Annotated in this window: 103 protein-coding genes, 1 pseudogene and 1 riboswitch (2 of these 105 running past the window's edge); of the genes and pseudogenes, 38 read left to right on the top strand and 66 right to left on the bottom strand. The window is 73.3% G+C overall.

Annotated features, from left to right (window positions below):
• From ABZO31_RS20440 to ABZO31_RS20430, 3 genes are all read right to left on the bottom strand, one after another.
• A protein-coding gene (locus ABZO31_RS20440) for an ABC transporter substrate-binding protein (RefSeq protein ID WP_406862669.1) crosses the window boundary here: on the bottom strand, window positions 1–322 show its 5' end (the start). The gene continues 1,232 nt to the left of window position 1, outside the view; the window shows 322 of its 1,554 coding nt (coding positions 1–322); the start codon lies at window positions 320–322; its stop codon lies off the left edge, out of view.
• 244 nt (window positions 323–566) lie between these two features.
• Window positions 567–1,907, bottom strand: coding sequence for a metallophosphoesterase (locus ABZO31_RS20435; protein WP_406862668.1), 1,341 nt, complete (start codon window positions 1,905–1,907; stop codon window positions 567–569).
• Window positions 1,908–1,919: 12 nt separating this feature from the next.
• Window positions 1,920–2,165: an SCO4848 family membrane protein gene (locus ABZO31_RS20430; protein ID WP_406862667.1), complete on the bottom strand. Its 246-nt coding sequence runs from the start codon at window positions 2,163–2,165 to the stop codon at window positions 1,920–1,922.
• Window positions 2,166–2,274: 109 nt separating this feature from the next.
• Between ABZO31_RS20430 and ABZO31_RS20425 the strand changes: the two genes are divergently transcribed.
• Entirely contained in the window at window positions 2,275–3,552 is a 1,278-nt protein-coding gene (locus ABZO31_RS20425; RefSeq protein WP_406862666.1) for a D-alanyl-D-alanine carboxypeptidase family protein, read from the top strand.
• On the opposite strand, the gene ABZO31_RS20420 is transcribed toward ABZO31_RS20425, so the two are convergent.
• The 3 genes from ABZO31_RS20420 to ABZO31_RS20410 form a co-directional block, all read right to left on the bottom strand.
• The gene (locus ABZO31_RS20420) at window positions 3,479–4,336 is read right to left on the bottom strand and encodes a YihY/virulence factor BrkB family protein (protein ID WP_406865415.1); all 858 of its coding nucleotides are present in this window, start codon (window positions 4,334–4,336) and stop codon (window positions 3,479–3,481) included. The genes ABZO31_RS20425 and ABZO31_RS20420 overlap by 74 nt on opposite strands.
• A 114-nt stretch (window positions 4,337–4,450) precedes the next feature.
• Window positions 4,451–5,404: a decaprenyl-phosphate phosphoribosyltransferase gene (locus tag ABZO31_RS20415; RefSeq protein ID WP_406862665.1), complete on the bottom strand. Its 954-nt coding sequence runs from the start codon at window positions 5,402–5,404 to the stop codon at window positions 4,451–4,453.
• The gene (locus ABZO31_RS20410) at window positions 5,397–5,927 is read right to left on the bottom strand and encodes a phosphatase PAP2 family protein (protein WP_406862664.1); all 531 of its coding nucleotides are present in this window, start codon (window positions 5,925–5,927) and stop codon (window positions 5,397–5,399) included. Before ABZO31_RS20410 ends, ABZO31_RS20415 begins: the two co-directional genes overlap by 8 nt.
• A gap of 173 nt (window positions 5,928–6,100) precedes the next feature.
• Here ABZO31_RS20410 and ABZO31_RS20405 point away from each other — a divergent pair, with 173 nt between their 5' ends.
• Together ABZO31_RS20405 and ABZO31_RS20400 are read left to right on the top strand one after the other, a co-directional pair.
• Window positions 6,101–7,465 carry an FAD-binding protein gene (locus ABZO31_RS20405; protein WP_406862663.1) on the top strand — a complete coding sequence of 455 codons (1,365 nt, stop codon included), beginning with the start codon at window positions 6,101–6,103 and terminating at the stop codon, window positions 7,463–7,465.
• A 13-nt stretch (window positions 7,466–7,478) separates the two neighbouring features.
• Window positions 7,479–8,234 (top strand): decaprenylphospho-beta-D-erythro-pentofuranosid-2-ulose 2-reductase, encoded by a 756-nt coding sequence (locus tag ABZO31_RS20400; RefSeq protein WP_406862662.1) that lies wholly within the window; start codon window positions 7,479–7,481, stop codon window positions 8,232–8,234.
• 118 nt (window positions 8,235–8,352) lie between these two features.
• Here the strand turns inward: ABZO31_RS20400 and ABZO31_RS20395 are convergent, their stop codons facing one another.
• The 3 genes from ABZO31_RS20395 to glyA all read right to left on the bottom strand — a co-directional run bounded on the left by ABZO31_RS20395 (window position 8,353) and on the right by glyA (window position 11,399).
• Window positions 8,353–8,940: a 2'-5' RNA ligase family protein gene (locus ABZO31_RS20395; RefSeq protein WP_406862661.1), complete on the bottom strand. Its 588-nt coding sequence runs from the start codon at window positions 8,938–8,940 to the stop codon at window positions 8,353–8,355.
• An 89-nt stretch (window positions 8,941–9,029) separates the two neighbouring features.
• Window positions 9,030–10,043 carry a tryptophan--tRNA ligase gene (gene trpS, locus ABZO31_RS20390; RefSeq protein WP_406862659.1) on the bottom strand — a complete coding sequence of 338 codons (1,014 nt, stop codon included), beginning with the start codon at window positions 10,041–10,043 and terminating at the stop codon, window positions 9,030–9,032.
• An 84-nt stretch (window positions 10,044–10,127) separates the two neighbouring features.
• Window positions 10,128–11,399, bottom strand: coding sequence for a serine hydroxymethyltransferase (gene glyA / locus ABZO31_RS20385; RefSeq protein ID WP_406862658.1), 1,272 nt, complete (start codon window positions 11,397–11,399; stop codon window positions 10,128–10,130).
• Between the two features lie 76 nt (window positions 11,400–11,475).
• Window positions 11,476–11,565: riboswitch (ZMP/ZTP riboswitch) on the bottom strand.
• 107 nt (window positions 11,566–11,672) lie between these two features.
• On the opposite strand from glyA, the gene rocD reads away from it, so the two are divergent.
• The gene (rocD, locus tag ABZO31_RS20380; RefSeq protein WP_406862657.1) at window positions 11,673–12,875 is read left to right on the top strand and encodes an ornithine--oxo-acid transaminase; all 1,203 of its coding nucleotides are present in this window, start codon (window positions 11,673–11,675) and stop codon (window positions 12,873–12,875) included.
• A gap of 294 nt (window positions 12,876–13,169) precedes the next feature.
• Here rocD and ABZO31_RS20375 read toward each other — a convergent pair whose 3' ends face one another.
• The 3 genes from ABZO31_RS20375 to ABZO31_RS20365 form a co-directional block, all read right to left on the bottom strand.
• Window positions 13,170–14,351, bottom strand: coding sequence for a glutathionylspermidine synthase family protein (locus ABZO31_RS20375; RefSeq protein WP_406862656.1), 1,182 nt, complete (start codon window positions 14,349–14,351; stop codon window positions 13,170–13,172).
• A gap of 17 nt (window positions 14,352–14,368) precedes the next feature.
• Window positions 14,369–14,650: a hypothetical protein gene (locus tag ABZO31_RS20370; protein ID WP_406862655.1), complete on the bottom strand. Its 282-nt coding sequence runs from the start codon at window positions 14,648–14,650 to the stop codon at window positions 14,369–14,371.
• Window positions 14,651–14,806: 156 nt separating this feature from the next.
• Window positions 14,807–16,228: a PLP-dependent aminotransferase family protein gene (locus ABZO31_RS20365; RefSeq protein WP_406862654.1), complete on the bottom strand. Its 1,422-nt coding sequence runs from the start codon at window positions 16,226–16,228 to the stop codon at window positions 14,807–14,809.
• A 47-nt stretch (window positions 16,229–16,275) separates the two neighbouring features.
• Here ABZO31_RS20365 and ABZO31_RS20360 point away from each other — a divergent pair, with 47 nt between their 5' ends.
• Complete coding sequence (locus ABZO31_RS20360) at window positions 16,276–16,791, top strand: carboxymuconolactone decarboxylase family protein (RefSeq protein ID WP_406862653.1); 516 nt, start codon at window positions 16,276–16,278, stop codon at window positions 16,789–16,791.
• Entirely contained in the window at window positions 16,788–17,519 is a 732-nt protein-coding gene (locus ABZO31_RS20355; protein WP_406862652.1) for an isocitrate lyase/PEP mutase family protein, read from the top strand. The genes ABZO31_RS20360 and ABZO31_RS20355 overlap by 4 nt, the downstream gene beginning before the upstream one ends.
• A 15-nt stretch (window positions 17,520–17,534) precedes the next feature.
• Here the strand turns inward: ABZO31_RS20355 and ABZO31_RS20350 are convergent, their stop codons facing one another.
• The 5 genes from ABZO31_RS20350 to ABZO31_RS20330 form a co-directional block, all read right to left on the bottom strand.
• The gene (locus ABZO31_RS20350) at window positions 17,535–18,044 is read right to left on the bottom strand and encodes a hypothetical protein (protein WP_406862651.1); all 510 of its coding nucleotides are present in this window, start codon (window positions 18,042–18,044) and stop codon (window positions 17,535–17,537) included.
• Complete coding sequence (locus ABZO31_RS20345) at window positions 18,044–18,289, bottom strand: helix-turn-helix transcriptional regulator (RefSeq protein ID WP_406862650.1); 246 nt, start codon at window positions 18,287–18,289, stop codon at window positions 18,044–18,046. Before ABZO31_RS20345 ends, ABZO31_RS20350 begins: the two co-directional genes overlap by 1 nt.
• Before the next feature lie 113 nt (window positions 18,290–18,402).
• On the bottom strand, window positions 18,403–19,392 hold the full coding sequence (locus ABZO31_RS20340) for a malate dehydrogenase (RefSeq protein WP_406862649.1): 990 nt from the start codon (window positions 19,390–19,392) through the stop codon (window positions 18,403–18,405).
• Window positions 19,393–19,735: 343 nt separating this feature from the next.
• Window positions 19,736–20,263 (bottom strand): DUF3017 domain-containing protein, encoded by a 528-nt coding sequence (locus ABZO31_RS20335; RefSeq protein WP_406862648.1) that lies wholly within the window; start codon window positions 20,261–20,263, stop codon window positions 19,736–19,738.
• A gap of 19 nt (window positions 20,264–20,282) precedes the next feature.
• Entirely contained in the window at window positions 20,283–21,149 is an 867-nt protein-coding gene (locus ABZO31_RS20330; RefSeq protein WP_406862647.1) for a bifunctional methylenetetrahydrofolate dehydrogenase/methenyltetrahydrofolate cyclohydrolase, read from the bottom strand.
• Between the two features lie 258 nt (window positions 21,150–21,407).
• Between ABZO31_RS20330 and ABZO31_RS20325 the strand changes: the two genes are divergently transcribed.
• From ABZO31_RS20325 to ABZO31_RS20310, 4 genes are all read left to right on the top strand, one after another.
• Entirely contained in the window at window positions 21,408–22,157 is a 750-nt protein-coding gene (locus ABZO31_RS20325) for an RDD family protein (protein WP_406862646.1), read from the top strand.
• Window positions 22,158–22,287: 130 nt separating this feature from the next.
• A complete protein-coding gene (locus ABZO31_RS20320) occupies window positions 22,288–23,049 on the top strand; it encodes an FHA domain-containing protein (protein WP_406862645.1) in 762 nt (253 codons plus the stop codon).
• A complete protein-coding gene (locus ABZO31_RS20315) occupies window positions 23,046–24,377 on the top strand; it encodes a serine/threonine-protein kinase (protein ID WP_406862644.1) in 1,332 nt (443 codons plus the stop codon). Before ABZO31_RS20320 ends, ABZO31_RS20315 begins: the two co-directional genes overlap by 4 nt.
• Window positions 24,359–24,691 (top strand): hypothetical protein, encoded by a 333-nt coding sequence (locus ABZO31_RS20310; protein WP_406862643.1) that lies wholly within the window; start codon window positions 24,359–24,361, stop codon window positions 24,689–24,691. The genes ABZO31_RS20315 and ABZO31_RS20310 overlap by 19 nt, the downstream gene beginning before the upstream one ends.
• Window positions 24,692–24,756: 65 nt before the next feature.
• Here ABZO31_RS20310 and ABZO31_RS20305 read toward each other — a convergent pair whose 3' ends face one another.
• From ABZO31_RS20305 to purN, 3 genes are all read right to left on the bottom strand, one after another.
• Window positions 24,757–25,215 (bottom strand): hypothetical protein, encoded by a 459-nt coding sequence (locus ABZO31_RS20305; protein WP_406862642.1) that lies wholly within the window; start codon window positions 25,213–25,215, stop codon window positions 24,757–24,759.
• 110 nt (window positions 25,216–25,325) lie between these two features.
• Window positions 25,326–26,879 carry a bifunctional phosphoribosylaminoimidazolecarboxamide formyltransferase/IMP cyclohydrolase gene (purH, locus tag ABZO31_RS20300; RefSeq protein WP_406862641.1) on the bottom strand — a complete coding sequence of 518 codons (1,554 nt, stop codon included), beginning with the start codon at window positions 26,877–26,879 and terminating at the stop codon, window positions 25,326–25,328.
• Window positions 26,866–27,483 carry a phosphoribosylglycinamide formyltransferase gene (gene purN / locus ABZO31_RS20295; protein ID WP_406862640.1) on the bottom strand — a complete coding sequence of 206 codons (618 nt, stop codon included), beginning with the start codon at window positions 27,481–27,483 and terminating at the stop codon, window positions 26,866–26,868. The genes purH and purN overlap by 14 nt, the downstream gene beginning before the upstream one ends.
• A gap of 218 nt (window positions 27,484–27,701) precedes the next feature.
• Between purN and ABZO31_RS20290 the strand changes: the two genes are divergently transcribed.
• Window positions 27,702–28,382 carry a hypothetical protein gene (locus tag ABZO31_RS20290; RefSeq protein WP_406862639.1) on the top strand — a complete coding sequence of 227 codons (681 nt, stop codon included), beginning with the start codon at window positions 27,702–27,704 and terminating at the stop codon, window positions 28,380–28,382.
• On the opposite strand, the gene ABZO31_RS20285 is transcribed toward ABZO31_RS20290, so the two are convergent.
• On the bottom strand, window positions 28,379–29,863 hold the full coding sequence (locus ABZO31_RS20285) for a DUF6350 family protein (RefSeq protein WP_406862638.1): 1,485 nt from the start codon (window positions 29,861–29,863) through the stop codon (window positions 28,379–28,381). The two genes, ABZO31_RS20290 and ABZO31_RS20285, sit on opposite strands and share 4 nt — an antisense overlap.
• Before the next feature lie 120 nt (window positions 29,864–29,983).
• Between ABZO31_RS20285 and ABZO31_RS20280 the strand changes: the two genes are divergently transcribed.
• The gene (locus tag ABZO31_RS20280) at window positions 29,984–31,366 is read left to right on the top strand and encodes a sigma factor-like helix-turn-helix DNA-binding protein (protein WP_406862637.1); all 1,383 of its coding nucleotides are present in this window, start codon (window positions 29,984–29,986) and stop codon (window positions 31,364–31,366) included.
• A gap of 91 nt (window positions 31,367–31,457) precedes the next feature.
• Here ABZO31_RS20280 and sucD read toward each other — a convergent pair whose 3' ends face one another.
• From sucD to ABZO31_RS20245, 7 genes are all read right to left on the bottom strand, one after another.
• Window positions 31,458–32,342, bottom strand: coding sequence for a succinate--CoA ligase subunit alpha (gene sucD, locus ABZO31_RS20275; RefSeq protein ID WP_406862636.1), 885 nt, complete (start codon window positions 32,340–32,342; stop codon window positions 31,458–31,460).
• A 21-nt stretch (window positions 32,343–32,363) separates the two neighbouring features.
• Window positions 32,364–33,542, bottom strand: coding sequence for an ADP-forming succinate--CoA ligase subunit beta (sucC, locus tag ABZO31_RS20270; protein ID WP_265867563.1), 1,179 nt, complete (start codon window positions 33,540–33,542; stop codon window positions 32,364–32,366).
• Between the two features lie 430 nt (window positions 33,543–33,972).
• Window positions 33,973–34,764 (bottom strand): hypothetical protein, encoded by a 792-nt coding sequence (locus tag ABZO31_RS20265; RefSeq protein WP_406862635.1) that lies wholly within the window; start codon window positions 34,762–34,764, stop codon window positions 33,973–33,975.
• 61 nt (window positions 34,765–34,825) lie between these two features.
• Window positions 34,826–35,677, bottom strand: a complete 852-nt coding sequence (locus ABZO31_RS20260; RefSeq protein ID WP_406862634.1) for a hypothetical protein — start codon at window positions 35,675–35,677, stop codon at window positions 34,826–34,828.
• A gap of 103 nt (window positions 35,678–35,780) precedes the next feature.
• The gene (locus tag ABZO31_RS20255) at window positions 35,781–36,959 is read right to left on the bottom strand and encodes a VWA domain-containing protein (RefSeq protein ID WP_406862633.1); all 1,179 of its coding nucleotides are present in this window, start codon (window positions 36,957–36,959) and stop codon (window positions 35,781–35,783) included.
• The gene (locus ABZO31_RS20250; protein WP_406862632.1) at window positions 36,956–39,256 is read right to left on the bottom strand and encodes a DUF5682 family protein; all 2,301 of its coding nucleotides are present in this window, start codon (window positions 39,254–39,256) and stop codon (window positions 36,956–36,958) included. Before ABZO31_RS20250 ends, ABZO31_RS20255 begins: the two co-directional genes overlap by 4 nt.
• The gene (locus ABZO31_RS20245; RefSeq protein ID WP_406862631.1) at window positions 39,253–40,377 is read right to left on the bottom strand and encodes an ATP-binding protein; all 1,125 of its coding nucleotides are present in this window, start codon (window positions 40,375–40,377) and stop codon (window positions 39,253–39,255) included. Before ABZO31_RS20245 ends, ABZO31_RS20250 begins: the two co-directional genes overlap by 4 nt.
• A 126-nt stretch (window positions 40,378–40,503) precedes the next feature.
• Between ABZO31_RS20245 and ABZO31_RS20240 the strand changes: the two genes are divergently transcribed.
• Both ABZO31_RS20240 and ABZO31_RS20235 read left to right on the top strand, forming a co-directional pair.
• On the top strand, window positions 40,504–41,925 hold the full coding sequence (locus ABZO31_RS20240) for an SWIM zinc finger family protein (protein WP_406862630.1): 1,422 nt from the start codon (window positions 40,504–40,506) through the stop codon (window positions 41,923–41,925).
• Complete coding sequence (locus tag ABZO31_RS20235) at window positions 41,922–43,496, top strand: DUF5691 domain-containing protein (protein ID WP_406862629.1); 1,575 nt, start codon at window positions 41,922–41,924, stop codon at window positions 43,494–43,496. The genes ABZO31_RS20240 and ABZO31_RS20235 overlap by 4 nt, the downstream gene beginning before the upstream one ends.
• 43 nt (window positions 43,497–43,539) lie before the next feature.
• Here ABZO31_RS20235 and ABZO31_RS20230 read toward each other — a convergent pair whose 3' ends face one another.
• Entirely contained in the window at window positions 43,540–43,947 is a 408-nt protein-coding gene (locus ABZO31_RS20230; protein WP_406862628.1) for a cobalamin B12-binding domain-containing protein, read from the bottom strand.
• A gap of 254 nt (window positions 43,948–44,201) precedes the next feature.
• Between ABZO31_RS20230 and ABZO31_RS20225 the strand changes: the two genes are divergently transcribed.
• Both ABZO31_RS20225 and ABZO31_RS20220 read left to right on the top strand, forming a co-directional pair.
• Window positions 44,202–45,101 carry an esterase/lipase family protein gene (locus ABZO31_RS20225; protein WP_406862627.1) on the top strand — a complete coding sequence of 300 codons (900 nt, stop codon included), beginning with the start codon at window positions 44,202–44,204 and terminating at the stop codon, window positions 45,099–45,101.
• A gap of 230 nt (window positions 45,102–45,331) precedes the next feature.
• Window positions 45,332–46,897, top strand: a complete 1,566-nt coding sequence (locus tag ABZO31_RS20220; protein WP_406862626.1) for a M23 family metallopeptidase — start codon at window positions 45,332–45,334, stop codon at window positions 46,895–46,897.
• 70 nt (window positions 46,898–46,967) lie between these two features.
• On the opposite strand, the gene pcrA is transcribed toward ABZO31_RS20220, so the two are convergent.
• Window positions 46,968–49,424, bottom strand: a complete 2,457-nt coding sequence (gene pcrA, locus ABZO31_RS20215) for a DNA helicase PcrA (protein ID WP_406862625.1) — start codon at window positions 49,422–49,424, stop codon at window positions 46,968–46,970.
• A 238-nt stretch (window positions 49,425–49,662) separates the two neighbouring features.
• Here pcrA and ABZO31_RS20210 point away from each other — a divergent pair, with 238 nt between their 5' ends.
• On the top strand, window positions 49,663–50,847 hold the full coding sequence (locus tag ABZO31_RS20210) for a C40 family peptidase (protein ID WP_406862624.1): 1,185 nt from the start codon (window positions 49,663–49,665) through the stop codon (window positions 50,845–50,847).
• Window positions 50,848–50,948: 101 nt separating this feature from the next.
• Here the strand turns inward: ABZO31_RS20210 and ABZO31_RS20205 are convergent, their stop codons facing one another.
• Window positions 50,949–51,302: a hypothetical protein gene (locus ABZO31_RS20205; protein ID WP_406862623.1), complete on the bottom strand. Its 354-nt coding sequence runs from the start codon at window positions 51,300–51,302 to the stop codon at window positions 50,949–50,951.
• A 191-nt stretch (window positions 51,303–51,493) separates the two neighbouring features.
• Between ABZO31_RS20205 and ABZO31_RS20200 the strand changes: the two genes are divergently transcribed.
• Window positions 51,494–52,564: a C40 family peptidase gene (locus ABZO31_RS20200; RefSeq protein WP_406862622.1), complete on the top strand. Its 1,071-nt coding sequence runs from the start codon at window positions 51,494–51,496 to the stop codon at window positions 52,562–52,564.
• Window positions 52,565–52,691: 127 nt separating this feature from the next.
• Window positions 52,692–53,090: a DUF3291 domain-containing protein gene (locus tag ABZO31_RS20195; protein WP_406862621.1), complete on the top strand. Its 399-nt coding sequence runs from the start codon at window positions 52,692–52,694 to the stop codon at window positions 53,088–53,090.
• 21 nt (window positions 53,091–53,111) lie between these two features.
• Here ABZO31_RS20195 and ABZO31_RS20190 read toward each other — a convergent pair whose 3' ends face one another.
• Both ABZO31_RS20190 and ABZO31_RS20185 read right to left on the bottom strand, forming a co-directional pair.
• Window positions 53,112–53,816: a LuxR C-terminal-related transcriptional regulator gene (locus tag ABZO31_RS20190; protein WP_406862620.1), complete on the bottom strand. Its 705-nt coding sequence runs from the start codon at window positions 53,814–53,816 to the stop codon at window positions 53,112–53,114.
• Entirely contained in the window at window positions 53,813–55,108 is a 1,296-nt protein-coding gene (locus ABZO31_RS20185; protein WP_406862619.1) for a PspC domain-containing protein, read from the bottom strand. Before ABZO31_RS20185 ends, ABZO31_RS20190 begins: the two co-directional genes overlap by 4 nt.
• Window positions 55,109–55,283: 175 nt before the next feature.
• Here ABZO31_RS20185 and ABZO31_RS20180 point away from each other — a divergent pair, with 175 nt between their 5' ends.
• On the top strand, window positions 55,284–56,627 hold the full coding sequence (locus tag ABZO31_RS20180) for a PspC domain-containing protein (RefSeq protein WP_406862618.1): 1,344 nt from the start codon (window positions 55,284–55,286) through the stop codon (window positions 56,625–56,627).
• Entirely contained in the window at window positions 56,614–56,832 is a 219-nt protein-coding gene (locus ABZO31_RS20175) for a hypothetical protein (RefSeq protein WP_406862617.1), read from the top strand. Before ABZO31_RS20180 ends, ABZO31_RS20175 begins: the two co-directional genes overlap by 14 nt.
• On the opposite strand, the gene ABZO31_RS20170 is transcribed toward ABZO31_RS20175, so the two are convergent.
• From ABZO31_RS20170 to guaA, 4 genes are all read right to left on the bottom strand, one after another.
• Complete coding sequence (locus ABZO31_RS20170; RefSeq protein ID WP_406862616.1) at window positions 56,784–57,284, bottom strand: DoxX family protein; 501 nt, start codon at window positions 57,282–57,284, stop codon at window positions 56,784–56,786. The genes ABZO31_RS20175 and ABZO31_RS20170 overlap by 49 nt on opposite strands.
• A 165-nt stretch (window positions 57,285–57,449) precedes the next feature.
• The gene (locus tag ABZO31_RS20165) at window positions 57,450–58,679 is read right to left on the bottom strand and encodes a hypothetical protein (RefSeq protein ID WP_406862615.1); all 1,230 of its coding nucleotides are present in this window, start codon (window positions 58,677–58,679) and stop codon (window positions 57,450–57,452) included.
• 156 nt (window positions 58,680–58,835) lie between these two features.
• Window positions 58,836–59,624 (bottom strand): class II aldolase/adducin family protein, encoded by a 789-nt coding sequence (locus ABZO31_RS20160; RefSeq protein WP_406862614.1) that lies wholly within the window; start codon window positions 59,622–59,624, stop codon window positions 58,836–58,838.
• Between the two features lie 115 nt (window positions 59,625–59,739).
• Window positions 59,740–61,329, bottom strand: coding sequence for a glutamine-hydrolyzing GMP synthase (guaA, locus tag ABZO31_RS20155; RefSeq protein ID WP_406862613.1), 1,590 nt, complete (start codon window positions 61,327–61,329; stop codon window positions 59,740–59,742).
• Between the two features lie 325 nt (window positions 61,330–61,654).
• Between guaA and ABZO31_RS20150 the strand changes: the two genes are divergently transcribed.
• Both ABZO31_RS20150 and ABZO31_RS20145 read left to right on the top strand, forming a co-directional pair.
• Complete coding sequence (locus tag ABZO31_RS20150; protein ID WP_406862612.1) at window positions 61,655–61,951, top strand: chorismate mutase; 297 nt, start codon at window positions 61,655–61,657, stop codon at window positions 61,949–61,951.
• 487 nt (window positions 61,952–62,438) lie between these two features.
• Window positions 62,439–63,476 (top strand): hypothetical protein, encoded by a 1,038-nt coding sequence (locus ABZO31_RS20145; protein ID WP_406862611.1) that lies wholly within the window; start codon window positions 62,439–62,441, stop codon window positions 63,474–63,476.
• Window positions 63,477–63,555: 79 nt separating this feature from the next.
• Here the strand turns inward: ABZO31_RS20145 and ABZO31_RS20140 are convergent, their stop codons facing one another.
• From ABZO31_RS20140 to ABZO31_RS20115, 6 genes are all read right to left on the bottom strand, one after another.
• Window positions 63,556–65,367, bottom strand: a complete 1,812-nt coding sequence (locus ABZO31_RS20140; protein ID WP_406862610.1) for a GMC oxidoreductase — start codon at window positions 65,365–65,367, stop codon at window positions 63,556–63,558.
• Window positions 65,368–65,403: 36 nt separating this feature from the next.
• On the bottom strand, window positions 65,404–67,056 hold the full coding sequence (locus tag ABZO31_RS20135) for a succinic semialdehyde dehydrogenase (RefSeq protein ID WP_406862609.1): 1,653 nt from the start codon (window positions 67,054–67,056) through the stop codon (window positions 65,404–65,406).
• A gap of 122 nt (window positions 67,057–67,178) precedes the next feature.
• On the bottom strand, window positions 67,179–68,816 hold the full coding sequence (locus ABZO31_RS20130) for a serine/threonine-protein kinase (protein WP_406862608.1): 1,638 nt from the start codon (window positions 68,814–68,816) through the stop codon (window positions 67,179–67,181).
• Between the two features lie 27 nt (window positions 68,817–68,843).
• Window positions 68,844–70,460: a serine/threonine-protein kinase gene (locus ABZO31_RS20125; protein WP_406862607.1), complete on the bottom strand. Its 1,617-nt coding sequence runs from the start codon at window positions 70,458–70,460 to the stop codon at window positions 68,844–68,846.
• Between the two features lie 91 nt (window positions 70,461–70,551).
• Window positions 70,552–73,227 carry a protein kinase gene (locus ABZO31_RS20120; protein ID WP_406862606.1) on the bottom strand — a complete coding sequence of 892 codons (2,676 nt, stop codon included), beginning with the start codon at window positions 73,225–73,227 and terminating at the stop codon, window positions 70,552–70,554.
• A 57-nt stretch (window positions 73,228–73,284) separates the two neighbouring features.
• On the bottom strand, window positions 73,285–75,444 hold the full coding sequence (locus ABZO31_RS20115) for a serine/threonine-protein kinase (protein WP_406862605.1): 2,160 nt from the start codon (window positions 75,442–75,444) through the stop codon (window positions 73,285–73,287).
• Between the two features lie 162 nt (window positions 75,445–75,606).
• On the opposite strand from ABZO31_RS20115, the gene ABZO31_RS20110 reads away from it, so the two are divergent.
• Complete coding sequence (locus tag ABZO31_RS20110) at window positions 75,607–76,614, top strand: serine hydrolase domain-containing protein (protein ID WP_406862604.1); 1,008 nt, start codon at window positions 75,607–75,609, stop codon at window positions 76,612–76,614.
• Window positions 76,615–76,667: 53 nt separating this feature from the next.
• Here ABZO31_RS20110 and ABZO31_RS20105 read toward each other — a convergent pair whose 3' ends face one another.
• Window positions 76,668–78,374 carry a glycerol-3-phosphate dehydrogenase/oxidase gene (locus ABZO31_RS20105; protein ID WP_406862603.1) on the bottom strand — a complete coding sequence of 569 codons (1,707 nt, stop codon included), beginning with the start codon at window positions 78,372–78,374 and terminating at the stop codon, window positions 76,668–76,670.
• Window positions 78,375–78,617: 243 nt separating this feature from the next.
• Between ABZO31_RS20105 and ABZO31_RS20100 the strand changes: the two genes are divergently transcribed.
• From ABZO31_RS20100 to ABZO31_RS20090, 3 genes are all read left to right on the top strand, one after another.
• Window positions 78,618–79,859 (top strand): nucleotide sugar dehydrogenase, encoded by a 1,242-nt coding sequence (locus tag ABZO31_RS20100; RefSeq protein ID WP_406862602.1) that lies wholly within the window; start codon window positions 78,618–78,620, stop codon window positions 79,857–79,859.
• A 93-nt stretch (window positions 79,860–79,952) separates the two neighbouring features.
• Complete coding sequence (locus ABZO31_RS20095; RefSeq protein ID WP_406862601.1) at window positions 79,953–80,444, top strand: hypothetical protein; 492 nt, start codon at window positions 79,953–79,955, stop codon at window positions 80,442–80,444.
• A gap of 105 nt (window positions 80,445–80,549) precedes the next feature.
• A complete protein-coding gene (locus ABZO31_RS20090; RefSeq protein ID WP_406862600.1) occupies window positions 80,550–80,999 on the top strand; it encodes a hypothetical protein in 450 nt (149 codons plus the stop codon).
• Window positions 81,000–81,036: 37 nt separating this feature from the next.
• Here ABZO31_RS20090 and ABZO31_RS20085 read toward each other — a convergent pair whose 3' ends face one another.
• The 4 genes from ABZO31_RS20085 to ABZO31_RS20070 form a co-directional block, all read right to left on the bottom strand.
• Complete coding sequence (locus ABZO31_RS20085) at window positions 81,037–82,161, bottom strand: GuaB3 family IMP dehydrogenase-related protein (protein ID WP_406862599.1); 1,125 nt, start codon at window positions 82,159–82,161, stop codon at window positions 81,037–81,039.
• Window positions 82,162–82,264: 103 nt separating this feature from the next.
• Window positions 82,265–83,767: an IMP dehydrogenase gene (gene guaB / locus ABZO31_RS20080; protein WP_406862598.1), complete on the bottom strand. Its 1,503-nt coding sequence runs from the start codon at window positions 83,765–83,767 to the stop codon at window positions 82,265–82,267.
• A 163-nt stretch (window positions 83,768–83,930) separates the two neighbouring features.
• Window positions 83,931–84,536, bottom strand: coding sequence for a sigma-70 family RNA polymerase sigma factor (locus tag ABZO31_RS20075; RefSeq protein WP_406862597.1), 606 nt, complete (start codon window positions 84,534–84,536; stop codon window positions 83,931–83,933).
• A 272-nt stretch (window positions 84,537–84,808) separates the two neighbouring features.
• On the bottom strand, window positions 84,809–85,420 hold the full coding sequence (locus tag ABZO31_RS20070; RefSeq protein ID WP_003948568.1) for a response regulator transcription factor: 612 nt from the start codon (window positions 85,418–85,420) through the stop codon (window positions 84,809–84,811).
• Window positions 85,421–85,872: 452 nt separating this feature from the next.
• Here ABZO31_RS20070 and ABZO31_RS20065 point away from each other — a divergent pair, with 452 nt between their 5' ends.
• On the top strand, window positions 85,873–86,235 hold the full coding sequence (locus ABZO31_RS20065) for a WhiB family transcriptional regulator (protein WP_406862596.1): 363 nt from the start codon (window positions 85,873–85,875) through the stop codon (window positions 86,233–86,235).
• Between the two features lie 368 nt (window positions 86,236–86,603).
• Here ABZO31_RS20065 and ABZO31_RS20060 read toward each other — a convergent pair whose 3' ends face one another.
• Window positions 86,604–87,494: a LysR family transcriptional regulator gene (locus tag ABZO31_RS20060; RefSeq protein WP_406862595.1), complete on the bottom strand. Its 891-nt coding sequence runs from the start codon at window positions 87,492–87,494 to the stop codon at window positions 86,604–86,606.
• 79 nt (window positions 87,495–87,573) lie between these two features.
• On the opposite strand from ABZO31_RS20060, the gene ABZO31_RS20055 reads away from it, so the two are divergent.
• Complete coding sequence (locus tag ABZO31_RS20055; protein WP_406862594.1) at window positions 87,574–88,245, top strand: MOSC domain-containing protein; 672 nt, start codon at window positions 87,574–87,576, stop codon at window positions 88,243–88,245.
• A 39-nt stretch (window positions 88,246–88,284) separates the two neighbouring features.
• Entirely contained in the window at window positions 88,285–89,058 is a 774-nt protein-coding gene (locus ABZO31_RS20050) for an SDR family NAD(P)-dependent oxidoreductase (RefSeq protein ID WP_406862593.1), read from the top strand.
• A 21-nt stretch (window positions 89,059–89,079) separates the two neighbouring features.
• On the opposite strand, the gene ABZO31_RS20045 is transcribed toward ABZO31_RS20050, so the two are convergent.
• Complete coding sequence (locus ABZO31_RS20045; protein WP_406862592.1) at window positions 89,080–90,903, bottom strand: DUF2264 domain-containing protein; 1,824 nt, start codon at window positions 90,901–90,903, stop codon at window positions 89,080–89,082.
• Window positions 90,904–91,079: 176 nt separating this feature from the next.
• Here ABZO31_RS20045 and ABZO31_RS20040 point away from each other — a divergent pair, with 176 nt between their 5' ends.
• The 6 genes from ABZO31_RS20040 to ABZO31_RS20015 all read left to right on the top strand — a co-directional run bounded on the left by ABZO31_RS20040 (window position 91,080) and on the right by ABZO31_RS20015 (window position 97,220).
• A complete protein-coding gene (locus ABZO31_RS20040) occupies window positions 91,080–92,216 on the top strand; it encodes a substrate-binding domain-containing protein (protein ID WP_406862591.1) in 1,137 nt (378 codons plus the stop codon).
• A gap of 102 nt (window positions 92,217–92,318) precedes the next feature.
• Window positions 92,319–93,641: an ABC transporter substrate-binding protein gene (locus tag ABZO31_RS20035; RefSeq protein WP_406862590.1), complete on the top strand. Its 1,323-nt coding sequence runs from the start codon at window positions 92,319–92,321 to the stop codon at window positions 93,639–93,641.
• Window positions 93,642–93,645: 4 nt separating this feature from the next.
• Window positions 93,646–94,536, top strand: coding sequence for a carbohydrate ABC transporter permease (locus ABZO31_RS20030; RefSeq protein WP_406862589.1), 891 nt, complete (start codon window positions 93,646–93,648; stop codon window positions 94,534–94,536).
• Window positions 94,533–95,381 (top strand): carbohydrate ABC transporter permease, encoded by an 849-nt coding sequence (locus ABZO31_RS20025; protein WP_406862588.1) that lies wholly within the window; start codon window positions 94,533–94,535, stop codon window positions 95,379–95,381. Before ABZO31_RS20030 ends, ABZO31_RS20025 begins: the two co-directional genes overlap by 4 nt.
• 17 nt (window positions 95,382–95,398) lie before the next feature.
• Window positions 95,399–96,427: a hydroxyacid dehydrogenase gene (locus ABZO31_RS20020; RefSeq protein ID WP_406862587.1), complete on the top strand. Its 1,029-nt coding sequence runs from the start codon at window positions 95,399–95,401 to the stop codon at window positions 96,425–96,427.
• Window positions 96,428–96,521: 94 nt separating this feature from the next.
• Window positions 96,522–97,220, top strand: coding sequence for an ester cyclase (locus tag ABZO31_RS20015; protein WP_406862586.1), 699 nt, complete (start codon window positions 96,522–96,524; stop codon window positions 97,218–97,220).
• 77 nt (window positions 97,221–97,297) lie between these two features.
• On the opposite strand, the gene groL is transcribed toward ABZO31_RS20015, so the two are convergent.
• The 4 genes from groL to ABZO31_RS19995 form a co-directional block, all read right to left on the bottom strand.
• Window positions 97,298–98,926, bottom strand: coding sequence for a chaperonin GroEL (gene groL / locus ABZO31_RS20010; RefSeq protein ID WP_406862585.1), 1,629 nt, complete (start codon window positions 98,924–98,926; stop codon window positions 97,298–97,300).
• A gap of 118 nt (window positions 98,927–99,044) precedes the next feature.
• Window positions 99,045–99,353 carry a co-chaperone GroES gene (groES, locus tag ABZO31_RS20005; RefSeq protein WP_020132158.1) on the bottom strand — a complete coding sequence of 103 codons (309 nt, stop codon included), beginning with the start codon at window positions 99,351–99,353 and terminating at the stop codon, window positions 99,045–99,047.
• Window positions 99,354–99,510: 157 nt separating this feature from the next.
• A complete protein-coding gene (locus ABZO31_RS20000; protein ID WP_406862584.1) occupies window positions 99,511–99,714 on the bottom strand; it encodes a hypothetical protein in 204 nt (67 codons plus the stop codon).
• Entirely contained in the window at window positions 99,711–100,709 is a 999-nt protein-coding gene (locus ABZO31_RS19995; RefSeq protein ID WP_406862583.1) for a polysaccharide deacetylase family protein, read from the bottom strand. Before ABZO31_RS19995 ends, ABZO31_RS20000 begins: the two co-directional genes overlap by 4 nt.
• Window positions 100,710–100,800: 91 nt before the next feature.
• On the opposite strand from ABZO31_RS19995, the gene ABZO31_RS19990 reads away from it, so the two are divergent.
• Window positions 100,801–102,045: a THUMP-like domain-containing protein gene (locus tag ABZO31_RS19990; protein WP_406862582.1), complete on the top strand. Its 1,245-nt coding sequence runs from the start codon at window positions 100,801–100,803 to the stop codon at window positions 102,043–102,045.
• Here ABZO31_RS19990 and ABZO31_RS19985 read toward each other — a convergent pair.
• From ABZO31_RS19985 to tsaB, 8 genes are all read right to left on the bottom strand, one after another.
• Window positions 102,042–102,665 carry a hypothetical protein gene (locus tag ABZO31_RS19985; RefSeq protein ID WP_406862581.1) on the bottom strand — a complete coding sequence of 208 codons (624 nt, stop codon included), beginning with the start codon at window positions 102,663–102,665 and terminating at the stop codon, window positions 102,042–102,044. The two genes, ABZO31_RS19990 and ABZO31_RS19985, sit on opposite strands and share 4 nt — an antisense overlap.
• 10 nt (window positions 102,666–102,675) lie before the next feature.
• Window positions 102,676–103,926, bottom strand: a complete 1,251-nt coding sequence (locus tag ABZO31_RS19980; protein ID WP_406865414.1) for an RNA polymerase sigma factor — start codon at window positions 103,924–103,926, stop codon at window positions 102,676–102,678.
• Window positions 103,927–104,008: 82 nt separating this feature from the next.
• The gene (locus ABZO31_RS19975) at window positions 104,009–104,368 is read right to left on the bottom strand and encodes a YciI family protein (protein WP_406862580.1); all 360 of its coding nucleotides are present in this window, start codon (window positions 104,366–104,368) and stop codon (window positions 104,009–104,011) included.
• A gap of 117 nt (window positions 104,369–104,485) precedes the next feature.
• Window positions 104,486–105,337 carry a polysaccharide deacetylase family protein gene (locus ABZO31_RS19970; protein WP_406862579.1) on the bottom strand — a complete coding sequence of 284 codons (852 nt, stop codon included), beginning with the start codon at window positions 105,335–105,337 and terminating at the stop codon, window positions 104,486–104,488.
• A 66-nt stretch (window positions 105,338–105,403) separates the two neighbouring features.
• Window positions 105,404–105,679 (bottom strand): hypothetical protein, encoded by a 276-nt coding sequence (locus tag ABZO31_RS19965; protein WP_406862578.1) that lies wholly within the window; start codon window positions 105,677–105,679, stop codon window positions 105,404–105,406.
• A complete protein-coding gene (gene tsaD, locus ABZO31_RS19960) occupies window positions 105,676–106,791 on the bottom strand; it encodes a tRNA (adenosine(37)-N6)-threonylcarbamoyltransferase complex transferase subunit TsaD (RefSeq protein ID WP_406862577.1) in 1,116 nt (371 codons plus the stop codon). The genes ABZO31_RS19965 and tsaD overlap by 4 nt, the downstream gene beginning before the upstream one ends.
• Complete coding sequence (gene rimI / locus ABZO31_RS19955; RefSeq protein ID WP_406865413.1) at window positions 106,781–107,263, bottom strand: ribosomal protein S18-alanine N-acetyltransferase; 483 nt, start codon at window positions 107,261–107,263, stop codon at window positions 106,781–106,783. Before rimI ends, tsaD begins: the two co-directional genes overlap by 11 nt.
• A 32-nt stretch (window positions 107,264–107,295) precedes the next feature.
• Entirely contained in the window at window positions 107,296–107,952 is a 657-nt protein-coding gene (gene tsaB, locus ABZO31_RS19950) for a tRNA (adenosine(37)-N6)-threonylcarbamoyltransferase complex dimerization subunit type 1 TsaB (RefSeq protein WP_406862576.1), read from the bottom strand.
• 158 nt (window positions 107,953–108,110) lie between these two features.
• On the opposite strand from tsaB, the gene ABZO31_RS19945 reads away from it, so the two are divergent.
• Window positions 108,111–108,653: a hypothetical protein gene (locus ABZO31_RS19945; protein WP_406865412.1), complete on the top strand. Its 543-nt coding sequence runs from the start codon at window positions 108,111–108,113 to the stop codon at window positions 108,651–108,653.
• Between the two features lie 52 nt (window positions 108,654–108,705).
• Here ABZO31_RS19945 and ABZO31_RS19940 read toward each other — a convergent pair whose 3' ends face one another.
• From ABZO31_RS19940 to alr, 4 genes and pseudogenes are all read right to left on the bottom strand, one after another.
• On the bottom strand, window positions 108,706–108,846 hold the full coding sequence (locus ABZO31_RS19940) for a hypothetical protein (RefSeq protein WP_406862575.1): 141 nt from the start codon (window positions 108,844–108,846) through the stop codon (window positions 108,706–108,708).
• A 158-nt stretch (window positions 108,847–109,004) separates the two neighbouring features.
• Complete coding sequence (tsaE, locus tag ABZO31_RS19935; protein WP_406862574.1) at window positions 109,005–109,514, bottom strand: tRNA (adenosine(37)-N6)-threonylcarbamoyltransferase complex ATPase subunit type 1 TsaE; 510 nt, start codon at window positions 109,512–109,514, stop codon at window positions 109,005–109,007.
• A pseudogene (locus ABZO31_RS19930) lies at window positions 109,477–110,732 on the bottom strand (alpha/beta fold hydrolase). The gene tsaE and the pseudogene ABZO31_RS19930 overlap by 38 nt, the downstream one beginning before the upstream one ends.
• 13 nt (window positions 110,733–110,745) lie before the next feature.
• Window positions 110,746–110,862: the end of an alanine racemase gene (gene alr, locus ABZO31_RS19925; protein WP_406862573.1), read on the bottom strand. 1,044 nt of this gene lie beyond the right edge of the window; 117 of the gene's 1,161 nt are visible here — the last part of the coding sequence; its start codon lies off the right edge, out of view — the gene reads right to left on this strand; it ends in the stop codon at window positions 110,746–110,748.

Below are 110,862 nucleotides of genomic sequence, written 5' to 3'. Positions count from 1 at the left end.
TGGAGAACGTCAGGTCGTCCCGGAGCTCGCACTGGTAGGTCTGGAGCTTCATGCCGATGAACTTGCAGCTGCGCGCCGCGTCGGGCACGGGCGTGGTGAAGTTCGCCTTGAAGGTCAGCAACGACTGGTAGACGTTGCTGTACATCGCCCAGGAGCCGGCGTCGTACGCCCCCGCCGGGTCCAGTGACGTCACCTCGTCGGTCGTGCCGACCGTGATCGGCGCCTTCGACTCTTCGTCGGAGGGCAGCAGCTGCCACCCTCCGACACCGGCGACCACGAGGACGCCGCACGCTATGAGGATCCGCAGACGGACCGGCTGCATGGTCGTGCTTCCTTCAGTATCGAGCCCACCCCTGTCGCGACGGCCCCCTCGCCGTGTCGCGATGTCGCTCATCCCATCACACCGGTTTCACAAGCGGAAGAGGAAACTTTCACCACACACGCATATGTCCGGGATATGAGATTCGAACGGGCGAACCGTACTGAACGGTCACTCAATGCGGATCGGGGCGAAGGCCCCGGTCGAGCCCCCGCCCCGTCACGTCCGCTCCGTCACCGCCGACGCGTCACGCCTGCTTCGAGGCGAGCTGGACGACCGTGATGTCCGAGGGCGCGCCGACCCGCACCGGCGGACCCCACGCGCCCGCGCCGCGGGACACGTACAGCTGGGTGTCCCCGTACTGCTCCAGGCCCGCCAGCGTCGGGTTCGCGAGCTCCGCGAGCAGATTGCCCGGCCAGAGCTGGCCGCCGTGCGTGTGGCCGGACAACTGCAGGTCCACCCCGTGCTTCACCGCGTCGTGGATGACGACCGGCTGGTGCGCGAGCAGCACCGCCGCCCGGGAGCGGTCCCGGTCGCCGAGCGCGCGGACGAAGTCCGGCCCCTGGCCCTCGTTCTCGCCGGCCACGTCGTCGACCCCCGCCAGGTCGAAACCGTCGATCTCGACCCGGGCGTTCCGCAGCGGCTGCAGGCCCAGTTCGCGCACGTGGTCCACCCAGGCGTCCGCGCCGGAGAAGTACTCGTGGTTGCCGGTGACGAAGTACGAGCCGTGCCGGGCCCGGAGCTGCGCCAGCGGCTCGGCCGCCGGGCCGAGGTCCGCCACGCTGCCGTCCACGAGGTCACCGACCACCGCGATCAGGTCGGGCTGGGTGGAGTTGATCGTGTCGACGATCCGCTGCGCGTGCGCACGGCCGAGGGTCGGCCCGAGGTGGATGTCGGAGACGACCGCGATCCGGTACCCGTGGACCGCCCGCGGCAGCTTCGCCAGCGGCACGGTGACCCGCTTCACGCGCGGGCCGCGGAGCACGCCGTACGTGCCGTAGCCGACCGTGCCCACGGCCGCGGCGGCCGCTGCGCCGCCGACGATGCGGGAGACGAAGAGACGACGCGAGAAGTCCCCCGTCGCAGTGGCGCCGGAGCCGGAGCCGGACGGGGACACCGGCTCCTCCGCGGGCCCGGCCTCCTCACCCGCCGCCGGACCGCCCTCGGTACGCGTCTCCGTCTCCGACAACGGCTCGGGCGCCGTCTCCGGCACCGTCACCGGTACCGCCTCCGGCACCGGGACCGGCGCCGCGACCGGCACCCGGGCCGCGCGCCGCTCCAGGACGCGCCGCAGCAGCGGCCGGACCAGTTCGCCGGCCAGCAGCGCCAGCGTCACGTACAGCAGCAGCGCCAGCCACAGGAAGCCCGGCCAGGCCACCGTCTGCTGGAGCCAGAACGGCGCCCCCGCGCGCCCCGAGGCCATCGCCGCGACCGAGCCCAGCGGCAGCGCGACCGCCGCCACCGTCCCCAGCCGCCGGGCGAGCGAACCCGGCGCCGTGACGTCGCGCACCAGGCGCCGCCACACGTACCAGTGGACCCCGCCGAGCACGGCCAGGACCACGATCATCACCAGCAGGACGAGCAGCACGACCCCGAACCCCTAACCCCGTTCGCGGCGCGCGGCGCGCACGCCGCGCAACCCGATCACGCCGATCACCGTCCCCAAGACAAAGGACGTGATCGCGAGCAGCAGATGAACCCAGAAGTACGCCGTCGGCTCGCCCGCGTCGTCGAAGGCGAGGCCGCTCCCGTCGTTCCACAGGTTTTTGACGAAGGTGACCCAGATGAACCAGCTCCACACACCGAACGCGAGCAGGAACCAGGAGGCGGAGCGGCTGAGCTTCATGGCCCCAGTATCACCGGACACCTCCGGCCGCCCGCGTCCGGGTGGACGGGGGCGGCCGAACGCCCTGGTGGGGTACGGAATGACGAGGTCCGCGTGTACGTTCTGGTCCGTGTCTGCTTCGAAGAAGGCCGCCCTGGCGGTCACCACGGCCACCGCCGTCGCCGCCCTCCTTCCGCTGCTCTCCGCCGGGCCCGCGTTCGCGGCGCCGGGGCCGGACAAGAAGGAGGACAAACAGCCCAAACCACCCGCGGTGATGTCGACCGTCGGCGGATCGCTGCTCGGCCGGCCGGGGACGCAGGTACAGCTGGGCGCCGGGGCTCCGGTCCTGCCGAAGGAGCTGAGCGCCCGGTCGTGGATCGTGGCGGACGCCGAGACCGGTGACGTGCTGGCCTCGCACAACGCGCACTGGCGGCTGGCCCCCGCGTCCACGCTGAAGATGCTGTTCGCGGACACCGTGCTGCCCAGGTTCCCGAAGACCCAGACCCACCTGGTCGATCCGAGGGAGCTGGCCGGGATCGGCGCGGGTTCCAGTCTGGTCGGCGTCAAGGAGAAGCAGAGCTACACCGTCCACGATCTGTGGATGGGGGTGTTCCTGCGCTCCGGGAACGACGCGGTGCACGTGCTGTCCGAGATGAACGGCGGCATCCCGAAGACCGTGCAGGACATGAACGCCCACGCGGCGGAGCTGCAGGCACTCGACACGCACGCCGTCTCGCCGGACGGCTACGACGCGCCGGGCCAGGTCTCGTCCGCGTACGACCTCACCCTGATCGCCCGCAGCGGCATGCAGAAGCCCGACTTCCGGGAGTACGCGGCGACCGTGCGGGCCAAGTTCCCCGGCGAGCAGAAGAAGGGCAAGAAGCGCGAGAGCTTCGAGATCCAGAACACCAACCGGCTGCTGACCGGTGACTTCGGCATCGCCCCGTACAAGGGCATCGCCGGCGTGAAGAACGGCAACACCACGCACGCCGGGGCGACGTTCACCGGCGTCGCCGAACGCAACGGCAAGGTGCTGCTCGTGACGGTGATGAACCCCTCGTCGAAGGAGTCGCACGCCGTCTACAAGGAGACCCAGCGGCTGCTCGACTGGGGCTTCGCCGCCTCCGGCAAGGTGACCCCGGTCGGCGAGCTGGTACCCCCGAAGTCGGCCCGCACCGACTCCTCCGCGCCGGGCACCGAGCCCGCCCCGGGCAAGAACAAGCAGGGCTCGGCGGAGAAGGCGTCCGCCGCCTCGGACAGGTCCGGCGGGATCGGCACGGCGCTGGCCGTGGCGGGGGGCGCGCTGGTGCTGCTCGGCGGTGCGGCGTTCCTGGTCAACCGTCGCTGGCCGCTGCCCGAACTCGTCCGCCGCCGGCCTCAGGGTCCGGGTCCGGACGTGAATCCGTAGCCGTCCAGGCCGCGCAGAACAGCAGGAGTTTCGCGGTGAAGTTGATCCACAGGAGCAGGGCGACGGGCACGCCGAACGCACCGTACATCGACCTCGACGCGACCCCGCTCATGTAGCCGCCGAGGAGCAGCTTCAGGGCCTCGAAGCCGATCGCGCCGATGAGCGCCGCGCCGACCAGTTTGCGGCGCGGCGGGCTGACGCCGGTGAAGACGCTGAGCACGTAGCAGAGGATGAGGAAGTCGGCGAGGATCGCGACGAGGACCGCGGCGACCTGGATGAGCACGCCGCCCGCGCCGGACTGGGAGATGCCGAGGCGGTCGGCGGTCCAGCCGACGGCGGTGGAGCCGAGCCAGGAGGCGGCGAGCGAGCCCACGCCGACGGCGCCGAGGCCGAGCAGGACGACCGCGTCCACGCCCTTGGCGACGAACGGGTTCCGGTCGTCGTCCTCGTCGAGGCCCCAGACCGTGCGCAGACAGTCCCGCATCTGACCGACCCAGCTGATGCCGGCGACCAGCAGCACCGCGCCGGCGACCAGACCGATCGTGCCGGCGTTGGCGACCAGGCCGCCGATGTCGAGCTGTTCGGAGATGCCGGGGACCTGGTCGGCCGCCTTCTCCTCGATGGTCGCGAGCTGTTCGTCGGTCAGCAGCGCGGCGCCGATCGCGGCGGCGACCGTGATCAGCGGGAAGACGGCGAGAAAGCTGATGAAGGTGATCGCGGCGGCCAGGCGGGTCCAGTGCACCGCGTCGAGCGTCTCGTACGAGCGCCAGGCATGGGTGCGCATGAGCCGGGCGGCCACCGGGCCGATGACGGGGAGCTTGGTCAGCCAGTCCATGTCGTACCCGTACCCCTTGATCGGCTCGTCGACCGTCCCGCCGCGCCGGGACCGGAGCGGCGGTCACACGTCCATGACCGCCATCGCGTACATCGCCGCCCACACCACGCCGATCACCGCGAGCGGCCGGTCGCGCAGCACCACGTCCTCCGGCGCGCCCGCGGCCCCGCGGTCGGCGAAGACCGCGTACCGCAGCACCGCGAGGATGAAGGCGACCACGGAGAGCTGACGCCACGGCAGCAGCGTCCCGGCCGCGCCGCCGCCGCTCTCCAGCGCCCACAGGCAGTAGCCGAGGACCGCCGCCCCGGCCGCCAGCTGCCAGACGAACCGCAGATAGCCGGGGGTGTACCGGGTGAGCAGGGCGCGGGTCGCGCCCTGCGTGCCGGCCATCCGGACCGCCTCGGAGTACCGCTTGGCGGCGACCATGAACAGCGCGCCGAAGCCCGTGGTGATCAGGAACCAGCGGGAGAGCGGGATGCCGAGCGCCACCCCGCCGATCACGGCCCGCATCAGGAAGCCGGTGGCGACCACGGCGAGGTCGACGACCAGGACGTGTTTGAGCCGTACGCAGTAGGCGAGTTGCATGACGAGGTACGCGGCGAGCAGCGCGGCCGTCATCGGGTTGCACAGCGCCGCCGCGGCGAGGGCCGCGCCGAGCCCGAGCGCGGCGCCGGCCGCGTACGCGAGGGGGACGGGGACGACGCCGGAGGCCACGGGGCGCAGCCGTTTGACGGGGTGGGCCCGGTCGGCGTCGGCGTCGCGGGCGTCGTTGACCAGGTAGACCGCGGCGGCGGCCGCGGTGAACAGGCCGAAGACCAGGGCCAGTCGGCCGGCCGACTCCCAGGAGGCGAGCCGTCCGGCGGCGGCGGGCGCGGCGACGACGAGCAGGTTCTTGACCCACTGCCGGGGGCGGGCGGTGCGCAGGAGGCCCGCGGGGACGGCGAGCAGCAAGCCGTGGCGCGCGGGGGCGGAGGCGGTGGCCGCCGGTCGCTCCAGGATCGCGGTGCGTTCAGACACGGGCGGTCCCCCGCAGCCAGTCCCGCCCGAGGGCCGCGGTCGTCGCGCCGAGCAGCGCGCCCGCGGCCACGTCGGTCGGGTAGTGGACGCCGACGACCAGGCGGGAGACGCACATCGCGGCCGCGGCGGTCACGGCGAGGCGGCGGCCGGCCGGGCGCAGGGCGGTGAAGGCGACGGCGGCCGCGGCCGCCGAGGTGGCGTGCGAGCTGGGGAAGGAGTGCCGTCCGGCGGTGCGGACCAGCGGGGCGAACTCCTCACGCCCGGGGCGGGGTCGGCGCACCAGCCGCTTCACGCCGACGCTCGCCAGATGCGCCGCGCCGATCAGCGCCGTGCCGCGCAGCCACGGGCCGCGCCGCTCCCGGTCGGCGGCGGCGCCGACGAGTCCGGCGGCCAGCCAGAGCGCCGCGTGCTCTCCGCCGAGGGACAGCAGCCGGGCAGCGGCGGCCACCTCCGGCCGCCGGCCGCAGCCGCGCAGGGCGGCCAGCAGGCGCCGTTCCGCTCCGGCGCAGTCCCCGTATCGCATCGGCCCCGCCTCCCGGGTTTCGTGGATCGGCCCGGGGCGACTCTGACGTGCGGGAGCGCGGAACTTCACGGCAATCTTTCCTGACACTCTTTTAATCACCCATTTCGACGAGCCCCGCGAGCCTCGCCGCAAACCCCGGCATTCTCCGCAAGCGGGGCGATACGGTCACCGCCATGACCGCGGAGACCGAGTACCCCGACGTCGTGCCGATGACCGGCTGGGGCCGCACCGCGCCCACCCTCGCGTGCGTGGTCCGGCCCCGTTCGTACGAGGAGGCCGCCGCGTCGGTCCGCGGCTGCGGGCCGCGCGGCTCGATCGCCCGCGGCCTCGGCCGCGCGTACGGCGACGCCGCGCAGAACGCCGGCGGCACCGTCCTCGACATGACCGGCCTCGACCGCATCCGCTCCATCGACGCCGGGCGCGGCCTGGTGGAGTGCGACGCGGGCGTCAGCCTGCACCGGCTGATGGAGGTGCTCCTGCCGCTCGGCTGGTTCGTGCCGGTCACCCCCGGGACCCGGTACGTGACCGTCGGCGGGGCGATCGGCGCGGACATCCACGGCAAGAACCACCATGTCTCCGGCTCGTTCGCCCGCCATGTCCGCTCGCTGCGGCTGCTCACCGCCGACGGCACGGCCCGCACGGTCGCCCCCGGCACCGAGCTGTTCGACGCGACCGCCGGCGGCATGGGCCTGACCGGTGTGATCCTCTCCGCCGTGCTCGAACTGCTGCCGGTGGAGACCTCGCTGATGACCGTGGACACCGAGCGGGCCGGCGACCTCGACGACCTGATGGCCCGGCTCACCGCCACCGACCACCACTACCGCTACTCGGTCGCCTGGATCGACCTGCTGGCCCGGGGCGCCGCGACCGGCCGGGCCGTCCTCACCCGCGGCGACCACGCCCCCTACGACACGCTGCCGCTGCGCGCCCGCCGCACGGCGCGCGCCTTCCGGCCGGGCTCGCTGCCCGCCGCGCCGGTGTACGTGCCCGAGGGGCTGCTGGGCCGGACGACGGTCGGCCTGTTCAACGAACTCTGGTACCGCAAGGCCCCCCGCCGCTCGATCGGCCGGCTGCAGCGGCTCTCGGCCTTCTTCCACCCGCTGGACGGCGTGCCGCACTGGAACCGGATCTACGGGCGCGGCGGCTTCGTCCAGTACCAGTTCGTCGTCGGGTACGGGCAGGAGGAGGCGCTGCGGCAGGTGGTGCGGCGGATCGCGCGCCGCGGCTGCCCCTCGTTCCTGGCCGTCCTGAAGCGCTTCGGCGAGGGCGACCCGGGCTGGCTGTCCTTCCCGATGCCCGGCTGGACGCTGGCCCTCGACATCCCCGCGAGCCTCAGCGGGCTCGGCACGTTCCTCGACGAGCTGGACGAGGTCGTGGCCGGCGCGGGCGGCCGGGTGTACCTCGCGAAGGACTCCCGCCTGCGCCCCGACCTCGTCGCCGCCATGTACCCCCGGCTCCCGGACTTCCGCGCGCTGCGCGCGGAGCTGGACCCGCGCGGGGTCTTTCGTTCCGACCTGTCCCGTCGGCTCGGCCTCTAGGAGTGTGACCGCCATGAAGGACGCCTTCGGCGCCCCCCAGTCCCTGCTCGTCCTCGGCGGCGCGTCCGAGATCGGACTGGCCACCGCCCGCCGGCTCGTCGCCCGCCGCACCCGCACCGTCTGGCTGGCCGGACGGTACTCCCCCGCCCTGACCGCGGCCGCGGACTCGCTGCGCGGCCTCGGGGCGGACGTGCACACCGTGCCGTTCGACGCGCTGGAAACCGAGTCGCACGAGGAACGGCTCGGGAAGCTGTTCGCCGAGGGCGACATCGACATGGTGCTGCTCGCCTTCGGCGTCCTCGGCGACCAGGCCCGCGACGAGGAGGACCCGGCCGCCGCGGTGCGCGTCGCGCAGACCAACTACACCGGCGCGGTCTCGGCGGGGCTGGTGTGCGCCCGGGCGCTCCAGGCGCAGGGGCACGGCTCGCTGGTGGTGCTGTCCTCGGTGGCGGGCGAGCGGGCCCGGCGGGCCAACTTCATCTACGGCTCGTCCAAGGCGGGCCTCGACGCCTTCGCGCAGGGCCTCGGGGACGCGCTGCACGGCACCGGGGTGCAGGTGATGGTCGTCCGCCCCGGGTTCGTCCGGACGAGGATGACCCGCGGCCTCGCGGAGGCCCCGCTGGCGACGACCCCGGAGGCGGTCGCCGAGGCGATCGAGCTGGGGCTGCGGCGGCGGGCCGAGACGGTGTGGGTGCCGGGGGCACTGCGCGTGGTGATGACGGCCCTGCGCCACCTGCCGCGGCCGCTGTTCCGGCGGCTGCCGGTGTGAGGGACGGGCCCAAGGGGCCCAGAGGGCCCTGCGGGACCCGTGTGGACCGTGCGAGCTCCTGTGGGTCCTGTGGGTCTGTGGGCCCTGTGGGTCGTCCGGGTCGTCCGGGCCCGCGTGCCTACGCCTGTGTCGGCGCCGGGGCGTCCACCGGTGACCCCTGGGCCGGGATCTCCGGGGTGTCGGCGCCGCCGAACGCGTACGTGCGGAGCTTGCGCCACACCGCGTCCGCGCCCTGCTCGTACAGCGCGAAGGACCGGCAGGTCCAGGCCGCCTCGAAGCCGGCCAGCTCCTCGTAGGCGCGGTCCATCGCCTCGTCCGCGATGCCGTGCGCGACGGTGACGTGCGGGTGGTACGGGAACTGCAGATCCCGCACCAGCGGCCCCGCCTCGTCCCGCAGCTGCTGCTGCAGCCGGGTGCACTCGGGCGCGCCCTCGGCCAGCGTGACGTACACGACGGGCGACAGCGGGCGGAACGTTCCGGTGCCCGCGAGCCGCATCGGGAACGGCAGGCCCGCGGCGGCCACCCGGGCGAGGTGCGCCTCGATCTCGGGCAGCCGCTCTACGGCCGCCTCGGTCGGCGGGACGAGGGTGACGTGCGTGGGGATGCCGTGCGCGGCGGGATCCCCGAAGCCCGCGCGCCGCTCCTGGAGCAGGCTGCCGTAGGGCTCCGGGACCGCGATCGAAACGCCGAGCGTTACGGTCCCCACGTCGTTCTCCTCCGTCGAGTAATGGTTCGGGCGGGTGGTGCAGCGCCAGTGTGCGGCCTGCACCACCCTCAAGGCCAGGGTCCTTGGACTCAGTGCTTGGCGGGCAGGAAGCCCACCCGCTCGTAGGTCTGCGCCAGGGTCTCCGCCGCGACCGCCCGCGCCTTCTCCGCTCCCTTGGCCAGGACCGAGTCCAGCGTCTCCGGGTCGTCCAGGTATTCCTGGGTCCGGGTCCGGAACGGAGTGACGAAGTCCACCATCACCTCGGCGAGGTCGGTCTTCAGCGCGCCGTACATCTTGCCCTCGTAGCTCTTCTCCAGGTCGGCGATGCCCGTCCCGGTGAGCGTGGACATGATGGAGAGCAGGTTGGAGACGCCCGGCTTGTTCTCCACGTCGAAGCGGATCACGGTGTCGGTGTCGGTGACGGCGCTCTTGACCTTCTTCGCGGTGACCTTCGGGTCGTCGAGCAGGTTGATCAGGCCCTTCGGCGTGGACGCCGACTTGCTCATCTTGATCGACGGGTCCTGGAGGTCGTAGATCTTCCCCGTCTCCTTGAGGATGTACGGCGACGGGATCGTGAACGTGTCCCCGAAGCGGCCGTTGAAGCGCTCCGCGAGGTCGCGGGTCAGCTCGATGTGCTGGCGCTGGTCCTCGCCGACCGGGACCTGGTCGGCCTGGTAGAGCAGGATGTCCGCGACCTGGAGGATCGGGTACGTGAACAGGCCGACGGTGGCCCGCTCCGCGCCCTGCTTGGCGGACTTGTCCTTGAACTGCGTCATCCGCGAGGCCTCGCCGAAGCCGGTGAGGCAGTTCATCACCCAGCCGAGCTGCGCGTGCTCGGGCACGTGGCTCTGGACGAAGAGGGTGCAGCGCTCCGGGTCGAGGCCGGCGGCGAGCAGCTGGGCCGCGGCGAGCCGGGTGTTGGCCCGCAGCTCCGCCGGGTCCTGCGGCACGGTGATCGCGTGCAGGTCGACGACCATGTAGAACGCGTCGTGGGTCTCCTGCAGGGCGACCCACTGACGGACCGCGCCGAGGTAGTTGCCGAGGTGGAACGAGCCTGCGGTGGGCTGGATTCCGGAGAGCACACGAGGTCGGGGAGAGGCCATGTTCATCATTCTCTCAGGTGCGGTAGGCGTTCTTGACAAGGCCGGGGCGGGCGCTCACGCGCCCGCCCCGGGACACCTCCGCCGTCAGACCGTCAGCCCCGGCGCCGGGTACGCGGCCATCAGCTCGGCGACCTCCGCGCGGATCGCCGCCAGCGCCTCCTCGTCGCCCTTCGCGGCCGCCGCGACACCGCGGTCGATCCACTCCGCGACCTGCGCCATGTGCTCGACGCCCAGGCCGCGCGAGGTCAGCGACGGGGTGCCGATGCGGACGCCGGAGGGGTCGAAGGGCTTGCGCGGGTCGTACGGGACCGTGTTGTAGTTCACGACGATGCCCGCCCGGTCCAGCGCCTTGGCGGCCACCTTGCCCGGGACCTCCTTGGGCGTGAGGTCCATCAGGATCAGGTGGTTGTCGGTGCCGCCGGAGACCAGGTCGAAGCCGCGGGCCAGCAGCGCCTCGGCGAGCGCCTTCGCGTTGGCGACGACGGACTCGGCGTAGGTCCGGAAGGAGGGCAGGGCGGCCTCCTTCAGGGCGACGGCGATCGCGGCGGTGGTCTGGTTGTGCGGGCCTCCCTGGAGACCCGGGAAGACTGCCTTGTCGACGGCCTTGGCGTGCTCCTCGCGGCACATCAGCATCGCCCCGCGCGGGCCGCGCAGCGTCTTGTGCGTGGTCGTGGAGATCACGTCCGCGTACGGCACCGGCGACGGGTGCGCGCCGCCCGCGATCAGGCCCGCGATGTGGGCGACGTCGGCGACGAGGACCGCGCCGGACTCCTGGGCGATCTCGCCGAAGGCGGCGAAGTCGATGGTGCGGGGCAGCGCCGTGCCGCCGCAGAAGATCACCTTGGGGCGTTCCTTCATCGCCAGCTCGCGGACCTGGTCGAAGTCGATCCGCCCGTCGTCCTGGCGCACGCCGTACTGCACGCCGCGGAACCACCTGCCGGTCGCGGACACGCCCCAGCCGTGGGTGAGATGGCCGCCCATCGGCAGGGCCATGCCCATCACCGTGTCGCCGGGCTCGGCGAAGGCCAGATAGACGGCCAGGTTGGCCGGCGAGCCGGAGTACGGCTGGACGTTGGCGTGGTCGACGCCGAACAGGCTCCGGGCGCGCTCGATCGCCAGGGTCTCGACCAGGTCGATGTTCTGCTGGCCCTCGTAGTAGCGGCGGCCCGGGTAGCCCTCGCTGTACTTGTTCTGCAGGACGGTGCCGGACGCCTCCAGGACCGCCTGGGAGACGTAGTTCTCGCTGGGGATCAGGCGCAGCGTGTCGGCCTGGAGCTGCTCCTCGGCGCGGACCAGCGCGGCCAGCTCGGGGTCGGTGGCGGCGAGGGCGGGGTGGCGGGGCTGCTCGGCGGTCATGGCGTGCCTCCGGGTTCGGCGGATCCCGGGGCGCGGCTCGTACGTAGGGCTGCGCCGCACGGGACGGTCGTAGGTCCCGTGATGCCCAGGCGGGCGGCATCTCGTGTGGTTGCCGCGCACGGCTCCCCCGGGGTCGCTTCCCCGTGCGCCAGTCGCCGTGCGTGTTTCCAGACTAGCGGGCGCGTTGTCACCGAGGTTTCCCCGTCCATCATCCGAGCGACGATAGAAACAGGGCTCACACCCGCCCCTGGCCGCAGAACGAACGGAGATCCCGTGTCGCGTACGCAAGACCTGATCGCTTCCGCGGAGACGCACAGCGCGCACAACTACCACCCGCTGCCCGTGGTCGTCGCCACCGGCGACGGCGCGTGGCTCACGGACGTCGAGGGGCGCCGCTACCTCGACATGCTGGCCGGCTACTCGGCGCTGAACTTCGGGCACGGCAACCGCCGGCTGCTCGACGCGGCGCGGGCGCAGCTGGAGCGGGTGACGCTCACGTCGCGGGCGTTCCACCACGACCGGTTCGCCGCCTTCTGCGAGCAGCTCGCGGAGCTGTGCGGCAAGGAGCTGGTGCTGCCGATGAACACCGGCGCGGAGGCCGTGGAGACGGCCGTGAAGACCGCCCGGAAGTGGGGGTACGAGGTGAAGGGCGTGCCGGACGGGCACGCGAAGATCGTGGTCGCGGCCAACAACTTCCACGGCCGGACGACGACGATCGTCAGCTTCTCGACGGACCACGAGGCCCGGGACCACTACGGCCCGTACACGCCGGGCTTCGAGATCGTCCCGTACGGCGATCTCACCGCCCTGGAGACGGCGGTCACCGAGAACACGGTGGCGGTGCTCCTGGAGCCGATCCAGGGCGAGGCCGGGGTGCTGGTGCCGCCGGCCGGTTATCTGCAGGGCGTGCGGGAGCTGACGCGGCGCAGGAACGTGCTGTTCATGGCCGACGAGATCCAGTCCGGCCTGGGCCGTACGGGCAGGACCTTCGCCTGTGAGCACGAGGGCGTCGTGCCGGACGTGTACATCCTCGGCAAGGCGCTGGGCGGCGGCGTGGTGCCGGTGTCGGCGGTGGTCGCCGACCGCGACGTGCTGGGGATCTTCAAGCCGGGCGAGCACGGCTCGACCTTCGGCGGGAACCCGCTGGCCTGCGCGGTGGCCCTGGAGGTGATCGCGATGCTGCGCACCGGCGAGTACCAGCAGCGCGCGACGGAGCTGGGCGAGCACCTGCACGCCGAGCTGAACCTGCTGGTCGGCGGCGCGGTGGAGGCGGTGCGGGGCCGCGGGCTGTGGGCGGGTGTGGACATCGCGCCGGCGCGCGGCACCGGCCGGGAGATCTCGGAGAAGCTGATGGAGCGCGGGGTCCTGGTGAAGGACACCCACGGCTCGACGATCCGGATCGCCCCACCGCTGGTGATCGGCAAGGAGGACCTGGACTGGGGCCTGGAACAGCTGCGCGCGGTCCTGTCGGACTGACGCAGCGGCGACGCCGTGCCCGGGGGCGCTGTGCGGCTCCGGGCACGGGGCGGCGTACCGCCACGGTCAGGGCGCGGCCCTCGCCTGGCCCGCCCCTCAGGAGCGCGGGCAGGCCGCGGTCTTCCGGTGCGGTGGCGCGGCGGGCGCCGTAGCTCCACGGCAGTCGCGCTGCCGGGGCCGTTCGGCGCCGCGGTCCCGTGCGCGTGGGGGCGCCCTTCCCGGTGGCCGGCGGGCCGCGGCCCGACGCGCCCCGGGCCGAGGGCCCGCGCCCCCGCCGGGCCCCTCCGCCGCGCCCTACAGGATCACGTGCGGCAGGAAGCGGGCGTAGCCGTCCGTGACGAGGCCCGCCGACTCGCGGATGCCGAGGCCGGCCGCCTCGTCCCGGACGACCCATGCGCCGAGCACGACCCGGTTGCCGTCGAAGTCCGGCAGCGGCGCCAGGGCCTGGTAGCAGCAGGGCTCGTCGCTGACGGCCGGGGGCTCGCCCGCCTCGTGCAGGGTGACGCCGGCGCCCTCGCGCCCGAGCAGCGGCTTCGCGGCCCAGCCGGTGGTCGTGGCGAGCTCGCGCGGGCCGTCGACGTAGGCGGGCAGCAGGTTCGGGTGGCCGGGGTACAGCTCCCAGAGAATGGCGAGCAGCGCCTTGTTGGAGAGCAGCATCTTCCAGGCCGGCTCGATCCAGCAGGTGCTGCCGGAGCCGCCGCCGTTGTCGAGGGTGTCCAGGACGTGCGGGCCGAAGCGGTCCGTGGTCAGCCACTCCCACGGGTAGAGCTTGAAGCAGCTGCGGATGAACTTCAGACGGTCGTCGACGAACCGCCCGGACAGCCGGTCCCAGCCGATCCGTTCGACGGACAGCGCCTCGGTGTCGAGGCCGGCCTGCTGGGCGGTCTCGCGCAGGTACGCGACCGTCATCAGGTCCTCACCGAGCTCGTCTCCGTCCGAGTGCACGAAGTGCACCGGGCCGGGCGGCAGCAGGTGCGCCTGCGCCTTCCAGGCGTCGACGAGGCGCTCGTGGAGCGAGTTCCACTGGTCGGCGCCGGGGAACCGCTCCTCCATCCAGAACCACTGCGGACTGGCGGCCTCGACGAGGGAGGTCGGGGTGTCGGCGTTGTACTCCAGCAGCTTCGCCGGCCCCGTCCCGTCGTAGTGCAGGTCGAACCGGCCGTACAGGGACGGCAGTTCGGTCCGCCGCCGCCAGGACTCGGCGACCCGCTCGACGACCCGGGGGTCGGTGAGGCCCAGATCGGCGAACCGGTCCTGCGCCACGATGTGCTCCGCCGCGGCGAGGCTCATCGCGTGCAGCTCCTCCACGACCTCCTCCAGCGCCTCGACCTCGGGCAGCGTGAAGGAGTAGTACGCGCTCTCGTCCCAGTACGGCCGCAGCGAGTCGTCCGGGTAGCGGGTCAGCGGGTAGACGCAGCCCTGCTCCTCGACGGTCTGCTGCCAGCCGGGGCGGGGTTCGATGGTGTGCCGTCGCATGACGTGCCCGCCGCCGCTCAGCCGCCGCTGGAGCCGGAGCAGCCGAAGCCGCCGGTGTCCACGGCGGCCTTGTTGGTGCTGCCGCCGCCGATCCGGCCGTCGGCGTCGACGCTGCCGCCGTAGTAGTAGGTGCCCCTGGTGGTGTGGCCGCCGCTGCTCTTGCACTCGTAGTTGGGCAGTTGCTTGCGGCTCACCGGGTCCATGCAGCGCTTGTCCGGCTCGCTGGAGCAGGCGGTGATCGTCGCCGCGAGCACGCCCATCCCGCCGAGTATGACCGTGCTCGACCTCAGCCTGCGCATACCGTGTTCTCCCCGTTCGTCCTTCGCCGTGCCGACGCGCGGCCCTTTTACGCCCTGCCGCGCGACCGCACAGTTTAGGCCGCTCCTTCCCGGCCGGTACGGGGTGGGCCCGGCAACTTCACGGCTCCTTTACTGCCGGGGACCGTCCCTCCGCGTTCACTCCTCCGGCAGCACCCGCAGCAGTGCCTCGAGCGCCCCCGGCCAGGCGCTGTCGGTGGGCGTGCCGTAGCCGACGACGAGACCCTCCCGGGTGCGCGGCGCGGAGGGGTGACGGAACTCCTCGATGCCGAGCACCGACAGGCCGTGCCAGGCCGCGGAGCGCAGTACCTCCCGCTCGGTGCCGGGCGGCAGCGGCAGCACGGCGTGCAGCCCGGCCGCGATGCCGCTGACCTCCATGCCCGGCGCGCGTTCGGCCAGTGCGGCCACCAGCTGGTCGCGGCGCCGGCGGTAGCGCAGCCGCATCGCCCGGACGTGCCGGTCGTACGCACCGGACTCCAGGAAGTCCGCGAAGGTCAGCTGGTCGAGCGCCCCGCAGTACCAGTCGACCTGTCCTTTCGCCGCCGCGACCTCGTCGGCCAGCGCCTGCGGCAGCACCATCCACGCGAGGCGCAGCGCCGGCGCCAGCGACTTGCTCGCGGTGCCCAGATAGACCACCCGGTCCGGGTCGAGGCCCTGCAGTGCGCCCACCTGCTGGCGGTCGTAGCGGAACTCCCCGTCGTAGTCGTCCTCCAGGACCAGACCGCCGGTGGTCCGCGCCCAGTCGACCGCCGCCGCCCGCCGGTCCGGGGGCAGCGCCCCGCCGAGCGGAAACTGGTGCGCGGGCGTCATCAGCACCGCGCCGGCGCCCTTGAGCGCCGCCAACTCCTCGGTGCGGGTGCCTCGTTCGTCGCAGCCCAGGGCGGGCAGCCTCAGACCCGCCGCGGCCAGCAGGTCCCAGTGCACGTCGAGCCCGTACGACTCGACCGCGACCTCGCGGACCCGGCGGGCCCGCAGCACCTTGCCGATCAGCATCAGCCCGTGCGCGAAACCGGAGCAGACCACGATGCGTTCCGGGCTCGCGTACACGCCCCGGGCCCGCGCCAGGTACCCGGCGAGGGCGGTGCGCAGTTCGATCCGGCCGCGCGGATCGCCGTACCCGAAGGCCTCGTTGGGCGCCGCGGTCACCGCCTGGCGGGCCGCCCTCAGCCAGTCGGCGCGCGGGAACGAGGCCAGGTCGGGCGCCCCCGGCTTGAGGTCGTGCCGCGGCCCGCCCGGCGCCCTGCGCCGCTGCGCGCCGGACGGCGGCACGGCCGCCGGACCGCGGCGGAGCTCGGCCCGCTGCGCGACCCGGGTGCCGGAGCCCTGGCGGGCGGTCAGCCAGCCCTCGGCGACCAGATCGGCGTACGCGTCGGCAACCGTGTTACGGGCGATCCCGAGGTCCGCCGCGAGCTGCCGGGAGGACGGCAGCCGGGTTCCCGGCGCCAGCCGGCCGGTGCGCACCGCCTCGCGCAGCGCGTCCATCAGCCCGGTGCGCAGCCCGGCCGCGTCCCGCAGGTCGAGGTGCAGGTCGGCTCCGAAAGTGGCCCACTCGTTCGCCATGGGAATGGACCATACCGCTGCGCCACAGCGCCCGTACGGTGAGAACCATGACGACCACGCACCCGCAGGGCTCGGAGCCCGCCCCGTACGCCCACGAGCACACCCCCCGTCTGGACCTGGCCGCGCGGCACCCGGAGTTCTACCGGGCGATGATCCGGCTGGAGGCCGCCGCCGCGAAGGACGTCGACCCCACGCTGTACCACCTGATCAAGATCCGGGCCTCGCAGGTCAACCACTGCGCGTTCTGCCTCGACATGCACACCAAGGACGCGCTGGCGGACGGCGAGACGGTCCAGCGGATCGTGCAGCTGTCCGCCTGGGAGGAGTCGCGGCACTTCTACACCGAGAAGGAGGCCGCCGCACTGGAACTGACCGAGGCGGTCACCGTGCTCACCGAAGGTTTCGTGCCCGACGACGTGTACGAGCGGGCGGCGAAGCACTTCGAGGAGGACGAACTGGCCCGGGTCATCGCCGCGGTCATCGCCATCAACGCCTGGAACCGCATCGGCGTGAGCACCCGGATGGTCCCCGGCCACTACACCCCGGGGGCGTACAAGAAGTGAGCGAGCCGGCACGCACGCTGCACGCGCTGCACCGGAGCCGGGCGGCCGGCGACCCGCTGGTGCTGCCCGGCCCCTGGGACGCGGCGAGCGCCCGCGCCTTCGAGGACGCCGGCTTCCCGGCGCTGGCCACGCCGAGCGCCGGGATCGCCGCCTCGCTGGGGTACGAGGACGGCGCCACGCCCGCCGGGGAGATGTTCGCCCAGGTCGCGCGGATCGTCCGGGCGGTGTCCGTCCCGGTCACGGCGGACCTGGAGGCCGGATACGGGCTGGCCCCGAAGGAGCTCGTCGAGCGGGTCCTGGAGACCGGCGCGGTCGGCGTGAACCTCGAGGACTCGGACGGCCGGACGATGAACGACCCCCACGCGCACGCCGAATGGCTGGCGGCGGTACGGGCGGAGGCCGGGGACGCGCTCTTCGTCAACGCCCGCACCGACGTCTATCTGCGCGGGGTGCCCGAGCCCGCGGCCGCGGCCCTGGAGCGGTCCCTGCTGTACGCGGCGGCCGGTGCGGACGGGGTCTACCCGATCGGCGCACCGCCGGAGGACCTGCCGGGGCTGCGGGCCGGGCTCGGCGACGGGCCGGCGCTCAACTTCTACGCCCGGCCGGGCGCCCCGCCGTTCGGGGAGCTGGGCCGGCTCGGGGCGAGCCGGATCACCTTCGGTCACGGGCTGCTGCTCCGCACCCTCGGCCACGTCCGGGCGCTGGCCGAGGAGTTGCGGGGCGCGTGACCCGGCGGACGGCGGTCAGGCGTCGTCGTCGGCGGGCTCGTCCGTGACGCGGAGGCCGGCGACCCACAGGGGCATCAGCCGGTGCGCGGCGAAGACGGCGACCATCAGCGGCAGCGCGAGCCCGCCCGGGTCCACCATGTCCGACACGGTGAGGACGGCCAGCAGGGCCGTCCCGGCCAGCAGCAGCCACCCGGTCAGGCGGTGCGCCAGCGCCCGGACCCGGTCCCGCTCGACGAGCTGCCGCTCGTCGAGCATCCGGCCGCGCAGTTCGAGCAGGCCGCGGGTGGCGCCGTTGATCGCCCCGGTCGCGACCATCCAGGGCAGCAGGACGGCCAGGACGACGATGACCCCGGTCAACTCGGCCTGGAACACGGCCGCGTTCCAGGCCACGACGGCCACGGCCGTCAGCGCGACGTGCGCGCCGACGACGGCGCGGCGGCGGGCGGGGGTGGCGTACAGCGCCACTCCGGCCCGGTTGTTCATGACGGCGTACATGCGCCGGTCGAATCGCGTCGCGGTCGTCATCATTTCTTCCTCCCGTAGACCTCGGCGGTGAGCGGCTGGAACGGCTCCAGGGAGAACAGCGCCTCCACCGGCAGCTCGAAGTACCGGGCCACTTTCAGGGCCAGGTCGAGACTCGGGTTGTACTGGCCGCGCTCGATGTAGCCGATGGTCTGGTAGTGGACGCCCACTGCCTCGGCGAGTGCCTGCCGCGACACCTTCCGCTCGGCCCTGACGGCCGAGAGCCTGTTGTGCACCTGCTCGCTCATGTATAAGAAGTACTACATCCGAGAGTAGATCCACAACTCGGCCGGGCACGGAAAAACACCGCACCCCCGGCCGAAGTACCGGCCGGGGGTGCGGTGTTACGTCAGTAGCGGGCTCAGATGAGGCCGAGCTCGCGGACCGCGTCGCGCTCCTCGACGAGCTCCTGGACGGAGGCGTCGATGCGGGGACGGGAGAACGCGTTGACGTCCAGGCCCTGGACGATCTCGTACTTGCCGTCCTTGCAGGTGACGGGGAAGGAGGAGATCAGGCCCTCCGGGACGCCGTAGGAGCCGTCCGACGGGATGCCCATGGAGGTCCAGTCGCCCTCGGCGGTGCCGTTGACCCAGGTGTGGACGTGGTCGATGGCGGCGTTCGCGGCCGAGGCGGCGGAGGACGCGCCGCGGGCCTCGATGATCGCGGCGCCGCGCTTGGCGACGGTCGGGATGAAGGTGTCGGCCAGCCACGCCTCGTCGGCCACGACCTCGGCGGCGTTCTTGCCGGCGATCTCCGCGTGGAAGATGTCCGGGTACTGGGTCGCGGAGTGGTTGCCCCAGATGGTGAGGCGCTTGATGTCCTCGACCGACGCGCCGGTCTTGGCCGCCAGCTGCGAGAGGGCGCGGTTGTGGTCCAGGCGGGTCATCGCGGTGAAGCGCTCGGCCGGGACGTCCGGGGCGGACTGCTGGGCGATCAGCGCGTTGGTGTTGGCCGGGTTGCCGACGACGAGGACCTTGATGTCGTCCGCGGCGTGGGCGTTGATGGCCTGGCCCTGCGGCTTGAAGATGCCGCCGTTGGCGGCGAGCAGGTCGCCGCGCTCCATGCCCTTGGTGCGCGGGCGGGCGCCCACGAGCAGGGCCACGTTGGCGCCCTCGAAGCCCTTGTTCGGGTCGTCGAAGATGTCGATGCCCTTGAGCAGCGGGAAGGCGCAGTCGTCGAGCTCCATGGCGGTGCCCTCGGCGGCCTTCACGCCCTGCGGGATCTCGAGGAGGCGCAGCTTGACCGGCACGTCCGCGCCGAGCAGGTGGCCCGAGGCGATGCGGAAGAGCAGCGCGTAGCCGATCTGACCGGCGGCGCCGGTCACGGTGACATTCACGGGAGTGCGGGTCATGGCGATCTCCGTAAGACAGCTGGCGGTGGGGGTCCCTGCCCCTGATCCGGATGCCTCCCCTGATCGACGATCGATCACACGATCGATCGGTGTCTCGACGTGAAGAGATATCCAGCGGTCAGGCTATCCGAACCGGGACCGCTCACACCCCCTCCCCCTTGTGGTGCGGCTCACTGCCACCCTTCCGTGGCGCCCCGGGCGACGTAGCGGAATGGTCACTTCCGTGCCACAGGGCGCTACGCGCCTTGATCGACTGTTGGCACGTACATGACCCTTGATCGAAGACGGCGCCCGTCCTCCCTCGGGGGAGAGGACGGGCGCCGTTTCCGCGTGCGCGGTGCGCTCAGGTGATCGTCAGGTGGAGGGCGTCCTCCAGGAACGGGATCTTCAGCCACGGGTCGGGCTGCACCATGAGCGCCAGCAGCACGATCAGCGTGCCCATGACCCCGTACGTGACCATGTCGGTGAACCGGGAGCGGACCGCCAGCATGCCGACGGACGGCAGGGTCCGGCGCAGTACGGCCCCGGTGAGCAGGGCCACCCCGACCAGCATCGAGCCGACCCGGAAGGACTGCGCGAACAGGTCCGTACCGACGATCAGCAGCCCCAGCGCGGCGAGGCCGAGCACCGTCAGCAGCGGCCACTGCCGGGCGGGCGCGGGCGCGTCGCCGGGGGCGGCCCGGCCGCCGCCCTCGGGCCGCGCGGTGTCCGTGGTGACGGCCGGCGGCCGCCGCGACCGGTGTGCGGCGGACACGGGGGCGTCACCGGAGGCACCCGGCTCCGCGGTCTCCGCCTCCGTCGCCTCCGGCGTCTCGGTCGCCTTGTCCTTCTCCGTCGCCTTCTCGGTCTCCGGCTCCGGATCCGTCGGCATCGGGGTCGCGCCCTTCACGTCAGTGCGCCGCGGCCGCGGCCGCGCGCTCCGCCGCCTCGACCACGTTCACCAGCAGCAGCGCCCGCGTCATGGGGCCCACGCCGCCCGGGTTCGGGGAGATCCAGCCGGCGACCTCGGTCACGCCCGGGTCCACGTCGCCGCGGATCTTGCCCTCGCCGTCGCGCGAGACGCCGACGTCCAGGACGGCCGCGCCCGGCTTCACGTCCTCCGGCTTGATCAGGTGCGGCACGCCCGCGGCGGCGATGATGATGTCCGCCCGGCGCAGGTGCGCGGCCAGGTCCTTGGTGCCGGTGTGGCACTGCGTCACGGTCGCGTTCTCCGAGCGGCGGGTGAGCAGCAGCGGCATCGGGCGGCCGATGGTGACACCGCGTCCGACGACCACGACCTCCGCGCCCTTGATCTCCACGCCGTGCCGGCGCAGCAGCTGGATGATGCCGTTCGGGGTGCAGGGCAGCGGCGCCGGCTCGTTCAGGACGAGGCGGCCGAGGTTGGTCGGGTGCAGGCCGTCGGCGTCCTTCGCCGGGTCCATCAGCTCCAGGACGCGGTTCTCGTCGATGCCCTTGGGGAGCGGCAGCTGCACGATGTAGCCGGTGCAGGCCGGGTCCTCGTTGAGCTCGCGGACGACCGCCTCGATCTCCTCCTGCGTGGCGGTCGCGGGGAGTTCGCGCTGGATGGACGCGAGGCCGACCTGCGCGCAGTCGCGGTGCTTGCCGGCGACGTATTTCTGGCTGCCCGGATCGTCGCCGACCAGGATCGTGCCCAGGCCGGGCGTGAAGCCCTGCTCCTTCAGGGCGGCCACCCGGGTGGCCAGGTCGGACTTGATCTCGGCCGCGGTGGCCTTGCCGTCGAGGATCTGCGCGCTCATACGGCCATCCTCCCGGATGACCCCGCCCATGTTCCAATCCGGACATCGGGAGATGTCGGTCACGCCCGTATCGACCGGGTTCGCGGTTGCACTCCTGCAACACATCTGCATTCCGGCTGGACAAACTTACGCCCCACTTATGACGATGGGGTCCGAACAGTGCCGCGGGCACTGCCGGGGGGCGCACCGCAACATCTTCACTCTGCTTGTTTCCTCCTGGTGGCCGCGTCGTCCCCGCAACGGAGGAAAGACCCCAACATGAGCTTCGGCGACCCGAACAACCCGTACGGGCAGCAGCCCCAGCAGGGCGGCCAGCCCGGTTACGGTTACCCGCAGCAGCAGCCGCAGCAGCCGGGCGTGCCGCCCCAGCAGGGCTACGGCTACCCGCAGCAGCAGCCGGCGCAGCCGTACGGCGCCGCCCCGCAGGCGCCGGGCACGCTGCAGGCCAACAACGGCTACATCAACGTGCCGGTCCTCGGCACCGTCCAGGTCGCCTCGATGGGTGCGCGTTTCGGTGCCCGTCTGATCGACTGGGTCGCCATCGGCATCATCTACTGGGTCCTGACGGCGATCGGCCTGGCGGGCGCGGTCGGCGCGACGGAGTCCATCGACGACTGCTCGGGCATGGACCCGCTGTCCCCCGCGTACGACACCTGCATCAACAACGCGGCGCAGCAGGCCGGCGAGGCCGCGGGCGGCATGATCGCCGCCCTCTTCGGCGTGCTCCTCCTGCTCGCCATCGCCACCATGCTCTACGAGTGGCTGATGATCGCCTTCGTCGGCGCCACGCTCGGCAAGATGGCCCTCGGCCTGCGCGTCATCAAGGAGAACACCGGTCAGAAGCCGGGTCTGGGCGGCGGTTTCATCCGCTGGGTCATCCCGATCGTCGGTTCCTTCCTCTGCGGTATCGGCCAGATCCTGGTCTTCGTCTCCCCGTTCTTCGACAACTCCGGCAAGCTGCAGGGCTGGCACGACCGTGCGGCCGGCACGCTGGTCATCAAGAAGTAACCGCTCCACCGCTTCACCGCTTCACGCGAAGGCCCACCGGTCCGGAGACCGGTGGGCCTTCGCGCGTTCTGCGTTCGTTTATCGCCGCTTCCTACCCTGGCGCCCACACCTCGGGGAAAGGAAGCTCGCCATGCACAGCATCATCGTGGTGCCCGCACACGCCACGAGCCCGGCCGACCAGCTGCGGCTGGCCCCCGGCGAGCGGCTCCACTTCGGCCGCGTCGCCCCCGTCTGCGGACGCCCGCACCTGGGGCTCGGGCACCCCGGGGTGTCCCGTACCGCCGGCGAGATCACCGCCACCGGGACGTACTGGGCGCTCAGCAACTTCAGCGGCGGCGCGACGTACGTCGTGGAGAACCCGGAGGGTGCGGGCGAGCACGTGAAGGTCGCGCCGGGGCGCGTCGAGGCGCCGATCCCCTTCGAGTTCGCGCGGGTCGTGCTGCCCGCCGGCCGCGAGCTGCTCGACTTCGCGGTCTGGGCGCCGCGCCACGACTACGTCCAGGCGGAGGCGCCCGGCGCCGGCGGCGAACCGACCGCCCTGGCCTTCCCGCTGGACCGGAGCAAGCGGTACTTCCTCGTCCTCGCCGCCCTGTGCGAGGCCCGGCTGCGCGGCGAGTTACACGCGCCGCTGCCCACGGTCGAGGAGGTCTGCACCCGGCTGCGCCCGCAGTGGCCGGCCGTCAACCGGGCGGCCGTGCAGTGGAACATCGACTACTTGGCGGTGAAGCTCCGTCTCAAGCCCGGCCCGGACCAGGCCGAGACCGGTCCGCGGCTCAACGGCAAGAAGGAGACGCTGGTGTCCCTGGCGCTCCGCTTCGACCTGGTCCGCGAGGACGACCTGACGGCGCTGGCGGTGCCGAACGGGACAGTGCCCGACGGGACGCTGCGGTGAGCCCGTACCCGCTCGCCGTTCCCACCGGCTACCGGGTCGGTCCCTGGACCGTGGAACGCCCCCTGGGCGCGGGCGCGTTCGGCAGCGTGTACGCGGCGGTCCGGGACGCCGGGCCCGGGGAACTCCCCCCGCGGGCGGCCCTGAAGTTCCTGCCGACCGGCACCCGTACCCCGCGCCAGCTGCGCCATCTGCGGGACCTGGCGGAGCGGGAGGTGGAGCTGCTGGGCCGGCTGCGTTCGCCGCGGCTGATCCGGATGTACGAGGCGCTGACCGTCGACGACCCGGCGCACCCGGAACTGGACGGCGCGACCGTGCTCGTCCTGGAGGAGGCGGCGGAGTCGCTGCAGACGGCGCTGCCGCGGCTGTCGGCGACGGACCGGGCGCGGGTGCTGGCGCAGGTCTGCGAGGGCCTCGCACAACTGCACGGCGCAGGCTGGGTGCACGGCGACCTCAAGCCGGGGAACGTGCTGCTGATGGCGGACGGATCGGCGCGGCTCGGGGACTTCAGCACGGCGAGCGAGCTGGACGGCACCCACGCGTACTCCCCCGCCTTCGCGACGGCCGACTACACCCCGCCGGAGCTGCTGTGGTCCGAGTTCGGCGAGCACGGCACCCGGATCCGTCCCACGGCCGACCTGTGGGCCTTCGGCGTCCTCGCCCACCTGGTCCTCACCGACGGCCTCCCGCTGCCCGGCGGCACCCCCTCGGCCCGCCGCGACGCGGCGGTGCGGTACGCGCGGGGCGCCGAGGAACTGCGCCTGTCGCCGGAACTCCCGGCCGCGTGGCGGGAGATCGTCGCGGACTGCCTGAGCGCCACCCACGAGGACCGCGCCCGCCGCGCCGGCCGCACGGCGGAGCCCCTGTCGGCCCGCGTACGGGCGGCCGCCGCCGGCCGGCCCCCGCGCCGGCCCCGCCGCCGGGCGCTCGCGGCGGCGGGCGGCGTCCTGGCCCTGGCGGTGGCCGGCCTCGGGGTGACGCTGCTGCCGGACGAGCGGCCGCCCGGCTCTCCCGAGGCGTCCGGCTACGAGCGCTGCGCGTCCCGTTCGGTCTGCTTCTTCTCCGAGCCGGAAGGCGGCGGCGAGATGTGCGCCTGGGACGGCGACGACCCCGACTGGTTCGACGGCGTGAGCGACTGCGCCTGGGCCGCCGCGTCGAGTCCCCGCTCCGTGTACAACAACGGCGGACCGGACCCCGGCGGCTACATCCGCGTCGCCTACTTCGCGCGGATCGGCCTGCAGAACCGCCTGGGCTGCGTGGAGAGGGGCGACCGGCGCAACCTCCCGGCCGAACCGGGGGTCCGGTCCCACACGTGGGCGAAGACCTGCTGACCCGCCGCACCCTCGGGACGTCCGAGTACGGCCGCGGCGGCCGTTCCCGGGACCGTGGACCCCTGCCCGTACGCGTCCCGTACTCGTACGCAAGGAGGATCCCGACCGCGTCGTTCGCACACGCCCGCACCACGCTGCTCACGCTCCTCGCCGCGGTGGCGCTCACCCTCGGGGTGGGCGTCACCGGCGCCGACCGGGCGGAGGCGGCGGAGGGCGGCAGCGCCTGCCTCCACTACGGCGCGGCGGAAGGGCGGGGCGACTTCCCCTCCCCCGGCCGCACGAGCGGCTCGGTGACCTGGCGAGGCGAGTGCTGACCCCACCACCGGCGCGGCCGGGGCCCGCACCCCGTTCCCGTGGGGTGCGGGCCCCGGCCCGGGCGTCACGCGTAGATGGGGCGTCCCAGCTTGATCGTCGGCTCGCCGGAGCCGCACTCGCCGCCCCACTCGACCCGGTTGAGAGCCGTGGGCGCCGGGAAGTTCACCCAGGAGCCGGCGGTCCAGCCGGAGCCGGGCTCGTCGAAGTGGAGGCACCCCGTCACCTGACGGTAGTGGTCGCCGTAGTTCGCCCACCCCGAGTACCGGATGTGGTCCGCGTTCCATTCCGCGGTGCCCCTGTTCGCCAGCGAACGGATGCCGGTGACGCTCCCGGACCAGTTGCCGACGCGGTCCAGCCTGACCGATCCGGTCCGGTCCGTACCGGAGAAGGCGCAGAACTCGGTCACGTTGCAGGACCCGTCCGCGTCGGCCGCCTGCGCCGTGCCCGGCATCGCCAGGACCGCGCCGAGCGCCGCACCGGCGGCCAGCGCGGCGACGGAGCGACGGCGTGTGGTGTTCCTCATGATCTCCCCCTGAGGTCGTTCCTGTTCTGGACAGGAACGACCGTAGGGAGAGCCCGGCCCGGGGCGTTACTCGGACGTGCGAGGGTGCCCCGGGCCGGCCGTGCCGCGGATCAGTGGAAGAAGTGGCGGGTGCCGGTGAGGTACATCGTGGCGCCGGCCTTCTTCGCGGCCTCGATCACCAGCTCGTCGCGGACCGAGCCGCCGGGCTGGACGACCGCCTTCACACCGGCGTCCAGGAGGATCTCCAGGCCGTCGGGGAAGGGGAAGAACGCGTCGGACGCGGCGTACGCGTCACGGGCGCGCTCCTCGCCGGCCCGTTCGACGGCGAGCTTCGCGGAGTCGACACGGTTGACCTGGCCCATGCCGACGCCGACCGAGGCGCCGTCCTTGGCGAGCAGGATCGCGTTGGACTTGACCGCACGGCACGCCTTCCAGGCGAAGGCCAGCTCGGCGAGCTCCTCGGCGGACAGGGCCTCACCGGTCGCGAGGGTCCAGTTCGCCGGGTCGTCGCCGTCCGCCTGGAGGCGGTCGGTGACCTGGAGCAGCGCGCCGCCGTCGACCGGCTTGACCTCGACCGGGTTGGCCGGGGCGCCGTCGGCCTTCAGGACGCGGATGTTCTTCTTCCTGGCGAGGACCTCGACCGCGCCGTCCTCGTAGCCGGGGGCCACGATGACCTCGGTGAAGATCTCGGCGACCTGCTCGGCCATGGCGACCGACACCGGGCGGTTGACCGCGATCACGCCGCCGAACGCGGACAGCGGGTCGCAGGCGTGCGCCTTGCGGTGCGCCTCGGCGACGTCCTCGCCGATCGCGATGCCGCAGGGGTTGGCGTGCTTGATGATCGCCACGCAGGGCTCGGCGTGGTCGTACGCGGCCCGGCGCGCGGCGTCGGTGTCCGTGTAGTTGTTGTACGACATCTCCTTGCCGTGCAGCTGCTCCGCCTCGGCGAGGCCGCCCGTGCCGTCGACGTACAGCGCGGCACCCTGGTGCGGGTTCTCGCCGTAGCGCAGCACGTTCTTGCGGGCGTAGGTGGCGCCGAGGAAGTCGGGGAAGCCCGAGTCGTCGGCGGCCGCGTAGTCGTCCGCGAACCAGGAGGCGACGGCCACGTCGTACGCGGCGGTGTGCTGGAACGCCTCGGCGGCGAGCCGCTTGCGGGCGGTCAGGTCGAAGCCGCCGGCGGCGACCGCGGTCAGGACGTCCGCGTACCGCTCCGGGCTGGTGACGATCGCGACCGAGGGGTGGTTCTTGGCGGCGGCGCGGACCATCGACGGGCCGCCGATGTCGATCTGCTCGACGCACTCGTCCGGGGTCGCGCCGGAGGCGACGGTCTCGCGGAACGGGTACAGGTTCACGACCACCAGGTCGAACGGCTCCACGCCCAGCTCGGCGAGCTGCTCGCGGTGCGCGTCGAGGCGGAGGTCGGCGAGGATGCCGGCGTGCACCCGCGGGTGCAGGGTCTTGACCCGGCCGTCCAGGCACTCGGGGAAGCCGGTCAGCTCCTCGACCTTGGTGACCGGGACGCCGGCCGCGGCGATCTTCGAGGCGGTGGAGCCGGTGGAGACGAGCTCGACTCCGGCCTCGTGCAGCCCCTTGGCGAGCTCCTCCAGGCCCGTCTTGTCGTAGACACTGATCAACGCGCGACGGATGGGCTTATTCACCGACATGAACCTTTCGTCCCTCAATGCGGTAGCCGTTGCGGGCGAGACGCCCCACGACCTCGACGAGCAGCGAGCGCTCGACTTCCTTGATGCGCTCGTGCAGAGCGGCTTCGTCGTCACTGTCCCGGACCTCGACCACGCCCTGGGCGATGATCGGGCCGGTGTCGACGCCGTCGTCGACGAAGTGGACGGTGCACCCGGTGACCTTCGCGCCGTACGCGAGGGCGTCGCGCACGCCGTGCGCTCCGGGGAAACTGGGCAGCAGCGCGGGGTGCGTGTTGACGACCCGGCCGCCGAAACGGGCGAGGAACTCCTTGCCGACGATCTTCATGAATCCGGCCGAGACGACCAGGTCGGGCTCGTACGCGGCCGTGGCCTCGGTCAGCGCCCGGTCCCACTCCTCGCGGCTCGCGTGGTCCTTGACCCGGCAGACGAAGGTCGGCAGTCCGGCGCGCTCGGCGCGCTCCAGACCGGCGATGCCGTCGCGGTCGGCACCGACCGCGACGAGCTCCGCGCCGTACCCCTCGGGGTCCGCGGCGACCGCGTCGAGCAGGGCCTGCAGATTGGTACCGGACCCGGAGACCAGGACGACAAGGCGGGCGGCAGCCACTGGGTCACTCTTTCCGTGGTGTTTGTGCGGTCGTACGAACGAATCGCATCCCTGGATACGGGGAACCCTACGAAGGGTCCGACCGTCAGCAACGATACCGGCACACCGGACGGCCCCCGGGGGACGGGGGCGTGGCCGGGGGGTAGCGTCTGCAGACGACGCCGGACGACGACACGCCCAGCGCCTCGCCGCGACGACAGAGGGAAGACGTTCACCACATGCCGGACCGCCGCCGTACGGAACGCCAGTCCACGGACGACAACAATCCGTTCGCGCCGCCGCCGGAGGGCGCGCCGGACCAGCCCTGGCAGCCGCGGCGGCCGGAGGGCGCGGACGACGACAGCGCCCCTTCCGGTGACGCCCCGGACTCCTCCCGCCGCTGGAGCAGCCGCCAGCCGGGCCGTTCCTCGGCCGGCTGGGGCCGCCGCCCCGAGAGCGGCCAGGGCGGCGGGCCCGAAGGTCCGCCGGAGGGCCCCGGCCTGAAGTGGGACCCGACGGACCCGGCGCAGCGGCGGGCGCGGTACGCGCTGCTCGCGGGCATGTGGGCGTTCTTCTTCGCGATCTTCAGCCTCTCCGAGCTGGCCCTGCTGCTCGGCGCGCTGGCCCTGTACTGGGGCATCAGCTCGCTGCGCGCCAAGCCGAAGCCGCCGGAGCCCGACGCACCCCAGCCGCCCGCGGGCGCCACGTCCCGCAAGCCGCAGCGCAGGGCGGCGATCAGCGGACTGGTGACGGCGGTGCTGGCGCTGCTGATCGTGACGACGGGCTTCGTGTTCCGCCTGGTGTACAGCGACTACTTCACCTGCGTGGAGGACGCCCTGACCGAAACCGGCCGCCAGTCCTGCACCCAGCAGCTGCCGGAGCCGTGGCAGAAGCTCTTCGAGGAGAGCAACCGGGTCTAGCCGGCGTCGGGAGCCGCCGGCTGTGCCGCCGGTGGCTCCTGCTCCGGCGGGGTCTCCGGCCCCGGCAGAGGCTCCTGCTCCGGCGGGGTCTCCGGACGCGCCTCTCCGGACGCCGGGGTCTCCCAGGCCGCCGGGAAGAGGTCGTAGGGCTCGTAGGGGTCCTCGGCCGGCGGTTCCGGCTCGGGGGCGGGGACGGCGGCCGCGGGCGGCACGAGGGGCGTCGGCTCCGGGTCGGCCGCCGTCGGCTCCTCCTCCGCCGCCGTCGCGTCGGCGCGGCGGGCCCAGGCCCGTACACCGAGCGCCACCGGGACGCCGAGGGCCGCGGTCCACAGCGCCGCCGCCGGGCCCGTCGCCCACCACACCGGGCCGAACGCGGCGAGCCGGGCCACGCCCAGCGGCCCGCCGGACGCCGCCGCCAGCAGGGCGATCACTACCCCGCACAGGCCCGCGGCCTGGAGGGTCGTCCACGTCGTGGCCCGCGCCGTCCAGGTCGTCGCCACCCGTCCGGTACGCCGGCCGAGCGCGACGCCCGCCGCCAGCGGCACCGCCGTCGCGAGCCAGTGCGCCCACATGACGGGCCCCGGCTGCGGCAGGGCGGCGAGCAGGGGGAAGGCCGGTACGACGGGGGTCCCGGTGACCACGTACGGGCTCGCCACCGCGCCCGTGCCCAGCATCACGCCCGGCCCCAGGCCGTACGCCGCGCCCCACACCGCCGCGTTCGGGAGCAGCAGCAGGATCAGCAGCGCCAGCGCGAGCCGCCCGGACCACTCGCCCGCGAGGCCCGTGTACGCGTCCCCGGCCGCCGCGGCGTGCCAGACCAACGAGGCCGCGACCAGGACCGTGCCCCCGGCCAGCAGCGTCAGCAGCCCCACGGCCGCCGACCGCAGCGCCACGCCGACGCGCGGCACCCGCCGGGCCAGCGGCGCGATCGGCCGGCCGTTCGCGGTCCACGCGCCCGCGCCCGCCGCCGCGAGGGTCACCCCGGGCAGCCAGAACACCGCCGCGAGCGGGTCCGCGGGGAACGGGCCGGCCGCCGCGTACAGCACGACCGCCGCGCCCACCAGCAGATAGCCGCCGGTCACGGCGCCCACCGCGCCGGCCGCCGCCAGCCGGGGGCGGCCGTCCTCCGCCTCCATCACGTCGCGCGCGGCCCGGTGCGCCAGCCAGCCCGGCAGCGCGACGAGCAGCAGCGGGGCGATACCGAGCGGCGCGGGCACACCGGTGAGGGTGTCGGTCCGGACCAGGTCCACGCCGTGCGCGAGGAGCCACAGGCCTGCGGCCACGTGCAGCGCCCCGCCGGGGCCGCTGTCGGGGTACGGCGAGCTGATCCACAGCACCGTGACCAGCACCGCGAGCGCGCCCAGGCCCAGCCCGGCGGCGACTCCGCCGCGCACCACGGCACCGGCCAGGACGGCGGAACGGCCGCCGCGGACAAGGGCGTTGGTCGCGGGCGCGGGGGCCTGCTCGGTGAGATGGGTCACCCGCCCCATGCTGCCAACGACACGCGCTTTTGTGGCGTAACAGGCAATAGTCCGTTGTGTCGTTCAAGATACATTTATGTGCTTTTACGGCCAGTGCAGCGCTCCGGGAGGTCGTCGTCCATGAGCCAGGGCACCGCACGCTCCGACTCCCTGCCCTCCCCCAAGGAACGCCGCAGGCTGCGCGAGGCGAAGGCGCTGACCGAGGACCAGGTCGCCGAGGCGCTGGGCGTCACCCGGGCGACCGTCCGCTCCTGGGAGACCGGCCGCTCGAGCCCCCGCGGGCGCAAGCGGGAGGCGTACGCGAAGCTGCTGAGGGCGGAGGAGCCCGAGCCCGAGCCCCCGAAGCGCACCCGCAAGCCCCCCAGGCGCCCGGCTACCCACCCCCGCACGTCCCCGCCCCCGGCCCCGCCCGAGGACCAGCAGGGTCACGAGGACCGTGAGGACGGCGAGGACCGCCAGGAGCACCTGAAACCGGCCCCGGAGCCGGACGAGGCCGCCGTACGCGCGCCGGTGGCCGTACGCGCCGCCGAGGCCGTGCCCGAGACCGTACGGACCGCCGAGGCCGTGCCCGAGACCGTACGGACCGCCGAGGCCGTACGGGCTCCGGAGGCGGCTCCTGAGCGCTCCGAGGCCCCCCGTGCCGAGCCGGCACCCGCCCCGCCGGTCCCCGAACCGCCCGTCCCCGCCCCGCCCGACGAGCCCCCGCTCACCCCCGAGGGCGCGTTCGACGAGCTCTACGCGTTCGCCGCGCCCGGTCTTGTGCATCAGACCTATCTGCTCACCGGGCGGCGCCGGCTCTCCCGGGAGTCCGTGGAGCGGGCGTTCCATCACGCCTGGATGCACTGGCCCGAGGTCGCCGTCGACCGGGACCCGGTCGGCTGGGTGCGGGCCGCGGCGTACGAGTACGCGCTCTCGCCCTGGCACCGGCTGCGCCGCGCCCACCGGCACCCCGACGCCCCGCCCACCGAGGCCGGCCGCCGGGCGATCCTGCAGGCCCTCCTGGAGCTGCCCCCGCCGTACCGCCGCACCGTGCTGCTGTACGACGGCCTCGGCCTGGACCTGCCCGAGACGGCCGCCGAGACCGAGGCGAGCACCCCGGCGGCGGCGAACCGCCTCATCTACGCCCGCGACTCCATCGGCCGCCGGATCCCCGAACTGGCTGATCCGGACGCGCTGCACGAGCGGCTGCGCACGCTGGTGGCGGAGGCCCCGACGGTCTCCCTCGCGCCCGCGCGCGCGGTGCGCGGCGGCAGCGAGCGCCGCACCAGGCTGTTCACCCGCTCGACGTACGTCCTGACCGCGGCGCTGATCGGCGCGACGGCGTTCACGCTCCACACCGCGCCCACGCAGTACCTGCCGAAACTCGCCCCGGGGCAGGCCGTCGAGGGCGTGCCGGCGCACGGCGGACCGGAGCGGCTGGACAAGGAGGACGAGCAGCTGCGCGACGCCCTGCGCTCGCTGCCGCACCACGGGCCGGAGCGGCTGGTGCCGCTGGCGCGGTGAGCCGGTGGGCCGGTGAGTACGCGGGTGGGCCCCGCCCCCGGAAGTCCGGGAGCGGGGCCCACCTGTGCCTGTGCGGTCAGGCCGCTGCGCTTCAGCCCGCGAGGATCGCGCGCGCCAGCTTCGCGGTCTCGGTCGGCGTCTTGCCGACCTGGACGCCGGCGGCCTCGAGGGCCTCCTTCTTCGCCTGGGCCGTGCCGGAGGAGCCGGAGACGATGGCGCCGGCGTGGCCCATGGTCTTGCCCTCGGGCGCGGTGAAGCCCGCGACGTAGCCGACGACCGGCTTGGTGACGTTCGCCTTGATGAAGTCGGCCGCACGCTCCTCGGCGTCGCCGCCGATCTCGCCGATCATGACGATCAGGTCGGTGTCCGGGTCGGCCTCGAAGGCCGCCAGGGCGTCGATGTGCGTGGTGCCGATGACCGGGTCGCCACCGATGCCGACGGCGGAGGAGAAGCCGATGTCACGGAGCTCGTACATCATCTGGTACGTCAGCGTGCCGGACTTCGAGACCAGACCGATGCGGCCCGGCTTCGTGATGTCGCCCGGGATGATGCCGGCGTTCGACTGGCCCGGGGTGATGAGACCGGGGCAGTTCGGGCCGATGAGGCGGGTCTTGTTGCCCTTCTCCACCGCGTACGCGTAGAACGCGGCGGAGTCGTGCACGGCGATGCCCTCGGTGATGACGACGGCGAGCGGGATCTCGGCGTCGATCGCCTCGACCACGGCGGCCTTGGCGAAGGCCGGCGGGACGAAGAGGACCGAGACGTTGGCGCCGGTCTCCTTCATCGCCTCGGCGACGGTGCCGAAGACCGGGACCTCGGTGCCGTCGAAGTCGACGACGGTGCCGGCCTTGCGGGGGTTCACGCCACCGACGATGTTGGTGCCGTCACCCAGCATGAGCTTGGTGTGCTTCATGCCCGTGGCACCGGTCATGCCCTGGACGATGACCTTGCTGTCCTTGTTGAGGAAGATAGCCATGGCTGTGGTTTCCCCTGTCCCTTACTTCGCAGCCGCGAGCTCGGCGGCCTTGTCGGCCGCGCCGTCCATGGTGTCCACGCGCTGCACGAGCGGGTGGTTGGCGTCCGACAGGATCTTGCGACCCAGCTCCGCGTTGTTGCCGTCGAGGCGCACGACCAGCGGCTTGGTGACTTCCTCGCCCTTCGAGGCGAGCAGCTCCAGGGCCTGGACGATGCCGTTGGCGACCTCGTCGCAGGCGGTGATGCCGCCGAAGACGTTGACGAACACGGACTTGACGTCCGGGTCGCCCAGGATGATCTCCAGGCCGTTCGCCATGACCTCGGCGGAGGCGCCGCCGCCGATGTCGAGGAAGTTGGCCGGCTTCACGCCGCCGTGGTTCTCACCGGCGTACGCGACGACGTCCAGGGTCGACATGACCAGGCCGGCGCCGTTGCCGATGATGCCGACCTCGCCGTCGAGCTTGACGTAGTTGAGGCCCTTGGCCTTGGCGGCAGCCTCGAGCGGGTTGGCTGCGGCCTTGTCCTCGAGCGCCTCGTGCTCGGGCTGACGGAAGTCGGCGTTCTCGTCGAGGGACACCTTGCCGTCGAGGGCCAGGATGTCGCCGGAGGCGACCTTGGCCAGCGGGTTGACCTCGACGAGGAGCGCGTCCTCGGCGACGAAGGTCTTCCACAGGGTCACGAGGACCTCGGCGACCTTCTCGGCGACCTCGGCCGGGAACTGCGCCTGGGCGACGATCTCGCGGGCCTTGACGATGTCGACGCCCTTGTTGGAGTCGACCGGCACCTTCGCGAGCTTCTCGGGGGTCGTCGCGGCGACCTCCTCGATGTCCATGCCACCGGCCACGGAGGCCATGGCGAGGAAGGTGCGGTTGGTGCGGTCGAGGAGGTACGAGACGTAGTACTCCTCGACGATCTCCGGAGCGGTCTCCGCGATCATCACCTTGTGGACCGTGTGGCCCTTGATGTCCATCCCGAGGATGTCCGTCGCGCGGGCGACGGCCTCGTCCGGGGTGGCGGCCAGCTTGACGCCGCCGGCCTTGCCGCGGCCGCCGACCTTCACCTGCGCCTTGACGACCGACTTTCCGCCGAGACGCTCAGTGGCCTCGCGCGCCGCCTCAGGCGTGTCGATCACTTCACCGGCCAGCACCGGTACACCGTGCTTGGCGAAGAGGTCCCTCGCCTGGTACTCGAACAGGTCCACGCGCGTCCGTCCCTTTTCTGATGATCGCGGTTCGTTGTCTGCGTGGGCGTGCCGCGGAGGGCAACGTGACTACGCTGTCACAAGGGAGGCGTACACGGTGTCCGTGGACGCGGCATGTCCGTCTCGCAGGTTATCCCTGCCGGACGTGGGTCCCTAAATCGCAGGTACCGACCAGGCGGTGATACGGGTCACAGACCGTGGGCGCCGCGGGGCGTTCCGTAGGGGCGGGGGCAGGCGGCCCCCGGCCTCTTGTGCCAGGCGGGGGACGGCCTTTGGGAGCCTCACGACGCGCCGGTCCTCAGGGTGAGGTGCGAGCGCGCCGGGATGTGATATGGGCCTCAGTGCGGTGGGAGAGGGCCGGGCGGGTGGTGACGGGCTGCGGAATCCGTGGTGGCGCCCGGCGGGGCCGGGCGCCACCACGGGAGGGGGATCAGCCGCCGTAGCCCGGGAGGTAGTCCGGGGTGACCGTGACGGCGACGCTGCGGACGCCGGAGACGGCGTTGCCGGCGAGCGGGGTGGCGCCGTCGGTCACGGCGCCGGTGAGGCCGGTGGCGCTGCCGCCGACGCCCTGGACGACCGGCTGGACCTGGTCGGTCACCGCGGTGACCACGGGCGCGACGGCGCCGGTGACGCCGTCGGCGAACCGCGGGACCTCGGTGACGACGCCGCCGGCCAGGGTGCCGGCGTCGCTGAGGGCCAGGCCGGCGACCGGGAGCAGGGAGGCGACGGCGCGCGCCGCGAGGGGCGGCAGCACGTCCTGCGAGGCGCCGGCCACGACCGGGGCGGCCTGGGCCTGCAGGTCGCCGACGTGGGCCGGGGTGCGCTCCACCTCGGTCGTGAAGGCGGAGAGCGGGCCGAAGAGGTAGTCGACCTCGTCGTCGCCCACGGACGGGGCGTCGAGGGACGGGGCGCCGAGGGACGGCGTGGCGACGGAGGGGACGCCCACGGACGGGGCCTGGACGGTCGGGGCCTGGACGGCGGGCTTCGCCGCGGGGACGGCGGCCTGCGGGAGCTCGACGACGTCCTGGACGGCGCCGGTCACGCCGGTGACGGTGTCGAGCAGGCCGCCGTCCGCGTCGGGGGTGGTGTCCGGGGTCAGGTCCGGCTTGGCCAGAGGGACGTCGACGGGCAGCTCGGAGGCGTGGGCGGCGGCGGTACCGATGGCCCACATGCCGGTGGCGGTCGCGGCGACGGCGAGGGAACGACGGAGGTTCTGGTTCACGGGAAAGTCTCTTTCTCGAATTCTTCGGCTTTGGTGCGAGCAGGCGGGGAAGCGGCCTGCTCTAGCCGGGGAACTCGAGAACGTCGTCGGCGCGGTCGAGGAGGACGGCGACGGTCGCGGGCAGCGTCGCGCCGCGGACCGGGCCGCCGCACGGGGTGCGCGCGGGCAGCGTCGCCGGGTACTCGTCCCCGCCGCGCGGCGCGCCGGACTGTCCGGCCGCGACGGCCCCGCAGGGCCGGCCGGGGGCCGGGTCGTGGGTGGGGGCGGGGGTCGGTTCGTAAGCGGAGGCCGCGGTCGCGGCGGCGTGCGGCCCGATGCCGTTCTCGACGACGAGGAGGTGGCGGACGGCCGCGGCCGCCGGTACGGATCCGGGCACGGCCGCCTCGGGCTGCGCCTGCGCGGCGGCGGACGGCGCGGGCTGCGGGGACGCCGGCTGCGCCGGAAGGTCCGGGAGCCCGGGAGGTACCTGTGCGGGCGCGGGGTCGCGCACGTCCCCCACGGCCTCGGTGACGTCGCGGACGACCGGCGCCTGCGCGGCCCGGTCCAGCGTGGCGTGCACCGTCTCGCGCAGCGCGTCCTCCACGGGCGCGGCGGCCGACCGGGTCGCCGTGACCGTCTCGTTCACGACCTGCCCGGCGTACGTCTCCGCCTGCTGCAGCGCCGGCCGCGTGCCTACCGGCGCGGTGACGGACCCGGCCGCCTCCTCCACGGCCCGGCCGGTCTCCGCGACGGCCGCCGACACCTGCTGCCGGACCGGCTGCGGTACCGGCTCCGCGGCCTCCGCGCGACCGCCGAAGGCGAGCCCGAGGAGGAGAAGTCCGCCCAGGAACACCAGGATCCCCAGCGCGCGCCGCAGCGCCCCGGCGCGCTCGGGGCGCGGGGCAGGGTGCGGCAGGGCGACTGCGGGGGACACGGGGCCTTCCTGAGGCAGGGTGAGGAGGCGGCACGGAACGGGGCGTTCCGGCGTATGCGGCCCGATGCTCGCACGAGACTCCCCCGGTCACGCAAGTCCCCTGTTACTGATGAGTCGCCATGTCCGGTATGGGCAGTGTGCGTTTCTCCAGGGCCGCGGCCATCACGTCCGGGAAGAGGTCGGGGGTGCAGGCGAAGGCCGGCACGCCGAGCGCCGCGAGCGCGGCCGCGTGGTCGTGGTCGTACGCCGGCGTCCCCTCGTCGGAGAGCGCGAGCAGCGCGACGAACTGCACCCCGGCCGCCTTCATGGCCGCGACGCGCTGCAGCATCTCGTCGCGGATGCCGCCCTCGTACAGGTCGCTGATCAGCACCACGACCGTGTCGGCGGGGCGGGTGATCCGGCCCTGGCAGTACGCCAGGGCGCGGTTGATGTCCGTGCCGCCGCCGAGCTGGGTGCCGAACAGCACGTCCACCGGGTCGTCCAGGCGGTCCGTCAGGTCGACGACGGAGGTGTCGAAGACGACCAGCCGGGTGTCCAGCGAGCGAAGCGAGGCGAGGACGGCCCCGAACACCGCCGCGTAGACGACCGAGGCCGCCATGGAGCCGGACTGGTCGACACAGAGCACCACGTCCTTCTTCACCGAGCGGGCCGAACGGCCGTGCCCGATCAGCCGCTCGGGCACCACCGTGCCGTGCTCCGGCAGGTAGTGCTTCAGGTTGGCCCGGATCGTGCGGTCCCAGTCGATGTCGCCGTGCCGGGGCCGGCGGATCCGCGCGGAGCGGTCGAGGGCGCCGGTGACGGTGACACGGGTGCGGGCGACGAGCCGCCGCTCCAGGTCGGCGACGACCTTGCGGACGACGGCGCGGGCGGTGTCCCGCGTCGTCTCCGGCATCGCCTTGTTCAGCGCGAGCAGCGTGCCGACGAGGTGGACGTCCGCCTCGACGGCCTCCAGCATCTCCGGCTCCAGGAGCAGCGTGGCGAGCCCGAGGCGGTCGATGGCGTCGCGCTGCATGACCTGGACGACCGGCCCCGGGAAGTACGTCCGGATGTCGCCGAGCCAGCGGGCGACGGCCGGCGCGGAGCCGGCGAGTCCGGCGGTCCGCCCCCGCGCGGCCGCCGCCGGTCCGGGGGCCTCGCCGTACAGCGCGCCGAGCGCGGCGTCCATCGCGGCGTCCCGCCCGGTCACCGGCTGCCCGGTGCCGTCCGCCTCGCCGCCGCCGAGCACCAGCCGCCACCGCCGCAGCCGCTCGTCGCCCGTCGTCCCCTGCTCCGTGCCGCTCATCGCTCCACCCCCGTGGTGCTGTCCGTTTCCGTCCCCAGCAGCAGCCGCAGCACCGGGAGGACGGCGTCCGCCCGTGCCGTGTCGAGTTCCTCGGCGAAGCCGGGGACACCGGCGCGGACGCGGGCCGCGGCGGCCGAGGGGCCGCGGGCGACCAGCTCGCCGAGGGTGCGGCGGACGGCCGGCTCGTACCCGGAGAACGTGCGGCGCAACAGCGGCAGCACGTCCGTGAAGGCGTCCTGCGGGACCCCGGTCAGCCAGGCGTCCATCAGGCCGAGCAGCCGCTCGTCGTGGACGAGCAGCATCCCGCCGCCGCTCGCGCCCCCGGCGAAGCCCTCGATCCACGCGGCCGCGGCGGCCGGCGGGACGCCGGGCGACAGCGCGAGGCCCATGAGCCGTGCCGTGCCCTCGGCGTCGAGCCGCCCGTCGTCGAGGAGGAGCCGGGCGGCCCGGCCGCGTATCAGGCCCGCGACCGCGTCCCGGGTGGCGAGGCGGAGCAGCACCCCGGTCCAGCGGTCGGTCCGCGCGGTGTCGGCCGGGAGCAGGCCGAGCGCGGTGTGCACGGCGTCGAGGTGGCCGCGCAGCTCCTCGGCGGCGTCGTGGTCGAGCCCGGTGCAGGCGGGCGGGAGCCCGACGCAGATCCGCTCGGCGAGTCCGGCGGCCACCCCGGCGAGCGCGGCGGTGTCGGTGCCGCGGACGTCGCCGTACCGCAGGGCGCGGGCCAGCGCGGGCAGCGCCTGGGCGAGATGGCCGACGTCGGCGTCGAGCGCGGCCCGGTCGGCGAGGACGCGCATCACGACCGGCAGGGCGGTGGAGAGCCCGGCGAGCAGGCACTGCTCGGCGAGCGTGGTGACGTCGGCGAGACCGCCGGCGCCGGTGGCCCGGGCCTCGGCGCGGGCGGCCGCCGCGTCGTGGACGGTGGTGCCCCAGACTCCGGCCTCGGCGACCCGGACGTGCAGCTCCGGCTCCCAGCGCAGCCGCCAGGTCTCCCGGAACGTGCCCGTGCCGGTCCGGCCGGCGACCGGCACGCCCCAGTCGACGCCGAGCAGCCGCAGCCGGTGCAGCAGACGGCTGCGGGCGGTGTCGTTGTCCTTGCGCAGATCGAGCTCCAGCTCGCGCTCCCGCGCCTCGGGTCTGAGCCGCAGGCTCCGCTGCAGCCGGTCGAGGTCGCGCTGCAGGGGCACGGCGGGGGCGCCGGCCGGGACCTCGCCGATCACGTCGCCGACGACGAGCCGGTCGCGGACGAGGGCGAGCGGCACGTCGGAGCCGGCGCAGAACACGGCCCGTACGGCGTCGGTGGTCTCGCCGAGCCCGGCCAGCGGTCGGCCGCGGAGGGCCGCGAGGGTGTCGGCGAGCCGGACGGCCTCGATGACCTCGGCGGGCGAGACCGGCTTGTCCTCCTCGCGGAGCAGCCCGGCGACCCGGGTCAGCCAGCGTTCGACGGGCCGGTCGGGGGCGGCGAAGAGGTGTCCGTACCAGCCGGGCGCGTCGATGCCCGCGCCGTAGCCGGAGCGGCGGGCGAGCCGGCGGTGGGTCCAGGGCACCCACGTCGTCTCGGTCCGCACCTTGGGCAGGCCCTTGAGCAGGGCCCGGTCGGCGGCGACGGTCGTCCGGCGGCGCAGGGCCGGCACATGCCAGGCGCCGCAGACGACGGCGACCCGGTCGTCGCCGAACTCCTTGCGCGCGGCGCGCAGTTCGAGCCGCATGTGCGCCTCGCGGACGAGGTCGCGGCCGTGGCCGCCCGCGCCGTACGTCTCGCGCAGCACGCCCATGGCCTCGGCGACGGCCTCGAACGGGGCGCGCGGGTCGCCGTCGCCGCGGTGCTCGATCACGTCCTCCCACCAGCGCTCGGGGTCGTCGTGCCCGGCGGTGCGGGCGAGCACGGCGATCGGGTCCACGCGCAGCCCGGCCGCCGGGTCCGGCCGGTGCAGCTCCTCCTCGTCGCCGTCGCCCCAGGTCGGATCGGCGTTCAGGGCGAGGGTGGTGGCGGCGGGCAGATCGACGAACCGGGCGGCCGCGCCGTGCTCCAGGGCCCACCGCAGTGCCACCCACTCCGGTGAGAACGCGGCCATCGGCCAGAACGAGGCCCGTCCGGGGTCGTCCACGGCGTGCGCGAGCAGGGCGACAGGCGGCCGCATCGCGGGGTCCGCGGCGAGCGGCAGCAGTGCGTTCCCCTCCGGCGGCCCCTCGATCAGCACCGCCGCCGGCCGCGCCGTGTCGAGCGCCGCCCGCACGGCCCGCGCCGAGCCGGGACCGTGGTGCCGCACCCCGAGCAGCAGGGCTCCGGTGTCCGCCGTCATGCGCTCACCTCGCGGCAGGCGCGGTAGAAGTCCTTCCAGCCGTCCCGTTCGCGGACGACCGTCTCCAGGTACTCCTGCCAGACGACCCGGTCGGCGGCCGGGTCGCGGACGACCGCGCCGAGGATGCCGGCGGCGACATCGGCGGGGCGGAGCACGCCGTCGCCGAAGTGGGCGGCGAGGGCGAGGCCGCCGGTGACGACGGAGATCGCCTCGGCCGTGGACAGCGTCCCCGAGGGGGACTTGAGCTTGGTGCGGCCGTCCGCGGTGACCCCGTCGCGCAGCTCGCGGAAGACCGTGACGACCCGCCGTATCTCGTCGACGCCGTCCGGCACCGCCGGGAGGTCGAGGGAGCGGCCGATCTGGTCCACCCGCCGGGTGACGATGTCGACCTCCGCGTCGGCGGTGGCGGGCAGCGGCAGCACGACGGTGTTGAAGCGGCGGCGCAGCGCGCTGGACAGCTCGTTGACCCCGCGGTCCCGGTCGTTGGCGGTGGCGATCAGGTTGAAGCCCTGGACGGCCTGCACCTCCTCCCCCAGTTCCGGGATCGGCAGGGTCTTCTCGGACAGTATGGTGATGAGCGTGTCCTGCACGTCCGCGGGGATGCGGGTGAGCTCCTCGATCCGCGCGGTGGCGCCCTCGGTCATGGCCCGCATGACGGGCCCGGCCACCAGCGCCTCGCGGCTGGGGCCGTGGGCGAGCAGCTGCGCGTAGTTCCAGCCGTACCGGATCGCCTCCTCCGGTGTGCCGGCCGTGCCCTGGACGAGCAGCGTGGAGTCGCCGCTGACGGCCGCGGCGAGATGTTCGGAGAGCCAGGTCTTCGCGGTGCCGGGCACGCCGAGCAGCAGCAGCGCCCGGTCGGTGGCGAGTGTGCTGACGGCGACCTCGACGATCCGCCGCGGCCCCACGTACTTCGGCGTGATCACCGTCCCGTCCGGGAGTGTGCCGCCCAGCAGATAGCGGGCGACGGCCCAGGGCGAGAGCAGCCAGCGGGCGGGGCGGGGACGGTCGTCGGCGGCGGCCAGCGCGGCGAGTTCGGCGGCGAAGGCGTGTTCCGCGTGCGGGCGCAGCGCGTCGCTCGTGTCCTTGTGCGCAGAGACGGTCGTGGTTTCGGGCACGGTCATGGTTCCCCCTCCAGATCGTTCGACCCGACGCACTCCACGGTGCACCACGCCACTGACAACCGCCCCGCGGACGGCCGTTGTCGCAGGTCGGGGCGATTGTCAGTGGGGCCCCGTACGGTCGTTGCCATGAGTCGGACGGGGGTTCGCATGGGGGTGCGGTGGACGTCGGAGCAGGTGCTGGCACTGGCTTCTGACGAGACGTCACGCAGCGCGGGGGGCCGACTCGGTGTGGCCGGGCCGTGGTCCGCGACGGGTTGCTCCGGAGCGGTGGTGTGGGGGCGGTGCAAGGGCGGTGGCAGCACGCCGTACGGGACGGTCGTCGACCTGACCGGACCGGCGTTCGCCTGTGACTGCCGGAGCCCGAGGTCCCCGTGCAAGCACGCACTGGGACTGCTGCTGCTCTGGGCGGCGGACGACGGGACGGTCGCGACGGGGGACGTGCCGGAGTGGGCGGAGCCGTGGCTCGCGGCCCGCCGGGAGGGGGCCGCGGGGGGCGGCGCCGGCACGGGGGGTTCGGGGAGAGGTGCGGCGGGCGGGGTCGGCGCGGGCGGCGCCGTCCCGCCCGCCGGACCGGCCGACCCGGAGGCGGCGCGGCGGCGCGCCGAGCGCCGGGCGGCCCGGATCACCGCGGGCGCGCGGGAGTTGGAGCAGCGGCTGGCCGACCTGGTGCGCGGCGGGCTGGCGGCGGCGGAACAGGAGGGGTACGGGCTGTGGGAGGAGACCGCGGCCCGCATGGTCGACGCGCAGGCACCCGGACTGGCGGGGCGGGTGCGGGAGTTGGGAGCGATACCGGGCTCCGGCCCGGGCTGGCCGGTGCGGCTGCTGGAGGAGTGCGCGCTGACGCATCTGCTCGACCGGGCCTGGCTGTCGCTGGACCGGCTGCCGCCGGAGCTGGCGGCCACGGTGCGCACGCGCGTCGGGCTGACGGCGCCGGCGGACGGGCCGCCGGTGCGGGACCGGTGGCAGGTGCTCGCCCGGTACGACACGCCGGACGCGAAGCTGACGGCGCGACGGATCTGGCTGTACGGGCGGGAGTCCGGCCGCACGGCCCTGCTGCTGTCGTTCGGCCCGCCGGGCCGGGCCCCCGGGCTCGACCTGCCGGTGGGCACGGTCCTGGACGCGACGCTGGCCGGTTACCCAGGCGCCGCCCAGGTCCGCGCGGACCTGCTGGAGCAGCACGGCGCGCCGGTCCCGGCGGCCGGTCCGCCGGGGTGGGGGTCCTCCCGGCCGGAGCCTGGGGGAGGGACGACGGCGGAGGCGATAGCCGCGTACGGCCGGGCCCTGCGGGACGACCCCTGGCTGGACGCGGTCCCGGCGGTGCTGGCGGCGGTGGTCCCGGCGGTGTCGGACACCGGCCGGCTGCTCCAGGACGGCGCGGGCGCCCTCCCGCTGACGCCCGCGGCGCTCGCCGGCCCGGGCCTGTGGCGGCTGGTCGCGCTGTCCGGGGGCGGTCCGCTGACCGTCTTCGGCGAATGCGGCCACCAGGGCTTCACGCCCCTGGCGGCCTGGTCCCCGGAGGACCCGGCGGAGACGGTGGCGCTGGCATGACGGACGGGGAGCGGAGGGATCCGATGCAGGAAGAGCTGGTCGCCTCGGCGCTGCTGGGGACCGGGCGCAGGCCCGGCGGGCCGGGGGCCGAGGCCGTGCTGGACGCGGCGGCGGTGCACGCCGTGCGGCGGCGGGCGGGGCTGCGGGCCGGGGCGCCCGTGACGCTGCCGGAGCCCGCGCCGTACGACGAGCGGGCGCCGCTGCCCGGGGCGGCGCGGCGGCGGCTCGCGCAGTTGCTCGCGGGGCGGGCCGCGCCCGCGCCGGCCGGGGGGCGGCGGGGGGCCGCGCCCGATGTCGCCGAGCTGCTGCCGCAGTGGCTCGCGGCGGCCGGGCGGTACGGGTACCGGGCGCCCGCCTCCGCGCTGCCGGCGCTGCTGGACGCGGCCCGGGCCCGGACGGACCTGCGCCCGGCGGCGCTGGCCTTCGCCGGTCCGCGCGGGCTGTGGCTGGCCCGGCAGAACCCGGAGTGGCGGTTCGCGCTGCGGGGTGCGGCGGGGGGCGCGGCGCTGCCGCCGGTCGGCGACCACGGGGCCGTACGGCGGCTGTGGGACGAGGGTCTGTTCGCGGAGCGGGTCGCGCTGCTCGCCGCGGTACGGGCCGCGGATCCGGCCGCCGGGCGGGAGCTGCTCGCCGCGACGTGGGCGGCCGAGCGGGCGGAGGACCGGCTGATGTTCCTCGACTCGCTGCGGGCGGGGCTCTCGGACGCGGACGAGGAGTTCCTGGAGACGGCGCTGACGGACCGCAGCCGGAACGTCCGCTCCACGGCGGCCGAGCTGCTGTCCGCGCTGCCCGCGTCGGCGCTGGCCGCGCGGATGGCGGACCGGGCGACGTCCTGCGTCGCGTTGGACCGTTCGGGTGACGGCGGTCCGGGCGTCTTCGTGGAGGCGCCGCACGAGTGCGACGCCGCGATGCAGCGGGACGGGCTGGTGTGCACGCCGCCGCCGGGGCGGGGCGAGCGGTCGTGGTGGCTGGGCCAGCTGGTGGAGTACGCGCCGCTGTCCTGCTGGCAGGACCGGCTCGGCGGGCGGACGCCCGCGGAGATCGTCGCCCTGCCGGTCGCGGACGACTGGCAGCCCGAGCTGCACGCGGCCTGGTCGCGGGCGGCGGTGCGGCAGCGGGACGCGGCCTGGTCCCGGGCGCTGCTCGGCTCGCCCAGCACCTCGTCGCTGGCGGAGCGGGCGAAGCTGCTGGCCACGCTGGAGGAGGACGAGCGGGCGGAGTGGGTGGCCGACTTCGTGTCGGCGCACGGGCTGTCGGAGGCGTTCCAGCTGCTCGGGGTGTGCGCGGTGCCGTGGGCGGAGCCGCTGGGGCGCGCGGTGGTCGACGCGCTGGACATCGCCCGGGACGCGGGCAGCTACCCGTGGAGCTTCAGCGGCGTGATGGGCCTCGCGGAGCGCTGCCTGGACCCGGGCGCGGCGGGGCGCCTGGAGGCCCTGACGACGCTGGTCGCCGAGGGCGAGGACGCGGCGCCGGGCGCGGCGGGCTACTGGTCGGAGGCCTTCCAGCGCCTTGTCTCCACGCTGCGGCTCCGCGGGGCGATGCACGAGGAACTCGTCCCGCATCCACGGTGACGCCCCGGCGCGGCGCGCGCCACCGCCGGGGCCGGCCCCGGCGTCAGGCCGCTACACGGACGTTGGCGTTGACCCAGTCGACGATGGACGCCGTGGTCGCCCCCGGCGTGAAGATCTCCGCGACGCCCTTGTCCTTCAGCGGCGGAATGTCCGCGTCGGGGATGATGCCGCCGCCGAAGACCTTGATGTCCTCCGCGTCGCGCTCCCTCAGGAGCTCCAGGACCTTCACGAAGAGCGTGTTGTGCGCGCCCGACAGGATCGACAGGCCGATCGCGTCGGCGTCCTCCTGGATCGCCGTGTCGACGATCTGCTCCGGCGTCTGGTGCAGACCGGTGTAGATGACCTCCATACCGGCGTCGCGCAGCGCCCGCGCGATGACCTTGGCCCCGCGATCGTGGCCGTCGAGACCCGGCTTGGCCACCACCACGCGGATCGGACCGGTCACACCCATCACTGCCTCCACATGCGACCCCCGCACCCGACGGGCCGGGGAGGTGAACGAACGTTATCCGCCAGCATCCCGCACCGGGCCGTTTCGCGGTGGACACCGAGGGGGAAATCACACGGTGGGACAATGTTCGCTCTGCGCCGCACCCCGCGTGAGCCGCACCGGGTCGGCCGCAAGGGAGTCGCCCGGGGCCGCGTGTCGCACTACGCGCCACGCGCCCGGCCGCTCCCCCGCGCCCCGGTCGGGAGGTGTCGGCGATGGAGTTCACGGAGATCCGGCAGATCGGCCAGTTCGGCCCGCTCGGCCACATCAGCCACCTCGGCGATGTCGGACGACAGCTGGGCCTGGAACGGCTCGCCCGCCTCTCCCCCGCGCTCAAGGCCGGGGCCCTGGAGCTGGCCATCCTCACCGGGCATCTGCTCCTCTACCCCTCCGGCCTGGTTCCCGAGCGCGCCGCCGACGCCGGTACGGACGCCGACGCGCCCGCCACCCTCGGCGCGCCCCGCCGGCCCGTCGTCCTGCTGCACGGGTTCGTGGACAACCGTTCCGTCTTCGTCCTGCTCCGCCGCTCTCTCGCCCGCCACGGCTGGCGGCACGTGGCGGCGCTCAACTACTCCCCGCTGACCTGCGACCTCCGTACCGCCGCCGAGCTCCTCGGTCGGCACATCGACGCGATCCGCGCCCGCACCGGCCACCAGCAGGTGGACGTCGTCGGGCACAGCCTCGGCGGGCTCATCGCCCGTCATTACGTACAGCGCCTCGGCGGTGACGCGCGGGTGCGCACCCTCGTCACCCTCGGCACCCCGCACTCCGGCACCGCGGTCGTCGCCCCGCTGGGCGACGCGCACCCGCTGGTCCGCCAGATGCGGCCCGGTTCCGCCGTCCTCGCCGAGCTCGCCGCGCCCGCCCCGGGCTGCCGCACCCGGTTCGTCAGCTTCTGGAGCGAACTGGACCAGATCATGGTCCCGGTCGAGACCGCCCGGCTCGACCACCCCGACCTCCAGGTGCACAACGTCCGGGTGTCCGGTATCGGCCATCTGGCGCTCCCGGTCCATCCGGCCGTCGTCGCCGGCATCCGGCAGGCGCTCGCCTCCGACGGCCTGAGCGTCACGACCGAGGGGGACGAGCCCCGCGACAGCGCCGCCTCCGTGGCCTGACGGACCGTCACTCGGCGACTGTTCTTCGAACGTTCCTCGAACACAAGGCCAAGGCTCTGCCCGCTGAGAGCCAAAACGCGGCCGATTGCCCGTTTCCCCCGTTACCAAAACCTGCCGAAGATTGTCGGCCCCGCGTACCGCCGGGTACAGTCGCGCCACTGCTTACCCCCGGGACACCCTGCGGTCGCCCGTCCCGGACTGGTCCTGCTGCCGAGGCGAGAGAGAAGTTGGTGAACGACCAGCCCCCCCACGCCGGGTACGTCGGAGACGACGCCCATACGACCGGCAGCTTCGCCACCGACCCGCTGTTCGGCGCCCTTCCCGGGTACGACACCGGGCACAGCGGCCAGTACGACAGCACGCAGTGGACCGCCGCGGGACAGCAGCAGTGGGACGCCTCCGCCTACGACTCCTACGTCGGACAGCAGCAGGGCGCGCAGCACTACGACACCACCGGCCAGTGGGACGCCTCCGCCTGGAACCAGGCCCAGGCGGCGCAGCAGCAGACCGGCCAGTGGGACGCCACGCAGTTCGCCTCGTACGACACCACCGGTCAGTGGACCGGGGCCACCGGCTACGAGACCGGCGCGTACGACGCCACCGCCTGGAACTACGCCTCGCCCGACACCGCGGTGCACGCCGAGCCGGTAGTCCCGGAGCAGTACACGCCCGAGCACGACACGGCCCCCGACTACGGCTACGCGTACACCGCCTACGACGCCGTCCCCGAGAGCCCGCAGCACGAGGCCCCGGCGGACCGGACCGCCGCGTTCGAGGTCCTGGACTACGGCCAGGGCGACCACCCCGGCGAGCACGGCCACCACGACGCGTACGGCCACGACACCGCGTACGGACACGACGGCCACGACGGTCAGGACCTCGCGTACGGCCACGACGGCTCCTACGAGACCGACGGCCCGTACGCCCCCGAGGCGGACGACGACTCCGACGCCGAGTCCCTCCACACCGCCGACACCATGCTCGCGCCCCGCGTCGAGCTCCCCGACTCCCCTGCCGAGGGCCGCCCCGTGCGCCGCGCCGGCGGCAACCGCGGCCGGCGCCGCACCCCGGCCAAGCGCTCCGCGCTCCTCACCGTCGCCGTGCCCTCCGCCTGCGTCATGGGCGTCGCCGGCATCGCCGCCGCCTCGGTCAGCGGGCTCACCGACACCGCCGACAAGCCGGACGACACCACCTCCGTCGCCGCCGCCGACCCGGCCTCGGTGAAGCAGGTCGCCGCGAACACCCAGCTCGACACGCAGCTCGCCGCGCTCAGCGCCGACGCCCGCGACTTCGGCGACCGCGCCAGCCGCACCCAGGAGCGCATCGACCTGAAGGCGCGCCAGGACGCGGAGAAGAAGAAGCGCGAGGAGGAGGCGGCCCGCAAGGAGGCGCTGCGTCCCAAGTTCATGCTGCCGGTGAAGCTGCACCAGCTGAGCGCGCGCTACGGCCAGTCCGGCGTCAACTGGATGTCGATGCACACCGGCATCGACTTCCCGGTCCAGTACGGCACGCCCGTGATGGCCGCGACGGACGGCACCGTCCGCACCCAGTGGAACAGCGCCTACGGCAACATGGCCATCGTGACCGCCAAGGACGGCACGGAGACCTGGTACTGCCACCTCAGCAGCACGAAGATCCGCTCCGGCAAGGTCAAGGCCGGCGACGTGATCGCGTACTCGGGCAACTCCGGCAACTCCACCGGCCCGCACCTGCACTTCGAGGTCCGGCCGGGCGGCGGCTCGACCATCGACCCGCTCTCCTGGCTGCGCAGCCACGGGCTCGACCCGACGGGCTGACCCCACACGCGCACGAAAGGGCCCCGGCTGCCGAGCAGCCGGGGCCCTTCCCGTACGCCTACGGGCTCGCCTAGAGCTTCTCCACCGGCGCGTACCGGAGCACCAGCCGCTTCGGTGACGCGTCGCCGAAGTCGATCGTCGCCTGCGCCCGGTCGCCCTCGCCCGTCACCGCCATGACCGTGCCCAGGCCGAACTGGTCGTGCGTGACGCGGTCGCCGACCTGCAGCGAGATCACCGGCCTGCCCCCGGTCCGGTTGGTGGCCCAGCCCGACGGGCCGGAGCGGGAGCGGGACGTGGAGAGCGAGGCGGCGATCCCGGCGGTCGGGCCGGCCGGCTTGCTCACCGGGCCGGTCCGCTTCCACTCGAGGTACGACGGCGGGATCTCGTCCAGGAACCGGGAGGCCGGGTTGTACGAGGGCTGGCCCCAGGCGCTGCGCATGGCCGAGCGGGTCAGGTACAGCCGCTCACGGGCGCGCGTGATGCCCACGTACGCGAGCCGCCGCTCCTCCTCCAGCTCCTTGGTCTGGCCGAGGGCGCGCATGTGCGGGAACACGCCGTCCTCCATGCCGGTGAGGAAGACCACCGGGAACTCCAGGCCCTTGGCGGTGTGCAGCGTCATCAGCGTGATGACGCCGGCGCCCTCCTCGTCCTCGTCGGGGATCTGGTCGGAGTCGGCGACCAGCGCGACCTTCTCCAGGAACTCGGCGAGCGTGCCCGCCCCCTCCTCGTCACCGCGCTCCTGCTCGAACTCCAGGGCCACGGCCGCGAGTTCCTGCAGGTTCTCGATCCGGGTCTCGTCCTGCGGGTCGGTGGACGCCTGCAGCTCGGCGAGGTAGCCGGTGCGCTCCAGGACGGCCTCCAGGACGACGGCCGGTCCGGCGCCGGACTCGGCGATCGTCTGCAGCTCCTCCATGAGGGTGTTGAAGCGCTTGACGGCGTTGGCCGAGCGTGCGGCCATGCCGTACGCCTCGTCGACCCGCTTCAGCGCCTGCGGGAAGGTGATCTTCTCGCGCAGGGCGAGGGCGTCGATCATCGCCTCGGCGCGCTCGCCGATGCCGCGCTTGGGCACGTTGAGGATCCGGCGCAGCGGCACGTTGTCCTCGGGGTTGGCGAGGACCCGCAGGTAGGCCAGGACGTCCCGGACCTCCTTGCGCTCGTAGAAGCGGACGCCGCCGACGACCTTGTAGGGCAGGCCGACGCGGATGAAGATCTCCTCGAACACACGGGACTGGGCGTTGGTCCGGTAGAAGACCGCGACGTCGCCCGCCTTCGCGTCGCCGGCGTCGGTGAGCCGGTCGATCTCCTCGGCGACGAACTGCGCCTCGTCGTGCTCGGTGTCGGCCACGTAGCCGGTGATCTGCGCGCCCGCGCCCGCGTTGGTCCAGAGGTTCTTGGGGCGGCGGGACTCGTTGCGCTCGATGACGGCATTGGCGGCGGAGAGGATCGTCTGGGTCGAGCGGTAGTTCTGCTCGAGCAGGATCGTCGTCGCGTCCGGGTAGTCCTCCTCGAACTGGAGGATGTTGCGGATGGTCGCGCCGCGGAAGGCGTAGATGGACTGGTCGGCGTCGCCGACGACGCACAGCTCGGCCGGGCCGAGGTCCTCGTAGCCCTCGCCGACCAGCTCGCGCACCAGGGTGTACTGGGCGTGGTTGGTGTCCTGGTACTCGTCGACGAGGACGTGGCGGAAGCGGCGGCGGTAGTGCTCGGCGACGTCCGGGAACGCCTGGAGCAGGTGGACCGTCGTCATGATGATGTCGTCGAAGTCCAGGGCGTTGGCCTCGCGCAGCCGCGCCTGGTACATCCGGTACGCCTCGGCGAGCGTCTTCTCGAACCCGTCGGCGGCCTGGTCGGCGAAGGTCTCCTCGTCGATCAGCTCGTTCTTCAGGTTGGAGATCTTGGCGCTGAACGACTTCGGCGGGAACTTCTTCGGGTCCAGGTCCAGATCGCGGCAGACCAGCGCCATCAGGCGCTTGGAGTCGGCGGCGTCGTAGATCGAGAACGAGGACGTGAAGCCGAGCTTCTTGCTCTCGCGGCGCAGGATGCGGACGCAGGCGCTGTGGAAGGTCATGACCCACATCGCGTGGGCGCGCGGGCCGACGAGCTGCTCGACGCGCTCCTTCATCTCGCCCGCGGCCTTGTTGGTGAAGGTGATCGCCAGTATCTGGCCGGGATGCACGTGCCGGGTGCCGAGCAGGTGCGCGATGCGGTGGGTGAGCACCCGCGTCTTGCCGGAGCCGGCGCCCGCGACGATGAGCAGCGGGGAGCCGGTGTGGACGACGGCGGCGCGCTGCTGCTCGTTCAGCCCGTCCAGGAGCGCGGCGGCGTCCACGACGGGCCGGTGGGCTCCGTCGCGGTAGTAGGCGTCCCTGCCTGGCGCAGGGGCGTCGAAGCGGTCGCCGAAGAGATCGTGCGGGATCTCCTCGCCGGCCGGGGCGCCGTGCTCGTGGTCCTCGGGCGGGGGCGGGTGCTCCTCCGAGGAGGGGTTCTGGAGGCTCGCCAGGAAGCTGTCGTCAAAGAGGCTGCTCATCGCTTAACGAGTCTAGGCCGCCGCACCGACAGCCCGCCCCGCCTTCCGGAGGACGGGGTCACGGAAGCCGCATCACCGCCATACGGAGCGTGAAACTCCGTATCAGGTCACGAAAATGTATCGGACATATCGCTCATCAACCTTTCCAGGGGCACCGGGACTTGGCTAGCGTGCACGCCCAGCAGCCCGCGCCCCGGCTTTCTCCACCGGGGCTCCTCCGTTCCCCCACGGGAAGGAGATGCCGGCCTTGGCATCCCATCGCAAGCCGCGCAGCACCCGTCCGACCTCTCCGGCCGTCGGCGTCACGACGGCCGCGCTCGCGGGCGTGACCCTGCTGTCCGCGCAGACCGCCGGCGCCGCCCCCGCGCCGCCGAAGCCGACGGTGGAGGAGGTGCAGAAGAAGGTCGACGACCTCTACCGGCAGGCCGGCACGGCGACGCAGGAGTACAACCGCGCCAAGGAGTCGACGGACAAGCAGCGCCGCAAGGTGCAGACGATGCTCGACGAGGCCGCGGAGCGGGCGGACGACATCAACGAGACCCGGCGGGCCCTCGGCACGTACGCGGCGGCGCAGTACCGGACCGGCGCGGTCAGCCCGACCGCGGCGCTGATCTTCGCGGACAGCCCGCAGTCGTACTTCGACCAGACCCAGCTGATGGACCGGATGACCGCGCAGCAGCGCACGGTCGTCACCGAGTACGAGACCGAGCGCGCCGCGGCGGCCAGGCAGCGCGCCGAGGCGACGAAGAGCCTGCAGTCGCTCACCGAGTCCCAGAAGGCCCTGCGCACCAGCAAGAAGGCGGTCCAGGACAAGCTGGCCGAGGCCCGGAACCTGCTGTCGAGGCTGACGGCCGAGGAGAAGGCCCGACTCGCGGAGCTGGAGCGCAAGCGGGCGGCCGAGGCCCGCCGCAAGGCGGAGGAGCAGGCCCGCAAGGAGGCCGCAGAGGCGGAGCGCCTGCGGCAGGAGGAGGCGGCGCGGGAGCGGGCGGCAGAGCAGCCGGCGCCCACGCCGACGCCGACCCCGACGCCCACGCCGACCCCGGAACCCCCGTCGAGCGGAGGCAGCACGTACGCGGCGAAGGCGGAGAAGGCGCTGGCCTTCGCCCGCGCCCAGATCGGCAAGCCGTACGTGTGGGGCGCCACCGGCCCCAGCTCGTACGACTGCTCCGGGCTGACGCAGGCCGCCTGGAAGGCAGCGGGCGTGGACCTGCCGCGCACCACCTGGGACCAGGTGAAGGTCGGCAGCCGCGTGGCGACGGAGGACCTGCTCCCCGGCGACCTGGTCTTCTTCTACGACGACATCAGCCACGTCGGCATCTACATCGGCGGCGGCAAGATGATCCACGCCCCGAAGCCGGGCACCAACGTCCGCGAGGAGTCCATCTACTACATGCCGATCTACGGCAGCGTCCGCCCGGCCTGAGGCCGGACGGACGCTCGAGACGGACCGCGAAGCCCCTGGATCACGTCCAGAGCGTCGCGATGCCGCATTCTCCGGGGGACGACCCCGGGCCCCCGGCAGAATCACGTCCACACCGTCGCGATGAAGATGTTCGCCGTCGTGAGCGCGCCCACGGCGGCGAACGGTCCCTTGCCCACCGACTCCTCGTCGCGCTTCACGTAGACCAGGCCGAGGACCACCACCAGCACGGCCAGCTTGACGATGATCTTGATGTTGTTGACGGTCTGGTCGTCGGCCTGGTTCAGGCCGACCAGGATCACTCCGGTGACCAGCATGGTCAGCGCGCCGTGCAGCATCGCCGGGACGAAGCGCGCCGTGCCCGCGCCCATCGCCTTCATCTGGGTGAGGAAGCCGCCCAGCAGGGAGGCGATGCCGATGATGTGCAGGGCCACGAACACGTTGATGAGTACGTCCATGCCCCGGAGCCTATCCGGGCATTTGCGGCGGCCCGAGGGCGCCCGGAGCGAAAGCGTTCGGTCCCGGTCCGACATCCGACGCCAATAGCGGTCAACTCGCCGCTCCCCCGTGTCCGCCAGGTTTAGCGTCCTTCGCAGCCGGGAGCCGAGCAAGCGAACTCCCCCGCAGGGAAAGGATGTGACCCGCCCTCGTGGCAGCACACCGCAAGCCCAAGCAGCGCACCCTCGGCGGCCCCGCCGCCCGCACCGCCGCCGGCCTGGCCCTGGCCGGCGCGGCGACCGCGACCCTCCTGGACGGCGCCGCGCACGCCACGCCCCGGCCGACGCCCGCGAAGGTCAAGGCCGATGTCGACCGGCTCTACCGGGAGGCCGAGGAGGCCACGGAGCGGTACAACGGCGCGAAGGAGAAGGCCGACGCGACCCGTCGCGCGCTCGACGGGCTGCGCGACGAGGCCGCCCGCCGGACCTCCCGGCTCAACAGCGCGCGCACGGCGCTCGGTTCGGCGGCGGCCGCGCAGTACCGGTCCGGCGGGCTCGACCCGGCGGTGCAGCTGGCGCTCAGCTCGGACCCGGACCAGTACCTGGAGCGGGCCGCGCTGGCCGAGCACGTCGGGCAGCGGCAGGCCGTCGCCATCGCGTCGGTACGGCGCGAGCTCACCGAGATCGGCCGGCTGCGCGCCGAGTCGACCGGGAGGCTGGCCGATCTGAGGCGCCACGAGGCCGCGCTCGGCCGCCACAAGAGCACCGTCCAGAGCAAGCTCGCCTCCGCCCGCACACTGCTGGCCCGGCTCACCGCCGAGCAGCGCCGGGCGTACGAGGCCCAGGTCGCCGGGCGCACCGGCGCGGACGCCGGGACCCCCGCCGCCGACCGGGCCGACCGCCTCCAGCCGCGCGGCCCGGTGCAGGCGCCGAACGGGCGGGCGGCGCAGGCGGTGGCCTTCGCGTACGGGGCGCTCGGCAAGCCGTACGTCTGGGGCGCGACGGGCCCGAACGCGTACGACTGCTCCGGTCTCACCCAGGCCGCCTGGCGCTCCGCGGGCGTCTCGCTGCCGCGCACCACGTACACCCAGATCAACGCCGGGCAGCGGGTCTCGCGGTCCCAACTGGCCCCGGGCGACCTGGTGTTCTTCTACTCCGGGATCAGCCATGTGGGGCTCTACATCGGCGGCGGCAAGATGATCCACGCGCCGCGGCCGGGCGCGCCGGTGCGGATCGCACCGATCGACGAGATGCCGTTCGCGGGGGCCACTCGCGTGGGGTGAGCCCCGCGGAGGCGCAAAGGGCGGAGCAGCGGGGAACAGACGACGGGGAACGGGGATTGTTATGGATAGTGGCACTCACTACTATGGATAGTGCCACTCGCCAATCTTGCGACGGAGAAGGTACGCCATGCCCACCCTCCCCTGGACCACCCCGAACCAGCCCCGGCCCGACACCACCCACGCGTACGTCATGGCCTCCCGCTTCGAGGTGAACGCGCTGAAGGACGTGCCGCGCTTCCTCCTCAAGTCACTGGCCGCCTGGCGCCAGGTCCGCAGCGCGCCGGGCGCGCTCGGGGCCTCCCTGGTCGCCCGCCCGTTCGCCCGCACCTTCCTCACGCTCTCCGCCTGGGAGGACCGCGACGCGCTCTACGCCTACGCGCGCGCCGAACCGCACCGGAGCATCATGAGCGGGCTGCGCTCCACCATGCGCGACTCGACCTTCACCTTCTGGGAGGCCCCGGTCGAGCAGCTGCCGATCGGCTGGGACGACGCCCACCGCCGCCTCGACGCCGCCCGGACCGACTGACCCGCCGGACGGACCGACCCGTCAGACCAGACGGCGGGCCGTCGCCCAGCGGGTCAGCTCGTGCCGGTTGGAGAGCTGCAGCTTGCGCAGCACCGCCGAGACGTGCGACTCGACCGTCTTCACCGAGATGAACAGCTGCTTGGCGATCTCCTTGTACGCGTAGCCGCGGGCGATCAGCCGCAGCACCTCGCGCTCCCGCTGGGTCAGCCGGTCCAGGTCCTCGTCCACCGGCGGCGCGTCCGTGGACGCGAAGGCGTCCAGGACGAAGCCGGCGAGCCGCGGCGAGAACACCGCGTCGCCCTCCTGCACCCGGAAGATCGAGTCGACCAGGTCCGCGCCGGTGATCGTCTTGGTGACATAGCCGCGCGCGCCGCCACGGATCACGCCGATCACGTCCTCGGCCGCGTCCGAGACCGACAGCGCCAGGAAGCGGACCGGGTTCTCCGCCGCGGCCGTCAGACTCGCGCAGCGCCGCAGCACCTCCACCCCGCCGCCGCCGGGCAGGTGCACGTCCAGGAGCACGACCTCGGGACGGGTCGCGGTGATCACGGTGACGGCCTGGTCGACGTCGGCCGCCTCGCCGACCACCTCGACGCCCGTCTCCTCGGTCCGGCCGATCTCGGCCTGCACCCCGGCGCGGAACATCCGGTGGTCGTCGACGAGCACGACCCGTACGCGCCGCGCGTCCGCACCCGCGTCCGTGCCCCCGGTGCTCTCCTCGGTCATCCGTCCGCCCTCTCCATCTCGAGTTCCACTTCGGTGCCCTCGCCCGGCGCCGACCGCACCCGGGCCGTGCCGCCGTTGCGCTGCATCCGGCCGATGATCGATTCTCGTACGCCCATCCGGTCGCCCGGCACCGCGTCGGGGTCGAAGCCCGGCCCCCGGTCCCGTACCGAGACAAACACCGTGCGGCCCTCGACCTCGGCGTAGACCTGAACGGCCCCACCCCCGCCACCGTACTTCGCGGCGTTCACCATGGCCTCGCGCGCGGCCTGCATCTGTGCGACGAGCTTCTCGTCCAGCGGGCAGTCGCCGACCACCACGACCTCCAGCGGGACGCCGTGCTTGTCCTCCACCTCGGCCGCGGCCTTCTTCACCGCCTCGGCGAGCGTCTCGGGGGTGTCCTCGTCCTCCTTGCCGGTGCCCTGCGGCTTGTACAGCCAGTTCCGCAGCTCGCGCTCCTGCGCGCGGGCCAGCCGGCGCACCTCCCCCGGGTCGTCCGCGTTGCGCTGGATCAGGGTGAGGGTGTGCAGCACCGAGTCGTGGACATGGGCGGCGACCTCGGCCCGCTCCTGGGCGCGGATGCGCATCGTCCGCTCCTCGGAGAGGTCCTGCGTCATCCGTATCAGCCACGGGCCGGCGAGCAGCGCTATCCCGGCGAGGACCGCGATCGCGGCGGTGACGGCGGTGCCGAGCTGGGCGGCGGAGGCCCGTCCGACGACGAAGGCGGTCAGGCCCAGGCCGACCAGGGCCACTCCGGCCAGGGCGCGGGCCAGCTGCAGGGTGCGCCGGCGCCCGCCGGTGGCGGTCCAGCTGGCGCGGCGGGCGTTGTCGGCCTGCCGCCAGACCACGATCAGGCCGAGACCGATGAGCAGGGTGGGCCAGATGTAGCGGTTGGCCCGGCCGCCGAGGTCGACGTTGCCGACGAAGACGGCGGCCCCGATCGCCAGCGCGATCAGCGCGAACACCTGCCCCTTGTCGGGCTTGCGCAGCCGCCGCCGGCCGTCGGCGGTCGTCTCGAAGACCGACCGGGGCTCCGGCGCCCGGCCGCCGACGCCCAGCGGGACGACGATCCAGAACACCGCGTACAGCAGGGAGCCCAGCCCGTCGGCGAAGAACAGCGCCAGGAACACGAACCGCACCCAGATCACGGGCAGCCCGAGGTGCCCGGCGAGACCGCGCGCGACACCGCCGAGCATCCGCCCCTCGGCGCTCCGGTAGAGCTTGCGCGGGGGCGGCTCGTCGTGGTCGGTGAGCCGGTCGTGCGGGCGATCGGCCGGGCGGGCGGCAACGGGCATGCCCCGATCGTCACACGCCCGGACGCCCCCGGACATCAGGGTCGGCCCTGAGACCGCCCGGATCCCGGCCGCGACCGAAGTCTCGATCCGGGCACCACTATCGGCCCGCAATATCAGGGACCGTCCAGGGTCGGCCCCGGTGCCGCCGGGCCCCGGCGGCCCGCACCATGGATCCATGACGCGTTCGAAGTCCCCCGAGGAGGCACCGCCGCCCTCCTCCGCCCCGGCCGGCGACGCCGTGCCGGCCGGCGTCCCGCCGCTGCGCCGGACCCGGCGGCAGAAGGTCGTGGCCGGAGTCTGCGGCGGCCTCGGGCGGTACTTCGACATGGACCCGGTGATCTTCCGGATCGCCGTGGGCGTGCTGTCCGCCGCCGGCGGCGTCGGGCTCATCTTCTACGGCTTCGCCTGGCTGGCCCTGCCGCTGGACGGCGAGGACGAGAACGAGGCCCGCCGGCTGCTGTCCGGCCGGGTCGACGGGGCCTCGCTGAGCGCGGTCATGATGGCGCTGGTCGGCAGCGGCCTGTTCCTGGCGATGAGCCGGAACGGCGGGACGCTCGCCTTCGCGATGATGCTGTCGATAGCGGTGAGCGGCGCGGCCGTCTGGTCGCAGCGCCGCCGTCAGGTCGCCGCCGGGGAAGCCGTGGCGCACGGCCGGGACGTGGCGGCCGCGCAGGCCGTCGCGCAGGCCGCGCCGCCGGAGACCAAGGCCCCGCCGCTCGCGGACGCGCCGTCATGGTGGCGGGACCCGATCGTCAAGGACGGCTCCACCGGTCCGGTGCCGACCGGCTACCTGTGGGGCCCGACGGGGACGGATCCGCAGGACGTGGAGCCGCCGGCGCCGCGCAGCCCCTGGGGCGCCCCGGCCGCCGCGCGCCCGGCCGCCCGCGGGCCCCGGTCGATCGGCGGGCTGTTCTTCCTGCTCGCCCTGATCGCCGGCGGCCTCGGCACCGGCCTGACGTGGGACACGCAGCCGCTCGGCACCAGCGTCCAGATCGGCCTGGTCTGCGCCGTCGCCGTCCTCGGCCTCGCCATGGTGATCAGCAGCTTCCTGGGCCGTACGGGCTTCGGCACGGTCTTCGTCACGGTCGTCGCCGCCTGTCTGCTCGCCGCGGCCGCGGCCCTGCCCGCCGACATCGGCACCCGCTGGGTCCGCACCACCTGGCAGCCCGCCTCCGTCTCCGCCGTGCAGCCCCGGTACGAACTGGGCTCCGGCGTCGGCACCCTGGACCTGTCCGGGATCGCCGTCCCCGCCGGGACGACGCTGCGCACCGCCGCCGACGTGGGCGCGGGCAAGCTGAAGGTGATCGTGCCGCGGAACGTCACCGTCGACCTGGTCGCCGAGACCGGCCTGGCCGACGTCCAGCTGCCGGGCGAGCGGCCCGACGACATCGACGTACGCGGCGGCTACACCGCCCGCCGTACGCTGACCCCGCCGGCCGGCGTGCAGCCGGGCGGCACCCTGGAGCTCCGGGTGGACCTGGGGATCGGACAGCTGGAGGTCGACCGTGCTGCGTCATGAGTTCCGCCCCGGCCGGCTGCTCGCGGGCGCGACCGCGCTGACCGTCGCCGCGCTGTACGGCGGCGACGCCGCGGGGGCGTGGCACACGCCGTGGTGGACGGCCCTGCCGCTGACCTTCGGCGGGCTGACGCTGGCCGGGCTCGCGGCCTGGGCGGCCTACGGGGTCCGGCGGCGTGGTGCGCGCAGCGCGTCGAGCGACCAGTAGGGCGCCCCGGCGAGCAGCAGCGGCAGCCAGGCCATGAGGTACACGAGGTCGTTGCCGTAGTAGTACGGCGTGGTCTGCCAGCTCACCGTCAGCCACAGGCTCAGCGAGATCAGCGCCCCGCCGAGCGCGGCGAGCCGGGCGAACAGTCCGGCCAGGGTGCCGAGGCCGACCGCGAGCTCGCCGAACGCGATCGCGTAGCCGAAGCCGGTGGGGCTCTTCAGGGCCAGGTCGACCATGGCGGGGATCGCGGCGCCGTCGCGGACGCCGCGCATCATCTCGCCGATCGAGCCGGAGCCGGTGTCGGAGAGGAAGGCGGAGTCGGTGATCTTGTCGAGCCCCGCGTAGACGAAGGTGACGCCGAGGAAGATCCGCAGGGGCAGCAGCGCGTACTGCGAGGCGGTCTCCTTCCAGCCGCCGATCCCCTGACGACCTCCGTGGTACGTGTGTGTCATCGCCGGCCTGCCTCTCCCGCGCCGCTGTCCAAGCTCCCGAATCCGTCCCCGGACGCCTTCCGGGATATACGTGCGGGGCACCCGAACGGTTCAACCGTCACCCACTTCGGGTTTCCACGGTCCTCCGGCCCGGCGGTCCTGTCGAACGCGCGGGCCCGGCGCGAATCAGTCGGCGACGTCGATCGCGACCCGTTCGGTCTCCACCCCCGCGGCCGTGACGACCGAGACCTCCACCCGGCCCGGTTCCACGTCCGCGGGCAGCGGGACGGTCAGCACCGAGTCGGTCGGATTGGCGAAGCCGCCGGTCACCGGTACCAGCGGGACGTGCGCGTGGACCGCGCCGATGCGGACGACGAGCCGGGTCAGCGCCTCCGGGCCGGCCGCCCCGGGCGGTACGAACCCGGCGCCGCGGATCTCGATGTCGTCGCCCACCCGGATCGGCGCGTCCAGGTCCCCCGCCTCGCGGGCCCGCACCACCGAGAGGATCACCGGCCGGCCGCCCTCCGCGCCCTTGCCCGCGAGGTACGCGGCGGTCGACACGGCCACCAGGACGGCCAGCGACCAGGGCAGTTCGGGCAGCCGGTCGGGCGCGGCGGCCAGTTCGGCCGCGGCGAACACCAGGGCGGCCGCGGAGACCAGCACGTACTGCACGTCCGCGAGGCAGGCCCGGCCGCCGTCGTCGCACAGCAGGTCCGCGGCGCGCGGCCGGTCGGCGCGGACCTTCTGCAGTCGCCGCCCCAGGACCCGTACGAGCACCAGCCGGCGGACCGCCACCGCGGTCACCGACCCCAGGGCGAACACGGTGAGCAGGCCCGCGCCCCGGGCGAGCCCGAGGTCCACCGGCCCGGCCCCGGCGATCCGGCCCAGCGCGAGGAACAGCACCGCGTACCCGGTGAACAGCAGCCAGGCCGCGGCGACCGTGCGGGAGGTGGAGAGCCGGTTGTCGTCGCCGACCAGCGGGGCGAGCAGTCCACCGCGGGCGCGGTGGGCGCGGGCGGCGGCGAGCAGCGCCGCGGCGGTGAGGACGGCGGCGAGCAGCGCGCAGGTGCGGGCCGCGGTCCAGCCGGGGCCGATCGCGGTGAACGCAAGGGCCAGCAGCAGCGCCACCAGTCCCCCGCCGGCGGCGGCGAGGCTGCCGCGCCAGACCCGGCCGGTCCACTCCTCGCCGGCGGCGCGGCCGCGGACCTCGACGGTGCGGGCGGACTGGGCGAGTTCGTCGGAGACCCACTGCCGGGACGCGACCGGCGAGTGGGCGAGCGCGGCGGGCACGCCGTGCCCGCCGGCGAGCTCGTTGCGGCGGGCCAGGAAGGCGGCGACGGCGCGCCGATGGGCCTCCCGTCCGCCGTGCGCGCACGCCGTACGGTCCGCGCACTGCTCCGCCTGCTGCACCGTCACGGCGCACGCTCCCTGTTCGCCTGTGCGGTCAACTACCGCACGAGTACAGGGAATTGTGCCGCACGGAGGAACCGCTTCCGGTGCTCCGCACGCCCCCCGGGAGGGTGAATCGGCTACTGATCCGATTGACGACCAAGACGCTCATGTCCGGCCTGTCTACGACAGCAGTTCGGGCTCCGCACGACTGATCCGCCGCCACAGCGGCTGGTAGCTGAACCACGCCACCAGATCGCTGCCGAGCTGCGCCCGGGAGGCGAGCGCGTCCTTGTGCCCGATCGGCACCGGCTTGCCCGCGGCCCGCGCGGCGAGCTGGATCTCGCAGGCCCGCTCCATGGCGATGAACCACCAGGCCGCCGCGTCGACGGAGTCCCCGACGGTGAGCAGCCCGTGGTTGCGCAGCACGATCGCCTTGTACGGACCGAGGGCCGCGGCGATCGCCGGTCCCTCGTCCTCGTCGACGGCCGCGCCGGTGTACGCGTCAAACAGCGCGTGGTCGCGGTAGAAGGCGCAGGACTCCTGGGTGATCGGCTCGATCAGCTCGCCGAGCGCGGCCAGCGCCCGGCCGTGCGTGGTGTGCGTGTGGGCGACGGCGACGACCTCGGGCCGGGCGCGGTGCACGGCGGCGTGCACCCCGAACGCGGCCTGGTTGACCCGGTGCTCGCCGTGCCGGACCCGGCCGTCCCCGTCGACGAGGAGCAGGTCGCTCGCCCGGATGCCGGCGAAGGGCTCGCCGAAGGGGTTCACCCAGTAGCAGTCGTCGTACTCGGGGTCCCGGGCGGTGAGATGGCCGGAGACCCCGTCCTCGTACCCGAACGCGGCGAAGAGCCGGAGCGCGCCCGCGAGCCGCTGCCTGCGGTGCGTCCGCTCCTCCTCGGCGGTCGGGTGGACGGGGGGCGTCGCGAAGTGGAGCAGATCCGCGGGTCTGGGGGCCGGTGTCTCGCTCATGGCCGGGAAGGTAACGCCGGGTCCCGCAACTGACCAGAGAGATCACACGCCGAAAACGGCGAAGCCGCCGCCCCTTTCGCGAGGGACGACGGCTTCGCACCGCTGAGGCGGGAACCTACTCCCACTCGATGGTGCCCGGCGGCTTGCTGGTCACGTCGAGGACGACGCGGTTGACGTCGGCGACCTCGTTGGTGATCCGGGTCGAGATGCGGGCGAGCACGTCGTACGGCAGGCGCGACCAGTCGGCCGTCATGGCGTCCTCGGAGGACACCGGACGGAGCACGATCGGGTGGCCGTAGGTGCGGCCGTCGCCCTGGACGCCGACGGAGCGGACGTCGGCGAGCAGCACGACCGGGCACTGCCAGATGTCGCGGTCGAGACCGGCCGCGGTCAGCTCCTCGCGGGCGATGGCGTCGGCCTCGCGCAGCAGGTCCAGGCGCTCCTTGGTGACCTCGCCGACGATGCGGATGCCGAGGCCGGGGCCGGGGAACGGCTGGCGCTGGACGATCTCCTCGGGCAGGCCGAGCTCCTGGCCGACCATCCGGACCTCGTCCTTGAACAGCTGGCGCAGCGGCTCGACGAGCTCGAACTCGATGTCGTCGGGGAGGCCGCCCACGTTGTGGTGGGACTTGATGTTGGCGGTGCCGGTGCCGCCGCCGGACTCGACGATGTCCGGGTAGAGGGTGCCCTGGACGAGGAACGCGACCTCGGGGCCCTCCTCCTGGAGGATCTCCAGCTGCGCCTGCTCGAACACGCGGATGAACTCGCGGCCGATGATCTTGCGCTTGGTCTCCGGGTCCGAGACGCCCGCCAGCGCGTCGAGGAAGCGCTCCTGCGCGTCGACGACCTTCAGGTTGGCGCCGGTGGCGGCCACGAAGTCCTTCTCGACCTGCTCGGTCTCGTTCTTGCGCATCAGACCGTGGTCCACGTACACGCAGGTGAGCTGCGAGCCGATGGCCTTCTGCACCAGCGCGGCGGCCACGGCGGAGTCGACACCGCCGGACAGACCGCAGATGGCGCGCTTGTCGCCGACCTGGGCGCGGATGGCCGCGACCTGCTCCTCGATGACGTTGCCGGTGGTCCAGCTCGGCTCGATGCCGGCGCCCCGGTAGAGGAAGTGCTCGAGGATCTGCTGGCCGTGCGTGGAGTGCAGCACCTCGGGGTGGTACTGGACGCCGTACAGCTTCTTCTCGTCGTTCTCGAAGGCGGCGACCGGGACCACGTCGGTGGACGCGGTGACGGCGAAGCCCTCGGGGGCGGCGGAGCAGGCGTCGCCGTGCGACATCCACACGGACTGCTCGACCGGGGTGCCCTCGAAGAGGGTCGAGCCCGCCTTGGAGACGTGCAGCGGGGTACGGCCGTACTCGCGGGCGCCCGTGTTGTCGACGGTGCCGCCGAGCGTGGTCGCCATCAGCTGGAAGCCGTAGCACATGCCGAAGACGGGGACGCCGGCCTCGAAGAGCGCGCGGTCGAGCCGCGGGGCGCCCTCCGCGTACACGGACGAGGGGCCGCCGGAGAGGATGATCGCCTTCGGCTTCTTGGCCAGCATCTCGGCCACCGGCATGGTGGACGGGACGATCTCGCTGTAGACCCGCGCCTCACGGACGCGGCGGGCGATGAGCTGGGCGTACTGGGCGCCGAAGTCGACGACCAGGACGACGTCCGGGTGGGAGACGGGCGCGGCAGCGGGGGTCGCTGATGACACTACGGCGGCCTTCCGGCGGTAGGAGACGTCCTCGGAGGGAGGGGGCTATTTGTCGATTCTACCGGCGCGCCGGTGCTTCCCTTTCGTCTCACCATCCGAACCGGATTGCCGGGGCCGGGACGGAGGGGGGCATACTGTCCGCATGCGCACGCTCACGACCTTCGTCTTTACCTATGGCAACCGGCCCACCGGCTGCCATGGTCGTGCTGCTTGAGCTACTGACAAGCGACTTCCCAGGCGCCCCGGGCCGACAAGGCCCGGGGCGCTCTGCGTATCACCGGGCCGGACCGCCCCGGGGACCCCGCACCACGAGGAGCCCCGAGACATGACCACGCAGACGCAGCCCGCCACCGAGAAGACCGGCGCCCGCACCGACGAGGCGGCGACGCTGATCGGCGACGCCCGCGAGCGGATCGACGCGCTCGACGACCGGATCATCGGTCTGATCCAGGAACGGATGGCCGTCTCGGCCGTCATCCAGGAGGCCCGGATCTCCTCCGGCGGCCGCCGGGTGAACCTGGCCCGCGAGATGGAGGTCCTCGGCCACTACCGCGACGCCCTGGGCAAGCCGGGCACGGCGCTCGCGATGACGATGCTGGAGCTGTGCCGGGGCCGCATCTGAACGCGCGTGCGGTTCCGGACTCACCCGTACGGCGCGTGACCGGTCCCGCGGCGGCTTCGTTGGTCCCGTTGTCCGTGCCAGCCAGGGGCGGGCCCGCTTCACCCACGCGTGGCTTCGCTGGGGCGCGTGACGCACCGCAGGTGCGTCGTGGGACCGCGCCCCGGCGCTCGTGACCGGACCGCAGGGGACAGCAGCCCGGTCACCCAGAAAGGACGGCCGGCTCCGGGGACGCCCGGAGCCGGCCGCATCCGCACCTCTCCCCACACACAGGTCCCCCGGCGCCGCCCTCCCCCCGGCGCCCCGCGAGGCCCCGGTCCGCGCAGAAGTGACACGCGTCACATGCCGACCGGGGCTTTGGCGTACAACCAATCCCCCGGGCCACAGGTCATGCATGCGGAACCCACGGTTTCGCCCGTAGCCGCCACGCGGGTACACCCAGACTCCGTGCCGTGACCTCACGGCACGCCCGCACTGCTCCGAGGAACTGATGAAGCAGCTTCGCCGCGCCCTGGCCGTCGCCGCCGCGACGGCCGTCATCGCGCCCGCCGCCCTTCTGGCGGCGCCCGCCGCGTACGCGACCGACGGCGGCACCACGAGCACCACGTCCGACACCCCGGCACAGCCGAGCGACGACCCGGCGACGCCGGACGACACCGCGGACACCACTCCGGAGCAGCCCTCCGACGCCCCGGCGGACGACAAGTCCCCCGAGGCCACGACGCCGGACGCCGACAAGGACGCGGACGCCGAGCAGCCGGCCACCACACCGGAGGGCGAGGAGAAGGACGACAAGCCCGGCTCCGGCGAGGGCGGGACCAAGCCCGAGGACGAGCCGAAGCCCGGCGAGGACGAGGAGTTCCCCGAGCCGCCGATCTGCGAGTCCAGCGACCTCGAGCTGAACGTCGACGGCCTGCCCGGCAAGATCGCCGCGGGCAGCGGCTGGCACACCTTCAGCCTCGATGTCTACAACGCCTCCGAGAAGAGCGTCCGCGAGGTGCACTTCTTCGCCGGAGCCGCCGCCGACGAGATGGGCGAGAAGCTCTTCAAGACCAAGCAGGTCGAGCTCCAGGTCAAGAACGACGACGGCTGGGAGACCCTCGACCTCGACGGCGACGCCGTCGGCTACGTCGGCCAGTCCGACGAGATCGAGGCCGGCTACGAGATCGAGATCCCGATGCGTCTGAACGTGAAGGCGAGCGCTCCGGTCGGCGCCGGCTTCACCCTGGGTGCGGGCCTCTACGTCGGCGAGGACGACTGCCTCGGCGAGGGCGAGGTCGCCTACAAGTTCCAGATCGTGAAGTCGGGCACGGACACCGACGGCACCAAGCCGCAGGAAGGCGGCAAGGTCCCGGTTCCGGACACCAAGCCCGCGAACGACACCTCCCCGCAGCTGACCGGCACGCTCGCCGAGACCGGCTCCTCCGACGTGCTGCCCGTGATCGGCATGGTCGGCGGTGTGGCCGTGGTCGCCGGCGCCGGTGTCGTGTTCGCGATGCGGCGGCGCAGCGGCGGTGCTGCCGCCTAAGGGCTGACGCCCCCACAGACAGAAAGGCGCTGCGCTCGGAGGGGGGCGCAGCGCCTTTCTTGTGTCTCCGGACCGGGTGTTACGACTCGTTCTCCTTCTTCGGAACGGTCGGCATGCCCAGGAACGGCAGCTTCAGCGCGCCGAACGCCTCCGCCGGGACCGCCGGGGCCTTCGGCTCGACCGGGGACAGCCGGACGTACGTCTCCGTCTGCGCCGGGCGCGGGTCGTCCTCGCCCTTGTTCGGCCAGAACGACATCGCCCGCTCCGCCTGCGCCGTGATCGTCAGCGACGGGTTCACTCCCAGGTTGGCGGAGACCGCCGCGCCGTCCACGACCGAGATGCCCGGGTGCCCGTACAGCCGGTGGTACGGGTCGATGACGCCGGACTCCGCGTCCGCGCCGATCGGGCAGCCGCCGAGGAAGTGCGCGGTCAGCGGGGTGCCCATCAGCTCGCCGACGTTGGAGCCGGCGAAGCCGTTGATCTCCTCGGCGAGCAGGCCGGCGGCCCGCGTCGCCGCCTCGATCTGCGTCGGGTTGGGCGCGCCGTGGCCCTGGCGGGCGGTGAGCAGGCCCTTCCCGAAGCCGCCGGGCTTGCGGTAGGTGGTCAGCGAGTTGTCCAGGGACTGCATCACCAGACCGATGATGGTCCGCTCCGACCAGCGCCGGTTGGACAGCGAACGGGCCGCGAGGGTGGGGTGCTTGAGCAGCTCCAGGAACCACTTGCGCACCCGGTGCGCGCCGTACGGCACCTGGAGGATCGTCAGCGCGCCCATCGAGTTGGAGCCCTTGCCGTAGCGGACCGGCTCGATGTGGGTGTTCTCGTCCGGGTGGATCGAGGAGGTGATGGCGACGCCGCGGGTGAAGTCCGCCCTGGCCTGGCCGTGCTTCTTGCGGTAGCGGCGGTCGGTGGTCTGGGAGCCGACCAGGCCCTCGGAGTTGGTGCGGGTGAGCTCGCCGAGCCTGCCGGAGATCCGGGGCAGCAGACCGGTGTCCTTCATCCGGTGCAGCAGCGTCTGGGTGCCGTAGGTGCCGGCGGCGATGACGACCTTCGGCGCGGTGAAGGTGCGGCCCTTGCCCTTCTTCCGGTTGTCGGTGGGCAGGGTCTTGACCGCGTAGCCGCCGCGGGAGTCCTCGGTGACCGCGACGACCGAGGTCATCGGGTGGACGACCGCGCCCGCCTTCTCCGCGAGGTAGAGGTAGTTCTCGTTGAGGGTGTTCTTCGCGCCGTGCCGGCAGCCGGTCATGCACTCGCCGCACTCGGTGCAGGCCTTCCGGGAGGGCCCCGCGCCGCCGAAGAACGGGTCGGCGACCTCGCCGCCCGGCTTGGCCTTCGCGTCGCCCGCGCCGTCCTTGCCGTCGCCGAAGAACACGCCCACCGGCGCCATGTGGAAGGTGTCGCCGATGCCCATGGCCTGCGCGGTCGCCTTCAGGTGGACGTCCGACGGGGTCATCGTCGGGTTGAGCCGCACACCCAGCATGCGCTTGGCCTGGTCGTAGTACGGCTTCAGCTCCTCGCGCCAGTCGGTGATGTGCTTCCACTGCGGGTCGTCGAAGAACGGGGCCAGCGGCTCGTACAGGGTGTTGGCGTAGTTCAGCGAGCCGCCGCCGACGCCCGCGCCGGCCAGCACCATCACATTGCCGAGCAGGTGGATGCGCTGGATGCCGTACAGGCCGAGCGACGGGGCCCACAGGAAGTTCTTCAGGTCCCAGGAGTTCCTGGGCAGGTCGGTGCGGGCGAAGCGGCGGCCGGCCTCCAGGACGCCGACCCGGTAGCCCTTCTCGGTGAGCCGCAGGGCCGTGACGGAGCCGCCGAAGCCGGAGCCCACGACGATCACGTCGTAGTCGTACGAGCCGTCCTCGTCGGGGTTCTGGACGTGGGGTACCGCGGTCATGGCTCTCCTCGGAGAAAAAGGTGCGGGAACAGGGCGTCAGCGCAGGCGCAGGGCCTTCATCGCCTTCAGCGACACGCTCATGAACGCGGCGTACTTCTCGTCGTCCATGCCGAAGGACGGTGCGAGCGGCATCAGCCGCTGCTGGGCGACGGTCTGCGCCTCGGTGTACTTGAGGATGCCCTCGGAGCCGTGGCGCCGGCCGAGGCCGGAGTCCTTCATGCCGCCCATCGGGGACTGCACGCTGCCGTAGGCCGGCGCGTAGCCCTCGTTGATGTTGACGGTGCCGGTGCGCAGCCGGGCCGCGACGGCGTGGCCGCGCCGGGAGTTCTTCGTCCAGACCGAGGAGTTGAGGCCGTACGGGGTGGCGTTGGCCAGCTCGATCACCTCGGCCTCGTCCTTGAAGCGGTAGATCGAGACGACCGGGCCGAAGGTCTCCTCGGAGCAGACCGCCATCGGGGCGGCGACGCCGTCGAGGATGGTCGGCTCGAAGAACAGCGGGCCGATGTCCGGGCGGGCGACTCCGCCGGCGACGAGCGTGGCGCCCTTCGCGACGGCCTCCTCGACGTGCCGGGTGACGGTCTCCAGCTGGCGCGTGCCGACGAGGGAGCCCATGTCGGCCCCGTAGGCGAGGGAGTTGCCGAGCCGCATGGCCTTGGTGCGGGCGGCGAACCGGGCGACGAAGTCGTCGGCGACGGACTCGTGGACGTACAGCCGCTCGATGGAGATGCAGAGCTGGCCGGCGGAGGAGAAGCAGGCGCGGACGGCGCCGGCGGCGGCCTTCTCCACGTCGGCGTCGTCGAGGACCAGCATGGCGTTCTTGCCGCCGAGTTCGAGGGAGACGCCGACGAGGCGGGCCGCGGCGCCCTGGGCGACCTCGCGGCCGGTGCGGGTGGAGCCGGTGAAGGAGACGTAGTCGGCGTGCTCGACGACGGCCGGGCCGACGACCGGGCCCTCGCCGAGGACGACCTGGAAGACGGCGGCCGGCAGGCCGGCCTCGATCAGCAGGTCGCGCGCCCACAGGGCGGTCAGCGCGGTCTCGGTGTCCGGCTTCATGACGACGGCGTTGCCCGAGACGAAGGCGGGCAGCGCGTCGCCGACGGAGAGTTCGAGCGGGTAGTTCCAGGGCGCGATCTGGCCGACGACACCGCGCGGCTGGCGCAGTTCGGTGACCTTGGTGAGGGTCGGGACGACGCCGGTGTGCCGCTTGGGCTTCAGGTACGCGGCGGCGCGGCGGCCGTAGTGCCGGGCGGCGACGGCGACCGCCTGGATCTCCTCGTGGGCGTGCAGCCGGGCCTTGCCGGTCTCCAGCTGGATCAGGTCCAGGACCTCGGCCTGGCGGTCCAGGAGCAGGTCGTGGAAGCGGAGCAGGACGGCGGCGCGGCGGTGGACCGGGGTGGCCGCCCAGACGGTCTGGGCGGCGCGGGCGAGGGCGAACGCCTCGGCGACGTCCTCGGGGGTGGACTCGGGCAGGTCCGCCAGCTTCTCCCCGGTGTACGGGGTGTGGTTGGCGGTGCGGCCGGACCCGACGACGCCCTTGGTGAGCCGGGCCACCAGGTCCGGGGTCACGACGTCGGCGGCCGTGCGCGCACCGGCCGGGGCGGGGGCGATCGGGTTGGTGCCGACGGACACCGGAGCGGCGGGGGCCTCGGTGTCCTGGGCGGTGGGGGCGGTGGCCTGCGAGTCCGTCATGAGGGCGAGGGTAGGCCCCGTTCCGCGCTTTGGGTACCCGTCGGTAACACTTTTCACCGCCCACCCACAACCGCGCCAGTGATCGCTGGCAAATAAGCCCTGATCAGGGGATTGGCACGGAGTCAGTCCGTCGTGGCGGCCGCCGAGAAATCTTCGATCCGCAGTCCCTTCACAACCTCGGCATAGATCCCCTCACCGTCCTTCGCGGCCTTCCCCTCGGCGGGCATCTTGACCCGCAGGTGCCAGTACGTCCTGCCCTCGCCCGGGATCAGCAGCTCGTGGTAGCGGTAGCGGACCGGGTCGTCCTCGGCCGACGAGTACGGCGTGTAGTCGACGACCAGCTCGGACGCCTTACGGCCCTGGTGCTGGACGCCCTTCACGGTGACCTCCGCGTCCTTCATCTGCAGGCCGTTCTCGCCGCCCTTCTCGTACTTGGTCTTCCGCGCCCCGGCGTCGGCCCCCGGATTGTTCTCGTCGGCCTTCGAGTGCCAGAAGTCGATCTCGAAGACGCCGCTGGGGTCGGTGAACCAGACGGCCCCGTAGTCGTCGTCCTGGAGCCGCTTGTACTCCTCCGGGATCGTCACCTCGGCCCGCAGCAGCTCGCGCTCCGGGCGCACCTGCCAGCCCGCCGGCGGCTCGTCCCCGGAGAACGGGTCCAGGACCAGGAGCGTCGCCGCCAGGGCGACCGCCAGGACGCCGCCGAGGAACCCGTACCGGGCCCCGCGGCTCTCCGCGAGCACGGGCGGCACCCAGCGGCTGCGGGACCGCGCCGGCACCGATGCGGCCTGCGTGGGGGCGTGCACCGGTACGGGAGCGGCCACGGCCTCCAGCACGGCGCGGATCTCCGCCGGGCCCGGCCGCGCCGCCGGGTCCTTGCGCAGCAGCCGCATCACGAGGCCGCCGAACGGGCCGGGCGCCCGCGCCGGGGACTGCGGCTCGGCGGAGAGCACCGCCTGCAGGGTCGCCGGGGTGTTCGTCCGGCGGAACGGCGACATGCCCTCCACCGCCGCGTACAGCACCACGCCCAGCGACCACAGGTCCGACTCCGGCCCCGGCCGCTGCCCGAGCAGCCGCTCCGGCGCGACGAACTCCGGCGAGCCCACGAACGCGCCGGTCTCGGTCAGCCGCTGCTCGCCCTCGATCGTGGCGATGCCGAAGTCGGTGAGCACCACCCGGTCGGCGCGGCCGAGCAGGACGTTGTCCGGCTTCACGTCGCGGTGCAGCACCCCGACCTCGTGGGCGGCGGCCAGCGCGCCCAGGACGTCCAGACCGATCCGCGCGGCCTCGCGCGGGTCCAGGGTGCCCTCCTGGAGCCGGTCGGCCAGCGACTGGCCCCGGACCAGCTCCATCACGACCCACGGCCGGGCGTCCTCGACGACGACGTCGTGCACGGTGACCACGGCCGGGTGGTCGATCCGGGCGGCCGCCCGGGCCTCGCGCTGCATCCGCAGATGGATGTTTCCGCGCTCCTGGTCGGACAGATGGTCCGGCACGCGCGGCTCCTTGACGGCGACCTCGCGGTCGACGACCTCGTCGCGGGCCCGCCACACCGTGCCCATACCGCCGTGCCCGAGCCGCGCGAGCAGCCGGTACCGGCCGCCGACGACCCGGCCGGTGCCGGGCTCGCCCTGGGGAGGTACTGCATGGGGAGGTGCCGCGTGGGGCGGGGCCGGGTGCTGGGGCACCGGCCCTTCCGGCGGTCTCGGCGGCTGAAGTCCGTAGCTGGTGGGCTCGTTCATCCGTCCCCCGTAGTCGTTCATGGCCACCATCCTGCCGAACCCCGGGTGTCAGTCGCTCGGCGGCTGCCAGCTTTTCAGCATGTGGTCGAACTGCCGGCGGGTTTCGTCCCATTCGCCCGCCGGCGAGGACATGTAGATGGCGTACTCCGTGCCGTCGTCGCCGTAGTAGAACTGGTCGATCGCGCGCCGCGGTCCCGGATGGTTCTGCCGCTCGGTCCAGCTGAACTCCAGGAGACAGGCGTACTGCTGGTCCCGGAAGGTGTTCTGGGTCAGCCGCTCGCGCTTGTAGCCGAACCGCTTCCTGAGCTGCTTCTCCAGGTCCTTGGCGTGCAGCAGCGGCGTCTCGAAGTCGGGCTGCCGGTCGATGCTGATGCGCAGGAGGTGCCGTCCGTTGTCCGGGGTGTAGTCGATCTGGCCCCCGTGGTTGATCTGCCGTTTCCAGCCCTTGGGCACCGAGATGCTGAAGCCCTCCTCGTCCTTCACCCGCCGCCAGCCGGCCGGGTCGACGACCTCGTCGCCCGTCCCCTTCTCCTTGCCAGGCGTGGTGGTGGCGCCGGCCGACGGGCCGGGGCCGCGCCCCTGCTTGTCGCGGTCGTCGCCGTTCGCCCCGTTCCCGTACGTCATCACGGCGAACACCGCGGCGCCCGCGACCAGTCCGGCGACGACGGCCGCCACGACCGCCGCGCGCCACCGGCCGCCGCCGGACGACGTGGACGTGGTCGTGACCGGCGAGTCGGCGGTGGACGGCACGGGCTGCTGGAGGGTGACGACCGAGTCGAGCTGGGCGGCCTCGACCCGCTGGGTCGGCACGAACGCCTGCGCCGCCTTCGGCGTCCGGCCCTCCATCGCCTCCAGGAGCATCCGCTCGGCCGCGTCGGCCGACGGGCGGCCCTCCGGGTCCTTGCGGAGCAGCGCGGTGATGACCGGCGCGAGCGCCCCGGCCTTGTCCGGGAACACCGGCTCCTCCGTCACCACGGCCTGCATGGTGGTGATCGGCGAGTCGCGGCGGAACGGGCTCACGCCCTGCACGGCCGCGTACAGCGTCGCGCCCAGCGACCACAGGTCGGAGGACGGTCCGGGCGCGCCGCCGCGGACCCGCTCGGGCGCCAGATAGTCGATGGAGCCGACGAGTTCGCCGGTCCGGGTGATCGTCGAGTCGCCCTCGATGGCGGCGATGCCGAAGTCGGTGAGCAGGACGCGGCCGTCCCGGGCCAGCAGCACGTTGCCGGGCTTGACGTCGCGGTGCAGCACCCCGGCCGCGTGCGCGGCGCGCAGCGCGCCGAGGACGTGCAGCCCGATCCGGGCCGCCTCGCGGGCGTCGGGCGTGGACTCCTTCATCGCGTCGGCGAGCGAGGGCCCGTCGACGTACTGCATGACGATCCACGGGCGGTCGTCGTGCTCCAGGACGTCGTGCACGGTGACCACGCCCGGGTGGGTGATCCGGGCCGCGGCCCGGGCCTCCTTCTGCGTCCGGGCGTGCAGCACGGCCCGGTCGGCCTCGGACACGAACCGACCCGCCGTCAGCTCCTTCACCGCGACCGTGCGGTGCAGGACCTCGTCCTGAGCACGCCAGACCTTGCCCATGCCGCCGCGGCCGATGGACTCGCTCAGCCGGTATCTACCGGCGAGCAGGGGTCCGGCGCCTGTGCTCTGAGAATGTTCCACGTTCCCCCGCCCGTTCCTTCGGATGCCAGGTTACGGAGGGGGGTACGGGGGGCGGAACCTCGGGGCGCGCATTTGAACCGCACTGTGACCGTCAGCGGGTGGTGCTGTACGCCTTCACCGCCTGCTGGTAGACCTCGGAGACCTTGTCGCGCTGGGCGTCCGGGCCGATCACCTGGACGACGTGGTAACGACCGTTCACGATCAGGGCCAGGTTGCGAACGTACAGCTCACGGCCGTCGTCGTCCTGCCAGGTGAACTGCCCCTCGGCCATCGCCTGTCGGCCCACGTCGACCCGGCGCAGGCCGGTCGCGCCGGACCAGGAGGAGTCCCGCCACGGCTGGAGCTCGCGCTCCCGGGTGCGCTGGTACGCCATCGGGTCGGAGCCGTTGGCCTGCACGGTGTCCCGGCCGGGGACGACGAGCAGGGTGAAGTCGCCGCTGGTGAAGCGGACCTGTCCGTCGTCGTTCTTCCCGGAGCGCTTCCAGCCCTTGGCGACCGCGAGCTGGAAGCCCTCGGGGTCCTTGTGCAGCCGGTAGCCGGGGGCGAGGTCGGGGGCGGGGGACTGCTGGGGCGGGGGTGTGCGGGTGGGGGTGGGCGTCGGGGTGGGCTTGGGCTGGGGCTGCTGGGGCTGTTCGGACTGCTGCGTCGGCTGAGGCGCGGGCGCGGCGTCGCCGCCCTCCTGCCCCTGCCTGGGCATGAAGAGGAAGGCGTACGCGACGGCGCCGCCGAGCAGCAGCAGGACCAGGAGCAGCAGGACGCGGCCGAGCGCGCGGGGGCTGCCGGAACTTCTGGGCGACTTGGGGGCCTTGGGTGCCCTGGGTGCCCTGGGCGCCTTGGAAGCCCGCGGCGGCTTGGGCGCTTTGGGGGTCTTGAGGGGCTTCGGGGCGTGCTGGGGCAGCTCCTCGCGGAACTGCTCGTCGTCGGCCCGGAATTCGGCCGGTGCGCGGCGCTTCTGCTCCTTGCCCTTCTTGTGCCGGCCACGGCGCTTGCGGACCAGTTCGCCACGGCGGCGCACGATCGGGAGCCGCGTCGGGTCGTCGGCCGGCAGCGGCACGGCCGCGGCGCCCAGCTCCGGCTCCGGCGCGGACCTGATGAGCGAGCGGAGCCAGCCGCGCAGCTCCTCGAAGTCGGGGCGCTCGGTGGGGTCCTGACGCAGCAGGGACTCGACGACAGGACGGAGCGGACCGCACTCCTCGGCGAACGCCGGCGGCTCGGCGCAGACCAGCTGGACCAGCTCGACCGCGCTCTCCTCGGGGTACGGGGCGTGGCCCTGTACCGCGCGGTAGAGCAGCGCGCCGAGGGCCCAGAGGTCGGTCGCGGGGCCGATGGGCGGCGCGAGCTGCCAGTTCTCGTGGACGGGACCGGCCTGCTCGGGGGCCCAGCGCTCGGTGACCGGGCCGACGAGGGCGATCCGGGCCTGGCGGGCGCGCTCGGCGGCGAGCGGGGTGGCGGGGCCGCGGTACGCGGGCGGGGGGCCGCCCGCGGCGACCACCTCCTCCCAACGGCCGGGCAGACGCGCGGAGTCCGCGTCGGAGGCGCGGGCCGGCAGACCGCCGGCCGGAACGGGCGCGGCGCCGTCGCGGGAGACGTGCGGGCCGTCGCTCCAGGTGCCGGCGAGCATGGCGCGGCCGGGCTCGGGCCCGTAGTCGTCGTCACCGCCGTCGTCGTCCTCGTCGTCGGCCGCGGCGCGGGCCCACCACTGGGGTTCGGGCGCCCCGTCGGCCGGCGCGGGCGGACCCGGCGGACGCACGTCCGCCGGGGGCAGCGCGGCCCGCGTCTCGGAGATCCGGGCGGCGGCGCGCGCCCCGGCCCGGTACGCGGCGATGGCGCCGGCCCGGGCCGCGCGGACGTCAGCGGCCGAACTCGGCGGCGCACCGGCCGGGTCGGCGCGCACGGCCTCCAGCTCGCCCCCGGCCTGCCGGGGCGCGGGAAGCAGCGACCCGCGAGCGGGGTCGCCGTCGAGGGCAGGGGCGCCGGACGTCGGTACGTCGGGGGCCGCGGGGCCGGGAGCAGGCTCGTACGCGGCCGGGGCCTCGGCCTCCTCGTAGGCGTGGTCGGTGTCTTCGGTGTCTTCGGGGTCTTCGGTGTCGTACGCGGGGGCGTACGCCGCCCCGTACTCCCGCTCGTCCTCGCCCTCGTCCTCGCGGTCCTCCGGGGGGATCGGGGCGTAGCCGCAGAGGGCCTCCTCGGCGGCGCCGGCGGCGAGGCCGGTGAGGACGACGCGGCCGTCGTCGCAGATCAGGACCGTGCGCGTGGTGATGTTCCGGTGGGTCCAGCCGTGGGCGTGGAGCACGCGGAGGGCGGTGAGGAGGTCGGAGGCGATCTCGGCGGCGCGGTACGGGTCCAGCGGGCGTTCCGCGAGGAGCGCGGCGAGCGGGCGGGCGGGGATCAGCTCGCTCACTATCCACAGCGAACCGGCCTCCGCGAACACGTCGAAGACCTGGTCGAGCCGCGGGTGGTCGGGGATCTGGGCGGCGGCCTGCGCCGCCTCGATGGCACGGCGGACCGCCGGGTCGTTGGGCCGCCGGGTGGCCCGCCCCTGCGCCTTGCGGGGCGCGCCGCCGTGCCCGTACCCGGCTCCGTACGCGCGGCCGTCCGCGTCCAGGACCTCGGCGTCGACGACCTCGGGCAGCGGGACCTGGCGGACCAGCACCTCCTGGCCGCTGTACGTGTCGAACGCCCGGGTCTCGACGAGTTCGTACGCGTCGGAGGGCGGCAGCGGAAGGCGGTAGCGGTCGGCGAGCACTCTCCCCGCGTAGTCGTCCACGACGCCTCCCCAGCAGCGTGCAGTCCCCCAACCCCGCCCCACGATACGTGGCGTGGGTCAGTCCTTGGGGCTGAATGTCGCGAACGCCGTCTCCCGCAGCGTGCGGCACTCGGGCCCGTTCCACTCACTCGCCTTGCAGCTGACCATGATCGAGTAGCCGTGCTTGGCGTCGACCTTGAAGCCGCGGTTGAGGACGTGCACCCGGATGCCCTGCTGGTTGCGCTCGAACTCCCAGTCGGCGACCGTCGGGTAGCCCTTGTAGGACACCTTCCTGATGCCGAGGTGCTGGTAGCCGTTGCTGCTCGCGGAGACCGCGGAGACGGCGGACGCCCAGGCCGCGGCGGCGTCGTCCTTGGGGCTCGCGTTGAAGTCCACCTGGACGCGCGGGAAGCCGCCGGAGGCGCTGAAGATGGCGCCGGAGTTCTGGCCGGCTATGCCGGTGAGCTTGAAGCGGGCCGGCATGGCCATGGTGAAGTGGAAGCGGGCGTTGGTCACCTGCACGTAGCCGGCGGGCAGCTGCGTGCCCGTGCCGGTGGCCGGGGGGTTGCTCGCCCCGCCGGTGGGCGTCGTGCCGGGCGGCGTGGCGTCGCCGCCCGTGCCGGGCTCGCCGGTGGCCTTGTCGCCGCCCTGCTGACCGGGGTCGGTGGGCGACTCGCCCGCGCCGGCGTCACCACCGGTCGCCCCGGACGAGGCGACCTTGTCGCCGCCCTTGCCGGTGCCGGTACCGCCCTTGGCCTTGTTGTCGTCACCGCCGCTCATCACGATCCCGATGACCGTCGCGAGCACGGCGAGGGCCGCGACCACGGCGATGATCACCAGCGTGCGGCGCGGGACGACGTCGGTGAGCGAGGCCCGGGCCGGCGCGGACCCCTCGGGGCGCTGCGGCTTCTGCTGCCGCTGCTTCTGCTGCGCGGCGGCCGCGGCCGCCGCGTTCCGCACCGACTTCAACGCGCCGCGCATCCGCTCGGCGGCGACGGCCGACTTGTCCGCCACCGGGTTCGCCGTGCGCGGCTTCTCCGTACCCGGCTTCGCCGCCGGCTCCTCCGGCGGGACCGGGGGCAGCGGGACGACCCGCGTCTTCTCCGGCGACGGCTCGGCGGCCGGCGGGGCGGGCTCGGCGAGCACCGCCTCGAGCAGCGCGCGGGCGCCGGCGTCGTCGAGGCGCTGCGCCGGGTCCTTGGCGAGCAGGCCGAAGATGACCTGCTCCAGGCCGGGGCCGGCGTTCTTCGGCGGGTCGACCGGCTCGGTCATCACCGCGGTGAGCGTGGCGATGGCGGAGCCCTTGTCGTACGGCGGGCTGCCCTCGACGCTCGCGTACAGCAGTCCGCCCAGCGACCACAGGTCGGCGGCGGGACCGGGCTTGTGGCCGCGGGCCCGCTCGGGCGAGATGTAGGAGGGCGCGCCGACGAGCATGCCGGTGGAGGTGATCGAGGGGTCGCCCTCGACCTGCGCGATGCCGAAGTCGGTGAGGACGACCCGGCCGTCCTCGGCGATCAGCACGTTGGAGGGCTTCACGTCGCGGTGCAGGATGCCCTCGCGGTGCGCGGAACGCAGCACGTCGAGGATGGCGAGGCCGACCTCGGCGGCACGGCGCGGCGTGAGCGTGCCGTCCTCGCGGATGGCGTCGGCGAGGGACTTGCCCTCGACGAGCTCCATGACGATCCACGGGCGGTCGTCCTCGTCGACGACGTCGAAGACGGTCACCGCGCCGTTGTTGCGGACCCGGGCGATGGCCTTGGCCTCGCGCAGGGTGCGGGTGATGAGGCGGCGCTTCTCGTCCTCGTCGATGCTGTTGGGGAACCGGAGTTCCTTGACGGCGACGGTCCGGCCGAGCGTCTCGTCGACGGCGCGCCAGACGGTGCCCATGCCGCCCCGGCCGAGCACCTTGCCCAGCCGGTACCGGTTCGAGAGCAGCCGTCCCTCGGCCGTCGGCGCCGGCGCCTTCCCGAACGCCCCGCCGGCCGAACCTCCTGCCCCGCTCTCCCGCGGAGCCTTCGTCAGGACCGAGGTCCGGGCGTCCTTCGGCGCCGCGTCCGCCGCCGACGGCGCGTCCGCGGCCTTCTCGGCGTCCTTCGCCCCCTCGGTCGCGCCCTCGGGCTCGTCGCGGACGGACTCGTCCGCCCGCTCCCCCTCACGCGCCGCGGGAACCACACCCCGGTTGTCGTCGGTCCCGGCACCCTCTGATGCCGTGCTCCGCGACTGCTCCGCCTCCGACATGCGTCCCCTCTGCGATCCCTCGTCCTCGCCCGCGTCCGCCGCGTCCCGCTGTGATTGCGGTAACCCGCCCCGGAAGACAGCCCATTGTCCCTCACACCGGGACCGGTGCCGCTCCGGGGTCCGCACTCCGGAAGGATGGCCGCGGACGAAGGGACTCCCACCATGCCACCGGCCCGCACCCGACTCGCCGCGCCCCTGGTCGCGGCCGTCCTCGGGCTGGCCCCGGCGCCCCTCGCCACGGAACCGACTCCTCCCGTCCTGGCCCGGTTCGTCACCGAGGGCGGTGTCCCCGCCGCGGCCGCGCTGGTCACCGCGCCGGGCACGCCGGACCGGTTCACCACCGCGGGCGCGCCCGCCGTCCGCCGGGACGAGCACTTCCGGGCCGGCAGCCTCACCAAGACCTTCGTGGCCACGGTCGTCCTCCAGCTCGTCGCCGAGGGCCGGCTGCGGCTCGACGAACCCGTCCGCGCCCGGCTCGGCAACCCGGTCCCCGGCCGGCCGCTCGACCCCCGCATCACGGTCCGCACCCTGCTCGACCACACCAGCGGCCTGTACGACTACGTCCGCGCCGGCGCCTCCCCTCCGCCCGTCACCCCGGCCGCGGCGCTGCGGACCGCTCTGGCCCACGCCCCGGGCCCGGTGGGCTCGTTCGCGTACTCCAACACCAACTACGTCCTGCTCGGTCTGCTCGTCGAGCGCGTCACCGGCCGCCCCTACGCCGTCGAGGCGCACCGCCGCATCCTCGTCCCCCTCTCCCTGACCGGCACGTCCTTCCCCGGCTCCCGCCGGACCCTGCCCGCCCCGCACCGCCCGGGCGAGCCCCCGCTCGACCCCCGGACCGCGGGGGCGGCGGGCGAGCTGGTGTCCACCCTCGACGATCTGAGCCGCTTCTACTCCGCGCTGCTCGGCGGCCGGCTGCTCCCGCCCGCCCAGCTGCGCGAGCTGCTCGACACCTCGGCCACCGGCGGCCGCTACGGCCTGGCCGTCGAGCCCGTCCGGCTCCCGTGCGGGGTCACCGTCTGGGGGCACAGCGGCCGGATCACCGGCAGCGCCGTCCGGGCCGCGGTCACCGCCGACGGCCGCCGCACCCTCGTCTTCCGGGTCACCACCGACCGCCCGGCCGACCGCAGACTCCAACACGCCCTGCTGGACTCCGCCTTCTGCCCCTGACCCCCGTCAGGTCCCGACCTCGTCAGCTCCGCGCCCCGTCAGATCCGGCCCCGTCAGATCGGCACGATGTCCGGCGCGCCCAGCCGGGCCGCGTCCGCCGTCAGGTCGTCCGGCTGGAGCTGCGACTCGCGTTCCGCCTCCACCCGCTTCTCGTAGTGCTCCACCTCTTTCTCGATCTGGTTCTTGTCCCAGCCCAGTACGGGCGCCATGAGCTCGGCGCACTCCCGCGCGCTGCGCGTCCCCCGGTCGAAGGTCTCGATCGAGATCCTGGTCCGCCGGGTCAGCACGTCGTCCAGGTGCCGCGCCCCCTCGTGCGAGGCGGCGTACACGATCTCGGCCCGCAGATAGTCGTCCGCCGCCGCCAGCGGCCGGCCGAGCCTGGGGTCGGCGGCGATCAGGTCGAGCAGTTCCTCCGTCAGGGAGCCGTAGCGGTTGAGCAGATGCTCGACCCGGACGACGTGCAGCCCGTGCCGGGCGGCGATCCTGGCCCGCGCGTTCCACAGCGCCTGGTAGCCCTCCGCGCCGAGCAGCGGCACGTCCTCGGTGACGCAGGCGGCGACCCGCATGTCGAGGCCGTGCACCGCCTCGTCCACCGCGTCCTTCGCCATCACCCGGTACGTCGTGTACTTGCCGCCGGCCACCACCACGAGCCCGGGCACGGGGTGGGCGACGGTGTGCTCGCGCGAGAGCAGACTGGTGGCGTCCGACTCCCCCGCGAGCAGCGGCCGCAGCCCGGCGTACACGCCCTGGACGTCGTCCCGGCCCAGCGGCACCGCCAGCACGCTGTTGACGTGTTCGAGGAGATAGTCGATGTCGGCGCTGGAGGCCGCCGGATGGGCCTTGTCCAGGTCCCAGCCGGTGTCCGTGGTGCCGACGATCCAGTGCCGGCCCCAAGGGATCACGAACAGCACGGACTTCTCGGTCCGCAGGATCAGGCCGGTATTCGAGTGGATCCGGTCCTTGGGCACCACCAGATGGATGCCCTTCGACGCGCGTACATGGAACTGCCCCCGTTCTGCGATGAGCGCCTGGGTGTCGTCCGTCCACACCCCGGTCGCGTTGACGATCTGCCGGGCGCGGATCTCGTACTCCGCACCCGCCTCCACGTCCTGCACCCGCGCGCCGACCACTCGCTCGCCCTCGCGCAGGAAGCCGGTCACCCGGGCCCGGCTGGCGGCCTTCGCCCCGTAGCTCGCCGCGGTGCGCACCAGGGTGGCGACGAAGCGGGCGTCGTCCATCTGGGCGTCGTAGTACTGCAGCGCGCCCACCAGGGCGGTCTTCTTCAGGCAGGGCGCGACCCGCAGTGCGTTCCGGCGGGTGAGGTGACGGTGCACCGGCAGGCCGCGGCCGTGCCCGGAGGAGATCGACATCGCGTCGTACAGCGCGATGCCCGAGCCCACGTAGAACCGCTCCCACCCCTTGTGCTGCAGCGGGTAGAGGAAGGGCACCGGCTTCACCAGGTGCGGTGCGAGCCGTTCGAGGAGCAGTCCGCGCTCCTTCAACGCCTCGCGCACCAGAGCGAAGTCGAGCATCTCCAGGTAGCGCAGCCCGCCGTGGATCAGCTTGCTCGACCGGCTGGACGTGCCCGACGCCCAGTCACGGGCCTCGACGAGTCCGGTCGCCAGTCCGCGCGTGGCCGCGTCGAGCGCCGTGCCGGCGCCGACCACGCCGCCGCCCACCACCAGCACGTCCAGCTCGCGCTCGGCCATGGCCGCGAGCGCCTCGGCGCGCTCGGCCGGTCCCAGTGTCGCTGTCCTCACCGCTGCCTCCCGTCGTCCCCCGCGAGGTCGCCCGTGTGGTCGGGCTCACAGACGATTCTGTCCCGACCCTCCGACTTCAGCCACTGCCCGTCACGTTCTGTGGATAACACTCGGCGACTTCGACCTTGCAATGCCACATGTCGGTCATATTTACGCCTAGTCTGACATTGCACTCGCCTCGTTCTGTCCACCGGGCTTGCGCATCGCGTCCCCTCCGGCTACTGGGAAGGACGGCCCTCCTCCATGCCCGCTGATCTCGCCGTCATCGGCCTCGGCCACCACGGACTCCCCCTCGCCCAGGCCGCCATCGCCGCCGGCATCGACACCGTCGGCTTCGACACCGACCCGCGCGCCGTCGCCGAACTCGCCGCGGGCCGCCCGCCCGTCGACGGCTCGCTCACCGCCTCGGAGATCCGCCGGATGCTCTCGGGGGGCTTCCGGCCGACCACCCAGCCGGCCGAACTCGGCCGCGTCCGCACCGCCGTCATCTGCGCCCCCACCCCGCCCGGCGCCGACCGGGACCTCGACCTCACCGCCGTCACCGACGCCGCCCGCGCACTGGCCGCCCGGCTCCGCCCGCACACCACCGTCCTGCTCGAGTCCCCCGTCCCGCCCGGCACCACCGAGGGGCTCCTGCGCGACCTGCTCGAAGCCGGCTCCGGACTGCGCGCCGGCCGCGACTTCCACCTCGCGTACTCCCCCGACCGGCTCGACCCCGGCAGCCGCACCCGCGGCTACCACGGCACACCCAAGGTCATCGGCGGACTCACCCCCGCCTGCACCGAGTCCGCCGCCGCCTTCTACGGGCGCCTCACCGACAAGGTCGTCCGCGCCCGCGGGCCGCGCGAGGCCGAGACGGTCAAGCTCCTGGAGACCAACTTCCGGCACGTCAACATCGCGCTGGTCAACGAGATGGCGGTGCTCTGCCACGAGATCGGCGTCGACCTGTGGGACGTCATCCGCTGCGCCGAGACCAAGCCGTTCGGCTTCCAGGCCTTCCGTCCCGGCCCGGGCGTCGGCGGCCACGGCGTCCCCGTCGACACCCTCGGCACGCACCGCCCGCTGCGCATGGTCGAGCTGGCGAGCCAGGTCAACGAGCGGATGCCGCAGTACGTCGTCCAGCGCTGCACCACACTCCTCAACGAGCACGGCAAGTCCGCCCGCGGCGCCCGGATCCTGCTCCTCGGCGTCACGTACAAGCCCGACCTCGCCGACCGCCAGGCCGCCCCCGCCACCGAGATCGCCCGCCGGCTGCGGGACCTCGGCGCGGCCGTCAGTTTCCACGACCCGCACGTCCTGGACTGGCGGGTGCGGGACCTGCCCGTCCCCCGCGCCGACTCCCTCTACGAGGCAGCCGCCGACGCGGACCTGACGGTGCTTCTGCAGCACCACCGCACCTACGACCTCCAGGGCCTGGCGGTGAAGGCCCAACTCCTCCTCGACACCCGTGGCGCGACCCCGGCAGGCGCGGCCCACCGCCTCTGAGAACGCCCGCGACGGCTGTCTGAGCGGAGTGCTACTCTCCGGCCCTCTCGCTCGCACAGCCGTGCGCCACCGTCCCATGGGGGGATCCGCAGCATGTCTCAGCCCGTTCCGCCGCCCGGCAATCCGTTCGCCGGCGGCGCCGCACCCGCCCCCGAGCCGTACCCGGCCCCGCCGGCCCCGGTCCGCGCCAACCTCGGCCTCGGCATCGCGGCGGCGCTGGTCGCCGCGCTCGTCGCCGGCATCGTCTACGGCGTCGTCGCCGGCGAGATCGAGATGGAGATCGGCTGGGCCGCCGTCGCCGTCGGCTTCCTCGCGGGCTTCGCGGGCGGCAAGGTGGGCGGCCCGAACCGGATCCTGCAGGTCGTCGCGGCCCTGTTCTCGGTCGGCGGCGTCTACCTCGGCCAGCTCGTCGGCATCGCGATGATCGGCGGCAAGGAGCTGAACATCCCGTTCACGGAGATGTTCTTCCAGAACTTCGACGTGCTGGTCCAGGCCTGGAACGAGAGCAAGGACCTCATGACGTTCGTGTTCTTCGTGTTCGCCGCCGTCGCCGCGTTCGCCGGCGTCCGCAAGGCCGCCGCGTAACCCGTACGAACAGAGGCCCCGCACCCTGGTGGGTGCGGGGCCTCTCCTGGTGTCCGGACCTTTACGCTCGCACGTGCGTCCACACGTTCCAGGGGGGAACCGAGCATGTCCCAGCGATACCCGCATCCGTCCGAGCCCGCGCCCGAGCCGGACAGTGCGCTGCTCGGCGTGCTGGCGGCGGTGATCGTCGCCCTGATCGGCGGCGTCGTGTACGGCGTGGTCGGCGGCACGTTCCACGTCGAGATCAGCTGGGCCGCCGTCGCCCTCGGCTTCTTCACCGGCTACGTGTCCGGCAAGGCGGGCGGTGCGAACCCGGTGCTCCAGGCGGCCGCCGCCGTGTTCTCGATCGGCGGCGTCTACCTCGGCGAACTCGTTATCGCCGCGCTCATCACCAGCCAGGACCTGAACATCGCGCTCACCGAGGTCTTCCTGAGCCACTCCGGCCTGGTGGGCGAGACCTGGGACCTGCTCTTCCGGGACAAGTTCACGGTCCTGTTCTTCGCCCTCGGCGCCGCGGGTGCCGTAGCGGGCGTCCGCAAGGGCGGCGCCCGCTAGGCATCCGCGTGCGCGCCGGGCACACGCGCGCGGTACGTCAGCGGCGGTGCTGCGAGTCCGCGACCGTGACCTCGACGCGCTGGAACTCCTTGAGCTCGGAGTAGCCCGTGGTCGCCATCGCCCGGCGCAGGGCACCGAAGAAGTTCATCGAACCGTCCGGCGTGTGCGAGGGGCCCGCCAGGACCTCCTCGGTGGTGCCGACGATGCCCAGGTCGACGAGCTTGCCGCGCGGCACGTCCTCGTGGACGGCCTCCATGCCCCAGTGCCGGCCCTTGCCGGGAGCGTCCGTGGCACGGGCCAGCGGCGAGCCCATCATCACGGCGTCCGCACCGCAGGCGATCGCCTTCGGCAGGTCGCCCGACCAGCCCACGCCGCCGTCGGCGATGACGTGCACGTACCGGCCGCCGGACTCGTCCATGTAGTCGCGGCGGGCCGCGGCCACGTCGGCGACCGCGGTCGCCATCGGGACCTGGATGCCGAGCACGTTGCGGGTGGTGTGCGCCGCGCCGCCGCCGAAGCCGACGAGGACGCCCGCCGCGCCGGTGCGCATCAGGTGCAGGGCGGCGGTGTACGTGGCGCAGCCGCCGACGATGACCGGGACGTCCAGCTCGTAGATGAACTGCTTGAGGTTCAGCGGCTCGGCCGCGCCGGAGACGTGCTCGGCGGAGACGGTGGTGCCGCGGATCACGAAGAAGTCCACGCCGGCGTCGACGACGGCCTTGGAGAACTGGGCGGTGCGCTGCGGGGACAGGGCGGCGGCGGTCACCACGCCCGAGTCGCGCACCTCCTTGATGCGCTGCCCGATCAGCTCCTCCTTGATCGGAGCCGCGTAGATCTCCTGCAGACGGCGGGTCGCGGTCTCCGGGTCCAGCTCGGCGATCTCGTCGAGCAGCGGCTGCGGGTCCTCGTACCGGGTCCACAGGCCCTCGAGGTTCAGCACTCCGAGGCCGCCGAGCTCGCCGATCCGGATGGCGGTCTGCGGGGAGACGACCGAGTCCATCGGGGCGGCCAGGAAGGGCAGCTCGAACCGGTAGGCGTCGATCTGCCAGGCGATCGAGACCTCCTTCGGGTCCCGGGTGCGCCGGCTCGGTACGACGGCGATGTCGTCGAACGCGTACGCCCTGCGGCCGCGCTTGCCGCGCCCGATCTCGATCTCAGTCACGATGTGTGGCCTTTCCTTCTACGTATGCGCCTACCAGTATCCCCGACACGCGCCGGAGGGGCGGTTCCGGCCGCATGCCGGAACCGCCCCTCACCGCTTCGTACTACTTCCTGCTGTAGTTCGGCGCCTCGACCGTCATCTGGATGTCGTGCGGGTGGCTCTCCTTGAGACCCGCGGACGTGATGCGGACGAACTTGCCGTTCGTCTGGAGCTCCGGGACCGTGCGGCCGCCGACGTAGAACATCGACTGGCGCAGACCGCCGGTGAGCTGGTGCACCACGGAGGCCAGCGGGCCGCGGTAGGCCACCTGGCCCTCGATGCCCTCGGGGATCAGCTGCTCGTCGGAGGCGACGCCCTCCTGGAAGTAGCGGTCCTTCGAGAACGACTTGCGGTCGCCACGGGACTGCATCGCGCCGAGCGAGCCCATGCCGCGGTACGACTTGAACTGCTTGCCGTTGATGAAGAGCAGCTCGCCCGGGGACTCCTCGCAGCCGGCGAGCAGGGAGCCGAGCATCACCGTGTCGGCGCCCGCGACCAGGGCCTTGGCGATGTCGCCGGAGTACTGCAGACCGCCGTCGCCGATGACCGGGACGCCGGCCGCCTTGGCGGCGAGGGAGGCCTCGTAGATGGCGCTGACCTGCGGGACGCCGATACCGGCGACGACGCGGGTGGTGCAGATGGAGCCGGGGCCGACGCCGACCTTGATGCCGTCGGCACCGGCGTCGATCAGCGACTGGGCGCCGTCTCGGGTGGCGACGTTGCCGCCGACGACGTCGACGGAGGAGTTCGACTTGATCTTGGCGATCATGTCGCCGACCAGCCGGGAGTGGCCGTGCGCGGTGTCGACGACGATGAAGTCGACACCGGCCTCGATCAGGGCCTGGGCGCGCTCGAACGAGTCGCCGGCGACGCCGACGGCCGCGCCGACGAGCAGCCGGCCCTCCTTGTCCTTGGCGGCGTTCGGGTACTGCTCCGCCTTGACGAAGTCCTTGACGGTGATCAGGCCCTTGAGCAGGCCCGACTCGTCGACCAGCGGCAGCTTCTCGATCTTGTGGCGGCGCAGCAGCTCCATGGCGTCGACGCCGGAGATGCCGACCTTGCCGGTGACCAGCGGCATCGGGGTCATGATGTCGCGCACGCGCTGGCTGCGGTCGGTCTCGAAGGCCATGTCGCGGTTGGTGACGATGCCGAGCAGCTTGCCCGCCGGGTCGGTGACCGGCACGCCGCTGATCCGGAACTTGGCACAGATCGCGTCGGCCTCGGCGAGCGTGGCGTCCGGGTGCACGGTGATCGGGTCGGTGACCATGCCGGACTCGGAGCGCTTCACCAGGTCGACCTGGTTCGCCTGGTCCGCGATGGACAGGTTGCGGTGCAGGACACCGACGCCGCCCTGGCGGGCCATGGCGATGGCCATCCGGGACTCGGTGACCTTGTCCATCGCCGCGGACAGCAGCGGGATGTTCACGCGCACGTTCTTCGACACGTACGAGGCGGTGTCGATGTCGTCGGGCGCCATGTCGGACGAGCCCGGCAACAGGAGCACATCGTCGTAGGTCAGCCCGAGTGTCGCGAATTTCTCGGGCACTCCGTCGACGTTGGCAGTCATGACACCTTCCCCAAATGGCCTTGATCGGTGCGGATGTCCATGCTAACGGGCTGGAGCGGTGTCTCATTCCACGAGCAAGATCAGTGGCAATGTTTGGACCTTCGTACGTGTACGAAAGGGACGCCACCGCCCGGCAACACTTACTCCTCGGCCAAGGCCGCGGCTACTGCTCGGCCAGGGCCCGCAGCCGGCTCAGGGCACGGTGCTGGGCGACCCGGACGGCCCCCGGCGACATCCCGAGCATCTGTCCGGTCTCCTCGGCGGTCAGCCCGACCGCGACCCGCAGCACCAGCAGCTCCCGCTGGTTCTCCGGCAGATTGGCGAGCAGCTTCTTGGCCCACTCCGCGTCGTCGCTGAGCAGCGCCCGCTCCTCCGGGCCGAGCGAGTCGTCGGGCCGCTCGGGCATCTCGTCGGAGGGCACGGCGGTGGAGCCGGGATGCCGCATCGCGGCCCGCTGGAGGTCGGCCACCTTGTGTCCGGCGATGGCGAAGACGAAGGCCTCGAAGGGCCGGCCGGTGTCCTTGTAGCGGGGCAGGGCCATGAGGACGGCGACGCAGACCTCCTGCGCGAGGTCCTCGACGAAGTGGCGGGCGTCGCCGGGCAGCCGGCTGAGCCGGGTGCGGCAGTAGCGCAGGGCGAGCGGGTGCACCCGGGCGAGCAGATCGTGGGTGGCCTGCGCGTCGCCCTCGACGGCACGGTGAACGAGAGCTCCGATCTCCCCCGCCGGTCCGGCGGGCGTGGGCGACCCCACGGTCTCGTCGTCGCGCATCGGTCCATCGTGCCCCGGCGCGCGGCGGTCCGCGGCATCGCGTCCGTACTTGTGCATCGAAGCGTTATGAGCAGGCGCGCCGGACGTCACTTCTACGCCCTCCCCTTCCGCTCGATCGACTCGTCCCCGAGGAACTCCACACCTCAAGGATGCGGCATCGCGCGGGGAAGTGACACAAGCCGTCCGCGACGGGAGGAGACGGACGCTCCGTGCGAGGGGACGGAGCCACCCCGTCCGCCCCGGGGCGGACGGGGACGCGCGCGGCCATGCGTCTAGCGGACCAGGCCCCAGCGGAAGCCGAGCGCGACGGCGTGCGCCCGGTCCGAGGCGCCCAGCTTCTTGAACAGCCGCCTGGCGTGGGTCTTGACCGTGTCCTCGGAGAGGAACAGCTCGCGCCCGATCTCCGCGTTCGACCGGCCGTGGCTCATGCCCTCGAGCACCTGGATCTCGCGCGCGGTGAGCGTGGGCGCGGCACCCATCTCGGCCGAGCGGAGCCGGCGCGGGGCCAGCCGCCAGGTCGGGTCGGCGAGCGCCTGGGTGACGGTGGCCCGCAGTTCGGCGCGGGAGGCGTCCTTGTGCAGATAGCCGCGGGCGCCGGCGGCGACCGCGAGGGCCACGCCGTCGAGGTCCTCGGCGACCGTGAGCATGATGATGCGGGCGCCGGGGTCGGCGGAAAGCAGCCGACGGACGGTTTCGACGCCGCCCAGTCCGGGCATGCGCACGTCCATCAGAATGAGATCCGAGCGGTCCGCGCCCCAGCGGCGGAGGACTTCCTCGCCGTTGGCCGCGGTGGTCACGCGCTCGACGCCGGGCACGGTCGCGACCGCGCGGCGGAGCGCCTCTCGGGCAAGCGGGGAGTCGTCGCAGACGAGGACGGAAGTCATGGCCGCCCTCCGCAGCTGATGCGCGTCACCTTGAGCCTCCAGGGCTGGTACGTATCGTCACCTGTGCGGTTGACGCTCTCGGACACCTGCCCGATCGCTTGTTCCTTCAACCGCTCCGCACTCTCAACGATGGTCACCCGAAAGAGTTACGGGTCGGACAGCGACGATCGGCACTCTACGTGAGGGAGCGTGCGCGGAGGAGAGCGACGCACGCCATCCGTCCTTCGTTTGGAGCTATGCCCCATTCAGTCGGTTTTCTTCCCTTTTTGCAGTGTCTGTGGCTAGATTCGCAATGAGTCATATTTACATCTACTGCGACAGTAGTTGTACGGTCGGGGCGTGCCCGCGGGAGCGGGCGTCCGACAGCAGGAGGGCCCGCAGCGGCCCGTAGTCCATCAGCCATCCACACCGCCCACCTATCCGTTCGACACGGTTTCAAGGGGACAAGCGCAATGGCAGATTTCTCCCGCCTTCCCGGACCCAACGCCGACCTGTGGGACTGGCAACTCCTCGCAGCCTGCCGCGGCGTGGACAGCTCCCTGTTCTTCCACCCCGAGGGAGAGCGCGGCGCGGCACGGAGTGCGCGCGAGAACTCGGCGAAAGAGGTGTGCATGCGGTGCCCTGTCCGCGCGGAATGCGCGGCACACGCACTCGCCGTACGGGAGCCCTACGGCGTGTGGGGCGGCCTCACCGAGGACGAACGCGAAGAACTCATGGGGCGGGCACGCAACCGCCTCATCACGTCAGCGGCGCCGGCGACGCCGGTCACGGCACGGGCGTCGGCCAGCAGCTCCGCAGGTGCGGGGCGCGCCTGAAGGAACGTTTCACCTGACCGTCCCGCCGACCTCGTACCGGGGCCGGGCGACGCACCGGCCCGGCCCTGCGGCCCGCACCGCACGCGGCCCGGGGGCGTGCGGCGCGGTGCGCCGCGCCCCGCCGGACGGGTGAGGGAGCGGGCCCGTACGGCTGTGGGCCGTTCGGGTGGGCGGATCGGTGCACGGGCCGGGCGGGTCGCGGCAGGGAGGTGCCGCGGGCGCGACGGAAGCGGTCCCGGGACGAACGAAGACGTACGGAAGCGGCCTCGGACCCTACGGAATCAGCCGCAGGCCGTACGGAAGCGGCCACGGGTCGTACGAAGCGGCGGCGCCCTGATGCGCGACGCGGCCGCCGGGACGGAGCGCCTCTAGCGGCTCGCCGCGCGGGCCAGTTCGTGCAGGGTCGCCGCGACCGCCGGGACCTGCGCCAGGTCCGGCAGGGTGAGGGCCACGATCTCGCGCTCCACCGCCGGCTCCACGGCCACCGTCCTGGCCCCCTTGGGCCGTACCGACTCGATGGCCAGCTCCGGCAGCACGGCCACGCCCAGGCCCGCGCCCACCAGTCCGACCACCGCCGGGTAGTCGTCGGTGGCGAAGTCGATGCGCGGCGTGAAGCCCGCGCTCTCGCAGACGTCCACCAGCTGCCTGCGGCAGCGCGGACAGCCCGCGATCCAGGACTCGTCGGCGAGTTCGGCGATGCCCACGGACCCGGCCGCGGCCAGCCGGTGCGCCTCGGGGACCAGGCCGACGAGACGGTCGGTGAGCAGCGGGCGGACGACCAGGTCGTCCCACTCGGCCGCGTTCACGCCGTACCGGAAGGCCAGCGCGATGTCGCAGTCGCCCTCGCGCAGCATCTCCACCGAGCGCGGCGGCTCGGCCTCCACCAGGGAGACCCGGGTGCCGGGGTGGGCGGCGCGGAGCGCGGCGAGCGCGGTCGGGACCAGCGTGGAGCTGCCGCTGGGGAACGAGACCAGCCGGACCCGGCCGGCCCGCAGCCCGGCGATCGCGGCGACCTCCTCCTCGGCGGCGGTGAGCCCCGCGAGGATGCCGGCGGCGTGCCGGACGAGCGCCTCGCCGGCCTGGGTGAGCCGCATCTCGCGGCCGGTGCGGACCAGCAGCGGGGTGCCCGCCGAGGTCTCCAGGGCCTTCATCTGCTGGCTCACCGCGGGCTGGGTGCAGCCCAGTTCGCGGGCGGCGGCGGAGAAGGAGCCGGTGGCGGCGACGGCGCGCAGGACGCGGAGGTGGCGGGCCTCGATCATGTCTCGAGCATAAGCGAGTCTTGGGCTCGGCGGCGAATATCGATGTGACCCTTTGAGGTCGCTGGCCTAGGGTGCGGCCATGGAGCTTCTCAGTGTGAACGTGGGACGGGCCCGGCCCGTGGAGTACACCGACGCCCCGTCGGGCACGTCCGGCATCGACAAGCGGCCCGTCGCGGGTCCGGTGCGGGTCGAGGCCCCGGGGGCGTTCGGCGTCGCGGGCGGCGGGGTGGCCGGGGACTCGGTGTGCGACCTGCGGTTCCACGGCGGCGACGACCGCGCCGCGTACGCCTTCGCCCGCGAGGACCTGGACCGGTGGGAGAAGGAGCTGGGCCGGCCGCTGTCGAACGGCTCGTTCGGCGAGAACCTCACCACCCGCGGCCTGGACGTGAACGGCGCGCTGATCGGCGAGCGCTGGCGGATCGGTCCGGACCTGGTCCTCGAGGTGACTGGCGGCCGCATCCCGTGCCGTACGTTCGGCGGGTTCGTGGAGGAGAAGGGCTGGGTGCGCCGCTTCACGGAGTCCGACGCCGGTCCCGGCGCGCTGCTGCGGGTGATCGAGCCGGGCGAGATCCGGGCGGGCGACGCGGTGAGCGTGGTGCACCGCCCCGACCACGACATCACGGTCGCGCTGCTGCACCGGGCGGCGACGACCGAGCGCTCCCTGCTGCCGCGGACGCTGGTGGCGGCGGAATGGATGGAGTCCCAGCTGCGCGAGCTGGCGCGGACGTACGCCGCGAAGTACGGCGCCTAGGCGTTCGGGGGTCTTCACCGGGGCACTAACGTGCCGCCCATGACGACTGCATTGATTACGGGTGCGACGGCCGGCATCGGCGCGGCGTTCGCGCGCCGGCTGGCCGCCGACGGCCACGACGTGGTGCTGGTGGCGCGCGATCTGACGCGGCTGCGCGAGCAGGCGACCGAACTGCACGACCGGCACGGCATCGAGGCCGAGGTGCTCTCGGCGGACCTGGCGGAGGAGAAGGGCATCGCGGCCGTGGAGGCCCGGCTGTCCGACCCCAAGAACCCGGTGGACCTGCTGGTGAACAACGCGGGCTTCGGGAACAAGGGCCGCTTCCTCGAGGTCTCGATGGCCGACGAGTTGAAGATGCTGACGGTGCACTGCGAGGCGGTGCTGCGGCTGACCTCGGCGGTCGTGCCGCAGATGCGGACGCGGGGCCGCGGCGGCGTGATCAATGTGGCGTCGGTGGCCGCGTTCGTGCCGCGCGGCACGTACGGCGCGTCGAAGGCGTGGGTCGTGCAGTTCACCCAGGGCGCGGCGCGGGACCTCGCGGGCAGCGGGGTGCGGCTGATGGCGCTCTGCCCGGGGTTCGTGCGGACGGAGTTCCACGAGCGGGCCGGGATGGGCACGGAGAACATCCCGGGCTGGATGTGGCTGGACGCCGACAAGCTGGTGACGGCGGCCCTCGCCGACCTGTCGCGCGGCAAGTCGCTGTCGATTCCGGACCCGCGGTACAAGGCGCTGATGGGCCTGGTGAAGCTGGCGCCGCGCGGCCTGCTCGGCGGGGTGTCCGCCAAGGCGGGCCGCTCGTACGGGCCGAACTGAGCCCCATCCCTCTCTTGTCCTTCACACGGCGTCGCTCACCCCGGCCGCCTCCGGGTCGAGGGTGAGCCGGGACGTCGTGCCGTCGGGCCAGGTCACCTGGAGGGTGCGGGCGCTGACACGGACGCGCGCGAGAGTGGTGACGGGGGCCGGCGCGGGTTCGGCGGTGAGGGAGGCGAGGGCGACGAAGAGGGTCTCGGGGCCGCGGGTGGTGCCGTGCAGGGCGGCGGTGCGGCTGTCCGGGCCCTGGAGGGTGGCGCCGGTGTCGAGGAGGACGGTCTCGGCGTCCTGCGGATAGCCGTGGACGGCGTGGAGTTGGGCGGTGGGGCCGTCGGGGGTGGTGGCCCAGCCGGTCTGCCGGACGGCGGTGCCGTCGGGGGCGCCGGTGACGAGATGCGCACGGACCTCGGCGCGGCCGCGGGCGAGGGTGGCGGAGAGGACCTCGACCCCGGGGAGCGGGGTGTGGCGGGAGGCGGCCCAGCCGGGGCCGGCGCCGAGCGGGACGGCGGGGCCGCGGCGGGAGACCCTGCCGTCGAGGAGCAGGGCGAAGTGGTTGTCTGGGGCCTCCGGTGAGGAGGTGGGGCCGGTGCGGGTGGAGTACGCGTGGCGCGCGTAGCCCGAGTCGTCCTCGCCCGCCACGTGGTTGCTGCCGTGGTTGTGGAGGCGGACGAGGCCGTCGGCGGCGGTGGACTGGACGAGCAGCCCGGGCCCGGGAAGCGCGGTGACGGCGTCGGCGGTCTCGGCGGGCAGCGGCTGTTCGGGGTCGGTCCAGGCCGGGTGGCCGCCGGGGAGCAGCAGGCCGAGGAAGCCCTTGGACGCCCAGTACGGGGAGCCGGGGCCGGAGTAGCTCTGCAGCACCGGCGCGTACGGGCCGTGCCAGCCGAGGGTGAGCAGGCCGCGCTCGTCGGTGGCGCCGCGGTCGAGGAAGTACCGCAGCGCACCCGAGGCCAGCCGGCGGGTGGCGCCGGGGCTCAGCGGGGTGTGGCCGGTGAGGGCGCCGAGCCAGGGGGCGGCGGCCGCGGCGAAGCGGTACGTGAGGGAGCGGCCGAACGGAAGCGGGGCGCCGTCGGCGCCGAACAAGCGGGTGTACGCGTCGAGATGGGCGTGCAGACGGGGCCCGTAGCGGTCGAGCAACGCCTGGTCGCCGGTGAGGTGGGCGTGCAGCACGGGGTAGAAGTGCAGGGCCCAGGCGTTGTAGTGGTCGAAGGCCCGGTTGTCGCCGTCGGAGTACCAGCCCGCGCCGAGGTACCACTGCTCGATGCGGTCCAGGGAGCGGTCGATCGTGGCGGCGGCGCGGTCGGTCTCGATGCCGGCGTCCTGCAGGAAGCCGGCGACGGTGAGGCCGAAGAGCCACCAGTTGTTGTCGACCGGGGACGGGTCGAGGGCGGGCAGCAGCCAGTCGGCGGCGCGCTGCCGGGTGCGGTCGTCGAGGGCGTCCCAGAGCCAGGGGCGGGTCAGCCGGAGGCCGAGGGCGACGGAGGCGGACTCGACGACCGCCTGGCGGACGTCGGCGGGCTGCGGCCAGGAGTCGGGGTCGGCGTCGTCGCCGGGCGTCTCGGTGCCGGCGGCGAGTCCGACGGCGTACCGGGCGAGGTGGCCGTGCGGGTCGTCGCCGCGCGCGCCGGCGACGCGGAGGGCGGCGAGCAGGAAGGTACGGGCGTAGCCCTCCAGGCCGTCGGAGCGGATGCCGGACCGGCTGGGGCGGGGTCCGGGCAGGTCGATCAGGCCGTGCCGGGGCGAGGCGTAGGGGCGTACCGCCAGCAGGAGTTCGTCGGCCGCGGCCTCCCAGTGCGCCCGGGTCCATCCGGTGTACGGGCTGAGCTCACGATTCTCGGGCGGCGTGGGCATGATGCTCCCTGAGGCGGACGTCGGCGTCGCCCGGCATCCTGAAGACGCTCCGATCGAACGTCAAGGGATTCGGAGCGAATGATCGAAACTCTCGCCATTCGATCAATCTGAATCTAAGGTCGAGTCCCCGGGGCGCGCCCCGGGGACCGACCACCACCGCGAGGGGGAACCGCACCGTGCGCGAGAGTGCCGCCGAACGACACGACCGACTGCTGGCCCTGGTCCGCGAGCGCGGCACCGCCCGCGTCTCCGACCTGGCCGGCCTGCTCGGGGTCTCCCCCGTCACCGCCCGCCGGGACGTCGAGGCCCTGGCCGCCCGGGGCCTGCTCGACCGGGTGCACGGCCAGGTCTCCTGGCCCCGCGGCCAGGGCGTGCCGGCCGCCGCCGGAGCCTCCCCGGCGGCGGGACCCGGGGGCGGCCCGGTGCTCGGGCTGCTCGCGCCGTCCGCCACGTACTACTTCGCCGAGGTCATCCGGGGTGCCCACGAGGCGGCGGCGAAGGTCGGGGCCCGGCTGATCCTGCGGATCTCCGACTACCGGCCGGACGAGGACCGCGCCCGCACCGAGGGGCTGCTGTCCGCCGGGGCGCAGGGCGTGCTGGTCGCGCCGGGCTGGCGCGGACCGGAGGACCGGCTCGCGTACGGGGACTGGCTCGCCGAACTGCCCGTGCCCGCCGTGCTCCTGGAGCGCCGGGCCGACCCGGGCACCCCCCTCGACGGCCTTGACCGGGTGGTCTCCGACCACGGCCACGGGGTGCTGCTCGCCCTGCGCCACCTGCTCGGTCTCGGTCACCGCACCCCCGTCCTGGTGGCCCGCAAGGACAGCCCGACCGCGCTCGCGGTGCGCGCCGGGTACGCGGACGCCCTGGCCGCCCTCGGCCTGACCGCCCCGCTGCCGGTGATCGACTCCGTGCCCGCCGAGGCCGACCCGGAGGGCTTCGAGCGGGCGGTCGGGGCGCTGCGCGAGGCGGTCGGCTCGGGCCTGGCCACCGCGGCCCTGGTGCACAACGACGTGGACGCGATCCAGATGGTGCAGCGGCTCGCCGAGTCCGGCGTGCGGGTCCCGCGGGACCTGGCGGTCATCGCGTACGACGACGAGGTCGCCGCGCTGGCCGACATCCCGCTCACCGCGGTCGCCCCGCCCAAGCGCCAGGTGGGCCGGCACGCCGCGGAACTGCTGGTGGAGCGGCTGGCGGAGGGCGCGGCCGGGCCCGACGAGGAGGCCGCGCGGCGGCATCTGAGCCTGCTGCCGCGGCTGCGGGTGCGGGCCTCGTGCGGGGCTCGTGCGGGGCTCGTTCACACTGACGGGATCTGATCTTTTTTCGATCATTCAATCTTTCGCTCTTGACTTCGCTCATGAGCGGCTCCAGGATCGCGGCCACAACGTCCCCGCCGCCTCGCCCTCAGGAGCCGTGCCGTGAGCCGCAGTTGGAGCAGAACGTCCCGAGTCATCGCCTGCACCGCCACCGCCCTCGCCCTTCTCACGGCCTGTGGCGGGAGCAGCGACGGAGGCGGCGACGACGCCGCCGACGGCAAGCCGGTCACCCTCACCTTCTGGGGCTGGGCCAAGGGGTCCAAGGAGGTGGTGGACGCGTTCAACGCCTCCCAGCAGAAGATCAAGGTGAACTTCGAGGAGATCCCCTCCGGCAACGCCGGCGGCTACGCCAAGATCTCCAACGCCGTGAAGGCCGGCAACGCCCCCGACCTGGTCTCCCTCGAGTACCCCTCGCTCCCCGAGTTCGTCAGCTCCGGCGCCCTGCAGGACATCGGCGACGCGTTCACCGAGGACGACCGCAAGAAGCTGCTGCCGCAGGCCGTCGAGCTCACCACCCTCGGCGGCAAGACCTGGGCCGTCCCCTTCGACGCCGCCCCGCAGGCCTTCTACTACCGCAAGGACCTGTTCACGAAGTACGGCATCGAGGTGCCCACCACCTGGGACGCCTTCAAGTCCGCGGCGGAGAAGGTCAGGAAGGCCGACCCCAAGGCCCGCATCGCCACCTTCTTCCCGGACGACCCGACCACCTTCGAGGCCATGGCCTGGCAGGCCGGCGCCCAGTGGTTCAAGGCCGAGAACGAGACCTGGAAGATCGACACCACCGACCCGGCCACCACCAAGGTCGCCGCCTACTGGCAGGGCCTGCTCGACGCCGGCCTCGTCCACAAGAACGCCTCGTTCAGCCCCGAGTGGACCGGCTCGCTGAAGAACGGCGGCACCATCGGCTACCTCGGCGCCTCCTGGGGCGCGGGCGTCCTCAAGGGCACCCTGCCCGAGCAGAGCGGCAAGTGGGCCGTCGCGCCCATGCCGACCTGGGACGGCAAGCCCGCCTCCGGCATGCTCGGCGGCTCCACCTTCGCCGTGACCAAGGACAGCGAGCAGAAGGCCGCCGCCGTCGAGTTCGCGAAGTGGATGTCCACCACCGAGGCGGGCGTCAGGGCCCGGATCGCCTCCGGCACCTCCAGCGCCTTCCCCGCCGCCACCGCCCTGCGGCCCGTCGCGCAGCAGGTCTTCGACGCGAGCTACTACGGCGGCCAGGACATCTACGCCCTGTTCGAGCAGTCCGGCGCCTCCATCGGCCGGAACTGGGCCTGGGGCCCGACCACCGGCACCACCAACACCGCGATCAAGGACGTCCTCGGCAAGCTCGGCAAGGGGGGCCCGACCGTCGCCGACGCCGTGAAGGCCGGCCACGACGCCACCGTCGCCGAGCTGAAGAAGCGCGGCCTGAAGGTCGAGGGCTGATCCCGTGAAGGCCCCCGCCCGCGCCGCCGCCCTGCTGCTGGCTCCCTTCTTCGTGCTGTTCACCGCGGTGATGGCGGTGCCGATCGGCTACGCGGTCTGGCTCAGCCTCTTCACCGAGAAGCAGTCCGGACTGGGCTTCGGCGGCACCGAGTCCGTCTTCAGCGGCCTCGACAACTACACCGCGGCGCTGGGCGACCGGGCCTTCCTCGAGGGCTTCGGCGTGCTGCTCGGCTACTGCCTGCTGTACATCCCGCTGCTGCTCGCCGGGGCCCTCGCCCTCGCCCTGCTGCTCGACTCCACGCTCGCCCGCGCCCGCCGCTTCTTCCAGCTGGCGCTCTTCCTGCCGCACGCCGTCCCCGGCATCATCGCCGCGCTGATCTGGGTGTACCTGTACACCCCGCAACTCAGCCCGGTCGTCCGGGCCATGGAGGCCGGCGGGCTCGGCCTCGACTTCTTCTCGCCCGAAGGCGCCCTCCCCTCCGTGGTCAACATCGCCCTGTGGGAATGGCTCGGCTACAACATGGTGATCTTCTACGCGGCCCTCCAGGCCATCGACCGCTCCGTCCTCGAAGCGGCCACCGTCGACGGGGCCGGGGCCTGGCGCATCGCCTTCGGCATCAAACTCCCGCTGATCCGGGCCTCGCTGGTGATGGTCGGCCTGTTCACCGTCATCGGCTCGCTCCAGCTGTTCACCGAACCGCTGATCCTCAACAAGGGCACCGGCTCCGCGGTCACCTCCACCTGGACGCCCAACATGTACGCGTACACCGCGGCCTTCGACCGCAACGACTACGGACTCGCCGCCGCCGCGTCCGTGCTCCTCGCCCTCACCGCCGCGCTGCTCTCCTTCGGCGTCACCCGCCTCACCGGCCGCCGGAAGGAGCGCACCGCATGAGCGCCCGTCGCAGCCCCTGGCTGTCGAGGACCGCCGTCAACGGCGCGCTGCTGCTGGCCGTCGGCTACATGCTCTTCCCGCTCGTCTGGCTGGTCACCGCCGCCACCAAGGACGCCGACGGGCTGCTCGCCGGCGACGCCTTCTCCTTCCAGGGCTTCGACCTCGGCGGCAACCTGAGCCGCCTCGCCGAACAGGGCGACGGCGTCTACTTCCACTGGTACCTCAACAGCCTGTTCTACGCCGGTGCGGGCGCCGCCGGCTGCGCGCTGATCAGCGTCGCCGCCGGATACGCCTTCCACAGCTACGACTTCCGCGGCAAGGAGCCGCTCTTCGGGCTCGTGCTGCTCGGCGTGCTCGTGCCCAGCACCGCGCTCGCCCTGCCCAGCTATCTGCTCGCCAGCGAGGTCGGCCTGGTCAACACCCGCTGGGCCGTACTGATCCCGGTCCTCGTCAACCCGTTCGGCGTCTACCTCGCCCGCGTGTTCTGCGCCGGCTACATACCCGACGAGGCCCTGGAGGCCGCGCGCATCGACGGGGCCGGCGAACTGCGCACCTTCTGGTCCATCGGTCTGCGCATGGTGATGCCCGGCTTCGTGACGATCTTCCTCTTCCAGTTCACCGCCATCTGGAACAACTTCTTCCTCCCCCTGGTGATGCTCTCCGACCAGAAGCTCTTCCCGCTGAGCCTCGGCCTGTACGCGTGGAACAGCAACGCCCACGCCGAACCCGGGTACTACCCCCTCGTCGTCACCGGATCCCTGCTCGCCGTGATCCCCCTCGTCGTCGCCTTCGTCGCCCTGCAGCGCCACTGGAAGGCCGGCCTCACCGCCGGCAGCGTCAAGTGAGGAGCCCGCGTTCCACGATGCACCACACGACTGACAATCGACCCGCCCTGCTCCTCGCCATGGGCCCCGGCGTCGCCGAACGCCTGCTCACCGACGCCCACCGGGCCCGGCTCACCGCCCTCGCCCGCACCGACCCGCACCTCGTCGCCCACGACCTCACGGCCCCCGACGCGCGTACGGCCGAAGCACTCCGCCACGCCGAGGTGCTGCTCACCTGCTGGGGCGTGCCCCCGCTCACGGCCGGGGTCCTCGACCGGGCGCCCCGCCTCAGGGCCGTCGTGCACGCCGCCGGCTCCGTCAAGCACCACGTCACCGACGCCTGCTGGGACCGCGGCCTCGCCGTCACCTCGGCCGCCGCCGCCAACGCCCTGCCCGTCGCCGAGTACACCCTCGCCGCGATCCTCCTCGCCGGGAAGCGGGCCCTGCACACGGCCCACCGGTACGCGCAGGTCCGCGGCCCGCAGGACTGGCTCGCCGAGTCCGCCGGGTGGGGCAACTACCGCCGCACCGTCGGCCTGGTCGGCGCCTCCCGGATCGGCCGCCGGGTGATCAAACTGCTGCGCCCCTTCGACTTCGAGGTGCTGCTCCACGACCCGTACGTCACCCCCGGGGAGGCCGCCGCCCTCGGCGTCGAGGCCACCGGCCTGGACGAGCTGTGCGCACGCAGCTCCGTCGTCTCCGTCCACGCGCCCCAACTGCCCGCCACCCACCGGATGATCGACGCCCGCCGGCTCGCCCTGATCCCCGACGGCGGCACGCTGATCAACACCTCCCGCGGTTCGCTGGTGGACGAGGAGGCCCTGCTCCCCCACCTCACCTCCGGCCGGCTGCACGCCGTCCTGGACGTGACCGACCCGGACGTCCCGCCGCCCGGCTCCCCGCTGTACGAGCTCCCCAACGTGCTGCTCACCCCGCACATCGCCGGCTCGCTCGGCAACGAGCTGCATCGGATGGCCGACCGGGCCCTGGACGAGGTGGCCCGGTACGGGCGGGGCGAGCCGTTCGCGGAGGCGGTGCGGCCCGGGGACCTGACCAGGTCGGCGTAATGCCGCCCGACGCCTAAAATGGAGGGGTTCCTGCAGGTTTCCACAGATTCCCGCAGGTCCCCCCAGGTTCGCCCGGTTCGGTGCGGGAGGCGTCATGACGTTCGTACAGATCATCGACTGCAAGACCAGCCGGGTCGACGACCTGAACCGGCTCATGGACCAGTGGGTCGAGCAGACCAAGGGCAAGCGCACGGCCACCCACAGCATCGTCGGCAAGGACCGTTCGGACGCCTCGCACGTCGTGGAGATCGTCGAGTTCCCCTCGTACGACGTGGCGATGCGCAACTCGCAGCTCCCCGAGACCGACCGGATCTTCCGCGAGATGGTCGCGCTCTGCGACGAGATGCCCACGTTCACGGACCTGGACGTGGTCCGGGACGAAGCCCTGTACAAGGCCAACGCCCGGCGCCTCTACGAGATGATCGCGAGCGAGAAGGAGCTGGCGCTGCTCGACGAGGTCCTGGCCGAGGGGTACCACGACCACGACCCGACCAACCCGCAGGACGTCTACGGGATGGACGCGGTCCGCCGTGAGGTGGAGATGTGGCGCGGCGGCTTCGACTTCTCGTTCACGATCGACGACCAGGTCGCCGAGGGCGACCGGGTGTGCACCCGCTGGACCTGGAACGCCACCCACACCGGCGACTTCATGGGCCTCCAGCCCACCGGCATGGAGGTCAGCATGACCGGCATGACCATCCACCGCTTCCGGGAGGACGGGAAGATGGTCGAGGGCTGGTGGCAGTACGACATGCTCGGCCTGATGGGCCAGCTCGGCGCGGTGGAGGGCTGAGAAGCCCCGAGAACGCACTGCGGCCCCCGTTCCCCGAAGGGAACAGGGGCCGCACGGTTCAGCTACCGGCTACTGCCTCAGTGGGAGTGGCCGTGACCGTGGCCGTGGCCCGCGTCCGCCGGCTCCTCTTCCTTCTTCTCGACGACCAGGGTCTCGGTCGTGAGCAGCAGGGAGGCGATGGAGGCGGCGTTCTCCAGGGCGGAACGGGTGACCTTCACCGGGTCGATGACGCCGGCCTTGACCAGGTCGCCGTACTCGCCGGTGGCGGCGTTGAAGCCGTTGCCCTTGTCGAGCTCCGCCACCTTCGAGGTGATGACGTAGCCCTCGAGGCCGGCGTTCTCGGCGATCCAGCGCAGCGGCTCGACGGCGGCGCGGCGGACGACCGCGACACCCGTGGCCTCGTCGCCGGTCTTGTCGAGGTTGCCCTCGAGGACCTTGACGGCGTGGACGAGCGCGGAGCCACCACCGGAGACGATGCCCTCCTCGACCGCGGCGCGGGTCGCGGAGATGGCGTCCTCCAGACGGTGCTTCTTCTCCTTCAGCTCCACCTCGGTGGCGGCGCCGACCTTGATCACGCACACGCCGCCGGCCAGCTTCGCGAGGCGCTCCTGGAGCTTCTCGCGGTCCCAGTCGGAGTCCGTGGTCTCGATCTCGGCCTTGATCTGGTTGACGCGGCCGACGACGTCCTCGGAGTTGCCGCCGCCGTCGACGATGGTGGTGTCGTCCTTGGTGACGGTGACCCGGCGGGCGGAGCCCAGCACGTCCAGACCGGCCTGGTCGAGCTTGAGGCCGACCTCCTCGGCGATGACGGTGGCACCGGTCAGGGTGGCCATGTCGCCGAGCATCGCCTTGCGGCGGTCGCCGAAGCCGGGGGCCTTGACGGCCACCGCGTTGAAGGTGCCGCGGATCTTGTTGACGACCAGGGTCGACAGGGCCTCGCCCTCGACGTCCTCGGCGATGATCAGCAGCGGCTTGGAGCCACCGGCCTGGATGATCTTCTCCAGGATCGGGAGCAGGTCCTGGATGGAGGCGATCTTGCCCTGGTGGATCAGGATGTACGGGTCGTCGAGGACGGCCTCCATACGCTCCTGGTCGGTCACCATGTACGGGGACAGGTAGCCCTTGTCGAAGGCCATGCCCTCGGTGAAGTCCAGCTCCAGACCGAAGGTGTTGGACTCCTCGACGGTGATGACACCGTCCTTGCCGACCTTGTCCATCGCCTCGGCGATGAGCTCGCCGACCTGCTGGTCCTGCGCGGAGAGCGCGGCGACGGCGGCGATGTCGGACTTGTCCTCGATCGGACGGGCGGTGGCGAGCAGCTCGTCGGAGACGGCCTTGACCGCGGCGTCGATGCCCTTCTTCAGGGCGGCCGGGGAGGCACCGGCGGCGACGTTGCGCAGACCCTCGCGGACCAGGGCCTGGGCGAGCACGGTGGCGGTGGTGGTGCCGTCACCCGCGATGTCGTTGGTCTTGGTCGCCACCTCCTTCACCAGCTGCGCGCCGAGGTTCTCGTACGGGTCCTCGATCTCGACCTCGCGGGCGATCGTGACACCGTCGTTGGTGATGGTGGGGGCGCCGAACTTCTTGTCGATGACGACGTTGCGGCCCTTGGGACCGATCGTCACCTTCACCGTGTCGGCAAGCTTGTTGACGCCGCGCTCAAGGGCGCGACGGGCGTCCTCGTCGAACTTCAGGATCTTCGCCATGGGAGCGGTTCAGCCCTCTCGGATTTCGTGGTGAAACGAACCACGCCCCTGGACGCCCGGTGCGGGGTCAGGGGCGTGGCTCAAAGCATCTGGCTCGGGAGCCGGCTGCTCGGGTGACTTACTTCTCGATGATCGCGAGCACGTCGCGAGCCGAGAGGACGAGGTACTCCTCGCCGTTGTACTTCACCTCGGTGCCGCCGTACTTGCTGTAGAGCACGACGTCGCCGACCTTCACGTCGAGCGGCAGGCGCTCGCCGTTCTCGAAGCGGCCCGGACCCACGGCGAGGACGGCGCCCTCCTGGGGCTTCTCCTTCGCGGTGTCCGGGATGACCAGGCCAGAGGCGGTGGTCTGCTCGGCGTCGAGCGGCTGGACCACGATGCGGTCCTCGAGCGGCTTGATGGCAACCTTGGAGCTGGTGGTCGTCACGATCCGACCTCCCCCTTCGGAGATCTCACGGGGTCTTCTGTCTGAGGTGGCGACCAGGTGGATCCGTCGTCGCGGGTGCCGGACCTGCCCGTCGCTGTGTTGGCACTCTCACGTGGGGAGTGCCAGAGCCGAGACTATGACTGCGATTAGCACTCGGTCAAGCGGAGTGCCAATTCACGACGGCGTGCCGCCCCCGCGGAGCGAGATCCGGAGCCGTGCCCGCCGCGTGCGCCGCATGTCTGACCGCCTTTCTGCCCAGACGTTCGATCGGGTCCACCGCGTCCCCGCAGGCCGCGCACCCCGGCGCGGCGAACAGCGCGCCGGCCGCCAGCAGTCCGGCGAGCAGCCGGCGCGCGCTCACACGTAGTCCTCGAGGCGGGCGACCGCGTAGCCCTTGTCCGTGACCGTCTTCATCACCCTGCGGATCATGTCCGGCATGGTGCCCTTCCAGTCCTCCTTGCCGCGGAAGTGCGTGAGGATGATGTCGCCGGGGTGCAGATCGCGGTCCCACTCGCGCCATTCCATCCGGTCCGGGAACGCCTCGGCGGCCCACAGCGGCACAGCCTTGACCCCGCAGGACTGCGCGGCGCGCAGGGTGTTCTCGTTGTAGTTGCCGTACGGCGGGCGGAACAGCGGCGGCCGCTTGCCGTAGTGCTTCTCGAGGGTGGCCTGCTGGTCGCAGATCTCGCGCTTCTGCTGCGCGTACGACAGGCCGGGCATGTAACGGTGGTTCAGGGTGTGGTTGTGCAGTGCGACGCCGGCGTCCTGCATCTTCCTGAAGTAGCCGTAGTCCTCCTTGACGAGGTAGTCGCTCAGGAAGGCGCTGTACGGGATCCGCAGCTCGGACATCATCCGCAGCAGCTCGGGGTCCTTCTCCGCGCCGTCGTCGATCGTCAGGAAGACGATCTTCTCCTTGGTGGGCACGGTGGTGAAGACCGGCGGCAGCCCCTCGCCGTCGGTCTCGAAGCCCTTGCGGGTGGTGATCTTCGGCTTGACCTTCGGCGGCGGGGGCGCGGGCAGCGGGGTCTTCGCGAGGCCCCACTTCTTCGCGGCGACGGCGCGGGCGGCCTGGGCCTTGCGGACCTTCTCGACGTACGCGGCGAGGGCGCCGGCCCCGCCCCGGTCCTCGGCCCGCGCCCCGGCCGCGGCCGCGGGCCTGCCGTGTGCCGGGTCGGCGGCGGGGCGCTTCCCGGCGGCGTCGGTGGCGGCCGGCCCGGAGCAGGCGGCGGCGAGCCCGCCGGCCAGGACGGCGGCGAGCGCGAGCCCGGCGCGGGCCGTGCGCGTACGCCCCGCGGCGGGCCGCCGAACACCCGTACCCTTCATCCCGTTTTCTTCCTTTTGTCGTACTTGCTGCATGGGGCCGCATCCTGTCAGCGCGGAGCCCCTCGCCCGCGCCGACACCGCCGCCCGGCGCGCGCGGTCCCCCGGCTGGCCCACAATGGGGCAGGTGACCGATCTCGCCGCCTTCCACTCCCTGCTCACCCCCGAGGGCCAGGACCTGCTCGCCGCCCTGCGCGACTACGACCCGGCCCAGGAGCTCGCGGTCGCCTCCCGGCTGCGCCGCGAGCACCCGGCCGAGCTGGTCACCGCGGCCCTCGCCCAGGCCCGGCTGCGGCAGCGCGCGGCGGCGAAGTTCGGCCCGGAGGACGCGTACCGGATGTACTTCACGCCGCACGGCGTCGAGCAGTCGACGCGGGCCACGGTCGGCGCGTACCGGGCGGGGCGGCTGCGCGCGCTGGGCGTGCGGAGCGTCGCGGACCTCTGCTCGGGCATCGGCGGCGACGCGCTCGCGCTGGCCCGCGCCGGGATCCGGGTGCTCGCGGTGGACCGCGACCCGCTGACCGCCGAGGCGGCCCGCGCCAACGCGGCGGCGCTCGGGCTCACGGACCTGATCGAGGTGCGCTGCGCGGACGTCACGGAGATCGACACGAGCCCGTACGACGCGGTGTTCGTCGACCCGGCGCGGCGGGGCGGTCATTCGAGAGGGGCCGCGCGAAGCGCGTCGTCGAGGGGCGGTGGTCGGGCGACGGGCGGGCGGATCTTCGATCCGGAGGCGTACTCTCCGCCGCTGTCCTGGGCGATCGAGGCGGCCCGCAGCGCCCCGCACGCCGCGCTGAAGATCGCCCCCGGCATCCCGCACGAGACGGTGCCGGAGGAGGCCGAGGCGGAGTGGATCTCGGACGGCGGCGACGTGAAGGAGGCGGTGCTCTGGTTCGGTACGGCGCCGGGCGCGCGCCGCGCCACGCTGCTGCCGTCGGGCGCCTCGCTCACCGGCCGCGGACTTCCGGACCCGCAGGTCAGGAAGGTCGGCCGCTATCTGTACGAGCCGGACGGCGCGGTCATCCGCGCGCACCTGGTCGCGGAGGTCGCCGAGGAGCTGGACGGGGGCCTGGTCGACGAGACCATCGCGTACGTCACCGCCGACGAGCTGCGGCCCACGCCGTACGCCACGGCCTACGAGATCACCGACGAACTCCCCTTCAACCTCAAGAAGCTGAAGGCCCTGCTGCGGGAGCGCGAGATCGGCACGCTGACCGTGAAGAAGCGCGGTTCGGCGGTGGAGCCGGAGGAGCTGCGGCGCAAGATGAAGCTCAAGGGCCGGAACGCGACGACGGTCTTCCTCACCCGCGTCGCCGGCGCCCCGACGATGCTGCTCGGCCGGCCCGCCCAGGCGGGCCGGGACAGGCCCTAGTTCCCGAGCCGGACCGCCAGGCGGTAGTGGGCGTACGCCTTGGTCAGCCCGATCAGGCCGTGCACCCACAGCAGCAGCGCCGCGCCCATGAAGTACGCGACCGTGCCGTAGCCGCCGCGCGTCGGGCCGACGAACATGTTCGGCACCGCGAAGGACGTCCACAGGCCGAGCGCGCACAGCGCGAACGACAGCACCGCCCAGAGGATGCCGAGCCCGGGCCGGCGGATCGCCCGGTCGCGGGCGGCGTCGCGGTCGAGGCCGGCCCACTGTGCGAGGCGCGCGCGGCAGGTCGTGTCGGAGCGGACGCCGTGCACCACGCCCCAGAGCGAGGGGATCAGCGCGCCGACGCCGAGGGCCGCCATCACGGTCACGAAGATCATCGTCACCGGGTCGAAGAGGCCGTCGTCGAAGATCCCGATCAGCGCGGCGCCCACGAGGCCCCAGCCGAGCTGGCAGGCGGCCAGGAAGAGCAGGAAGAACACCAGCCGTCGTCCACCGAGTTGACGTTTCGTCAACTCGCCCATGGCGAAGGCCCGGTCGGCGAGCATCGCGTCCCGGGCGGGCCAGGTGCGGAGTTCGGCGGGCGGCGGAGGGGGCGGCAGAGGCGTACGGCGAGCCATGGCCACGACATTACCGGCCGTGGGGCCCGTCGCCGCCCGGGGACTCTTCGGCGGCCGCCGTGGCCGCCGCCGCGGCCGCCTTGGCCGAAAGCAGCGCGCGTTCCCTCTCGTTGCGGGTCAGCGTCGCCGCCCGCGCGAACTCCGCCCGCGCCTCGCCCGCCCGTCCCAGCCTGGCCAGCAGCTCCCCGCGCACGCTGGGCAGCAGGTGGTACTCCTCCAGGCCCGGTTCGGCGGCCGCCAGCCGTCCCACCATGTCCAGGGCCACCTCGGGCCCGTACGCCATCGACACGGCCACCGCGCGGTTCAGCTCCACCACCGGCGACGGCGCGACAGTGGCCAGCCGCTCGTACAGCGCGGCGATCGTCCGCCAGTCGGTGTCCTCGTACCGCACGGCCCGCGCATGGCAGCCGGCGATCGCGGCCTGCAGCGCGTACGGCCCGTACGCACCCGTGCCCACGCGCTCCAGTGCGGCGAAACCGCGCCGGATGAGCAGCCGGTTCCAGCGCCGCCGGTTCTGGTCCGCGAGCAGGACGGGCGCGCCGTCCGGCCCGGTGCGCGCCGCGGTCCGCGAGGTCTGGAACTCGAGCAGCGCGGCGAGCCCGTGCACCTCGCCCTCCCCAGGCATCAGCCCTTGCAGCACCCGGGCCAGCCGCAGCGCGTCCTCGCAGAGCCCCGGCCGCAGCAGGTCGTCGCCGGCGGTGGCCGCGTACCCCTCGTTGAAGATCAGGTAGATGACCTCCAGGACCGAGCCGAGACGGGCCGCGCGCTCCTCGCCGTACGGCGTCTCGAACTCGACCCCGGCCTTGGCGAGGGCCCGCTTGGCGCGCACGATCCGCTGCGCCACGGTCGCCTCGGGGACCAGGAAGGCACGGGCGATCTCGTCGGTCCGCAGCCCTCCGACGAGCCGCAGCGTCAGCGCGGTGCGGGCCTCGGCGGAGAGCACGGGGTGGCAGGCGGTGAAGACGAGCCGGAGCAGGTCGTCGTCGATGTCGCCCGGCCCGGACGGCTCGGGGTCGTACGTCACGTCGACGAACTCGCGCCCCGCCTCGGCGAGTCTGCGGGCGTAGGTCTCGCGCCGCCGTACGAGATCGATCGCCCGGTTCTTGGCGGCGGCCGTCAGCCAGGCGCCGGGCCGCTCGGGCACCCCCGTCCGCGGCCACTGCTCCAGGGCGGCGACGAGCGCGTCCTGGGCCAGTTCCTCGGCGATGCCGACGTCGCGGACGATCCGCGCCACGGTGGCGATGATCCGGGCGGACTCCATCCGGAAGACCGTCTCCACGGTCGCGGCCGGGCTCTGTGCTGTCACGTCTCACATGACAGCACAGCGCCACCACCCGTGAGGGTCAGCCCATCTCCTCGATCTCACGGACCTCGACGGTCACGTCCCAGTACGGCGGGTGGGCCTCCAGGAACCGCTTGGCCCACTCCATGGCCTCGGCCTTGTCCTTGCACTGGGTGATCGAGTACCCGCCGACGACCTCCTTGGTCTCGGTGAACGGCCCGTCGGTGTAGCTGATCTTCCCGCCCGACCAGTGGATCCGGGTGGAGTCGGCCGTGGGCTTGAGCCCGGCGGTCTCCAGCATCACGCCGGCCTTGGTGATCTCCTCGAACAGCGCCGTCATGCGCGTGTCGAAGCCCTCGTCGGCGTCCTCCATCTCGAAGGCGCCCTCCTGGATGCGGACCAGCGTCAGATAGCGCGGCATGGCGTACTCCTCAGATGTGCGAGCGGGGCCGTTCCCCGCCTCTCACTCTTCCGTCGAACGACCACGGGCCACTTCGACACACCGGGAGAAGTTTTTTCCGGAGACGTTCCGGCGGGCTCAGACGTAGTCCTCCAGGCGGGCCACCGTGAAGCCCTGTTCCTGGATGCGGCGGAGCATGTTGGCGGTCATCTCGGTCATCGTCGTGCCCTTGAGCTCGGCGGGGCCGCGGAAGTGGGCGAGGATGATGTCGCCGGGGTGCAGCTTCTTGTCGCCGCGCTGGTACTGCATGTTCTTGATCTGCATCGACTCGCGCCACAGCACGATCGCGTCGACGCCGCAGGTGCCGGCGGCGGCGCGGGTGGTCTCGTTCCAGTTGCCGTAGGGCGGGCGGAACAGGCGGGGGGCCTCGCCGTACTGCTTCTCCAGCTTCCGCTGCTGGCCGCAGATCTCGCGGCGCTGGGCCTCGGGGCCCAGCGTGCGCAGGTTGGGGTGGCTGAGGGTGTGGTTGGCGACGCCGTGGCCCTGGGCGGCGAGCTTGCCGAAGTAGCCGTAGTCGGTGCGTATCGCGGAGTCGGTGAGGAACATCGTCACCGGGATCTTCAGGTCGTTCATCATGCGGACGAACTCGGGGTCCTTCTCCGCGCCGTCGTCGACGGTGATGAAGACGACCTTGTCGGTGGTCTCGATGTCGCTGATGACGGGGACCGGGGCGCCCGCGTTCCGCTGCACCGGCTTGACCTTCGGCGGGGCCGGCGGGGCGGGGAGGGGCTCGAGGCCCCAGCGGGCGTACGCCGCCGTCGCCGCGGCCGCCGGGTCCGCCTCGGAGGGGGCCTGCGAGGGCTTGCTCTGCCCGAGCAACGACGGCGCCTGCCGCTCCGGCCGCGCGTCCGCGTCCGCCTGCTGCGAGCAGCCCGTGAGGAGCAGTGTGGCGACGGTCAGCGCCGCCCACATCACGATCTTCTTGTCCACCCGATCCCCCGCCCCCGCACCCGAACACGCGACCTACGCCGACATGTTTGATGCGGGAACGGGCGTTCAGGTTGCCCGGGTCTCGGCCTCGATCGACTCGAAGCGCCAGCGGTGCACCGGACGCGTGATCAGCTCCGCCGCCGGCTCCGGCAGCTCGGGCAGCTCCGCGTCGGTCGCGTCCGCCTCCCACCAGGTCAGCACGAGGACCCGGTCCTGCGGCGCACGGAAGACCTCGCGGCGCACCGGCTCGTACGGCAGGACCTGCGCCCGTGCCCACTCCAGGAGTTCGGCACCGCGGCCCTGGACCGCGCGCGCCTCCCACATCAGGGTCACGACGGTCACGAGTACAGGTTCTTTCCGCTGAGCTCGTGCACGTGGTCGTGGTCGTGGTCGTGTCCGTGCCCGTGGTTCCCCGGCACGTGCGGGTCCGTCACCGGCAGCGAGGAGTCCGCGGACAGCTCCAGGTCCGAGGCCGGCCGGTTCCGCGCGACCATCTCCGCGCCGAGCGCCGCGACCATCGCGCCGTTGTCCGTGCACAGACCCGGCCGCGGCACCCGCAGCCGGATCCCGGCCCGCTCGCAGCGCTCCTCGGCCAGCGCCCGCAGCCGCGAGTTGGCGGCCACGCCGCCGCCGATCATCAGGTGGTCGACGCCCTCGTCCTTGCAGGCCCGGACGGCCTTGCGGGTCAGCACGTCCACCACGGCCTCCTGGAAGGACGCCGCCACGTCACGCACCGGCACCTCCTCGCCGGCCGCCCGCTTCGCCTCGATCCAGCGGGCGACGGCGGTCTTCAGGCCGGAGAAGGAGAAGTCGTACGCCGGGTCCTTGGAGCCGGTCAGCCCGCGCGGGAAGGCGATCGCCGCCGGGTCGCCCTCCCGGGCGAGCCGGTCGATCACCGGGCCGCCGGGGAAGCCCAGGTCGAGCACCCGGGCGATCTTGTCGAACGCCTCGCCGGCCGCGTCGTCGATCGTCGCGCCCATCGGCCGGACGTCGGAGGTGATGTCCGGCGCGAGCAGCAACGAGGAGTGCCCGCCGGAGACCAGCAGTGCCATCGTCGGCTCGGGCAGCGGCCCGTGCTCCAGCTGGTCCACGCAGATGTGCGAGGCCAGGTGGTTCACGCCGTACAGCGGCTTGCCCAGCGCGTACGCGTACGCCTTCGCCGCCGAGACGCCGACGAGCAGCGCGCCCGCGAGCCCGGGGCCGGCCGTGACGGCGATGCCGTCGAGGTCCTTCGCGGAGACCCCGGCCGTCTCGAGGGCGCGCTCGATGGTCGGGACCATCGCCTCCAGGTGCGCGCGCGAGGCGATCTCCGGCACCACGCCGCCGTACCGGGCGTGGGTGTCCACGCTCGACGCGATGGCGTCGGCGAGCAGCGTGGTGCCCCGGACGATGCCGACACCGGTCTCGTCGCAGGAGGTCTCGATGCCGAGTACGAGCGGTTCGTCAGCAGCCATCGGAATCAGTCTCAGTTTCAGTCTCTGTAGCTTGAACGGTCAGTCGCATCACGAGGGCGTCGACGTTCCCCGGCTGGTAGTAGCCGCGCCGGAAGCCGATCGGCTCGAAGCCGAAGCGCTCGTACAACTTCTGGGCGCGGGTGTTGTCGACCCGCACCTCCAGCAGCACCTCGTCGCACTCGAAGGCGGTGGCGTGCTGCAGCAGGTCGGTGAGGAGCCGGGCGCCCAGACCCGTGCCCCACTGGTCGCGGGCGGCGGCGATGGTCTGCACGTCGCCGAGTCCGCCGGCCGCGGCGAGCCCGGCGTAGCCGAGGATCCGGCCGTCGGCGTCCTCCGCGACGACGTAGCGGCGGGTGGCCCGGGGGCCTCGGGCGTGCGCCAGCTCGGACCAGAACATCCCCTCGGACCAGGCGTCCTCCGGGAACAGATCGTGTTCGAGCTCCAGCACCGGCACGAGGTCCCACCAGCGCATCTCGCGCAGCAGGACGCCGGTCGCCTGGCCGGTCACCTGGGGGTGACCACCTTGTAGTTCTTCGGCACCTGCGCGTCGGGCCGGCGCAGGTACAGCGGCCTCGGGTCGAGGAACTCCCCGCCCGCGGCCAGCACCTCCGCCGCTCGGGCGGCGAGCGCGGCCGCGGACTGGTGCTCCGGACCACGGGCGTCCGGGAACGCCTCCGGGTAGAGCAGCGCGCCCGCGCCGACCACCGGGAGCCCGGCGACCTGCTCGGCGATGTCGGCCGGCCGGTCGACGGACGGCTCGCTCACGCGGGTGCGGAAGTCGTCGTAGCGCGCCCAGTAGACCTCCTTGCGGCGGGCGTCCGTCGCCACCACGAAGGGCTCGGTGAGGCCGGAGGCGTACGCGAGGCCGTCGAGGGTGCACAGGCCGTGCACCGGGACGCCGCCGAGCGCGGAGGCGAAGGTCGTCGCGGTGACCAGGCCGACGCGCAGTCCCGTGTACGGCCCCGGACCGACGCCGACCACGAGGCCGGTGACGTCGGCGAGCGTGCGGCCGGACTGCTTCAGGACCTCGTCGACGGCGGGCAGCAGCAGCTCCCCGTGTCTGCGGGCGTCCACCCGGCTGGACTCGGCGGCGACGGAGCCGCCGTCGTGGAGGGCGGCGGTGACGGCGGGGGTGGCGGTATCAAGGGCGAGCAAGAGCACGCGAACAGCCTACGGCTCCGGCGGCCGGGGCACGGCGTCCTGTCCCGTCCCCGCCCTGCTGCTAACGTCACCACGGGTACATACGTCTGACGGGCACATACGTCCGAGGGTCGTTCTGAGAGGTGGGCAGCACCGTGGCACGTGGCAGCGCGGGATTCGTGACCGGGCTCACGGCGGCCGCACTCGCCGTGGTCGGTTTCCTCGCCTTCCAGGCGTCCGCGAACGCCCCCGCGGACCTGTCGGCGACGTCGAAGGCCCCCAGCGCCTCCGCCTCGTCCCCGGCCGCCCCGACCGGCCCGGCGAAGCCGCAGAAGGACCCGCTGGCGATCCCGGCCGACTCCGGCAAGGGTCTGCGCGTCGTGTACGGCCTCACCGAGAAGCGGGTCTGGCTGGTGGACGCCAAGGGCCAGGCCACCAGCACCTTCAAGGTCATGCCCAGCACCGTCCACCCGGCGCCCGGCACCTACCACGTGACCTCGCGCTCGAACACGGTGCGCGGCTCGGACGGCGTGCAGATCGAGCACGTGGTCCGTTTCACCAAGGTCGACGACGTGGCGATCGGCTTCAGCGCCGCCGTGGACGGCACGCTGACGGAGCCGGACCCGGCGCGCAGGACCGGCGGCATCCGCATGAAGAAGGCCGACGGCAACGCGATGTGGATGTTCGCGACGATCGGCTCGAAGGTCGTCGTCGTCGCGTAACTGTCGTCGCCGCGTAACTGTCCTCGCCGCGTAACTCACGCGTACGAGTGAGTCAGGCCGCGTCCTGCCGTACCACGCGCACGACCGCCACCGACGGCTCCGCCGTGTCGTGGCGTGCGGGCTGTCTGTCCCGCGGCGGGGTCGAGACGGCGTCGGCGGCCGCGCAGGAGGCCAGCAGGTCGCGCATGTTCACGACCTGATTCCGCGGCTCACGCTCTGGCGCATGCTCTGGCGTCGACATGAAGGCCTCCCGTAGGTTAGGTACACCTAACCAGCTCGTGCCTCCATGTCACCACGCCCTGGACGACCGGCGCAACATCTTCCCGACACCTTGTCGGAACGTACGTACCCTCAGACGAGTTCCAGGTCCTCCCCCGTCCAGCGTGCGCCGATGCCGCGCAGCACGACCGTGCGCCGGTCGTCGTCGGTGTCGCCGGCCACCCGGTGGATGAGCAGGTGCAGCCGGTCGTCCGTCAGGTCCTCGACCTTGCCGTCGCCCCACTCCACGACGACCACCGAGTCGGGCAGCGAGACGTCGAGGTCCAGGTCCTCCATCTCGTCCAGGCCGCCGCCGAGCCGGTACGCGTCGACGTGCACCAGCGCCGGGCCGCCGGTCAGGGACGGGTGGACGCGGGCGATGACGAAGGTGGGCGAGGTGACCGCGCCGCGCACGCCCAGGCCCTCGCCGAGACCGCGGGTCAGGGTCGTCTTGCCGGCGCCGAGTTCGCCGGTGAGCATGACGAGGTCCCCGGGGCGGAGCAGTTTCGCGAGCCGCCGGCCGAGCTCCTGCATCTGCTCGGGGGAGTCGACGGCGAGAGTGGCCTCAGCGGCCTCGGCCGCCGGAGTCTGCGGTGGTTCCATGCGGCCCAACGTTAGCCGCTGCCGGCACCTCGCTCCCGTCTCCCGCCACCACCCTTACAAGGCCGCGCTTCGCGCCTTTTCCTTTGCGCGGACGAGCAGGTCCGCGAGGCGGTCCGTCACCGCCTCCGGGTGCTCCAGCATCACCAGGTGTCCGGCGTCGGGGACGATGACCAGTTCGGCGTCCGGCAGCGCGGCCGCGATCGCCTCGGTGTGCGAGCTGGGCGTGATCATGTCGTTGTCGCCGGCCAGGGCGAGCACCGGGACGCCCGTCAGGACCCCGAGCGCGTCCGCCTTGTCGTGCTCGGCGAAGGCCGGGTAGAACTCGGCGACCACGTCGATCGGGGTCGCCTCGATCATCCGCTCCGCGAAGCGGGCCACGGCCGGATCGACGTCGCGGGAGGAGAACGAGTACCGCTTGATCAGCCCGGCGAACAGGTCGGCGGTCGCGCGGCGGCCGCGCTCCACCAGCTCCGGCTGGGAGCCGAGCGCGCGCAGCACCCCCGGCAGCACCCGGCGGACCATGCCGGCGCCGGCGCTCGGCAGCCCGTACGTGACCTCGGCGAGCCGGCCGGCCGAGGTGCCGACGAAGGCCACGCCGACGACCCGGTCGCGGATCAGCTCCGGGTACTGGTCGGCCAGCGCCATCACCGTCATCCCGCCCATGGAGTGGCCGACCAGGACCAGCGGCCCCTCGGGCGCGGCCGCGTCGATCACGGCCTTGAGGTCGCGGCCGAGCCGGTCGATGGACACCGGCACGCCGTGCGCGCCCGACTGCCCGGGGCCGCGGGCGGAGCGGCCGTGGCTGCGCTGGTCCCAGTGGACGGTACGGACCAGGCCGCGCAGGGCGGCGCGCTGGAAGTGCCAGGAGTCCTGGCCGAGGCAGTAGCCGTGGCTGAAGACGACGGTGACCGGCGCGGGGGTGCGGCGGCCGAACAGCCGGCGGCGGCGCTTCTCGCCGGGCTTCGGCTCGAGGTCGTCGACCTCGAAGTACAGCTCGGTGCCGTCGTCGGCGACGACGCGGCCGGAGGCGCCGCGGAGCGAGCCGTACGGGGCGGAGGCGTCGAGGGCGAGCCGGGCCTTCTTGCGGATGCCGCGGCCGACGGTGAGCCGCTCGACCGCGACACCGGCCGCCGCGCCGGCGGCGAGCACCCCTATCGCGGCGCCGGCGAGCCCGGCGCGGCGCCAGGCGCCGACGTCCCCCGTGCTGCTGTCGCTCACGACCGCTCCCCCTCTACTCGTGGTCCTTGTCGACGTAGACGCGCGGGACGCGCGCACCGATGCGGGTGACGATCTCGTACGCGATGGTGTCGGCGGCGTCGGCCCAGTCCTGGGCGGTGGGTTCGCCGCG

It is taken from the genome of Streptomyces solicamelliae (assembly GCF_045348655.1).
In the GTDB taxonomy this organism is placed as follows: domain Bacteria; phylum Actinomycetota; class Actinomycetes; order Streptomycetales; family Streptomycetaceae; genus Streptomyces; species Streptomyces solicamelliae.
This window is presented reverse-complemented; position numbering and strand designations above follow the sequence as displayed.

Bases quoted from the DNA above. Each gene is read 5' to 3' on its own strand.
- glyA (WP_406862658.1), bottom strand. From the start codon at position 11,399: ATGACCGCCGAGCAGCCCCGCCACCCCGCCCTCGCCGCCACCGACCCC.
- ABZO31_RS20020 (WP_406862587.1), top strand. From the start codon at position 95,399: ATGCACCACACGACTGACAATCGACCCGCCCTGCTCCTCGCCATGGGC.
- ABZO31_RS20340 (WP_406862649.1), bottom strand. From the start codon at position 19,392: ATGACCCGCACTCCCGTGAATGTCACCGTGACCGGCGCCGCCGGTCAG.
- ABZO31_RS20195 (WP_406862621.1), top strand. From the start codon at position 52,692: ATGCCCACCCTCCCCTGGACCACCCCGAACCAGCCCCGGCCCGACACC.
- ABZO31_RS20335 (WP_406862648.1), bottom strand. From the start codon at position 20,263: ATGCCGACGGATCCGGAGCCGGAGACCGAGAAGGCGACGGAGAAGGAC.
- ABZO31_RS20345 (WP_406862650.1), bottom strand. From the start codon at position 18,289: ATGAGCGAGCAGGTGCACAACAGGCTCTCGGCCGTCAGGGCCGAGCGG.
- ABZO31_RS20205 (WP_406862623.1), bottom strand. From the start codon at position 51,302: ATGGACGTACTCATCAACGTGTTCGTGGCCCTGCACATCATCGGCATC.
- ABZO31_RS20305 (WP_406862642.1), bottom strand. From the start codon at position 25,215: ATGAGGAACACCACACGCCGTCGCTCCGTCGCCGCGCTGGCCGCCGGT.
- pcrA (WP_406862625.1), bottom strand. From the start codon at position 49,424: ATGAGCAGCCTCTTTGACGACAGCTTCCTGGCGAGCCTCCAGAACCCC.
- ABZO31_RS20075 (WP_406862597.1), bottom strand. From the start codon at position 84,536: ATGCGCGACGACGAGACCGTGGGGTCGCCCACGCCCGCCGGACCGGCG.
- ABZO31_RS20185 (WP_406862619.1), bottom strand. From the start codon at position 55,108: ATGCCCGTTGCCGCCCGCCCGGCCGATCGCCCGCACGACCGGCTCACC.
- ABZO31_RS20190 (WP_406862620.1), bottom strand. From the start codon at position 53,816: ATGACCGAGGAGAGCACCGGGGGCACGGACGCGGGTGCGGACGCGCGG.
- sucD (WP_406862636.1), bottom strand. From the start codon at position 32,342: ATGGCTATCTTCCTCAACAAGGACAGCAAGGTCATCGTCCAGGGCATG.
- ABZO31_RS20025 (WP_406862588.1), top strand. From the start codon at position 94,533: ATGAGCGCCCGTCGCAGCCCCTGGCTGTCGAGGACCGCCGTCAACGGC.
- groL (WP_406862585.1), bottom strand. From the start codon at position 98,926: ATGGCGAAGATCCTGAAGTTCGACGAGGACGCCCGTCGCGCCCTTGAG.
- ABZO31_RS20365 (WP_406862654.1), bottom strand. From the start codon at position 16,228: ATGGCGAACGAGTGGGCCACTTTCGGAGCCGACCTGCACCTCGACCTG.
- ABZO31_RS20420 (WP_406865415.1), bottom strand. From the start codon at position 4,336: ATGCGCACCCATGCCTGGCGCTCGTACGAGACGCTCGACGCGGTGCAC.
- tsaD (WP_406862577.1), bottom strand. From the start codon at position 106,791: ATGGCTGCTGACGAACCGCTCGTACTCGGCATCGAGACCTCCTGCGAC.
- ABZO31_RS20145 (WP_406862611.1), top strand. From the start codon at position 62,439: ATGAAGCAGCTTCGCCGCGCCCTGGCCGTCGCCGCCGCGACGGCCGTC.
- ABZO31_RS20050 (WP_406862593.1), top strand. From the start codon at position 88,285: ATGACGACTGCATTGATTACGGGTGCGACGGCCGGCATCGGCGCGGCG.
- ABZO31_RS20130 (WP_406862608.1), bottom strand. From the start codon at position 68,816: ATGAACGACTACGGGGGACGGATGAACGAGCCCACCAGCTACGGACTT.
- ABZO31_RS20240 (WP_406862630.1), top strand. From the start codon at position 40,504: ATGAGTCGGACGGGGGTTCGCATGGGGGTGCGGTGGACGTCGGAGCAG.
- ABZO31_RS20235 (WP_406862629.1), top strand. From the start codon at position 41,922: ATGACGGACGGGGAGCGGAGGGATCCGATGCAGGAAGAGCTGGTCGCC.
- ABZO31_RS20250 (WP_406862632.1), bottom strand. From the start codon at position 39,256: ATGACGGCGGACACCGGAGCCCTGCTGCTCGGGGTGCGGCACCACGGT.
- ABZO31_RS20405 (WP_406862663.1), top strand. From the start codon at position 6,101: ATGACCGCGGAGACCGAGTACCCCGACGTCGTGCCGATGACCGGCTGG.
- ABZO31_RS20320 (WP_406862645.1), top strand. From the start codon at position 22,288: ATGCACAGCATCATCGTGGTGCCCGCACACGCCACGAGCCCGGCCGAC.
- ABZO31_RS20225 (WP_406862627.1), top strand. From the start codon at position 44,202: ATGGAGTTCACGGAGATCCGGCAGATCGGCCAGTTCGGCCCGCTCGGC.
- ABZO31_RS20070 (WP_003948568.1), bottom strand. From the start codon at position 85,420: ATGACTTCCGTCCTCGTCTGCGACGACTCCCCGCTTGCCCGAGAGGCG.
- tsaE (WP_406862574.1), bottom strand. From the start codon at position 109,514: ATGGAACCACCGCAGACTCCGGCGGCCGAGGCCGCTGAGGCCACTCTC.
- purH (WP_406862641.1), bottom strand. From the start codon at position 26,879: ATGTCGGTGAATAAGCCCATCCGTCGCGCGTTGATCAGTGTCTACGAC.
- ABZO31_RS20230 (WP_406862628.1), bottom strand. From the start codon at position 43,947: ATGGGTGTGACCGGTCCGATCCGCGTGGTGGTGGCCAAGCCGGGTCTC.
- ABZO31_RS20140 (WP_406862610.1), bottom strand. From the start codon at position 65,367: ATGACCGCGGTACCCCACGTCCAGAACCCCGACGAGGACGGCTCGTAC.
- ABZO31_RS20280 (WP_406862637.1), top strand. From the start codon at position 29,984: ATGAGCCAGGGCACCGCACGCTCCGACTCCCTGCCCTCCCCCAAGGAA.
- ABZO31_RS20255 (WP_406862633.1), bottom strand. From the start codon at position 36,959: ATGAGCGGCACGGAGCAGGGGACGACGGGCGACGAGCGGCTGCGGCGG.
- ABZO31_RS19975 (WP_406862580.1), bottom strand. From the start codon at position 104,368: ATGCCGCGCTATCTGACGCTGGTCCGCATCCAGGAGGGCGCCTTCGAG.
- ABZO31_RS20110 (WP_406862604.1), top strand. From the start codon at position 75,607: ATGCCACCGGCCCGCACCCGACTCGCCGCGCCCCTGGTCGCGGCCGTC.
- ABZO31_RS20095 (WP_406862601.1), top strand. From the start codon at position 79,953: ATGTCTCAGCCCGTTCCGCCGCCCGGCAATCCGTTCGCCGGCGGCGCC.
- ABZO31_RS20430 (WP_406862667.1), bottom strand. From the start codon at position 2,165: ATGAAGCTCAGCCGCTCCGCCTCCTGGTTCCTGCTCGCGTTCGGTGTG.
- ABZO31_RS20160 (WP_406862614.1), bottom strand. From the start codon at position 59,624: ATGAGCGAGACACCGGCCCCCAGACCCGCGGATCTGCTCCACTTCGCG.
- ABZO31_RS20410 (WP_406862664.1), bottom strand. From the start codon at position 5,927: ATGCGATACGGGGACTGCGCCGGAGCGGAACGGCGCCTGCTGGCCGCC.
- ABZO31_RS20360 (WP_406862653.1), top strand. From the start codon at position 16,276: ATGACGACCACGCACCCGCAGGGCTCGGAGCCCGCCCCGTACGCCCAC.
- ABZO31_RS20375 (WP_406862656.1), bottom strand. From the start codon at position 14,351: ATGCGACGGCACACCATCGAACCCCGCCCCGGCTGGCAGCAGACCGTC.
- ABZO31_RS19980 (WP_406865414.1), bottom strand. From the start codon at position 103,926: ATGGAGTCCGCCCGGATCATCGCCACCGTGGCGCGGATCGTCCGCGAC.
- ABZO31_RS20015 (WP_406862586.1), top strand. From the start codon at position 96,522: ATGACGTTCGTACAGATCATCGACTGCAAGACCAGCCGGGTCGACGAC.
- ABZO31_RS20115 (WP_406862605.1), bottom strand. From the start codon at position 75,444: ATGTCGGAGGCGGAGCAGTCGCGGAGCACGGCATCAGAGGGTGCCGGG.
- ABZO31_RS20150 (WP_406862612.1), top strand. From the start codon at position 61,655: ATGACCACGCAGACGCAGCCCGCCACCGAGAAGACCGGCGCCCGCACC.
- ABZO31_RS19995 (WP_406862583.1), bottom strand. From the start codon at position 100,709: ATGCAGCAAGTACGACAAAAGGAAGAAAACGGGATGAAGGGTACGGGT.
- ABZO31_RS20170 (WP_406862616.1), bottom strand. From the start codon at position 57,284: ATGACACACACGTACCACGGAGGTCGTCAGGGGATCGGCGGCTGGAAG.
- ABZO31_RS20060 (WP_406862595.1), bottom strand. From the start codon at position 87,494: ATGATCGAGGCCCGCCACCTCCGCGTCCTGCGCGCCGTCGCCGCCACC.
- ABZO31_RS20245 (WP_406862631.1), bottom strand. From the start codon at position 40,377: ATGACCGTGCCCGAAACCACGACCGTCTCTGCGCACAAGGACACGAGC.
- trpS (WP_406862659.1), bottom strand. From the start codon at position 10,043: ATGGCCTCTCCCCGACCTCGTGTGCTCTCCGGAATCCAGCCCACCGCA.
- ABZO31_RS20350 (WP_406862651.1), bottom strand. From the start codon at position 18,044: ATGACGACCGCGACGCGATTCGACCGGCGCATGTACGCCGTCATGAAC.
- ABZO31_RS20045 (WP_406862592.1), bottom strand. From the start codon at position 90,903: ATGCCCACGCCGCCCGAGAATCGTGAGCTCAGCCCGTACACCGGATGG.
- ABZO31_RS19985 (WP_406862581.1), bottom strand. From the start codon at position 102,665: ATGGCTCGCCGTACGCCTCTGCCGCCCCCTCCGCCGCCCGCCGAACTC.
- ABZO31_RS20330 (WP_406862647.1), bottom strand. From the start codon at position 21,149: ATGAGCGCGCAGATCCTCGACGGCAAGGCCACCGCGGCCGAGATCAAG.
- ABZO31_RS20055 (WP_406862594.1), top strand. From the start codon at position 87,574: ATGGAGCTTCTCAGTGTGAACGTGGGACGGGCCCGGCCCGTGGAGTAC.
- rimI (WP_406865413.1), bottom strand. From the start codon at position 107,263: ATGCGCTGGTGGGACCTCGTGCCGGTGCTGGAGCTCGAACACGATCTG.
- ABZO31_RS20325 (WP_406862646.1), top strand. From the start codon at position 21,408: ATGAGCTTCGGCGACCCGAACAACCCGTACGGGCAGCAGCCCCAGCAG.
- ABZO31_RS20090 (WP_406862600.1), top strand. From the start codon at position 80,550: ATGTCCCAGCGATACCCGCATCCGTCCGAGCCCGCGCCCGAGCCGGAC.
- ABZO31_RS20290 (WP_406862639.1), top strand. From the start codon at position 27,702: ATGCCGGACCGCCGCCGTACGGAACGCCAGTCCACGGACGACAACAAT.
- ABZO31_RS20400 (WP_406862662.1), top strand. From the start codon at position 7,479: ATGAAGGACGCCTTCGGCGCCCCCCAGTCCCTGCTCGTCCTCGGCGGC.
- ABZO31_RS20100 (WP_406862602.1), top strand. From the start codon at position 78,618: ATGCCCGCTGATCTCGCCGTCATCGGCCTCGGCCACCACGGACTCCCC.
- ABZO31_RS20370 (WP_406862655.1), bottom strand. From the start codon at position 14,650: ATGCGCAGGCTGAGGTCGAGCACGGTCATACTCGGCGGGATGGGCGTG.
- ABZO31_RS20065 (WP_406862596.1), top strand. From the start codon at position 85,873: ATGGCAGATTTCTCCCGCCTTCCCGGACCCAACGCCGACCTGTGGGAC.
- ABZO31_RS20135 (WP_406862609.1), bottom strand. From the start codon at position 67,056: ATGACGGACTCGCAGGCCACCGCCCCCACCGCCCAGGACACCGAGGCC.
- ABZO31_RS20180 (WP_406862618.1), top strand. From the start codon at position 55,284: ATGACGCGTTCGAAGTCCCCCGAGGAGGCACCGCCGCCCTCCTCCGCC.
- guaB (WP_406862598.1), bottom strand. From the start codon at position 83,767: ATGACTGCCAACGTCGACGGAGTGCCCGAGAAATTCGCGACACTCGGG.
- ABZO31_RS20210 (WP_406862624.1), top strand. From the start codon at position 49,663: ATGCCGGCCTTGGCATCCCATCGCAAGCCGCGCAGCACCCGTCCGACC.